Raw genomic sequence first — 113,685 nt, forward strand, 5'->3', positions numbered from 1 at the left:
AGTGGCCTTGCGCCGGGTGAGGGAATCGGTGGTCGGCTGCGGGACAATCTGATGCGAGCGGCGACGGGCCGATCGATTCGGCAGGGTTTGGCGCAACGCAGCCGGGCACGCGTCGGCGTCGGCCTACCCGAACTCGACCCTGGTCCTGCCGCGAGGTTGATCGCGACTTTGCCTGCCCTCGAGGTGCCGAGACCCGACTGGCCTGCCGAGGCCCACGTGATCGGGCCGCTGCACTGGGAGCCGACCGAGGCGGTACTCGAGCTGCCGCCCGGTGCTGCGCCGCTCGTCATGGTGGCACCGTCGACCGCGTTCACCGGAGCGGTCGGAATGGTCGAGGCGACGTTGGCCGGGCTGGCCGACGCGGACGTGCGGGTTGCCGTCTCGACGCTGGACGCGCCACCGGCGGACCTGCCGGACTGGGCGACCGCGGGATTGGGGCGTCAGGACGAATTGCTCACCCACGCAGCAGTTGTCGTCTGCGGTGCAGGCCACGGGCTGTTGTCCAAAGCGTTGCTCGCCGGTGTTCCCGTCGTCGCGGTTCCCGGGGGTGGCGATCAATGGGAACTTGCGAATCGGGCGGCGCGGCAGGGGAGTGCGGTCATCGTGCGACCGCTGTCGGCGGAGGCGGTACGCGCCGCGGTCCTCGAAGTGCTCGGCGATCCGCGGTTCGCCGCCGCCGCTGCTCGAGCGGCCGCAACGGCGAACGACGTCGACGACCCGGTCGCGGTGTGCCGGAAGGTGCTCGCAGGCTGAGCCCAGGTGTCGTCGCGGTCGGGTGGCGGTCGGGTGGCGCGATCGGGTTCGACGATTCCGCTACGGTGGCGTGGTGCGACTTACCGATTTCCACGAGCTCGTCCACGGTGAGTTCGGCGTTGCCAGGGGCGATTCCATCTTGGCCGACCATGTGCTCGCCTCGATCGCAGGCCGGACCCCGCTGCGCGCGATCGACGACGGCGTAGATCCCCGCGAGGTCTGGCGTGCGCTGTGTGCCGAGTTCGACGTTCCTCGCTCCCGCTGGTAGGCCGCGGTCGGCGGCGGGCAGGTGTCCGGCGAAACGGACGCGAAGTCGTCGGCGTGTCATCACCGGATGTGTTTGACTCGAACAGGTGTTCCCCTATGCTGGTGGAGAACTGATCGACTGACAGTCAAAGCTGCAGGTCAGACCGAAAACCACGAACTTGTCGGTACCTGGTTCTAACGTAACCGCCATTCGCTGGACGAGTATTCGAGACAAGGGGAACACGATGGCACCACAGGCACACGATCGCGACAAGGCACTCGAACTGGCCTTGGCCCAGATCGACAAGAACTTCGGCAAGGGGTCGGTGATGCGCCTCGGTGACGACGTTCGCCCGCCTATCGGCGTCATCCCGACCGGTTCCATCGCGCTCGATGTCGCGCTCGGTATCGGTGGTCTGCCCCGCGGTCGCGTAGTCGAGATCTACGGCCCGGAGTCGTCGGGTAAGACGACGGTCGCGTTGCACGCGGTCGCGAATGCGCAGGCTGCAGGCGGGATCGCCGCATTCATCGACGCCGAGCATGCGCTCGATCCGGACTATGCGAAGAAGCTGGGTGTCGACACCGATGCGCTGCTGGTCTCGCAGCCGGATACCGGCGAGCAGGCACTCGAAATCGCGGACATGCTGATCAGGTCCGGTGCGCTGGACATCCTGGTGATCGACTCGGTCGCCGCACTCGTACCGCGTGCGGAGATCGAGGGCGAGATGGGCGACAGCCACGTCGGTCTGCAGGCTCGCCTGATGAGTCAGGCGCTGCGCAAGATGACGGGTGCGCTGAGCAACTCGAACACCACCGCCATCTTCATCAACCAGCTCCGCGAGAAGATCGGCGTGATGTTCGGATCACCCGAAACGACCACCGGCGGTAAGGCATTGAAGTTCTACGCCTCGATCCGGCTGGACGTGCGCCGCATCGAAACGCTCAAGGACGGCACCGACGCAGTCGGTAACCGCACCCGTGTGAAGGTCGTCAAGAACAAGGTTGCTCCGCCGTTCAAGCAGGCCGAGTTCGACATCCTGTACGGCTTCGGAATCAGCAGGGAGGGTTCGCTGATCGACATGGGTGTGGAGCACGGCTTCATTCGGAAGTCGGGATCCTGGTACACCTACGAAGGCGATCAGCTCGGCCAGGGCAAAGAAAATGCTCGAAAGTTCCTGTTGCAGAACGTCGATGTCTGCAACGAGATCGAGAAGAAGATCAAGGAAAAGCTCAACATCGGGGCCGACGTCACAGCAGTGGAAGACGCGCCTGCTCCGGTCGACTTCTAGGGTCGGCGATGGAGCGGGCTACCCGAACGAACGAGGGTAAGCCCAGCGGTGGCACGGAGGCGCAGGCAAAAGATGTATGCCTGCGCCTCCTCACCGACCGGGCACGCAGCAGGGCCGAGTTGGCGCAAAGTCTCGCGAAGAAGGGGTACACACCCGACATCGCCGAGCGGACACTGGATCGGCTCGCACACGTCGGGCTGATCGACGACGCATCCTTCGCCGAACAGTGGGTACATTCGCGGCACACGTACTCGGGCAAAGGCAAGCAGGCCCTCGCACTCGAACTGCGCCGCAAGGGAATCGAGCAGGACATAGCGTCGCAGGCGCTGTCGCAGATCTCCCGCGACGACGAGCACGAACGAGCAACCGAACTCGTTCGACGCAAACTACGGACCCTCGCCGTCCCTGCCGATCCGGCCGAACGCGACAAGATCGTCCGCAGGCTTGTCGGCATGCTTGCACGCCGAGGCTACGGCCAGTCCCTCGCATTCGGAGTCGTCAAAGCAGAACTCGATCACGCAGGCTCCGATACCGACGATCTACTCGACGGCGACTGACCAGCAGATCACAGGGGTGCGCCGACGACCGCGATGGGCTTCTGCGGTCCGCCGGTCCGGGAGAGTCGGCGTTGGATGTATTCGGCAAGTTTGGTGAGACCGTAGTTGAACAAAATGAAGATGATCGCCGTGACGAGATACATCTGAATCGGGTTGCGCAGGTTCTGGATCAGGATGCCGCTGGTTCGCATCAATTCCAGATAGCCGCCGAGAATGGCAATGAGCGAGGTGTCCTTGAGGATCACGACGAGCTGACTGATGAGTGCAGGCAACATCACGCGAATGGCCTGAGGTAGCAAGATCATCCGCAAGCTCTGGCCACGGGTGAGACCCAGCGACAACGCAGCCTCGTTCTGCCCCCTCGGTAGCGAGGCCACGCCGGCACGCACGATCTCGGCGATGATGACCGAGTTGTACGCGGTGAGGCCGATAACCAGGAACCACAACAGTTCACCGCCCGGCAGACCCGAGAGGTCGAGACCGGCCGCCTCGGCGATTCGTGAGGTCAGGTAGATCGCAAGAATCACCGGCAGTCCGCGGAGGAGCTCGATGATCGCAATCAGAGGCATCCGGGCGTACTTGCCGGCAGAGATTCGAAGCACACCGATGATCACGCCGATGACGAGCGACAGGACGATCGCAAGACCTGCTGCGGTCAACGTGTTTTTGAGCCCTGTACCGATTCGCTCCCAGACCACAGTGAAATCCGAGTTGCTCGGATCGAAGAGTGGTCCCCACTTGTCGTACTCGAACTGTCCGGAATCGTTGAGCTTCTTCGCGGCCAAGGCAAAGAGCGCGAGCACGAGAAGGAGGGCGATAACGCTGAAGATGCGTGCCCGTTGCCGGGCCCGCGGACCCGGGGCATCGAACAGTACGGTGGCGCCGGGACTGCTCGCCTTCTTGGCCTTCTTCTTCGGTTCGACTGTCGAGACGGTGCTCATCGTGCGATCGCCACCTTTCGCTCGATGACCTGTAGTGCAATTCCGGCCGGGATGGTGATGCAGAGATAGCCGATTGCCACTCCCGTGAAGACCGGCAGCGACGCGTAGCCTTGCGCGCTGGCGAGATTCTGGCCGGTGCTCCAGAGATCACCGCCGACTCCGAAAGCGCCGAGAACAGCGGAGTTCTTGAACATCGCGATCAGAACGCTGCCGAGTGGGGGAACCACCGTCCGCAGCGCCTGCGGAAGCACGATGAGAGTGAGCGACTGACCGAACGTCAGACCGATCGAGCGGGCGGCCTCGGCCTGACCTGCCGATATCGAATTGATGCCCGACCGTACGGCCTCGCACACGAATGCGGACGTGTAGATCACCAGAGCCGCGAGGCCGAAACGGTAGTAACTCGCGTTGATGCCGAGCTCGGGTAGCCCGAATGCGAAGAAGAACAGAACCACCGTCAGCGGAGTGTTGCGCACGATGTTGACGTAGGCCGTGCCCACCCACCGCATGGTGGGGACCGGCGAAACTCGGAGTGCAGCAATGAGTATGCCGAGGATCAGCGATCCAACCAGCCCGAGAAAACAGATCTGTACCGATGTGAGAAAACCGGACCAGTAGAGATCGAAGTTGTCGAATACGACACCCACCGCGTGCACTTCCTCCCGTTGCGTCGATCGAGTGAACCGAGCCGACGCGTGACATCGAGCCTGTGGGGCCCGATGTCACGCGTCGAAGAAAATCAACTACACGGTGCGGCTTCGGGAAGCGTCGGTGTCTTCGCGCCCTCGACCGAACCCGCGGTGTCCTTCCAAGCGGCTTCGTAGGCACCCGACTCGCTGGCGGACTTCAGTTGCTGATCGATGAAGTTGCAGAAAGCGGTGTCGCCCTTCTTGATACCGATTCCGTACGGCTCCTTGGTGAACTGATCGCCGACCAGTTTGAACGCGCCGTCCGATTGGGCGACGAAGCCGAGGAGGATGACGTTGTCCGTCGTTACGGCCTGTACCTGTCCGGTCCGGAGTGCGTCAGCACACTTGGAGTAGACGTCGAACAGCACGAGCTGCTGATCGGCATTCGCGAGATACGGCTTGATCTGCTCGCTCGGCGTCGATCCCGTGACCGAGCAGACCTTGGTATCGGGATTCGACTTCAACGCATCGGGTCCGGTGATGGTGGAGTCGCCTTCGGCGACCATCAACTGCTGGCCCGCTTCGTAGTACGGACCTGCGAACGAGATGCGCTCCTTGCGAGCGTCGTTGATCGTGTAGGTGGCGACAACGAGGTCGACGGAGCCGTTTTCGATCAGTTCTTCTCGCCGCTGCGACGGTGCTTCGACGAATTCGATGTCGCCGGGCTCGAGTCCCAGGCCTGCGGACACGATCTTCGCGATCTCGACGTCGAATCCTTCGTAACCTCCGGACAGGCTCTGCAGGCCGAAGCCTGGCTGATCGAACTTGATGCCGACCTTCACCTTTCCGGCATCGGAGAGTCGGGCCATGGTCGATCCCTGCTCGAAACTGGGACTCTCCGCGACCGATACTCGCGATTCCGAATCATCATTGCTGCTACCGCATGCCGCTACGGAGAGCATCAGGAGCGCAGCACCTGCTGCGACTAAACGACGGTGCATTTCTGTATCCCGATTCTGTTGTATGCCCGACTGGGCGACTTGTATTGAACTTCAACTACCGACGATCAATGCTCGAGAATTTTGGAGAGGAAGTCCTGGGCCCGCGCACTCTGCGGATTCGAGAAGAACTCGTCGGGAGTGTTTTCTTCGACAATCTGACCGTCCGCCATAAACACGACTCGATCGGCGGCCCGGCGCGCGAAGCCCATTTCGTGGGTGACGACAACCATCGTCATCCCGTCCTTGGCCAGCGCTGTCATGACGTCGAGCACTTCGTTGATCATTTCCGGATCGAGCGCCGACGTCGGTTCGTCGAAGAGCATCACCTTGGGGTCCATCGCGAGCGACCGAGCGATGGCGACTCGCTGCTGTTGCCCACCCGACAGATGCGCAGGCAGCTTGTCGGCTTGGCTGGCAATCCCGACTCGTTCGAGAAGTTCGGTTGCTCGCGCGGCGGCCTTGTCCTTGTCGATCTTGCGCACCTTGATGGGGCCGAGGGTCACATTGTCGTGGACGCTCTTGTGGGCGAACAGATTGAACGACTGGAAGACCATGCCGACGTCCGATCGAAGGGCAGCTAGTGCCTTTCCCTCTTCGGGTAGTTGCTTCCCGTCGACGGTGATCGTGCCCGAGTCGATCGTTTCCAACCTGTTGATGGTCCGGCACAGGGTCGATTTGCCGGATCCCGACGGGCCGATGACCACCACTACTTCACCGGTGTGGATGGTCAGATTGATGTCTTTGAGCACGTGCAGATCACCGAAGTGCTTGTTCACGTTCTCGAGGACGACCAACGGTGTGCGTACTTGGGCCATGGCTGATGACCCTATGCGGATTCCTGTGAATTGCCACACGAATCGAGGCAGCGAGTCGCATGCGGTTGAAAATTTTCACCACGGTGATGTGAGGCGTTGCCATCGACGGAGTTTCGCCGGATCCGTCCCGAGCCGGCGCAAACCACACAACACACCGGATTCGAGCGGTGTGATCGGTCGTCTACCTGTGCGGATACCGGGAGGGGCAACGCCGTGGGCTAGTCTGAAGCGTGTCAACGAAGGTCGACGAAGTCGTAGAATCCGCATCCTCCGGACGTCCCGAACAGCTCAGCTCCGAACAACTCAGCTCCGAACAACGCAGCTACGAAGTTCGGACGTACGGCTGTCAGATGAACGTGCACGATTCCGAGCGCCTGTCGGGTCTCCTCGAAGAGGCCGGCTACACGAAGGCCGCGGCCGGTACCAGCGCCGATCTTGTCGTCTTCAATACGTGCGCGGTCCGAGAGAACGCGGACAACAAGCTGTACGGCAACCTCAGTCAGCTCGCGCCGGTCAAGCAGGAACGGCCCGGGATGCAGATCGCCGTCGGCGGCTGCCTTGCGCAGAAGGACCGCGACGTCGTCGTTCGCAAGGCGCCGTGGGTCGACGTCGTCTTCGGCACCCACAACATCGGATCGCTGCCGACATTGCTAGAGCGTGCGCGCCATAACAACGAGGCGCAGGTCGAAATCCTCGAATCGCTCGAAGCATTTCCCTCGACCCTGCCTGCCAAGCGCGAGTCCGCGTATGCCGGGTGGGTGTCGATCTCGGTGGGCTGCAACAACACCTGCACTTTCTGCATCGTCCCGGCTTTGCGCGGTAAGGAGGTCGACCGGCGTCCCGGCGACGTGTTGGCCGAAGTGCAGGCGCTGGTCGACGAGGGGGTGCTCGAGGTGACGCTGCTCGGGCAGAACGTGAACGCCTACGGTGCGTCGTTCGCCGATCCCGAGCTCGGTCGCGACCGTGGCGCGTTCGCCGCACTGCTGCACGCGTGTGGTGACATCGACGGCCTGGAACGCGTCCGGTTCACCTCACCGCATCCCGCGGAGTTCACCGACGACGTGATCGAGGCGATGGCGGCGACCCCCAACGTGTGCCCCCAGTTGCACATGCCGTTGCAGTCGGGCTCGGATCGTGTGCTTCGTTCGATGCGACGCTCCTACCGCAAGGCACGTTTCCTCGGCATCATCGAGAAGGTTCGCGCCGCGATGCCGCACGCTGCGATCACCACCGACATCATCGTCGGATTCCCCGGCGAGACCGAGGAAGATTTCGCCGAGACCCTCGATGTCGTTCGCAAGGCACGCTTTACGAGTGCGTACACCTTCCAATATTCGAAACGTCCGGGAACGCCTGCCGCCGAGATGGCCGATCAGGTACCGAAGGCCGTCGTCCAGGAACGTTTCGAACGGTTGATCGCGCTGCAGGAGGAAGTGTCGCTCGAGGAAAACCGCAAGATCGTCGGGCGGGAAGTCGAGCTACTCGTCGCAGATGCGCCCAACAAGAAGAATGTGGCCGCGGCACGGATGAGCGGCCGCGCGCGCGACGGACGACTCGTGCACTTTCCACCGATCGGCGCGATCGACGGAACCGTTCGTCCTGGCGACATCGTCACCGTCGACGTCACGTCGGCCGCACCGCATTTCCTCATCGCTGACGGACTTGTGAAGAGCCATCGCAGGACTCGGGCAGGCGACGCGTTCGAGCGTGGCGTCACACCCAAGACACCACCCATCGGAGTTGGACTAGGACTACCGCAGATCGGCGTTCCGGCGCCGCTGCCTGCGGTGACAGGATGCAGCACGTGAGCAACTCGGACAAGAGAACCGACCCCATCGATCAGCTTCGCGACGACGTCGATGCCGTCGAGAAGAAGATGGCGGGTGAGATCGATCCAGGTGTGCGTGCCGTCGTCGTTGCCGTGCTCGTCGTCGTTCTGCTCGCCAGCCTCGCGCTGCCACACACCGGCGCAGCAAAAGGTTTCGATGTCCTGGCCGGTGACGATGCCGCGTTGGCCGAGTACATCGCGTTGCCGTCGCGGTTGTTCGTCTGGTTCGCGCTTGTGTTCGGAGTCGGTTTTTCGACGCTTGCGCTGCTGACCCGACGTTGGGTTCTTGCCTGGATTGCCGTCGCCGGATCAGCCGTCGCGACCGTGTTCGGCATGCTCGCGATCTGGAGTCGCCAGACCCTCCCACCCGATCATCCTGGCGGCGGACCCGGAATCGGCCTCGTCCTCGGCTGGATCACCATTGCGGTCCTGACGTTCCACTGGATCCGTGTCGTGTGGAGCCGGACCGCTCTACTGCTCGAAGCCGAGGAGCAACGTCGAATCAAGGCAGCAGCGCAGGACCACGGACCGGACTGGCGTCAGCCGAGGTAGCTGTCGATCCAAGCGGACCGAGGGGTCCGCCGACGACGGTCAGCGCCGTCAGGGGGCCCTTCGATCCGTGAAAGTCAGCGGTTGGTGACCGCGCCTTCGGCGGCTTCGGCCCATTCGCGCCACTGTTTGGCCTGTTCGAGCGCCTTCTCCGCGTCGCGGCGCTTGCCTGCTGCTGTCGCTTTGGCGGCCTGCTCCTCGAACGCTGCGACGCGTTCACGGAACTGTGCGGCGCGCGCGACGGCTTCGGGGTCGGTACGTCGCCATTGCGAATCGGCGGCGTCGCGGACACGCTTCTCGATTGCCCGTAGCCGAGCTTCGAGATCAGCCATCTTCTCGCGCGGCACCTTGCCCGCTGCGTCCCACTTCTCGAGGAGCTCGCGCAATGCTGCCCGTGCGCCGTCGATGTCGGCGACAGGATCGATGTGCGCAGCCTTCGCGAGCAGCGATTCCTTTACCTTCGCGTTCTCTTCGAACTCCGAATCACGTTCGGACGCTTCGGCATTGCGTGCCGCGAAGAACACGTCCTGGGCACCCTTGAACCGTTTCCACAAAGCGTCGTCTGCTTCGCGAGGCGCCCGTCCGGCGGCCTTCCACTCGACGAGGAGATCGCGGAACGTCGCCGACGTCGGACCCCACTCGGTCGAATGCGACAACTCCTCGGCCTTGGCGACCAGTTCTTCCTTGCGGGTCTTGGCCGCCGCCCGTTCGCGATCGAGTTCGGCGAAGTGCGCACCCCTGCGCCGGTTGAACCCTTCGCGCGCCTTCGAGTACCGCTTCCACAGTGCGTCGTCGACCTTGCGATCGACGCCGCGGATGGTCTTCCACTCGTCGAGGATCTCGCGCAGCCGATCGCCCGCCGTTTTCCACTGCGTCGATTCCGTGCTGATCTGCTCGGCTTCGGCGCACAATTTTTCCTTGCGCTCCGTGTGCTCGTGCCGGACCCGGTCTTTTTCTTCCTTGGCGTGCGCGGCGGCTTCGTCGGAATGCTCGACGATGGCGGCGAGTCGGCGAGCGAGGGAGTCGACGTCGCCGATGACCGCTGCTGTGGGAAGCGCGTTGGCGATCGCTGTCGCTGCCGCCTTGGTTTTGCGTGCGTCGCCGGTTCCCGAGGCCAACCTGGCTTCGAGGAGGGTCACCTCGGTGGCGAGATCGTCGAAACGGCGACCGAAGTGGGCAAGACCTTCCGTCGCATCGCCTGCCTGCCACGACCCGATCCGACGTTCACCGTCGGCGGTCTTGACCCAGGCCGTGCCGTCTTCGTCGACGCGTCCGAAGAGGCTCGGGTCGCTCGCGGCAGGCACGACAACCGTATGCAGATGTGCTGGACCAGGTTTGGGGCCGGTCGGTTTGACCGCGTGTGGTTTGGGTGCGTCGGCCCGCGGACTCGGACCACCCGGCTTCGGAATGCCGGTGGGCGCGGGACCGGGGCGAGGTGCGCCGGGCTTCGGTGCTCCCGCGGCCGGTGCGCCCGGTTGGCCGGCGTCCGGTGCGGGCGTGGGAACCTCGGCCACCGATCCGCTCGATTGCGGCGCATCCGTTGCCTGTGAACCGGATGCCAGTGCGCTGATTTCGGGTGTGCCGGTTTCCTCTGCGCCTGCTGCCGGACTGTTCGACTCGGGTGTCCCTGCTTCGATTCCGCTGCCGTCGGTCATCGCTTTTCCTCGTCTCTGCCGCGCGTCACGGCTGCCTTGTGCGTGTTGCTCATCCCATTAGACCCGGTACGAGCGTTGCAGACCATTGAATCAGGCGAGATCGTGCCGCGTTGCCGCGACGCCTGTCCGAGCTCGCACGCGGTCGCCACTACGGTTGAAGGCGTGTTCACTGCCGCGGCGTTGGTTCCGTCGCCCCTCGTTCTCGTTCCCGAGTTGAACGGTGCGGACGCGTCTGCAACCGAGCAATTGCGCAACACTGCCCTCGACGCTGCTGCTGCCCTCGGCGATCGGGCGCAGCGGTGGACGATCATCGGCGTCGGCGCGACGGAACTCGAAGTGCCCCCGGGAGCGGTCGGCACGTTCCGAGGCTTCGGCCGCGATGTTCGTGTCACGTTGTCGCCGCAGTCGAGTGGTGAGCCGGACGCCGACCTGCCCGTCGCCGTGCTGATCGGCGGGTGGTTGCGCGGACGTGCTGCACCCGAGGCGAGTGCCGATGTCGTCGTGGTCGCGGCGGACACGTCACCGGTCTACTGCGCCGAACTGGGTGCAGCGCTCCGCGAGCGATTCGACGGCGACGTTGCCGACCACGGCGTGTTGATCGTCGCCGACGGCGCCAACACGCTGACCCCCAAGGCGCCCGGGTCGTTCGATCCGCGTGCGCAGGCGTACCAGGACGAGCTGAGTGCTGCTCTGACGGAAGGCGATTGCGAGCGCATCGCCGAACTGGACCCTGTCGTGTGCGCCGAACTCGGCGTTGCAGGCAGAGCCGCCTATCAGGTGCTCGCCGCGATGTTCACGACCAGCCCGACCTGCACGACCACCTACGACGACGCGCCGTACGGGGTCGGCTATCACGTCGGCCTCTGGCTGCCATGACATCGCCTATTACGCCGATCGTCCCGATTGCTGTTGTCGGTCCGACCGCTGCGGGCAAGTCGGACCTCGGGCTCGACATCGCCGAACGGGTCGGTGGCGAGATCGTCAACATCGACGCGATGCAGCAGTACCGCGGCATGGATATCGGGACCGCGAAGCTTGCTCCCGCCGACCGCAGGGGCATCCCACACCATCGGCTCGACGTTCTCGACATATCCGAGACGGCGACGGTAGCGAACTACCAACGTGCTGCGACGGCCGATATCGAAGCGATGCTCGAGCGAGGTGTGGTGCCGGTGATCGTCGGCGGCTCCATGCTCTACATCCAGTCCCTGCTCGACGACTGGACTTTCCCTGCGACCGATCCGGCCGTGCGCGCCAAATGGGAAGCCGTACTGGCCGATGGCGGTGTCGAGGCCGTGCACCGAGCACTGGCCGTCGCCGACCCCGCAGCCGCAGCGGCGATACTGCCGAGCGACGGCCGTCGTATGGTGCGTGCACTGGAGGTCGTCGAGCTGACCGGGCAGCCGTTCGCAGCATCGGCGCCGACGATCGGGGAGCCGCGCTGGGGGACGGTCGTGATCGGCGTCGACCGGGAGACGGCCGGTCTCGATGAGCGGATCGAACGCCGCACCGACCGCATGTTCGACGAGGGTTTCGTCGCCGAGGTCGAAGGTCTGGTCCAGCAGGGTCTGCGAGAGGGAGTGACCGCGCGACGTGCGATCGGCTACGCGCAGGTGCTCGAATATCTGGACGGCACGGCGAGTCTCGAGGACGCGCGGGAACGCACTCTGATCGGAACACGCCGATATGTACGGCGACAGCGGTCGTGGTTTCGCCGCGACCGTCGGGTTAGATGGGTCGACGGCGCAGACCCGGACGTTGTGTCCGCGTCGCTGCAACAGCTAGGAGTTCAGTGATAGTCGAAGGGGCGCGAAGTCGCCGTGTCAGTGCTCGCAACGCCGGGTTTCAGCAGTGGCAGTCCTACCTCCACAACCGGAGCAAGCGAACCAAGGCAGGCCGGTTCCTCGTACAAGGTGTGCGACCGATCAAGATCGCATTCGACAACGACTGGCCGCTGGAGTCGCTGCTGTACCGGGTCGGTGGGCCACATCTGTCGGATTGGGCTCGGGGAGTGCTCGATACGACGACGATCCCGACGATCGGTCTCGTACCCGACCTGATCGCCGAGCTCGGCGAAAAGACCTCCACCGCGCCCGAATTGATCGCCGTCGCGAAAACGCGCAGCACGGATCTTGCGACCTGGACACCGACCGGACACGCTCCCGTCGTCGTCGTGTTCGACCGACCGACGTCGCCGGGAAACCTCGGCACCCTGATTCGATCGGCGAACGCCTTCGGAGCAGAGGCGGTCGTCGTGTGCGGGCATGCCGCCGATCAGTTCGACCCGCAATGTGTGCGGGCATCGACTGGATCACTGTTCGCGATTCCCGTCCTGCGGGTGTCCGACGCGCGTGACGTCATCGCGTTTCGCGATCGTATGCACGCGGGCGGCGTTCCGATGAGCATCGTCGGAACCGACGAGGACGGGTCGAGTGCGGTGTACGACCATGACTTCACCGGCGGCACGATCCTGGTGATCGGTAACGAGTCGCGTGGGATGAGCGCGGCCTGGCGCGAAGCCTGCGACGTCGTCGTCAACATCCCGATCGGTGGTGCGGCAAGTTCGCTCGGTGCGCCGTCGGCAGGAGCGGTCAGCCTGTACGAGATCGCGCGGCAGCGCCGTGAGCCCCTGTGGCGCCTGGAATAGACTGAGCACCATGCAGTTCTCGAAGGGCCACGGCACGGAGAACGATTTTGTCGTCCTACCCGACCCGGATGCCGCGATCGATCTGCGCGCTGAGCGGGTCGCTGCGCTCTGCGCACGAAGCCGCGGACTCGGTGCCGACGGCGTGCTGCGCGTCGCGAAGGCAGGCGCGCTGATCTCGACGGGCGTGCTCGACACGCTGCCAGACGGCGTGGCAGCCGACGACTGGTTCATGGACTACCGCAACGCGGACGGCTCGATCGCGGAGATGTGCGGCAACGGCGTTCGGGTGTTCGCGCATTATCTCAACGCCAGCGGTCTCGACGACCGGCGTGAATTCGTCGTCGGTAGTCGAGCGGGTGCGCGCCCGGTTGTGGTGAACAGCGCCAACGGATTCCTCGGCGAGGTGACGGTCTCGATGGGCAAGGTCCGCGAGTTGGGTTCGTCGGTCGCAACGATCGACGGCAGAGCGTTCGAGGGCATCGGCATCGACGTCGGCAACCCACACCTCGCGTGTGTCGACGGTCAGCTGACGGCCGATGCGCTCGCAGCGTTGAACCTCGCAGTGGCCCCCGGCTACGACCCAGGCTTCTTTCCGCACGGCGTGAACGTCGAGGTCGTGACGCGACTCGATGCCGGTGCCGTGCACATGAGGGTGCACGAGCGCGGCGTCGGTGAGACCCGCTCGTGCGGTACCGGGACCGTGGCCGCGGCCGCGGCGGCGCTGAAATTCGACGGCGCGGACGAGGGCGAAGTTGTGGTCCGCGTGCTCGGTGGCGAGGTAGTCGTGCGTATCGTTGCAGGTGAAGCCGATTTACGAGGACCGTCCGTACTGGTTGCGTCGGGAACCATCGACGACGACTGGTGGGCCGGTTTGCGCTAGCGGAATAACCGAATGCGTCTGTCGGTCCAGCGTGGGATCATGGACGTTGTATGACGAAATCAGAGCACTCAGAAGCAGACACAGCGCAAGCAGTTGCGGTCGACGGCGACGCGGGCAGTGCCGACGCCACGTTCGACGGTGACACGTACGACGATGACACGTTCGACGACACGACCGATTTCCCCACGTTCGACACCCCGCCCGCTCAGGGGCTGCGCCGCTGGACGGCTCCATCGGTCGGCGAAATGCAGCTCGCCGATCGCAGCGCCCTGCGTCGCGTCGCCGGGTTGTCGACCGAACTCACCGACGTCACCGAGGTCGAATACCGCCAGCTGCGGCTGGAGCGGGTCGTCCTGGTCGGCGTCTGGACCGAAGGCAGCGCCGCGCAGGCCGAAGGCAGCATGGCCGAATTGGCAGCTCTCGCCGAGACGGCGGGTTCGGAAGTCCTCGAAGCGATGGTGCAGCGCCGCGACAAACCCGACGCAGCGACCTACATCGGGTCGGGCAAGGCGATCGAGTTGCGCGACATCGTGCTCGCGACCGGTGCCGACACCGTGATCTGCGACGGTGAATTGACGCCCGCGCAGCTGACGGCGCTGGAGAAGGTGGTCAAGGTCAAGGTCATCGACCGGACCGCACTGATCCTCGATATCTTCGCCCAGCATGCGACGTCGCGCGAAGGCAAGGCGCAGGTCGCCCTCGCCCAGATGGAGTACATGCTCCCGCGCCTGCGTGGTTGGGGTGAATCGATGTCCAGGCAGGCCGGTGGTCGAGCGGGCAGCAACGGTGGCGTCGGTCTGCGTGGTCCCGGTGAGACGAAGATCGAAACCGATCGGCGTCGCATCCGCGAGCGCACTGCCAAGCTGCGTCGCGAGATCAAGGACATGAAGAAGGCGCGCGACACCAAGCGCTCCCGCCGCCTCGGCAACGGTGTGCCGTCGGTTGCCATCATCGGCTACACCAACGCGGGCAAGTCGAGTCTGCTCAATGCGCTCACCGATGCCGGTGTGCTCGTTCAGGATGCGCTCTTCGCCACGCTCGATCCGACGACACGACGTGCGGATCTGCCCGACGGTCGCGAGTACGTCCTGACCGACACGGTCGGGTTCGTGCGCCACCTGCCGACCCAGTTGGTCGAGGCGTTCCGTTCGACGCTGGAGGAGGTCACCGATGCCGACCTGCTGCTGCATGTCGTCGACGGTTCCGACCCGCTGCCGGACGAGCAGATCAAGGCCGTGCGCGAGGTCGTGACCTCGGTGCTGCGCGAGACCGACTCACCCGCACCGCAGGAACTGTTGGTAGTCAACAAGATCGACGCTGCCGATCCGGTGACGCTGACGCAGTTGCGTGGGGTTCTCACGGGCGCGGAGTTCGTCTCGGCACACACCGGCGACGGAATCGATTCGTTGCGTGCGCGGCTCGGCGAGATCCTCGGGCGCCTCGACGTCGAGGTGAGTGTTTTGCTGCCCTACAACCGGGGCGACCTCGTGGCGCGGATTCACGCCGACGGCCGGATTCTCGATTCGACGCACGACGAGGACGGCACGCGCGTGCACGCACGGGTGCCGCAGTCGCTGGCGTCGGTGTTGCACGCCTACGCGCACAGCGGATAGTCGGCGCTGTGGATCAGTGGGCTGTCGGTGGTCGACGCCTGCTTGCCGTGCTTGCCGTAGCCCTCGTGTCGGCTGGTCCCGCTGCGGCTGCCCCCGCGACGTCGGAAACATCTTTCGAGACACTGTGCACGCCGACCGATCGCGGGTTGGAGGAACTGTCCGGCCTCGCTTTCGACGGCGACGTCATGTACGCGATCGGTGACAGTGGTACCGACGACAAATTGGCCGTTCTCGACTCCGACTGCAACATGACGCGCTGGCTGACCGTGCCGGTCGACCCGTACGACGTCGAGGATCTGCAGTTCGCGGGCGGCGCCCTGTGGTTGTCCGATACCGGCGACAATCGGCAGGTGCGCGACACGGTCGCGCTCACCCGCATGAGTCCCATCGACGGTGCGGGGGAGTTGCATCGGCTGACCTATCCCGACGGCAAGCACGACGCCGAGGCGCTGCTCATCGAAGCGAGTGGGCGTCCGGTGATCGTGTCCAAGGAGCTCATCGGGATCGGCGCCGTGTACGTGCCTGCGGGTGATGTCGCTGTGAACGACCTACCGAGTCCTGGTCCGTCTGCGCTGGTCGAGGTAGGTCCGCTGCCGTGGCCGGGTCCGGTCACCGGTGGTGCCGTCAGCGCGGACGGCAAGGTCGCCGCACTGCGCACCTACGGCGAGGTGTACCTGTACTGGGCCGCGGACGGCGATATCGCGAAGGCGTTGACCAGCGGGCCAGGCATGCGGATTGCGGTGCCGCGCCAACCGCAGGGCGAAGCCGTGGCATTCACTCCCGCTGGCGATCTCGTCATCGCATCCGAGGCAGCGAGCGGTCCGCTGCCACCGCTGCAGATCCTGCGCGGGGCGAGCGATCTGGTCCGCCCGGCAGACGCGACCGAATCGACGACCTCCGGCGAGCCGGCAACGGCGTGGGGACCGACATGGTGGGCCGTCGTAGCTCTCGGCGTCGCCGCGATGGTGGGTATCGCGATCGTGTGGGTGCGACGCAGATAACCCTCCTGCTACGTTGATCTCCAACCAAGCGCTCGCTTGGGACTGTGGGACGTCGGGAGGGCTTCGTGTCGAACGGTCGATTGCTGGTCGGGGCCGTCGCTGTCGCGGCATCGCTGATCGTGTCCATGACCGGACTACCTGCGACGGCGTCGGCGGAGACCTTCACGTCCTTCGACGTCGGATCGGCCGCCGTGCCTCGCGCCGACTGCGGACCGGGTTCACTTCCCGAAACGGGTTTGCAGGGTGACGTCCCCGCCGAGGACCGCAACAGCGGACGCAGCACGGAGGGGTATCGCTGCAACATGTCGCTGATCGGCGGTCTGCAGGATCGTGGCGGTGGCATTCTCTCCGTGACCTACGACCATTGCTCCTACACAAGCACGTTCTTCCCTGGCAACCTGCTCGGACCGGCGCCGGGTGTGCAGGTGCTCGACGTGTCGGATCCGCGCAACCCTGTCATGACAGCCTCGCTGAACGAACCGGCGATGATCGGTGGCACGTGGGAAAGCCTCAAGGTCAACAAGGCTCGCAAGCTGCTTGCGGCAACGGCGGTTCCTGCCGCAACGGGCGCAGGCTTCTTCTCCGTATACGACATCTCCGATTGCGCGCATCCCAAGTTGCTCAATCCAGGGCCAGGCACCGATCCGAGGATGCCGCTGCCTTTCCTCTCGCACGAGGGCGGCTTCTCGCCCGACGGCAATACCTACTGGGCGGACGGCGTCTTCCCTGGTTTCGTGAGCGCGATCGATCTCGTCGACCCGGCGAACCCACGCGTGATCTGGCAAGGGCTGCACGGCTTCACGGGCCACGGCTTCGGTATCAGTCCCGACGGCAACCGGATGTATCTGTCGAATCTGGGCGGTCTCACGATCCTCGACATCAGTGCGGTCCAGCGTCGCGATCCGTACCCGGTCGTGCCGCAGATCGCCACCTACCTGTGGACCGACGGGCACTTCAATCAGCACAGCATCCCGGTGACCTACGACGGCAAACCCTATTTCTTCACCGCTGACGAGGCCGGTTCCGGTGGGGTCAAAGTCTTCGACATCACCGACGAAGCCAACGCCACGGTCGTTCAGAAGATCAAACTCGAGATCAACCTGCCCGACAACATCGATGCAAACGTGCGGTCGTCGTCGGGTGGCTCCCTGTTCGCCTACGAGTCGCACTACTGCGCCGTCGATCGGCCGAACGATCCGACCACCCTCGCCTGCTCCTGGATTTCGTCGGGCATCCGGGTGTTCGACGTCAGAAATCTCGACAACATCAGAGAGATCGCGTACTACAACCCGCCCGCGCAGAAGAGCAAGAACCTCACACTGACCAACTCGATCCACGCCGTTGCGTCGATCGTGGGTGTGCCGGTGTTCGACTTTCTGCCGCTGGCCCGCTCGATCCTCGAAGGCAGGGTCGATCCGAACGTCGCCATCGGTCCGCGGACAGGTCAGGTCGCATTCGGTGACCTGACGTCGGACTGGTGTCTCTCACCGCCCGAGTTTCACGGCGATCAGATCTGGACCTCGTGCAGCGACAACGGATTTATGGCGCTGCAACTCGACAACGGTGTGTACGAGGTTCCGGCGGACCAGGATTCGACCGTTGGCTCGTAAACGCTGGGTGCGTCCCGTCGGCATTGTGGTGGCTCTGGTTGCTGTCCTTGCATTCGGTGTCGCGCTGGGGGATCGGTTGGCGACCTCGCGAACCGCGGACGAGCACAGTGTGCGGTTGTCCGCGGCAGACATCGGCTACGCCCAAGACATGTCGGTGCATCACGAACAGGCAATTCAGCTCGCGAACACGTTGACGAGGGACTGCGATCCGCAGGTCCGGGTGCTCGCCGACCGGATTTCCGCTGCGCAGACCGCCGAGATCGCGACGATGCGAGGCTGGCTGAGTCTTCTCGAACTGCCCTTCGTGCCTGCGCATCCCATGCAGTGGATGAGTGACCATGGACCGCACGATCACGGCGGCGCAGCACCGATGCCGGGAATGGCCAGCGTCGACGAGCTCACGCGGCTGTCGACGCTGCGAGGAGCCGACGCGGAAATACTGTTCCTGCAGTTGATGATTCGCCATCACCAGGGTGGTATCGCGATGGCTCGGTCGGCGGTCGATCTCGTCGACGCGGAGCCGATTCGTCGACTCGCGAGGTTGCTCGTGGCCGATCAGGGTAACGAGATCGGGGTCATGACAGCGATGTTGACGGTTCGAGGCGCAACGCCGCTGTCCTATCCATAGACCGACGGTGCCGCACCCCGTTGGTGGGTGCGACACCGTGATGGTGAACGAGTCGAGAACCTACGGAGCTGCGTCCAGATCTGCCGCGACCAGCGCGGCGATGGTGTGCAGCACGTCCGGATCGTCGCAACTGATGATCACTTCGGTGCCTGCTGTTGCGCCGAGCGTCATGATCATCAACGCAGATCCGGCGTCTACGGGCTCGTCGTCTTCGTCATCGGCATCGACGAGGGCAAGTGTGACCTCGACTCCTGCCTCTTCGACTGCCTCGGCGATGATGGCCGCTGGGCGGGCGTGCAATCCGACGGACGATCCGACGACGACTGTTGTGCTCGGCATGACTAGCTCCTTCGATTGGGTTGGTTGGTGAATCAGGCTGCTACTGCGGCAAGTTCGGCGTCGGCAACGGCCGGCTTGCGATGGATCAATTCCTTGGCTAACACGACGCACGCCGCACCGATGGCAGTTCCGATCGCGAGGGAGATCAGGAACCAGGCGAGCTTGCCGATTGCGAAGAAGACGAAGATGCCGCCGTGCGGGGCGCTCAGGGTGGTGCTGGTTGCCATGATGAGCGCACCGGTCACAGCGCCTCCGGCCATCATCGACGGGATGACTCGGAACGGGTCTGCTGCGGCGAACGGGATGGCACCTTCGGAGATGAACGTTGCGCCGAGAAGCCATGCGGCCTTGCCGTTTTCGCGTTCGGCCTCGCTGAACAGGCGCGGTCGGAGCGTCGAGGCAAGTGCCATGGCGAGCGGCGGAACCATCCCGGCTGCCATCACCGCAGCCATGATGCGCAGCGATGCGGTGTCGTTGACGTTGAGACCTGCTACGGCGAACGCGTAGGCCGCCTTGTTGACCGGACCGCCGAGGTCGAAGCACATCATCAGACCGAGGATGATGCCGAGCAGGATGACCGAGCTGCCGGACAATCCGTTGAGCCAGTTGGTCAATCCGCTTGTGATGGCTGCGAGTGGCTTACCGAGGACGATGAACATCAGGGCGCCGACGAGCAGAGTGGCGAAGAGCGGAATGACGACGACCGGCATCAATCCGCGGGCCCACTGTGGTACCCCGATCTTGGAGATCCACAGCGCGGCGAAACCGGCGACGATACCGCCGACGAGGCCACCGATGAAGCCGGCACCGACGAAGACCGCGACCGCACCTGCCGTGAAACCTGGTGCGAGGCCTGGCCTGTCGGCGATCGCGAAGGCGATGTAGCCGGCGAGTGCGGGGACAAGGAAGCTGAACGCGAGTGAGCCGAGTTGGAACAGCACGGCGCCGAGATAGGTGGCGAGACCGCCTTCGGGCAGCGCGGTCAGCGAGTTGTCGAGGACGATGTCCTTGGCTTTGTCCGTGATCTCGTAGCCACCGAGCAGGAAGCCGAGTGCGATGAGGAGGCCACCGGCAGCGACGAACGGAATCATGTAGCTCACGCCGGTGAGCAGGATCTGTCGTAGGCGGGTTCCCCAGCCGATCGTCCCTGCGGCGTCGGCAGCCCCCGCTGCGACAGCCGTGCCACCCACCTTCGCGGCGGCCGGGTTGAGGCTTGCGCGCAGGGCCTCGGTGATCATGGTGTCAGGCTCGTTGATTGCTCGCTTCACACCGGAGGAAATGACCGGCTTGCCCGCGAACCGTTCCTTGCCTTTGACGCCGACGTCGGTGGCGAAGATGACAGCGGCGGCGGAGGCGATGAGGTCGGGGCTCAGCGGCGTACTTCCGCTGGAGCCTTGGGTTTCCACGTGGACCGTGACGTCGGCGCGTTCGCCTGCGGCGACGAGCGAATCGGCGGCCATATAGGTGTGCGCGATACCGGTGGGACACGCGGTGATTGCGACGATGTGCTTACGTGCAGGCGCTGCCGCGACAGGTTCTGCGGCTGCAGGTGTCGAGGCAGCCGGAGCCGCGACCTTCTTCGGTTTCGGCTTCAGCACGTCCTCGACGAGGGTCACGATCTCCTCCGGACTCTTCGCTGCCCGCAAGCCTGCGACGAAGGCCGGCTTCACGAGGGCGCGCGCGAGACTGGAGAGCAGCTTCATATGCGCGGCACCTGCACCCTCGGGCGCGGCGATGAGGAAGACGAGGTCGGCGGGTCCGTCGGGAGCGCCGAAGTCGACCTTCGGATCGAGTCGCGCAAAGCCGAGTGACGCAGTCAGGACGGACTCGGATCGGCAATGGGGGATTGCGATTCCGCCGGGCAGACCCGTCGCGGACTGCTCTTCGCGAGCATGTGCGGCCGCGGCGAGATCGGCTGCGGCGCTCGCGCGTCCGGCATCGGCAAGGCGCTGGGCGAGCGCCGTGATTACGGCGTCCTTCGACGTGCCGAGCGAAGTGTCGAGGCTGATCAACTCGGGGGTGATGATCGGCTGGGGCGTGGGATCGGACATGGCGGTTCCTTTGTCGGTGCTCGGGGTCTGGGCGGTCATGCGATGACTTGTGCGGGTGCGGCAGTGACGTCGACGCGGGTGCCGTCGACGGGGGTGACGACGACGGACGCGATGTCGACGTCGGCCGGTGTGGGTAATGCCGTGCCGGGAAGGGCCGCGGCCGCGCAGCCGTATGCGACCGCGCGTTGCAGGCACTGCGCCGGCGCCGCGCCTTCGATCTGGGCGAGAAGATAGCCCGCGAGCGAGGAGTCGCCTGCTCCGACTGTGCTCCGCGGAATCATCGGTGGAGATTGTGCGTACCACGCTCCTGTGCTGTCGACGAGTACGGCACCGGCTGCACCGAGTGTCGCGAGGACGGTTTCGACACCCTGCTCGACGAGGGTGCGAGACAGTTGCACCGCGAGGGTCGGATCACCCTGCGCAGCAGCACTTTCGATGTCTTTCGCGGAGGCTCCGGTAAGCTGCGCCAACTCCTCCGAGTTGGGCTTGAGGAGGTTCGGAGTCGACTTCGACAGTCCGCGAGCGAGGGCCAGCAACGGCTCCTCCGACGTGTCGACGGCTATGCGGACCGGCAGATGAGCCAGGTTTCGGCACAACTCCGCGTACCAGTTGTCCGGAACCCCGGGTGGCAACGAGCCGGCAAGGACGACCCATGTTGTCTGGCCTCCTGCCAACTGGCGCAGTCGGTCGGCGAGGTGGCGGCGCGACTCGGTCGACAGGACGGCGCCGGGCTCGTTGATCTTCGTCGTCGTGCCGTCCGGTTCGGAGATCGTCAGATTGATCCGGGCAGGTGAGGCGACGTCGACGCGGCGGTAGTCGATGTGGTGGTCGTTGAGCGAGGTGAACAGCGGATCGTCGGCGCTGCCAGGCAGCAACGCGATCGCGGGTACCCCCGCGGCGGTGACGACTCGGGCGACGTTGACACCCTTGCCGCCGGGATCGGACACCGCAGCTGCCGCGCGGTGGACCGAACCTCGTTCCAGTGGCGATGTGAGTGTGACGGTCCTGTCGATACTCGGGTTCGCCGTCAAGGTGACGATCATGCTGCGACGACCTCTATTCCTTTGTCTTCCAACTCTTTCCGGTGTTCCGGATCGATGTCGGTATCGGTGATCAACACGTCGATGGAGTCGATGTCGCCGAAGCTGATCAGGTGTTCACGGCCGATCTTGGAGGAATCTGCGACCACGACGACGTGGCGGGCGCTGTGCAACATCGCCCGTTTCACCGCTGCTTCGTCGGTGTCCGGCGTCGACAGGCCGTGGCCGACACTCAGCGCGTTGGTGCCGATGAAGGCGACGTCGAGCCGAAGCGTTGCGAGGACACGCAGCACGTCGTCGCCGACGGCGGCGTGGGTGAGGCCACGAACGCGGCCGCCGAGAACGTGCAGTGCGACGCCGCCGAGGCCGGCCACCCGTGCCGCGATCGGGATCGAGTTGGTAACCAGAGTCAAATCCCGATCGGAGGGGAGCAGCGCGGCGACTCGGCCCGTGGTGGTGCCCGCATCGAGGAGGACGCTGCCACCTGCGCCAGGGAAAAAGTCGACGGCCGCGGCAGCGATGCGATCCTTCTGCTCGGCACGGCTGTGTTCGCGTTCCGCTATGCCGGGTTCGATCGCGGCCAGAGCGGTTGCCGGTACGGCACCGCCGTGTACACGTCGCACAACACCCATTCGGTCGAGCGCCGCGAGGTCGCGGCGCACCGTTTCCGTGGTGACTCCGTACTGCTCCGACAGGTCCGCCACTGCTACCCGGCCACGCATGCCGATCAGAGCGGCGATTGCCTGCTGGCGTTCTTCTGCGTACACGGTGTGACCTCCTTCGTGTTGTTTCATGTTGCTTCATATTGTTTTACGCCCGTTTGTGTTGCTTTGTCAACGGTTCTGAGTTAACTTGGTCACATCGAGTTGAAAACGCGGAGGAGATCACATGTCGCACGCACAGGTACACGACGGTCAGGTCCAGGACGTACGGGTAGAGGACGCACGCACAGTCCTGCGTGGAACGCCGGTCGTGCCAGGTGTCGGATACGCGCGGGTCATTCGGCCGGGCGCTCGACCGACACCCGTCGCCGATGATCGTGAGATCGACGCGGCCGACCGGACCGCCGAAGGCGAGAAGTTCCGCGCTGCCGCCACGGTCGTCGCCGAGCGGCTACGCGATCGGGCAAGCCGGTCGTCGGGCGCAGCGGCAGAGGTACTTGCCGCAAACGCGGCAATGGCGACCGACCGCGGTTGGATATCTGCAGCGGACAAGTTGATCAAGTCGGGACGACCGGCGACGGCCGCAGCGTCGGCAGCGACGGACAAGATCGCGGCGATGCTGACCAAACTCGGCGGGTTGATGGCCGAACGAGTCACCGACCTGCGCGATGTCCGCGATCGGGTGCTCGCCGAACTCGAGGGCGCGCCCGAGCCCGGTGTTCCGACACCGCTGGAGCCGTCGGTGCTGCTGGCCGACGACCTTGCACCCGCCGACACCGCCGGACTCAATCCCGCGTTGATCGTCGGCCTCGCAACCTCGCTCGGTGGGCAGACGAGCCACACCGCGATCATCGCGCGGCAGTTGGGCATTCCGTGCGTCGTCGCAGTCGGCGGGCTCGACGACATCGCAGTCGGAACGTTGGTACTGCTCGACGGATCGACGGGTGAGGTCGTCGTCGAGCCCGATCCTGAAACATCACGGGCAGCCGTCGCAGCACACCGCGTCGAAGCAGCAGCCGTTGCGCGCTGGCAGGGCCCGGGTCAGACGGCGGACGGGCATCGAGTCGACGTTCTCGCCAACGTCCAGGACGGACTGGGCGCGCGCGCGGCAGCTGCGACGGCCGCACAGGGAGTCGGCCTGTTCCGAACCGAACTGTGCTTCCTCGATCGCGACACCGAGCCGACGGTCGCCGACCAGGCAGACATCTACGGCGAGGTACTCGCAGCGTTCCCAAGCAGCAAGGTCGTCGTCCGTACGTTGGACGCGGGCTCGGACAAGCCGCTGCGATTCGCCAACCATCCCGACGAGGCGAACCCAGCGCTCGGGATCCGTGGAGTCCGTATTGCGCTGCAGGACAGCGGAATACTCGATCGACAGTTGGACGCGATCGCAGCGGCCGCTACAACCGCCGGTGCAAGTCCCTGGGTCATGGCGCCGATGATCTCGACACCCGCCGAAGCCGAATGGTTCGCTGCGAAGGTTCGCGAACGTGGGCTCGTGCCCGGCGTCATGATCGAGGTTCCCGCAGCAGCCCTACTCGCCGAAAAGATTCTGGCGCACGTGGACTTCCTGTCCGTCGGCACCAACGATCTCGCGCAGTACACGATGGCGGCGGATCGGATGTCCTCCGAGCTCTCCTCCTTCACCGATCCCTGGCAGCCGGCGGTGTTGCATCTTCTTGCCCGAACGGCCAAAGCAGGCGCGGACCGAAACAAGCCGGTCGGCGTATGTGGTGAAGCGGCCGCAGATCCACTGTTGGCATGCGTTCTGGTCGGGCTCGGTGTCACATCGCTGTCGTGCGCAGCGGCAGCGGTCGGCGCGGTCGGCGCGAAGCTCGGCACGGTCACTTTGGATGATTGCCAACGCGCGGCAGCTGCTGTTCTGGAAACCGCCGATCCGATGGCAGCGCGTGCCGCAGCGACGGCGATCCTCGGCTGAAGCCTGGCTTGGAGCCCGTAATCGTCGCGCTGGCCCTACTATTCGCTTCGTGGCTGACAACCGGACTCTGACCCGACTGACTCGACCGATGCGGTGGACGGTGCACGGCGACGGCACGACTCCTGCGCCGGGTGCGGTCGTCGCACCCGACGAGCGGTTGACCTGGCCCCGAACGGTCGGCATCGGGATGCAGCACGTGATCGCGATGTTCGGTGCGACGCTGCTGGTTCCGACGATCACCGGATTCCCTGTCACGACGACGCTGCTGTTCTCCGGCGTCGGCACCGTGTTGTTCCTTGTGATCACGGGCGGTCGTATTCCGAGCTATCTCGGTTCGTCGTTCGCGTTCATCGCGCCGCTGACGGCGTCGGCGTCCGACGGTCCGGCCGCGCAGCTCGGTGCCGTACTCGCCGTCGGTGTGGTGCTGATGGCAGTCGGCGTCGTGGTGCGCGTCGTGGGCGCTCGACTGCTCGATGCCGTGATGCCGCCCGTCGTCACAGGTGCGATCGTCGCGTTGATCGGGCTGAATCTCGCACCTGCCGCGACCGCGTCGTTCGAAATGCAGCCACTCGTCGCTGCGGTAACCCTCGTGGCAATCCTCCTCGTGACCGTGCTCGGGCCAGGGTTGTTGGGGCGCTTGGGAATTCTGGTCGGCGTCGTCATCGGCTGGGTTTTCGCGGCAGTTACCGGCGCGCTCGCCGAAACCAGGGTCGACGCGCTGCGCGCAGCGGACTGGATCGGGTTGCCCGAGTTCCGCGGACCGAGTTTCGATCTGTCGGTCATCGTGTTGGCATTGCCGGTGGTCGTCGTCCTCGTCGCAGAAAACGTCGGGCACGTCAAAGCTGTTGCAGCCATGACGGGTCGGTCGCTCGACGACGTCGCGGGCAACGCCCTGATCGCGGACGGTCTGGCAACCACGCTTGCAGGCGCGGGGGGTGGGTCCGGCACGACGACGTATGCCGAGAACATCGGCGTCATGGCGGCGACGCGGGTCTATTCGACCGCGGCCTACTGGGTAGCGGCGGCCACCGCCATCGTGCTGTCGTTCTCACCGAAGTTCGGCGCGTTGGTCTTCACCATTCCTGACGGTGTGATCGGTGGTGCCACGCTGGTGCTCTACGGGCTCATCGGTCTGCTCGGTGTCCGGATCTGGTTCGAAAACAGGGTCGACTTCACCGATCCGGTCAACCTCACCGTCGTCGCGGCCGCGTTGGTGGCAGGGATCGGTGATCTCACGGTGAAGGTGGGCAGTGCGGAGCTCGGCGGAATCGCGTGGGGATCGATCGGCATCTTGATCGGGTATCCGGTGCTCCGACGGCTGGCGCAGGTCAACGGTGGGAAGTCGGGGTAGTCCAGCGCACACCTTGCTGGCGTACGGTCAATAGGACGCTTCAACTATTGCCGAGTACCGAGGAGCCACAGGTGGAACGCACCCTGTTCGAGCCGGAACACATCATGTTCCGCGAGTCGTACGTGAAGTTTTTGGAACAGCGAGTTGCCCCGAATCACGCCAGGTGGGAAGAACAGCACATCGTCGATCGCGACGTCTGGCTCGAAGCGGGCAAGCAGGGCTTCCTCGGTACCGCTTTTCCCGAAGAGTTCGGTGGCGGTGGCGTAAAAGACTTCCGCTACAACACGATTGTCGCCGAAGAGAATCACCGTCGAGGGTTCACCGGCCTCGGGTTCTCGCTGCACAACGACGTCGTCGCGCCGTATTTCCTCGACCTCGCCACCGACGAGCAGAAGCAGCGCTGGTACCCCGCCTACGCCTCAGGTGAGTTGATCGGCGCGATCGCGATGACCGAACCCGGCACCGGCAGCGACCTGCAGGGCATCAAGACCCGCGCTGTCCGCGACGGCGACGACTGGATCCTCAACGGCGCGAAGACCTTCATCACCAACGGCATCAACTCCGACCTGATCATCGTCGTCGCCCGGACCGATCCCGACGCGGGCTCGAAAGGCTTCAGCCTGCTGGTCGTCGAACGTGGCATGGAGGGCTTCGAGCGAGGCAGACACCTCGACAAGATCGGCTTGCCCGCCCAGGACACCGCCGAACTGAACTTCGACAACGTCCGTGTCCCCGGCGCGAATCTGCTCGGCCAGGAGGGGATGGGGTTCGTCCACCTGATGCAGAACCTGCCGCAGGAGCGGTTGTCGATCGCGGTGATGGCTGCGGGCGCAATGGAGGGTGCGCTCGAGATGACCCTGCAGTACTGCCGAGATCGCAAGGCCTTCGGCAAGCCCATCGGCTCGTTCCAGAACACTCGGTTCGAATTGGCCCAACTCGCGACCGAGACAGCCTTCGTTCGTGTGTTCGTCGACAAATGCATCGAACTGCTCAACGAGGACAAGCTCACCGTCGCCGAGGCCGCGATGGCGAAGATGCGAAGCACCGAGGCGCAGATCGATGTGATCGACCGCTGCGTGCAACTACACGGCGGCTACGGCTACATGCGCGAGTATCCGATTGCCAAGGCGTACTTGGACGCTCGTGTTCAGACGATCTACGGCGGAACGACCGAGATCATGAAGGAGATCATCGGGCGCAGCCTGAACGTCGGCTGACCGACGGCGTACCGATTCGGGTCGGTGTGGGATCTCTTTGTGGCACTCGCTTGCGGGCCCACCGACCCGAATCTGTGTACGCTGTCAGATCTTTCGGATGACCGTGACGACCTTGCCGAGCACAGCGGCGTTGTTTCCGGGGATCGGTTCGAACAGCGGATTGTGGGGGAGCAGCCACACTTCCTTGCCGGTCCGCTTGAACGTCTTGACCGTCGCTTCGCCGTCGATCATCGCGGCGACGATATCGCCGTTGTCCGCCACGTTCTGCTGCCGCACGACTACCCAGTCGCCGTCGCAGATCGCTGCGTCGATCATGGACTCGCCGACCACCTTCAGCAGGAACAGCGATCCTTCGCCGACCAGTTCGCGTGGCAGCGGGAAGATGTCTTCGACCGCCTGCTCGGCGAGGATCGGGCCACCCGCGGCGATCCGTCCCAACACGGGAACGAAGGTCGGGGTCGGCAGATTCAGCTGCTCCGCTGCGTCGTCCAGCATCGGCTCGCCAGCATCGCTCATCGCCTCGTCGAGGCCGCGCACGTCGACCGCGCGTGGCCTGTTGGGATCGCGCCGCAAGAAGCCTTTGCGTTCGAGCGTGCGTAGCTGATGCGCGACCGACGACGTCGAGGTGAGGCCGACGGCGTCGCCGATCTCACGGATGCTCGGCGGATAGCCCCGCTCGGTCACCGAGGCGCGGATGACCTCGAGGACCTTGCGCTGCCGATCGGTGAGTCCGGCGGCGATGTCTGGAGTCGCCGCGCCTTCTTGGCTGCCGTCGTCCTTCATTGCCGACCGTCTTTCATCGTGACCGTCCTTCTCTGGATTGCTCAGGTTGGGGTGTTGCGGGAAACGGGTCCGGCGCAATGTTGCTGTGCGGTCTTCGGTGCGTTCGGAACTGCTTCTGTTCGAACCTGAATGTAGCCGCATCTACGTTGCGTTTCAAACACCTGTTCGACACGTGTCGCGAAAACTAGAGACTTTGTCGGTGGGGCATGGTAGAAAATTCGAACAGACGTTCATCGAACGCGTGATCGAACGTCGGCAGTACGGCACGGCAACCCAGGACAAGCAAAGCACCACCAACGACACCAGCGCACATGCCGCTGGCGACGCAGACGGAGGATCCGATGAGCATCACAATGAACGAATACGCGGGACTCGACGCGCATTTCGGTGGCATCGCCGGCGTCGGCTCGGACACCGCTGTCGGCACTGCGCGTGCCGACGAGGGCCTACGCCCGGTGCGGACGCGTCGGCGCGCGCTGGCGACGAGCGACAGTCGCGGCCCCGCCAACGGCTCGTTCGATTACGGTTCCGTCGGCCTGCGGGTGCTACCGCGCCTCGACGACGAGGATGTTCGAAGCGAGGAATACGGGTTCGGCACGGTTATAGCCACGATGTTGCTGACCGCCATCGCGGTGGTCGGGCTGCTCGGTCTGTGGAACCTGAGGACGGGTGGTCTCGAGAGTGTTCCGAGCACTACCGCCGTCGTGCACGTCCAGTCGGGCGAGACCCTGTCCGACGTAGCGGCTCGCGTCTCACCCGATGCACCGGTCGCCGAAGTCGTCGAGCAGATTCTGCGGCTCAACGACATGAAGTCGGCAGGCGTTGCGCCCGGTCAGGCTTTGATCGCACCCGTAGCGCCCTAGCACCGACCATGTTCGAATCCTTGGCGCAACTGCGAGCCGAGCTGTCACCGCTGGTGGTGGGCGATATGTCCCGGCCGAGTGGGCGGCGGGTATCCTCGGAGTCTGTTGGTCACACCACGCCGAGTGGTCGCATCGAGATCGCATATTGCACGCACGAATCCGGCCTGATCGGTTCGTCGCAGAGCGCGATCGAGTTGTGCGAGCTTGTCGGCATCGAAAAAGGATTCGACATGCACTGCCCATTCTGTCGACACCCGGACTCTCGCGTGGTCGACTCCCGCGAGGCAGAAGAGGGGAGCGCGATTCGCCGACGGCGATCATGCCCCAACTGCGGTCGTCGATTCACAACCGTCGAGACGGCGGTCCTTGCCGTCGTGAAACGAAGTGGTGTCACCGAACCGTTCAGCCGCGAGAAGCTTATGCGGGGCGTTCGCCGCGCCTGCCAGGGCCGCGATGTCGACAACGATTCGCTGAACCTGCTCGCGCAACAGGTCGAAGACACCGTCCGCGCGTCCGGATCCGCCGAAATCCCCAGCCATCAGGTCGGCTTGGCCATCCTCGGACCCCTGCGAGACCTCGACGAGGTCGCCTACCTGCGGTTCGCATCGGTGTATCGCTCATTCAGCTCCGCCGACGACTTCGAGCGTGAGATCGAAGAGTTGCGTGCCCACCGGCTCGGTGCGGCGACCGAATAGTGCAGGCCAGCGGCGTGAGGGGTTCCCTGACGTCGTCCAGCGGGGCCAACTGCACACTCACACCAACGATCGGCGGAGCGAATGCGGCCTTCGTCCCGCCGAGGGGTACCGATGTGACATTCGCTCCAATTAGCTAGCGCCGAATCGCGGCTATGGCCTTGTCTATTCGCTGCTCCGAGATCGGGAACGGTGTGCCGAGCCGCTGGGCGAACAGATTGATCCGCAACTCCTCGATCAGCCAGGAGATGTCGACGACAACCGCTGAGCCGCGACGTTCTTCAGGCAGGGAGTCCAGCAGTCGGTCGTACTTCGCATACACGCGGTCGAGTACAGCCATCCCGTTGCTGTCGCGGATCGCTCCCGCGGGAAGTGCCTCCAGCCGAACGATGGCGCCCTGCAGATAGCGCGGCAGGTGAGCGAGCCGCTCGCCACCGAACTCGGAAACGAATCCCGCGAACACCAGTCCGTCGCGCTGCTGAGTCACGTCGTCGGCAACCTCACCGCGTCGTCCGTCCAAGGCGGCCGACAGTTCGCGGGCACGGGCCAGCACCGGAAGCACCGCGCGAATCAGTTCGCGGACGCGACCACCCAGCTGTGGACGGACCCGCGCAACCAGGTTGTCGAACTCGGCGGGGGTGTGAACCGGACCACCTGCGGCGTCGATGAGTTCGTTTGCGGCGCAGGCCCTGCAATCCTCGAGCAAGGCGTCGAGCGACGGGTAGGGGTTCTGGCTGAGGGTAAGTCGCTCGGTGGGCGTCAACCCCGCCGTCACCTGTTTCGTCGGTGTCGGTACTGCTCGCAGGACAAGTTCACGTGTCCCGGTCCGCATCGCCGCACGTTGCTGGGTCGGTGTGCTCAACACACGGACCGCGACTCCGTTCGACTCGGCGACAAGTGCCGGATAGCCGGTCACCTGATGACCGTCGACGGTTCGAGTGACGGTCGGAGCCAACGTACCCAGCGATTCCGACGTCCACACCGTCGCCGACGGTCGTTCGATGCCCGACGCGGCAGCGGCGACCGCCTTCGCAACCTGCGGTGCCAGAGCAGTCTTCAGCGCGGCGAGGTCCTTGTTCTTCGCGGCGACCTTGCCGGAGGGGTCCGTCGCTGTGAACGTCATCCGCAGGTGATCGGGTAGGGCGGCTAGGTCGAAGTCGTTCGGTGAGATCGGTGTCGACGCGAGGCGGGTCAGTTCGCGTGCGATGGCTGCGGTGAGTGGTTCGGAGCGTGGCTTGACCGCTGCGAGCGCGGCACGCGCGAAGTCGGGTGCGGGAACGACGTTGCGGCGCAGCTGTTTCGGCAACGTCTTGATGAGTGCCGTGACAAGTTCCTCGCGCATTCCGGGCACCAACCAGTCGAACCCGACAGCTCGCACGTGTGCCAGTTGGGCTATCGGGATGCGGGCGGTGACGCCGTCGTCGTCTGTACCCGGCTCGAACTGATAGGTCAGTGGGAACTGGATCTCGCCCTGTCGCCACGCGTCGGGATAGTCACCGCCGACGACGGCAACGGCGTTGTCGTGGACGACGGTTGCGATGGTGAAGTCGAGTAGAGCGGGATTCGCGCGCCGTGCCTTCTTCCACCAGGTGTCGAAGTGGCGTGCCGACACGACGTCGCTGCCGACCCGCTCGTCGTAGAAGGCGAACAGAGCCTCGTCGTCGACCAGAATGTCGCGCCGACGCGCCCGATGTTCGAGTTCTTCGACATCGTCGAGCAGCGCCCGGTTTCGCGCGAAGAAGGGGTGATTCGTCGTCCATTCCCCTTCGACGAGTGCGTGTCTGATGAAGAGTTCGCGCGAGGTCTCCGGATCTATGGGTCCGTAGTTGACGGCGCGACCGGTGACGAGTGGTATCCCGTACAACGTCACGCGCTCGTAGGCCATCGCCGACCCACGCTTGCTCGACCAGTGCGGTTCCGAGTAGGTCTTCTTGATCAGATGCGGCGCAAGCTTTTCCGCCCACTCGGGCTCGATCCGCCCGGCCATCCGACCCCACAGCCGCGACGTTTCGACGAGTTCGGCAGCCATCACCCAGCGCGGCGGCTTCTTGAACAGCGACGAGCCAGGGAAGATTGCGAACTTGGCGCCGCGAGCACCGAGGAAGTCTCTGGTTTCCGCGTCACGTAAACCGATGTGCGACAGCAGGCCGGCCAACAAGGCCTGGTGAATCGAATTCTCGGAAGCCGCAGCGGTATTGGGCTCCCAACCGAGTCCTCGGGTGATCGTGCGGAGTTGCCCGTGCAGGTCCTGCCATTCCCGGATGCGCAGCCAATGCAGGAATTCGTTGCGACACATCTTGCGGAACTGATTCGACGACAGCGTCTTTCGCTGCTCGTTCAGGTACTCCCACAGTTTCCCGTAGGCAAGGAAGTCCGAGTTCTCGACGACGAAACGTGCATGTGCGGTGTCGGCTGCCTGTTGGTGGTCGGCGGGACGCTCTCGGACGTCCTGAATTGCCAACGCGGAGACGATGATGAGCATTTCGGTCAAACAACCCGAGCGGTGCGCCTCGGCGAGCATGCGCGCCATTCGCGGATCGACGGGCAATTGCGCAAGCTCGCGACCGACCGGCGTGAGGGCGAGTCCGCCTGTGGTGGTGATCGCGCCGAGTTCTTCGAGCAGGGCGACGCCGTCACGGATGCTGCGCTGATCAGGTGGTTCCAGGAACGGAAAATTCTCGATCTCGCCGAGCCCGAGCGACGTCATCTGCAGGATGACCGCTGCCAGATTCGTGCGCAGAATTTCGGGCTCGGTGAACTGTGGCCGCGATTCGAAGTCGTCCTCGGAATACAGCCGGATGCAGATGCCGTCGGCGACGCGACCGCAACGCCCGGCACGCTGGCGTGCCGACGCCTGCGAGATGGGTTCGATCGGCAGGCGTTGGACCTTGGTGCGCAACGAGTATCGCGAGATTCGTGCTGTCCCGGGATCGACCACGTAGCGGATACCGGGGACGGTGAGCGACGTCTCCGCGACGTTGGTGGACAGCACGACTCGGCGTCCCGTGTGTGGAGTGAACACCCGATGCTGTTCTGCGGCAGACAGTCTGGCGTAGAGCGGAACGACCTCGGTGCGGGCGAGCTTCAGATCGTTCAAAGCATCTGCGGTATCGCGGATTTCACGTTCGCCCGAGAGGAAGACCAGCACGTCGCCGTCGCCGGCGGAAAAGAGTTCGGTCACAGCCTCGCAGACCGCGTCGACGGGATCGAGGTCGATCGTCTCGTCGCCGACCTGCAGCGTCGTCGGTCGGTACCGGATCTCCACCGGATACGACCGACCTGACACCTCGACGATCGGCGCCGGGACTCCGGCGGTGGCGAAGTGCCGCGCGAACAGTTCGGGGTCGATCGTCGCAGAGGTGATGATCACCTTGAGATCAGGTCTGCGCGGCAGCAATTGGGCGAGGTAGCCGAGGAGGAAGTCGATGTTGAGACTGCGTTCGTGCGCTTCGTCGATGATCAACGTGTCGTAGCGGCGCAACAACCGATCGCGCTGGATCTCGGCGAGCAGAATGCCGTCCGTCATCAGTTTGACGAGCGTATTTTCCGACGCGTGATCGGTGAACCTGACCGTGTACCCGATCGTTGTGCCGAGTTCGGTGTCCAGTTCCTCGGCGATTCGCTCGGCTACCGTACGCGCGGCGATCCGTCGCGGCTGAGTGTGGCCGATGGTGCCGCGGATGCCACGACCGAGTTCGAGACAGATCTTCGGAATCTGCGTCGTCTTACCGGATCCGGTCTCACCGGCAACGACGACGACCTGATGTTTCGCGATGGCGGCGGCGATATCTTCTCGGCGCGCGGTAACCGGCAGCGCTTCGGGATAGGTGATCGTCGGTACCGCTGCACGCCTGTCGAGGATCCGCAGTTCGGCTGCGTCGATCTCGCGCGCGAGTGCGTCGAGAGCGCCAGGGGTCCGGGCACGTTCGAGACGGCGTCGAAAGCGGTATTCGTCTCGAAAGGTGAGTTCGCCGAGGCGGTTGCGGAGGTCGCGAATGGTCGCGGAGGTATCGGTCGGTGTGCTGGGCATGACCGCTACAGGATATCGAACGAAGAGTTGTGGTCGGTTACCCGTGGCCACGGCGCCCACGTGCGACGATATGCCGGTGACCACTGCAGATGTCGGTTCATCGCCAGCGTCGAACCCTCGAGCGTCCACTCCGATCGTGATCCGGACTCTCCGGATCGGCTTCGCCGTACTCGGCGCGGTTGCGCTCGTGTGGATTCCGCTGCGAAACATCGACGTCGAGGCCTTCTCCGTCGCGAACTATTTCAGCTACTTCACGATTCTGAGCAACGTCGCCACCATCGTGGTCTTGCTCGTCGGCGGTCTGCTCGATCCCGGCAGCCGGACGTGGCAGAGCGTGCGCGGCGCGGTCACCGTCTACATGGTGATCACGTGTGCTGTCTATGCGGTTCTGCTTGCCAATATCGACGTGATGCTCACCGATCGCTGGATCAACGATGTGATGCACAGGCTGCTTCCCCTCGTGCTGCTCGCAGACTGGATCCTCGCTCCGCCGCGCACAAAGATCGAAGACAGCCAAGTGCTGCAGTGGCTGGCGTTCCCGGCTGTGTACGGGGTGTACAGCCTGATCCGCGGCGAATTCGTCGACTGGTATCCCTACCCGTTCCTCGACCCGCGTGAGCAGGGCTACGTGTCTCTTGCCATCGGGCTCGTCGTATTGACCGTCGCGATGACCCTGCTCGCGCTCGCCGTCGGTGCGGTCGGCAGACTAGCGGCCCGGTGGCGGTACAAGAACGACGCGCACGCTAGTTTCGTCTGAAACGATCGTTGAATGAGGGGCGCGTAATGGGTTCACTGTGGCACGGTTTCGCGGACATGGGTGCCGTCGAAAAAGGTGCATTTGTCGTTGCTCGCGGGGAAGGTGCCTACATCTGGGACGACGCAGGCAACAAGTACCTGGACGGGACGGCGGGACTGTGGTTCGCGAACGTCGGGCACGGCAGGCGCGAGATCGGCGACGCCGTCGCCGAACAACTTGCGACCGTTGCTCATTACTCGAATTTCGGTGACTTCGTCCCGGCCATCACAGCGACCCTCGCCGAGCGCCTTGCGGAGATCGCACCGGTACCCGGCAGCAAGATCTTCTTCACCTCTGGCGGCTCCGATTCCATCGACACTGCCGCGAAACTCGCGCGTCGCTACTGGGGTGAGGTCGGCAAGCCGTCCAAGCGCATCATCGTCGGCCGCCAGAAGGCCTATCACGGTATGCATGTCGCCGGAACGGCACTGGCGGGGATCCCGCCGAACCGTGAAGGTTACGGCGAGTTGATGGCCGATGCGCGGACCGTCGAGTGGGACAACGCGAAGAGCCTGCTCAGCCTGATCGAGGAGCTCGGTGCGGACAACATCGCAGCGTTCTTCGCCGAGCCGGTCATCGGTGCGGGCGGTATCTATCTGCCCCCCGAGGGCTACCTGGCGGAGGTCCGTGCGATCTGCCGCGATCACGACATCCTGTTCGTCGTCGACGAGGTGGTGACAGGTTTCGGCCGCATCGGCGGATCATGGTTCGCGTCGACACGATTCGACCTGCAGCCGGATCTGATGACGACGGCGAAGGGCTTGACGTCCGGCTACGTCCCGATGGGTGCCGTTTTCATCGCCCCGCACATCGCCGAGCCGTTCTTCGCGGGCGGTGTCTGGTGGCGGCACGGCTACACCTACGGCGGGCACGCGGGCGCTGCCGCGGCCGCAATGGCGAACCTCGACATCATGGAACGCGAGAACCTGCTGGACGAGTCCAAGCGTCTCGAAGGCTCACTGCACAAACATCTTTCGCCGCTGGCCGATCATCCTCGCGTCCAGGAGGTGCGCAGCGGACTCGGGGCTGTCGCCGCTGTGCAACTCGCCGATCCGGCCGAGGCCTTGCCGTTCGTCAAAACACTCCGTCAGCACGGTGTTTCGGGACGAGCAGCGGGCGTCGGCGCGATGCAGTTCTCGCCGTCGTTCGTCATTACGGACGAGCAGGTGGCAGAGCTGGCGGAGCGGGTGCTGGCAGCGCTCGGCTGATCAGGCTCGAGACTTTTTGCGACGCAGGAACGACACACGTTCGCGCAGTGTCGGTTTGCTCGGCTGCGCGATGGTGGTCGGTGCTGACGCGGCACGGGCATATCGTGCGTGCAACTGTTCCCGAACCTCGTCGGGGGTATAGGCGCGCCGCGCGCGTTCGTTGCGCGCAACGACAACTCCGGTTGCGACGACGCCGACCGCTCCGGCGAGACCTGCGAGCTTCAGTGCCTGTGCGCCGGTGAGCCTCATCGCCTTAGGCTAAGGCCATGACTCCGCGAATGCACGCATCGCAGGTGAGCTTGTCGGACGCGGTCGAGCAGACGCGCACGGGCGACATCTGGATCTTCCGCGGCCATTCCGGCCCTGACCGCGCAATCCGGACCCTCACCAACAGCCCGGTCAATCATGTCGGGATGTCGGTCGTCCTTGCCGATCTGCCGCCGTTGATCTGGCATGCGGAGTTGGGGAAGTCGTTGCAGGACATGTGGACCGGTCGGTTCCAGCGAGGTGTCCAGTTGCACGATCTTCGCGACGCCGTGCAGGTGTGGGGCGGCCGCTACAAGCAGCGCGGCTGGCTGCGGCAGTTGGAACCGGCCGTGTCGAAGGAGCAGGAGGACGCGCTGCTTCGTGCCATCGCGCGCCTGGACGGTACCCCGTTTCCGTCCACTGCGAAGGTGACGGGCCGGTGGTTCGCGGGCCGCCTACCTGGCCGCAAGGCAGATGCGCAGAAACTCGAGAGTGCCTATTGCGCAGAGGTTGTCGGGACGACCTACGAGGCCATGGGTCTGTTGCGCAAGCAACATCGGTCCAACTGGTACGACCCCGGAAAGTTCTGGAGTGGTGACAGACTGCCGCTGGCGACGGGGTTCGATCTGGGGCGTGAACTCGAAGTTGTGTTGACGGAAGCCGAACTCGCCGCGGGCGCGGCACCCATCCCGACTCGTCGGTCTACACACTGAACGTGTGTTCGGCGACCGTTCTGCCGCCGACGTGGACCCAGCCGTCGGCTGCGTAGTCGGTGAAGATTTGCGAGCCGAGTCCCTGGGTGATCGTGAGATCGCGCTCCAGCAGCGCAGTGATTCGAACAGCGGCCGCACCTGTTGCCTCGTCTTCACGAATTCCCAGGACGGGTGCGAACATTCGTGAGCGAATCGCTCCCGCAGCTTCGTCGGTCCACGCCCAGGCGTAGTGCAGTGCGTCGGTGAAGCGGGCAGCATCGAGCGCCTCGACCTCGGCAGCGGAGGCCAGATCGTGGAACGTGAAGTCGGTCGCCCACTCCGCGCGTGCGCGAATCTTCGTGATGCCGTTGGTGCGTGTGACCTCGACGCGTCCGGCAGGTACGTCGATGGCGTCGACAGCGAACCCGAGTTCGCTCAGCCACCATCCGAGGCCGACCGTAGGGTGCCCCGCAAAGGGGAGTTCGGTTGCGGGGGTGAAGATCTGCGCTCTGGTCGTGGTGTTGCCGCCGGGAAGTTCGACGAAGATGGTCTCGCTGAAACCGAGGTGCGCTGCGAGAGATTGCCTGTCGGACAACGGAACAGCTGCTGCATCGACGATGCCGAGCGCGTTGCCGAACTCACCGGCGGCGTTGGTGAACACCCGAACGACGGCGACGTCCACACTCATTCTCGATCCCTTCCATCCATAGAGAAAACTATAGGCGGCTACGCCGCTCGTGAGTCTTTCTGGTGGTCAGGACCTCCGAAAGGACTCACGAGCGGCGTAGCCGCATCAGCCTGCGGTGACCGTCATGTCCTCGAACACGATCTCGCCGAGGGCATCCGATTCCTCGATATCGACGACGGCATCGATCGACCAGCCGTGGTCCTCGTTCGGGTCGTCGAGGACCTGACGTACCGAACACAGGTCGGCGTCGCGCACCAACGTGAACAACTGCGGACCACGCGCCGACGGACCCGTTCCGATCGTGCCGTATTCGTCGAAGTAGTCGGCCAGCAACAGTTCCCAGCCTTCTGCGTCCGGACCTGCCCCGAGTTCGGCAAGTGCGTCCCAGCGCCGCAGCGCGGCGAGTTCGACCCGGCGGAACATCGCATTGCGGACGAGCACCCGGAACGACCGAATATTCGCCGAGATCGGCCGTGGCGCAGCGGCATCGAACGCTGTCTGGTCGGTGTCGATCTCCGCGCCTGGATTGGTGAGCTGTTCCCACTCGTCGAGGAGGCTCGAATCGACCTGTCGCACAAGCTCGCCGAGCCACTCGGTGATGTCGTCGAGTTCTTCGGTCCGAGCCTGGTCCGGGACGGTTCTGCGCAGCGCGCGGTAACCGTCGGCGAGGTAGCGAAGAACGAGCCCCTCCGACCGGGTAAGACCGTAGTGGCTGATCAATTCGGCGAACGTCATCGATCGCTCGATCAGATCGCGGACCACCGACTTGGGCGACGGGGCGAACTCCGACAGCCACGGATGCCCACCGCGATAGGTCTCGTACGCCGGAACGAGCAACTCCTCCAAAGGTTTCGGCCACGTGACCTCTTCGAGGAGTTCCATCCGCTCGTCGTATTCGATGCCGTCGGCTTTCATTCTGCCGATCGCCTCGCCGCGCGCAGCGTGCTGCTGGGCCATCAATAACTGCCGCGGATCGTCGAGGGTCGACTCGATCACCGAGATCACATCGAGTGTGTAGGTGGGGGAGTCGCGATCGAGCAATTCGAAGGTTGCCAACGCGAACGGTGACAGCGGCTGATCGAGTGCGAAGTCGCGTTGCAGTTCGACGGTGAGTCGCGCCATGCGACCGTATTCGTCGGGTTCGGAGAGTTGCTGCACGACACCGGCATTCACCAGTCCTCGATACAGGCTGATGGCGCGGAGGATGTGCTTGCGTTGGGCAGGTCGCGGCTCGTGATTGTCTTCGAGCAGGTGACGCATCGCGACGAAACAGTTGCCCGGGCGCGCAATGACGTTGAGCAGCATCGAGTTCGTCACTGCGAACCGCGACACCAACGACTCCGGTGACGCCGCGACGAGTCTGTCGAACGTCTGCGCACTCCACGACACGAAACCTTCGGGTGCTTTGCGGCGCTGGACTCTCTTGAGCTTCTTCGGATCGTCACCTGCCTTGGCGACGAGGCGGGCATTTTCGACTTCGTGCTCGGGTGCTTGCACGACAACGGTTCCCATGGTGTCGTAGCCGGCCCTACCTGCGCGTCCCGCGATCTGGTGGAACTCTCGAGCCCGCAACTGGCGCGTTCTGACGCCGTCGTACTTCGTCAGACCTGTGAGCAGCACCGTGCGGATCGGCACGTTGATGCCGACACCGAGGGTGTCCGTACCGCAGATGACCTTGAGCAGACCGTCTTGCGCCAGCTTTTCGACGAGTCGACGGTATTTGGGCAACATGCCGGCGTGGTGGACGCCGATTCCGTGTCGGACCAAGCGCGACAACGTCTTTCCGAATCCTGTCGCGAAACGGAAGCTGCCGATTGCGTCGGCTATCGCGTCCTTCTCCGCTCGCGAGGAAAAGTTGATGCTGGTGAGCGCCTGCGCTCGTTCCAATGCAGCGGCCTGGGTGAAGTGGACGACGTAGACCGGTGCCTGATGGGTGGTGACCAGTTCCTCGATCGTTTCGCCGATCGGGGTGAACACATACGAATAGCTCAGCGGCACAGGCCGTTCGGTGCCTGCGACAACCGACGTGGGTCGGCCGGTTCGGCGGGTCAGATCGTCGCGGAAGAAGTCGACCTCGCCGAGAGTTGCGGACATCAAGAGGAATTGGGCGTTCGGCAACTCGATCAGGGGCACCTGCCAGGCCCAGCCACGGTCGGGTTCGGCGTAGAAGTGGAACTCGTCCATCACCACCTGTCCGACGTTTGCCTCGGCGCCCTCGCGCAGCGCGAGGTTCGCCAGAATCTCCGCTGTCGCGCAGATGATCGGCGCCTGCGCATTGACCGAGGCGTCACCGGTCACCATCCCGACCTGGTCGGCGCCGAAAATATCGCAAAGCGCGAAGAACTTCTCGCTGACGAGTGCCTTGATGGGAGCCGTGTAGTAGGTGCGCTGGCCGCGCGCGAGTGCGGCGAAGTGCGCGCCGACTGCGACCATCGACTTCCCCGAACCGGTCGGGGTGGCAAGGATGACGTTTGCACCGGAGACGAGTTCGATGAGCGCTTCGTCCTGCGCTGGATAGAGTTCGAGCCCTCTGTCTTCGGTCCACGACGTGAAAGCGTCGTAGAGCCAGTCGTCTTCGACAGCCTCGCTGGGGTCGCGATCGTCGATGAGGCTCCGTAATAGCACGGCTACAGGCTATGCCTCAGGTCGCGCTGCGCTCCGAGGCGCTCGCCACGTCGCGCATCTTCTCCTCCAGCGGAGGTGCAGCCAACGCAGTGGGATGCATGGTCCGGCGGGCAAGTTCGTTGGAGGCGCTCATGCCGATGGTGAGAGCAGTCCGCCAGCGCTCGTGGTCGTAGAGAGCCTCGTCGGTCGAGTCGAGGAAGCGCTGAACGACGCCGATGAAGCGCAGCAGTTCGTCGCGAAACGGGAAATGTGCGGAGTCGGCGAAGATCTCGAGTCGAGACCCTGGCATCGCCGCATAGGCCAGGTGCGCATGTGCGACGGGCAGGACGGCATCGCGCTCACCCCAGATGATCTGCACAGGGATCTGCTCGTTGAGATAACAGCGATCGAGAATCGTGATGGCCTGACCACGCCAATCCGCGCCTGCTCGAAGCGTCCTGACGAAGGCTCGGTGCCCCATCCGATCGGATTGATCGGCGAGTACTCGCATGATGTCCACGGCGTCGTGACCGACCGAAGCACCCGTATGCCCGGTCGCGTCGTAGATGCCTGCCAACGCCCGACCGACGACGTCGAGCGCTCGACGTGCCCCCGGTACCTGCAGAACCTGCAACGCGGCACTGAGCCCGGGTACCGATGCGGCTCGCAGCACGGGGTGGACCTCACGATGGATGCCCGCGGACGACACGATGACGAGTCGATCGACCATGTGCGGATATTGGTACGCGAACTGCATCGCGACGCCGCCGCCGAGCGAGTGGCCGATGATCGTTGCCCGTTCGACCTCGAGGACTGTCAGCAGATCGCGCAAGCCGTTGGCATAGGCCGAAATCGAGTAGTCGGCCCGTGGTTTGTCGGATCGACCGTGGCCGAGCAGGTCCGGTGCAATCACGGTGTAGTTGGCCGCAAGGTGCGGTATGACGTCGAGCCAGGTTTCGGAGTTGTCGCCGATGCCGTGGATCAGCACGATCGGTGGACCTTGGCCGGCTACGCGGATGGCACGCCGATACCCGTGGACAGTCCGAAAAGTAAGCCGCGGCTCGACCTGTGAGACCGGTCGCAGCGGCCGCATGTTCGTCATGGCGACTCCTGTGTCACGCGATGTGTGAACGGTGCACAACGCTGCAGATGTTCGGGATTGTTCGGGCGGGAACGGATGCAGGGGAGTCTACGATCCATCACCCGGCCCTGCAGTGCGAGCGAAAAGTGCATCGCTCTCTCATCGTTCAGGTGGCGCTTCGTTCGGCCGCATCGAGTGCGTCCAATACGGTCGATCGGGTTGCCGCTGCGCCTGCGATCGCGCGGTCGGAGGTACCGGAGCGCAACGATTCTCGCCAACGCTGCTGGTCGAACGTCGCCGGTTCGGTTGTAGACATGAACGTCTCGATGACGCGGAGATAGCGAAGGGGGTCGGAATGGAACGGGTAATGCCCGGCGCCGGCGAATATTTCGACCCGCGATCCAGGCATGGCCGCGTGGGCGATGTGAGCGTGGCTCACCGGGAACACCGAATCCCTTGCACCCCAGATTATTTGAGTCGGAATGTCGTTGGTCAGATAGCAGCGATCGAGGAGCGTGATCACCTGACCGCGCCAATCCACCACTGCGCGAAGCGTCTTCAGGAATGCGAGATAGGCCGTCCGATCGTCGAGATCGCCGACCATCCGCATGATGTCGGGCGTCTCGTCGAGGACGGCGCTCGGCCGTAGCGTCGCACCGTGCAGACCGATGGCGACGTTGCCCGCGATCTTCGCGACCGGGCGTCCGCCGGGAAGCCGCAAGAATCGCAGCGACTCGTTGATCATCGGCATCGACAGCACCCGCAACAGCGGATGGATGTCCTTCGTCACGCCGCTCGACGAGGTCAGCACCAGCCGATCGACCAGGTGTGGAAACTGATAGACGAACTGCATCGCCACTGCGCCGCCGAGTGAATGCCCGACCACGGTGACCCGACCGATGCCGAGAACTGCGAGCAGATCGCGCATGCCATTGGCGTAGGCCGCAACCGAATAGTCTGCACGCGGTTTGTCCGAGCTGCCGTGCCCGAGCAGGTCGGGAGCGATGACGGTGTGCTTCTGCGCCAGGTGCGGAATGAGGTCGCACCAGGTCGCGGAGCTGTCACCGATGCCGTGGATCAACAGGATCGCCGGACCGCTGCCTGCAATCCGGAACGCGCGCCGGTAGCCGTGGATCGTGCGAAAGGCGAGCCGACTTTCCGTGTCGGGCACGCGCCGGAGCTTTCGTGCCTGCGATCCAGCCATCGTCGCCTCCTACCGAGAATTCCGACCAGCACCGCGAGCGTATGCGCCTCGTAGTGCTGGTCCGTTCGGTAGCGGTTACATCGATGTTTCGACTGGCGAACAGTCGTCTTACGCGTCAGGGAGTTGGGTCGACGCTTTCGTCGCCGTCGTACCCGCCCTGCTCGGCAAGGAACTTCTCGAACTCGGCACCGAGTTCGTCACCGCTCGGCAGCGGCGTGTCGCTCGCGAGCAGAGTCGACTGCTGCTCCTGGCTGCTCACGAACGTGTCGTACTGCCGTTCGAGCGCCGACACGACGGCCTCGACCTCGGCGTTGCCCTCGATGTGCTCGTTGACCTGCTCGCGGACGCGGGCTGCCGCCTCACCGAGCGCGGCGAGCGGCAGTTCGAGATTGCCCATGGTCGCAACACTTTCGAGGAGGGTCTGCGCGGCCTCCGGATAGTCGGTCTGGGCAAGGTAGTGCGGGACGTGGACGGAGAAACCCATCGACTCGTGCCCGTGCTGCGCCATCCGATATTCCAGCAACGATGACGCACTGCCGGGCACCTGAAGTTCGCCCGCCCACCGCTGGCTGTCCTTGACCAGGTCCTTGTTCGACGAATGTGCTGTCATGCCGAGTGGTCGAGTGTGGGGGATCGCCATCGGAATCGCGTTGAGGCCGATGGTGCGACGCACACCGAGTTGCTCGGCCAACAACCGAACCGCTGTCGTGAAGCGTTCCCACTTCAGGTCGGGCTCCATGCCTGCGAGCAGGAGGAACGGTGTGCCGACCGTGTCGCGCAACGCGTACAGGTTGAGCTCCGGCTCCGCGTACTTCGAGAAGTGATCGCTCTTGAACGTCATCGTCGGGCGCCGCGACCGGTAATCGAGCAGCTCGTCGACGTCGAACGACGCGACGAGTTCGCTTTCCAAGCTCTCGCGCAGATGGACCGTCGCGAGCCGGACCGCATGGCCGGCGTCGGTGAAGCCCTCCAGCCCGTGCACAAGGATCGGCCCTTCCCCGTCGGCGGACGACAGTTGTGGCGCCGGGAACTCCAGTTCGTACATCCTCGACTTCTCGTCCATCGCTCGGACCCCTTCCTCGTGGAACCACTTTCCAGTGTCCACTACGAATCACATACCCGGCCCCGGTCGCGCGCAACCGGGTCGCCCATCACCAACGGGCAACGCCGAACTGGCGTCGTGAATTCCCGAAACGGACCTGAGCCATATATCGCAACCCGCGCATGGATTGTGGAACTGTGGGACTTCAAACAACACGTTCGTCGAAGATCCGGAGGCAAGTTGTGACCCAGCGAGTTCAAGGTGTCGTATCCCGCGCACAAGGCGAGCCCGTCAGCTTGGAAACGATACTGATTCCCGATCCGGGTCCAGGTGACGTCGTCGTCACGATCCAGGCGTGCGGGGTGTGCCACACCGACCTGCACTACCGCGAGGGCGGCATCAACGACGAGTATCCATTCCTGCTCGGCCACGAGGCAGCCGGAGTCGTCGAGGCGGTCGGAGAGGGCGTCGACCGCGTTGCGGTCGGCGATTTCGTCGTCCTGAACTGGCGCGCGGTCTGCGGTGTCTGTCGAGCGTGTAAACGCGGTCGACCGTGGTACTGCTTCGACACCCACAATGCGAGCAAGAAGATGACGCTCGAAGACGGCACCGAACTGTCGCCCGCGCTCGGAATCGGTGCCTTCGCCGAGAAGACGCTCGTACACGAAGGACAGTGCACGAAGGTCGATCCGACGGCGGATCCCGCGGTCGTCGGCCTGCTCGGTTGCGGCGTGATGGCAGGCCTCGGCGCTGCGATGAACACCGGCAACGTCGGTCGAGGCGATTCCGTTGCCGTGATCGGTTGCGGCGGCGTCGGTTGCGGCGCTATTGCAGGCGCGCGGCTCGCCGGTGCGACCACGATCATCGCCGTCGATCTCGATCCCGGAAAACTCGCGTGGGCAACCGATCTCGGTGCGACCGACACCATCGACGCCAGTTCCGGTGATGTCGTCGAAGCCATTCAGGCGCTGACCGACACCTTCGGAGCCGACGTCGTTATCGATGCGGTCGGCAGGCCGGAGACCTGGCTGCAGGCCTTCCACGCCAGAGACCTGGCGGGAACTGTTGTCCTGGTAGGTGTTCCGACGCCGGACATGAAACTCGAACTGCCGCTGATCGACGTGTTCAGCCACGGTGGTGCCTTGAAGTCGTCGTGGTACGGCGATTGCCTGCCCGAGCGCGACTTCCCGATGTTGGTCGATCTCTATCAGCAGGGTCGGCTGCCGCTGGACAAGTTCGTCACCGAGCGGATCGGTCTCGCCGACGTCGAGGCCGCGTTCGCGACGATGAAGAAGGGGACCGTACTGCGCTCGGTCGTCGTCCTGTGAGCGGGCTGCGCATCGATCGGGTCGTGACGTCGGGAACGTTTTCGCTCGACGGCGGTACCTGGGACGTCGACAACAACGTCTGGCTGATCGGCGACGACTCCGAGGTCGTCATCGTCGACGCGGCACACACCGCGGCGCCGATCGTCGACGCAGTCGGAGGTCGGCGGGTCGTGGCGATCGTCTGCACGCACGGCCACGACGACCACGTGACGGTCGCTCCGGAACTGGCTGCGGCCCTGGATGCTCCGGTGTATCTGCACCCGGCCGACGACATGCTGTGGGAACAAACACATGCAGGTACGTCGCACCTCGCGCTGGCGGACGGGCAACGCATCGCAGTCGCGGGAACCGACATCCTCGCCATGCACACCCCCGGCCACTCGCCAGGTTCGACGTGCCTGTATTTGCCGGAGGCAGGAGAACTGTGCACTGGCGACACCCTGTTCGCAGGCGGACCCGGCGCGACCGGACGCTCGTTCTCCGACTTCGGGACGATCATCGACTCGATCACCGCACGCCTGTTCGCGCTGCCCTCGGAGACGAGGGTCCGGACCGGACACGGCGACGGCACGACGATCGGATCCGAGGCGCCGCACCTGGAGGAATGGATAGCGCGCGGACACTAGATCGACGGCATCCGGACTGACTCGCCCCGGCGGCGGGTTCGCGGGTATCTGCGCACGTGTGTGCGACAGTGGAACGAGGGCGTGTGTCACTGTGCGCCGACTCGTTCAGGAGGATGTAAAATTGACGTTGCGCCGACGGCACTGCCTCGCTCCGGCGGCGCTCGGGATGGTTTTAGCGCTGTCCGGGTGTGGCTCGACGATTACCGGTGAGGCAGTCGCAGTGTCGTCGACCGCGCAGCGCGCGATACCGGGCGAACTCGCCGACCTCCTGCTCGGTCCGGGTGACTTCTCGGCACCGTACGAAGCTGTCGTCCTGCCGCCGACGGCAATGAAGGACGCAGGTTCCGACCTCGATATCGTCGACGGCGCCGAGGTCGATCCGCCCGAGTGTGGGGACAAGCCGGGCAACCAACCCACCCCGGGCGCGATCATCGTCGGCACAGCGTCGGACGCCGCGAAGAAGCCGATCTCGACGATCACGATCGGGCTCACCAGGACGACACGATCCACCGAAACCCTCGCCGCACGGCGCGACCGTCTCGACCGCTGCCCGGACGTGACGGTGACGACCAAGGACGGTGTCACCGTGAAGCTGCGCAACGAGGTCACACCGGCGCCCCCGATCGATGCCGACGACACCCTCGCCGTCAAGCAGACCGCCACATCGGGATCGGCGGAGAAACCGTTCGTTCAGGAGTTGAGCACCTTGTCTGCGCAGGTCGGCGATGTGGTTGTCGAGGCGGTGTTCGTGACCTACACCGGCGCGAAGCCCGATATGGCTGCGCTCGATCAGCTCTTCACCGATCAGGTGACCAAGATTCGCGCGGCAGAGTAGCCCGCGCGGTTTATAGCACACACCTCCGACCGACCGCCGTTCTCCAGCCCCCGAAATGGGCACCGCGAGGCGAGATTTTCACATTCGACCCGGTTGTCCACAGGCCACGCAAAACCGCAGGTCGGCCACGTTGGACCGCCGGCGGTGTGCGCCAGGCTCTCGCCATGACATCCTCGGCTTCCCAACACGACCCGCTGGCCATGTGGCCAGCAGTCCGCATCTCCGATCCCGGCGACCTACTGGCGGCTGTGCCCGCGCTGCTCGGGTTCCCGCCGCAACGTTCGCTCGTACTCGTCTGTGTCGGAGGACCGGCGGGAACCACGATCGGTCCGGTCGTTCGGGTGGATCTCGTGCTCCCCGGCGAACTCTCGCCCATCAACGAGGGAGGCGACGATTTCGAGCCGTTCGTATGGGGGCGCTTCGACTCGCTCACTGCGCCGGTTCTCGCATCCATCGATCACCTCGGTGAGCTGTGCGCCAGAGAGCGGGTACACCACGCGATCGCGCTGATCGTCGACGACCGCATCGAATCGCTGATCGGACCGGACCTCGGACCGGGACCGATATTCGACAACGTGGACTTCGGTGGCGACTTCGGTGGCGAATTCTGTGGTGAGGCCTTCGACGATCGGGCCGAGGACGGTCCATACGACGACTTCGATCTCAGTGAGGTCTACGAGGAGATCGCCGACGCACTCGGCGCCGGCCTCGCTGCGCACGGAACGATTTTGGTCGGTGCGCACATCACGATGGAGATAGCCGCGGGGGAGTTCTGGTGGAGTTTGCTCGGCGATCGTCGAACCGGGTTTCTCCGCGACCCGGGCTCGTCCACAGCGGCGGCAATGAACGTGCTGCACGGTCGCCAGATTCGCGGATCACGTGCGGAGGTCGCTGCCGTGCTGGAACCGGGCGATCCGCTCGAGCGGATCGAGGTAGCGAAGCTCCTGGCCGACGCTGCGGAATCGGCGTTTTCGGCGCGACGACGCGCGGCACGTGCGGGCACCAAGGATGCACACAGCCGAAACGAGTTGGTGCGCGTTCTGTTCCAGGTCGAGAACGTCGCGACCGGTGCGGTTCTCGGGCCTGCGGAGATCGTGGAACTCGGCGTTGCGTTGACGAACATCGACGTCCGCGACTGCGCCCTCGTTCTCGCGACCGGTGAGCAAGCAGACGCTGCCGAACAGGTCTGGCTGACGATGGTGCGACTACTGCCTGATCCGTACTACGCCGATGCCGCCGCCCTGCTGGGCTACAGCTGCTACGTGCGCGGCGACGGACCACTTGCCGGCATCGTCTTCGAGGCTGCACGGCGATCCGATCCCGACCATCGGCTCGCGAATCTGCTGGACGGTGCACTGCAGAACGGCGTGCCACCTCAGGTGATGCGATCGCTCGCCGACACGAGCTTTGCCGTTGCGAAACGTCTCGGTGTCATCCTGCCGCCGCCGCGGCGCGAGTGACGCGAGGTCAGTGCGCTGGACGCGCGGCGTGCGAACGATCCCCGAGGCCTTGGAAGTAAGCCCATGCGTCGGAGACGATCTCGTCGAGGTCGGTGTGCACGGGTCGCCAGCCGAGTTCGTCGGTTGCCCGATCGCTCGACGCGACGAGGACCGCAGGATCACCCGCGCGCCGCGGCGCGTCCTGCGCTGCGATCGACTTCCCGGTGACCCGCTCACACGCCGAAATCACTTCGCGCACAGAGAATCCGGTGCCGCTGCCGAGGTTGTAGATGCGATGCTCGCCCGCGGTGCAGGACTCCAGCGCGAGGATGTGTGCGTCGGCGAGGTCGCGGATATGGATGTAATCGCGAACGGCGGTGCCGTCTGTCGTCGGCCAGTCGGTGCCGAAGACCGAAATCTTCTCGCGAACCCCCGCCGCGACCTGAAGAACGAGAGGAATCAAATGTGTTTCGACAACCCGGTTTTCGCCGAATCCCGCATACGCGCCCGCGACGTTGAAGTACCGCAGACTCGTCGCGGCCAGACCGTGTGCAGCCGCGTACGACGTGATCACATGATCGATGGCCAACTTCGATGCACCGTAGGGATTGGTCGGGCGAGTCGGCGCCTCCTCACGGATAGGCGAGGCTTCGGGTTCGCCGTAGGTGGCGGCGGTCGAGGAGAACACCAACCGAGGAGTGCCGGTGGTGCGCATCGCTTCGAGTAGATCGAGCGTCTTGACGACGTTGCCGTACCAGTACTTCTCGGGCTGCACGACCGATTCGCCGACCAGCGATTGCGCGGCGAAGTGCGCGACGCCGTCGAAGGAACCACCGGCGAGCACTTTCTCGGCCACCGCCGCGACGTCGCCTTCGACGAATTCCGCGCCCTCGGGCACGGCGTCGGCATTACCGGTCGACAGATCGTCGACGACGACGACGTCGTGGCCGCGTTCGAGGAGGACCTGTGCGCAGACGCTTCCCACGTACCCGGCTCCGCCGGTCACCAGTAATTTCACTGAACGAGCTTCACCTGCACCGCGTGCGCCATCTCTTCCGACAGGTCGAATTCCTCGTGACCCGGGACGGTGATGGCGACCGTTCCGCCTGGTTTGACCTCGACGGTGACTCGCGCGTCCGGCACCACACCGGCTTCACGAAGACGCCCGATCACCTCGGGGTCGGTTTGAATGTGCTCGGCGAGACGTCGAACGACGACAGCAGCCGGCTTGCCGACCGCGACGTCGGTCAAACGGACGAGCACCTCGTCCGCATCGGTCGGCTTGTCCATGCCGAGCTCGTCCAAGCCGGGGATGGGGTTGCCGTACGGCGATGTCGTCGGATTGTTGAGCACGACGACGAGGCGGCGTTCTACTTCCTCGCTCATCACGTGCTCCCACCGGCATGCTTCGGCGTGGACCTGCTGCCAGTCGAGCCCGATGATGTCGACGAGAAGTCGCTCGGCGAGGCGGTGCTTACGCATCACCGCAATGGCCAGATTGCGGCCTTTCGCAGTCAGCTCGAGATGCCTGTCGCCGGCAACAAGAAGCAACCCGTCACGTTCCATCCGTGCGACCGTCTGGCTGACCGTGGGACCGCTCTGCTCGAGGCGCTCGGCTATCCGCGCCCGCAGTGGAACCACACCCTCTTCCTCGAGGTCGTAAATGGTACGGAGGTACATCTCCGTGGTGTCGACTAGATCCTTCACCCTCACACCCCTTCGTCACAGAAATTCTACCTATACTGGGCATCCGTTTGTGGTGCCACGGATTTCTACTGCGCGAGTCGCGTTCGTAGACGCCCGCGAACAACAGCGATCGACCGCGGACGAGCCGCGTACAGGCGAACCTCACCAGGTGGAACGCGCCGATAGCCGCGATCCTTCCCCCGGGCACAGTAGCGTGATGCATATGCCCGCGTTGCCACCGCAGGAGACGTCACAGCCCGGGTCGAAGTCTGCCGCCAGGTCGAGCAGCGTCGTGTGGAGTCCGAGCTATCTCGGCTACACCTGGACCCGCGGACACCCGATGAATCCCACACGGCTGGACCTCACGATGCGGCTTGCTCGGGCAATCGGGCTGCTCGACGGCGTCGAGATGATCGAACCGTCGGCGGCGAACGACGCTGATCTGTTGCGCATCCACACACCCGACTACATCGCTGCCGTCAAGACCGCGAACACCCATCCGGTACCTCTCGATGCGCTGGATCCGCCGTTCGGGCTCGGCTCCGCCGATAACCCGATTTTTCCGAACATGCACGAGGCCGCCTCGATCATCACGGGCGGCACCCTTGCCGCGGCCCGCGAGATCGCGGCGGGACGCACCAGGCGCGCGGTGAGCATCGGCGGCGGTATGCATCACGCCATGGCCGGGTCCGCCGCGGGATTCTGTGTGTACAACGATGTCGCTGTCGCGATTTCGTGGTTGTTGGACAACGGCTACGACCGGATCGCCTACATCGACGTCGACGTTCACCACGGCGACGGCGTGCAGCGCGCGTTCTACGCCGACCCACGTGTGCTCACCATCTCCGTTCATCAGCATCCGGCGACGCTGTGGCCGAGCACCGGCTACCCGAGCGAGTGCGGCGTCGGGGCCGCGGAAGGCACGTCGATCAACTTGGCGGTGCTTCCCCAGACATCGGATGCCATGTGGCTCCGGGCATTTCACGCGATCGTTCCCGGTGCCGTCGAGTCGTTCCGGCCGCAGATCATCATCAGCCAGTGTGGTGTCGACACCCATCGGGAAGACCCTCTCGCCGACCTCGCGCTCACGGTCGACGGTCAGCGCGCCGCGTTTCTCGCCATGCGGGACCTTGCCGACACCCATGCGGAGGGACGCTGGCTTGCTGTCGGTGGCGGCGGCTACGGATTGATCAGGGTGGTGCCGAGGTCGTGGACGCATCTGATCGCGGCCGCCCTCGATCGCACGATCGACCCGAACACCCCGATACCGGACTCGTGGAGCGACTACGTCGCGACGATCGCGCCGTCCGTGGCACTACCCGACACGATGGGTGAAGGCGGAGACGTCGCCTACCGACCGTGGGACGGCCCCGGTGGCGCCGCCGAAACCGGTATCGCCGAACAGGATCGAGCGATCCGGGCAATCGATACAGCAATAATCGCAACGCGCAGAGCCACCTTCCCGCTACTCGGACTCGACCAGGACGACCCACGTGACTGAGCCGACCCCGTTTCCCGAGCACCGCATGGCCGACGTGCTCGCTTCGGACGGCGGCGTCGTGCACCTGCGCCCGATCTTGCCGACCGATGCGGACGCGCTCGTCGCATTCCACGGCGCGCTGTCCGAGCGCACGCGCTATCTGCGCTATTTCGGACCGTATCCGCACATGTCGGACAAGGACGTCGAGCGTTCGACCAACGTCGATCACCGCAATCGCGTGGCCCTTGTCGCGATACTCGGCGATGCGATCATCGCGATCGGACTCTACGAGCGCCTACCCGACGAGAAGACCGGAAACTGGTCCAATTCTGCGGAGGTGGCGTTCGTCGTCGCGGATTCCCATCAGGGTCGCGGCCTCGGGTCGATCCTGCTGGAACATCTTGCGGGCGCTGCCGCCGAGAACGGGATCGAGACGTTCGTCGCCGAGGTGCTCGCCGAGAATCGCGGAATGGTGACGGTGTTCAAGGAGGCCGGCTATCAGGTCCGTCGCAGCATCGACGGCTCTGTGCTGCATCTCGAGTTCGCCATCGATCCGTCCGAAGCTCTGCTCTCGGTGCGTAATTCGCGAGAATTGGCATCGGAAGCCCGCAGTGTTCGAAACCTGCTTTCACCGAAAACCATTGCGTTGATCGGTGCGTCGACGACAAAAGGAAAAGTCGGCAACGCCGTCCTTTCGAACATCTTGAACGCGGAATTCATGGGTCCGGTATTTCCCGTCAACGCCGTACATCGGTCGGTCCGCGGCGTGCGGGCCTACGCAACGGTGCGCGACATACCCGACGACGTCGACCTCGCCATCGTCGCTGTACCCGCAGTGGAGATCGAAGCCGTGTTCGACGATTGCCTGGCCAAGGGCGTGAAAGGTCTGATCGTGTTGTCGGCAGGCTTCGCCGAGACCGGCACCGACGGCTTCGACGCGGAACGCCGCCTGGTTCGTGACGCCCGCGGGCACGGGATGCGGCTCGTCGGGCCGAACGCGCTCGGTGTCGCGAACACCGACCCGCAGGTCGCCCTGAACGCAACCTTGGCGTCCGAACTGCCCGCACGGGGGCGAGTCGGTTTCTTCTGCCAGTCCGGTCCGCTCGGAGCTGCCATTTTGGGGGAGGCGGCCAAACGCAGGCTCGGGCTGTCGACCTTCGTCTCGGCAGGCAACCGAGCCGACGTGTCGGGCAACGACCTGCTGCAGTACTGGGATTCCGACGCCGATACCGACGTCGTGCTGCTGTACCTGGAGAGCTTCGGTAACCCACGCAAGTTCTCGCGTATCGCCCGCCGCGTTGCCAGGAACAAGCCGATCGTTGCAGTACGAAGTGGACTCAGTGCCGCGCGGAACCGGGCGACGCACGACCAGGCCGTCGACGGTTCGATCGCCGCCGATCTGTTCTCACAGGCGGGTGTCATCCAGGTCGAGACGATCTCCGAATTGTTCGACTGCGCCGTACTGCTCGGCTATCAGCCACTACCGCGAGGCCCGCGCGTCGCCATCGTCTGCAACAGCACCGCGCTGGGTTGGCTCGCAGGCGGCGCCGCGGAGTCGGAAGGCTTGCAGGTCGGCGAGCAGGTCGATCTCGGACCCGGCGCAAGCCCCGACGAATTCGCCGCGGCCATCCGCACGGCGATCGAATCCCGTGACGTCGACGCGGTGATCGCAATCTTCGTGCCACCGATCGCGGTGCCGACTCGGCCGTTCGCGGAAGCGTTTCGGCATGCGGCGAGCGGCGCGGCCAAGCCGGTGCTGACCACGTTCTTCGGCGAAGAGGGCATTCCGAAGGCGTTGGAGGTCGCGGGACCCGACGGCACGCCTGTCGCAGGCTCGATACCGTCCTATCCGGATCCGGAACGTGCGGCCCGTGCACTCGGGCGCGTCTTTCGATACTCGCAGTGGCGGGAGCGGCCGATCTCGAATGTTCGCAGGCCGCCGGACATTGCGGGCGAGCATGCGGCCGAACTGGTCGCGTCGAGGCTGGCAACCGAGCCGGGCGGTCGCTGGCTGACCGACCTCGAGGCCGCCGAACTACTGGCTTGTTACGGCATTCCGGTGGTCGAGTTTCGTGAAGTGACCAGCGAGGACGAAGCCGTTGCGGCGGCCGAGGAGCTCGGATACCCGGTTGCGGCGAAGGCAACGGGGGAGATGTGGCGAAGCCGACCCGATCTCCGTGGGGTCAGGCTCGATCTGTCGGGACCCAAATCGGTGAGCCGCGGCTACCACGACCTTGCCGCTTTGTCGGGTCAGCCGCTCGTGCACGTGCAGCGGATGGCGACGCGCGGTCTCGGGTGTGTGGTGCGTGTGCAGGACGATCCGTCGTTCGGGTCCGTCGTGTCTTTCGGTCTGTCGGGTCCTATCCTCGATCTGCTCGGCGACCGTGCCTACCGGGCGTTACCGCTCACCGAAGACGAGGCCGTCGCGCTGGTCGAGGCACCACGCGCAGCGCCGCTGCTGTCGGGCACGGCGACCTCCGAGGCAGTGAACAAGGATGCACTGGCCGAAGTCCTGCAACGGATTTCAGCGCTCTGTGACGACCTCGCGGACGTGCGCGAACTGTCGTGCGAACCGATTCTCGCGTCGGGTCGGCGTGCGGAAATCCTGTACGCGCGCGTGCGGATCGGCCCGCCGCCGAATCGTGAGGATCTGGGTCCGCGCAGACTGCGGTGACCCGGCTGTCCCGGAAAGAAGTTTCGCGCCGACCGGATCCGCGTGGAGCTCTCGAGGGGGATGAGAGCTCCAGCGATCCGGTCGACGCGATGGGTGGCCGTCGGCGACCGTAGTCCAGCCGCAGGCGCACCTATTCGGGTGTTGGTTTCGTTGCGAACGTCAGCTCGCGTAGGCGCGCAGTCGCTCGGCGCGATCGCCCTTGCGCAGTTTGCCCATCACTTCGCGTTCGATCTGGCGTACCCGCTCGCGAGACAGACCGAACAGCTTGCCGATCTGGTCGAGAGTGCGCGGCTGACCGTCGTCGAGGCCGAAGCGCAGCCGAATGACCTGCTGCTCCCTCTCGTCTAGCGTGGAGAGGACACTGCGGACGTCGCTGTGCAGCAACCCGGCGATGACGGCACTTTCTGCCGACGTCGCCTCGGAGTCTTCGATGAAGTCGCCGAGTGGCGCTTCTTCGTCGCTTCCGACGGGCATGTCGAGGCTTACCGGATCGCGGCTGTGGTCGAGGAGATCGGCGATCTTGTGCACCGGGATGCCGGATTCGGCAGCCAGTTCCGCGTCGGTGGCTTCGCGACCCAGCTGCTGATGTAGTTCGCGCTTGATGCGAGCCAGTTTGTTGACCTGCTCGACCAGGTGGACTGGCAGGCGGATCGTGCGGCTCTGATCGGCCATGCCGCGCGTGATGGCCTGACGGATCCACCACGTCGCGTAGGTCGAGAACTTGAAGCCCTTGGCGTAGTCGAACTTCTCCATCGCGCGGATCAGTCCGAGGTTGCCCTCCTGGATCAGGTCCAGCAGTGGCATTCCGCGGCCGGTGTAGCGCTTGGCCAGCGAGACGACGAGTCGGAGGTTGGCTTCGAGCAGATGGGCTCGGGCCGCACGACCTTCGCGGACAACGGTCGTGAGGTCACGCCGTTTGGTCACCGACAGTCGCTTGGCGGTCGCGAGCAGATGCTGCGCGTACAGACCGGCCTCGATTTTCTTGGCCAGTTCGACCTCTTCGACGGCACTCAACAGAGCGGTCCTGCCGATGCCGTTCAGGTACACGCGTACCAGATCGGCGGCTGGGCTCTGGGCGTCGAGATCGGCGTCGCTCGGACGTAGGCGAACTGTGCTGGGGCCTGTCATGACTTGCCTCCCTGAATCGGTGGTGTCTCATATGGATCAACGGACACACACCCCTGAAAGTTCCCTCGATTCCCGTCTTCAAACACTCCTGAGCAGCAGTTTTCACGGATTCGTCCTGAGAAGTTGCTGAGAAGGTTCCACGGGCGGGAACACCGGTGGAACTTCTTGTGGAACGTCTCGAGGAACTCGGGGTCGTGCGGGTCAGGCTGGAGTGAGCAAGCCGTGCCGCACCAGAGCACGGACAAGTCCGCTTGCGGAGGCGAGCAAGTCGTCGGAAGCCGGCTCACCGGTGTGCGCCGCCGCAAGCAGCTCCACCAATTCCGACAACGCCAAGCCGTCGGGTCGCATTCCCGACACCAGCGCGACGCCGAGTTCGTCGACGTCGTGGCTCCAACTCGGACCGTTGCCGCGGTGCAGCCGTGTCGCGACTTCGTTCCAGCCCTCCGCGCCCGGCTGAAATACCCGCTCCAACGCCGTCGCTGCGTCGACGCGGAACCGGGCCTCGAGCACGTCGTGCTCACGCAGCCACGCGGACCGCGCGAAGTAGGCAGGCGCTTCGGCACCGAGCGGATCGGAGAAGCCGTGTGTCAGGTCTTCGGCAAGCACCTCGGTCGGCGCGTCGATGCGCCGCAGATAGACGTAGCCGAAGCCGATGCCTTCGACACCCGCCGCGGCGAAGTGCTCGAGCCACTCCTGCGCCTGTGCCTGCGCTGCTTCGGCGCGCGGATCGAGGCCGGCGTCGCGCTGCCACGTTCCGACGTACAACGCGGGGTCGGCGACATCACGCTGGACGACCCACGCGTCGATGCCGTAGTCGGGCAGCCACGACGCCACGCGCTGCCGCCAGTCCTCGCCTTCGATGTGCACCCACGACGCCAGCATCGCCGCGGAGCCGTTGGGTGCCAGCAGTTCGGGTGTGCCCGATACGACGAGTTTGCTGGCGCCGTCGAGATCGAGTCCGGAGTCGCGGTAGTTGTGGGCAACCCGAGCAAGGCCGACGACGAAGGGCGGATTGGCAACCACCCGATCGAAGGTGCGGCCTGCGACAGGTTCGAACCAGGAACCCTCGACAAGTTCGATATCGACGTCGTTCAGAGCCGCGGACGCGGCGGCGAGCCACAACGCACGGGGGTTGACGTCGGTCGCGGTCACCGATGTCGCGTAGCCGACTGCGTGCAGCGCCTGAACGCCACATCCGGTACCGAGATCGAGCACGGTTCCCGTCGGGTCGGTCGGCGTTGCCTGGAGCAACGACAGCGACGCATGGCCTACCCCGAGGACGTGATCTTCGGTGATGTCGCGCGGTGCCATGCTGTCGTCGAGGTCGGACAGGATCCACTGCGGTGTGTCCTGCAACTGCAACGGCCGCAGATCCAGCGCCGCGCGAACGAGGTCGCCGGTCCGTTCGAGCAGGCCGGCGGCGACGGCATCGTCGACCGCGACGGGATGTAATGCTGCTGCGACGTCCGCGACCGCGCAATCATCGGTCAGCAGGAACAGCCGGATCAGGATGCCGAGGTCGCCAGCGCCGGTGATCAGGCGGCGGACCGGGACCGCTTCCGAGCGCGACAACGCGGCAAGCCCGTCCGTGCCGAGTAGTTCTTCCAGGGTGTCCGCATCGAACCGACAGCGAGTCAGCGCAACTCGCAGGTCCGGGCAGAGTTCGACGAGCAACGACGAGCGGGCGGCAGTCACCCGAGCAAGTGTTTCAGCCGTCGATGACGGTGTGGCGAGCAGGTTCGATCGCGGGTACCTCGGTCCGGGTGAAGCTTTCCGGACCGTAGTTGTAGGGCCGCGGTTCGTTCTTACGTCGCGGCGGACGATCGTTTGCGATCAACACAGCGACCCACGGGAGCGGGATCGACACCGCGATGATCGCGACCGAGATCCAGGCGTTCTCGAACATGCTGTAGGTGAGCGCAGCGAGCAGCAAGGCCGGGATTCGGAAGGACATGATGATCGTGTACCGCTTGACCCGAGCCCGGTGCTGAGCCTCCACCGAATCCGCTGCCTGCGTGATGACCGCGGGGTGCCGCCACGTACCGTCGTTTTCCGACGCTTGGAAACCTGCACCTGCCATAGCACCACCATGGCACTACCTGCCGACAAATGCACGCAGTGCAGGTAGATGGGACGGGTCGGACCTACTGGCGAGTATTCGGGCGGCTTCGGGCATTATTGATCCGTGAGCACAGACACAAAAGTCCGGCCCGAAGAGACCACCGACGAAACGACGAGTGACGACACTCCCAAGTTCTTCCACTACGTGAAGAAGAACAAGATTGCCGAGAGCGCGGTGATGGGAACGCACGTCGTAGCACTGTGCGGCGAAGTCTTTCCCGTCACGAAATCGGCAAAACCGGGATCTCCCGTCTGCCCGGATTGCAAGAAGATCTACGAGGGATTACGCAAAGGCGAGTGAGTCTGCGGCCGAGGTAGTGCCTCGGTCGGTTGTTCGTCACCCTCGAAGTCCGAGTCGTCACGCTCGCCGCGAGTGACGCCTCGGACCTTGTCGGTCGCGACGCGGATGGGTCCCGTAGCGAGTTGCTTCAGGTTCGTCACCGCGGCGGCACCCTCTTCGGTCGCCTGTGTCGCGATCCATTCCTTCATCTGATCGATCCGGGTCGGCCGTGCGGGCCAGAATTCCTGGATCGTCGCATTGAACTCGGCGCCCAGAATCACGGCGAACCCGAGGAAGAACGTGAAAAGCAAGAATGCGATCGGCGTTGCCAGTGCGCCGTAGGTGACGCCGCTGTCGGCAGCCCAGCTCAGATAGCGGCGCAGGCCCGCGCTCGCCGCCATGAAGAACACTCCCGCGACGAGGGCGCCGCCGAGCAGTCGATGCCACGGCAGTGACCTGTGCAGCGCGAGTTTGTACAGCGTCGTCAATCCGACGATGAGCAGCAGACCGACGATCGGGAAGTACAGAAAGTCCAGGAATCGGGTGCCGACGTCGTACCAGGAGTCGGGGAAGATCCGGGCGATCGTTGCGGGTCCGAGTGCGACGAGCGGGAGGATGAACACCGAGGCAATGAGAAACATCACATACAGCAGCAGTGCGAAGATCCGCTGCCACACCGGGTGGCGCGAATCCTTCTGATCGTGGGCCTCGACGATCGAATCCACGAACGTCGCCATGGCCGACGAGCCCGCCCACAGGGTCAGGATGAAGCCGACCGAAACGAACCCGACCCGGCCCTGTCCGAGCACGTCGGTGACCGTCGGTTGGATGATCTGATCGACGACGTTGCTGCTGAACGTGCGCTCACTGAACGAGATGATCCGACGGTGCACGATTTCGAGAATGTCGGGGCGACCGAACCAGCCGCCGACATACCCGAGGCTGCCGAGCAATCCGAGCAGTAGCGGCGGCAGTGACAGGGTTTGCCAGAAGGCTGCCGTCGCAGCCTTCGCGAATATCGAATGCCCCCATGCTTTGTCGGCTGTACGCCAGATCACCTGCCAGACGCGCCTGGGTGGCGACGCCGCAGGTAGAGGGGTGTCTGCACCGCGATCGGCAGCGTCGGGGACCTCGTCTGTGTCCTTCGCGCCGCCCGTCGATTCGTTCATGGTGATTTCCAGCATTCCTGACATTGCGCCGATCCGCCCGCTGTGCGCGATCGTGTCGCGTCACGGCGAAGCGTAGGCGCTCGCGTCGCGGGCAGCCGAATTTCCCCGCTAAGCTCGTCGCGGTGCGAGTGCGACCGAATGTGCAAGCGAAGGAGTTCCACCGATCGTGCTGAGTGAGAGTCAGGAATTGGCAGTCTCGACTGACTCGGTGACATCGAGTGCCGGCGCAGGACCGCTGCGTGCGTGGCAGCGGCGAGCATTGACGAAGTACCTGTCGAAGAAGCCACGCGATTTCCTCGCCGTAGCAACACCGGGTGCCGGAAAGACGACCTTCGCGCTCCGCGTCGCAGCGGAGTTGCTCGGTGATCGCACGGTCGACCAGGTGACGGTCGTCGCGCCGACCGAGCATCTCAAGCACCAGTGGGCCGACGCCGCCGCACGGGCAGGTATCGCGCTCGATTCACGGTTTTCCAACTCGACCGGACAGACATCGTCGGACTATCACGGTGTTGTCATCACCTATGCCCAGATCGCGGCGCACCCCGCACGACATCGCGTGCGCACGGAAAACCGGCGGACGCTGGTCATCCTCGACGAGATCCACCACGGCGGCGACGCGAAAAGCTGGGGCGACGCGGTCCGCGAAGCTTTCGGTGACGCAACTCGGCGCCTCGCGCTGACGGGAACGCCGTTCCGCAGCGACGACAGCGCCATCCCGTTCGTCACCTACGAACCCGACAACGCGGGCTTCCAACGGTCGAAAGCAGATCACTCCTACGGCTACTCGGACGCGCTGAAGGACGGCGTCGTTCGCCCCGTTGTATTCCTTGCCTATTCGGGTGAGGCTCGCTGGCGGGACAGTGCGGGCGAGGAATTCACCGCGCGGCTCGGTGAACCGCTGTCCGCCGAGCACACCGCTCGCGCCTGGCGTACCGCGCTCGACCCGACCGGTGACTGGATTCCTGCAGTGCTGCGCGCCGCGGACATGCGGCTGAGCCAGCTGCGGTCGGGCGGTATGCCCGACGCGGGTGGACTGGTCATCGCGACGGACCAGACCAACGCACGGGCGTACGCGGACTTGTTGGAGGCCCTCACCGGCGAGCGCCCGGCCGTCGTCCTGTCCGACGACCCGAGCTCGTCCAATCGCATCACCGAATTCGACAACAGCGATCAACGCTGGATGGTCGCCGTCCGCATGGTGTCCGAAGGCGTCGACGTGCCCCGGCTCGCGGTCGGTGTGTACGCGACGAGCGCGGCAACTCCGCTGTACTTCGCCCAGGCAATCGGCAGATTCGTGCGAACAAGGCGTCCGGGTGAGACCGCGAGCGTGTTTCTGCCGTCGGTCCCGGTGCTGCTCGACCTCGCTGCGCAGTTGGAAGCGCAACGCGATCACGTGCTCGGCAAGCCGCATCGCGAGAAGGACGGGTTCGACGACGATCTGCTCGCCGACGCGAACAAGACGAAAGACGAGCCGGGCGAAGACGAGAAAGCGTTCACCTCGCTCGGTGCCGACGCCGAACTCGATCAGGTCATCTACGACGGATCATCGTTCGGCACGGCGACGTTCTCCGGCAGCGACGAAGAGGCGGACTACCTCGGTCTGCCGGGTCTGCTCGATGCCGAACAGATGCGGGCCCTGCTGCGTGATCGCCAGGATCGGCAGCTGACCGATCGGCAGGCGGTCGGGTCGGAGAAGTCGGTCGCGCAGGTGAAGGCGACCGAGCGGGTTGCGGCTGCGCAGAATTTGACGGAGTTACGTCGCGAACTCAACGGTCTCGTCGCGATGCATCACCACAGAACCGGGAAGTCGCACGGAACCATTCACGGCGAGCTTCGTCGTGACTGTGGAGGTCCGCCGACGGCGATCGCCACCGCCGACCAGCTCACCGAACGTATCGCGGCTCTCCGTCGCTGGTAGGGCGCTGCGCGCCTCGTGCGTCTTTTCGGTGGTCGGGCCCGCCGAAAGGACGCACGAGCGGCGTAGCCGACGACAAATACGGACGGCCTCCCGAAGGAGGCCGCCCGCTGTAGGTAGTTGGGGAAGAGTGATCAGCTGACCGGAATGGAATCCGACTCGATCTTCGCCGCGAGTTCCACGAGACGCGTCTCGTAGGCATTGGCGTGATGCTGGCAGAAGAGCAGTTCGCCTCCGGACGTCAAAACTGCACGTACCTTGGCTGCGGCTCCGCATCGGTCACAGCGGTCCGCAGCGGTCAGCGGGGCGCTTGTCAGTGTTGCTGGCATGACTCCTCCGTCCTAGCCTCCGGCTGGCGCCGTCGGCCTGGGCCTGTCCTTCCGAGCCATGGTGGTTCGGTGGCACTACTCTTACAGACGTTCGGGAGACAGGCTTTGTTCCCGAGGGCGTTTCATTGTGTTGTCACTAACACGAAACATTGCAGAATCTTTCGCTGTGAGGAGTCTTACCCGTGGGGAGCAGAATTCACACACTGCTTCATATTTGCACGCTCGACGAGTGGCTCTCGGCGCGACGCACGGGTGAACATCGACCCGAATCTCTCGACACTCAAGGTTTCGTGCATTTGTCCGCACCGGATCAGGTCCACCTACCCGCGAACCGAATTTTTGCAGGACGCAACGACCTTGTGCTGCTGCGGCTGGACCCGAACAGACTGACCTCGCCGGTGCGCTGGGAGGCAGGCGTTCCGTCCGATCCCGAGTCGATGCGGTTCCCGCACCTCTACGGTCCGCTGCCGACCGCGGCCGTCACCGCCGTCACCGAATACCGACCCGACGCCGATGGAACGTTCGGTCCGCTGCCAGGTTGAGTTCAACTGCTCGCAAGACCACGCGCGACGATCGCTGCCTGCACCCTGGACGTGACTCCCAGCTTCGTCAGCACCTTCGACACGTGCGTCTTGACTGTCGTCTCCCGGATGTAGAGCCGCGACGCGATCTGCGTGTTGGACAGCCCGTCACCGAGACAGTCCAGAACTTCGCGTTCGCGTTCGGTGAGGTCGGCGACGCCTGGCGGTGTCGCCGTGTCGGGCGCAGTCGACGCGAAGGCATCGATCAGGGTCCGAGTGACCTGCGGTGCCAGCACGCCGTCACCGGCCGCGACCGACTTGACGGCATCGACGAGTGTGTCGGCCGACGCGGACTTCAACATAAATCCCGACGCTCCTGCCCGCAGGGCTCGGAAGACGTACTCGTCGATCTCGAACGTCGTCAGAATCAGCACCTTGGCAAGGCCGGCCGTCGTTATCTGTGCGGTCGCAGCTATGCCGTCGACGCCAGGCATGCGGACGTCCATCAGAACGACGTCCGGGCGGAGCGCTTTGGTCTGTGCGACTGCGACATCACCGTCAGCTGCTTCGCCGACGACGACCATCCCGTCGACCGAGCCCAGAATCAGCCGCAACCCCGACCGAATGGCCGCGTGATCGTCGGCGATCAGGATCTTGATGACGGACCTGTCTGCCGGTTCGGCGGTCATGTCGTCCCTGTCCGTTCAGTCGGTGTCATGGGTGAGGAGAGAGGCAACGACGCACGCACACACCATCGCCCAGCGCGCTCGCCCGCAGCGAACGATCCGCCGAGCAGTTCGGTTCGTTCACGCATGTTGCGCAATCCGCTGCGCGGTGAGTCGAGGTCGGCAGTCGCGGAGTTCCGCGCTGTGACCGCATTGGTCACGGTCAGCAACAACTGATCCGGGTCGACGCGGACCTCCATGTCGACGGCCTGGCCGGCGGCATGCTTCATCGCGTTGGTGAGCGCTTCCTGTGCGATGCGATAGGCGGTGTGGTCGACGGCAGACGGTATCGGAATGTCGTCGTGTTGGTTGCGCACGACGACGGCGGTTCCGGCGACGCGTGCGGATTCGACGAGTTTGGGCAGGTGGGCGAGACGGCGCGGCGCGGTGATCTCTCCGGACACGTCGTCGGATCGCAGCAGACCGATCATTGTCCGCATCTCGTCGAGGGCGCCGATGCTGTTGGCGCGCATGGACTTCAGAATCTCCGGGATCGAATCGGGGTTGCTTTCCTGCACCCGCAGCGCGGCTTCGGACTGGATCGCGATCGCAGAGAGGTGGCCGGCGATCACATCGTGCAGATCGCGGGCCATCGTGTTGCGTTCGTCTGCGATGGCGGCTCGACGGTCCAGTTCCGCGACGACCGTCAATGCGTGGGCGCGGGCTCGTTCGGCGTCGGCGATCTCCTTGTGTGTCCTGACGGCCAGCGCCCACCAGATCGGCGTTGCGAGGAAGGCGGACGCAATGGCGACCGCGATGGCGACCGAACGCCAGTCGCCGGTCACCGCGAGCACAGCACAGACGCCGACGACACTGCCCACGATCGACACGGCGACGACGGCCCGCGATTGCCGACGTGTTCCGTACAGTGCCACCGCGTAGACGAGGTCGGAATAGATGAGCCACACCGGTACGGTCGGGCCAAGCGCGAGGTCGATGCCGAGGGGGATCAGTCCGGCGATGATGGCCGTTGCCGGCGCGAGCCGTCGAGCGAAGGTCGCGAGGCACAGCATCGCGAGGACGCCGAAGCGAATCGCAAGCGACGGATCCGCGGCTTTCGTCGACAACGGGTACAGACCTGCGACGTAGAGCATGCCGCCGAAGACGAACATGATGACAGCGATGATCGCGCTCTGGGCTGCTATCGACAGATCTGACCAGCGTCGCACCGTCCCATCACAACACAGCCCCGAGCGATGCCGAGTCCGTCGAAAGGATGAGGCTGGATCGGTCCGATGCACGACGCGCGGCGGGTACTGCCACGACGAGAGTCGTTCCAATGACAACCGTGCTCGTTCTCGGCCTCGTCGGCCTCGCTCTGGTCGACAGCACGAGTATCGGAACCTTGGTCGTTCCGGTGTGGCTGCTGTTGTCACCGAAACGACCTTCGGTGCGCATGCTCGCCTACTACCTCGCGACGATCACGGCGTTCTACTTCGTGGTCGGGGTCGCCTTGGTCCTCGTGGCGCAAGCCGGTACCGACTGGTTGCAGTCGTCGCTGCGGAGTCCGGTCGTGCTGGTGCCGCAGCTGGTGGTCGGGGTCGGTCTTTTCGCGCTGTCGTGGCGGTTCGACTCGAAGAAACGTCGAAGCCGAGGTGAGCCGGATCGTGTGGCGCGCTGGCGCGAACGTGCCATCGACTCGCAGTCGTCGGGTCGCGGTCTTGCGATCCTCGCCGTGAGCGCTGCGACGTTGGAACTCTTCTCGATGTTGCCGTATCTGGCCGCGATCGGATTGCTCGTCGCGAGTCCGCTGTCGGCTGTGCAATGGCTTCCGCTCCTTGCCGGCTACTGCGTCGTGATGATCGCACCCGCCTTGCTTCTCGTCGGCGCACGGACCGCCATGCACGATCGCATCGAGCCGCTGCTTCGCAAGATCGATGCACTGTTGATCCGGCACGCCGACAGCGCCGCAGGGTGGGCGTTGGGGATCGTCGGCTTCCTGCTCGCAGGCGACGCCGCCTCGCAACTCTTCTTCGCCTGACTCCACCCCCTCTGCGCCGTCCGGGGATACGCTCGATTCGTGAACGTCGAAGTAACGCCACTGCCAGGTATCGGGGTCCGTAAGGACTTCGAACTCGGGTCAGGACGGCGGATCGGTGTCGTGACGCATCGCGACGGTACGACCGACCTGATCGTCTCCAAGCGCGACGATCCGGACGCCTGTGCGGCGCAGGTTCCCCTGTCCAACGAAGAAGCCGCGGTGCTCGGCAACCTGCTAGGCGCTCCGCAACTCGTCGCGCAGTTGCAAGAGGAGCACAGGGACCTGCCCGGCATCAACACTCGGCAGTTGCCGATCGGCGACGGGTCGCCGTACGACGGTCGGACGCTGGGCGACACCGGCATGCGCACCCGCACGAAAGTCTCGATCGTGGCAGTCATGCGGGCAGGTCAGCTGCACCCCTCGCCCGGACCGGACTTCACGTTCACCAAGGGCGATCTACTTGTGATCGTCGGCACGACCGACGGCCTCGACGCCGCAGCCAAGATCCTCACCCACGGGTGAGAGCTTGGCCGGGGGTTCGGATGTTCCACGATGGATGACACCGCTCTCGCCCTCATCGAACTCGGCGCCGTATTTTTCGCTCTCGGAGTACTCGGTCGCCTCGCAGGACGAATCGGTCTGTCGCCCATTCCGCTCTATCTCGTCGGTGGTGTGGCCTTCGGCCACGGCGGTCTCGTCCCGCTCGGTGAAGCGGGTGAGTTCAGTCATCTAGCGGCCGAGATCGGCGTCGTCCTGCTGCTTTTGCTCCTCGGACTCGAATACACCGCACCCGAACTCGTCAACGGACTCCAGAAGTCGTGGATGGCAGGTGTTCTCGACCTCGTTCTCAACGCGACGCCGGGCGCGGTTGTCGCGTTGCTGCTCGGGTGGGGACCGATCGGGGCACTGACACTCGCTGGTGTCACCTACATCTCGTCGTCGGGTATCGCCGCCAAGGTGCTGACCGACCTCGGCAGGCTCGGTAACCGCGAAACGCCGGTGGTGCTTTCGATCCTGGTGTTCGAGGACCTTGCAATGGCGTTGTATCTGCCGATTCTCACCGCGTTGCTCGCCGGCGTCGGATTCTTCGGTGGTCTGCAGGCGCTCGGAATCGCGCTGCTGGTGATCACGACCGTGCTGTTGATCGCGCTGCGCTACGGGCACTACGTATCGGCAATCGTCGACAGCGCGGACCGCGAGGTGTTCCTGCTCAAGCTTCTCGGTGCCGCGTTGCTCGTCGCGGGAATCGCACAGGGTCTACAGGTGTCGGCGGCTGTTGGCGCCTTTATGCTCGGCATCGCGATCTCGGGGTCGACCGCTCACAACGCGACGAAACTGCTCGAGCCACTCCGTGATCTCTTCGCGGCGATGTTCTTCGTCGTCTTCGGATTGAACACCGACCCAGCCAGCATCCCGCCGGTACTCGGCTGGGCGATCGTGCTCGCGGTCAGCACGACCGCGACCAAACTCGCGACCGGGTGGTGGGCGGCCGCACATCAGAACGTGGGCAAGATGGGCCGCGCTCGTGCCGGCGCGGCACTTGTCGCGCGTGGTGAATTCTCGATCGTGATCGCGGGACTTGCCGTCGCGGCAGGGACCGTCGAGGACGATCTCGCGGCGCTCGCAACGGCGTACGTGCTGCTGATGGCCATCGTCGGCCCGATCGCAGCTCGATTCGCTGAGCCGGTGGTGCGACTGTTCCAACGGCCCGAGCCCGATCCCCATGGCGCTGAGGTCGACCCGTTTTTCAGGCCCTGAATTTCGGGGCTGAGTTTCGAGGAAAACTTCTTCTCGCGGGTTCAACCCGATCGACGGCCAGTCCGTATTCATCTGTGTCCGATCCTGTCTAGTCCATGTCGGATCTCATACATGTCCGAAGGATTTCGCCACCGCTGAAGGAGCTCACCCGCGATGACTGCGCCCGCCTTGCCCGAACTCGAGATTCCGGGCGTCTACCGGATCGAGAACATCAGCGTCAAGGAGGGCATGCCGCTCGTCCTCGACATGACGCGAGCCGTCTACCCCCATGCTGAGGTGTACGGCGACTACATCACCGTGCAGGAACACATCGATGTTCCACCGGAGGAGTTGTTCGAATACCTCTCCGACACAAGAAGTCTCGGCGAGTGGACCTACAGCATGCGCGACTTCGTCGAATGCGACGAAGAAGGTCTCTGGGTCTCCGACGACCGAATCGGCGACCACACCAAGATCTACACCCGAACCATTGCCAGCGCCGACGCTCGCACCGTCGACTACCACTGCGCGTGGGACCAGGGCAAACACCTGTGGATGATCTACCTCATGCGCGTCATAGACGCGCAGGTGGTGTTGAACAAGCCCGGTTCGGTCGTCATCTGGACCAACTGCCGCCATCCGTACTACGACGGCAACGCGTACCCGGAAACCGCGCCCGAGGGTCGTCCCGTCTGGGTCGGTGACTTCTGGGAGCTGTTCTATGCAGGCCACCTCATGGAACTGCGCAACCTCAAAGCAATCGCCGAATACCGGCACACGAATGGCCAGCCGATCAAGCCCGAGTGGATGAAGTGATGAAACCAGTTGTCAGCCTTGCCGATGTATCCAGCTACCTGCCGAAGGATCGGGTCAGCGCGGACTACTTCGCCAAGTACGCGGAATCGGGGCAGCAGGCATCGAATGTGATGTTCAAGGCTCCCGCATTCCGCCACCACGTCGCGCCGGGCGAGACGCCTGCCGACATGGTCGAAGCCGCCATCGCGCCACTGTTCGAGCGTCAAGGTGCCGACTTTCTGGACGAGGTCGACGTCCTGATCACCCACACCCAGTTGCCTGACCTCGGCATCGTCGGCAGTGGCGGTGACATTGCGCACCGGCTCGGTATCAACCCGGAATGGTTGATCGACCTGCACAACGGTGGCTGCGCGGTGTTCGTCTACATGATGAAGATCGCCAAGCAGATCCTGGAAACGACATCTGCCCGTTCGGCTTTGATCGTCACGACGCAGAACTGTGCGGGTCAGGTATTCACGCAGGACCAGGTCAGGTCCCTGCCGCAAGCCGCGATCCCCGGCGATGGTGCGGCGGTCGGTCTGCTGACGAAGTCCGACGAGTCACCGATCCTCGATGTCGAAGCGATTCATCTGCCACAGTACGCAGGTCAGATGACGGTGATGGCCGATCCGCCCCGAAAATACTGGGAGGCAGGCGAAGGGCAGATGCACCTCGGCTTCACGGAGTCGAAGATCGCGAAAGTTCTCGCTCGGGGCAATCGCATCGTGCCCGAAGTCGCTGCGCAGGTGTGCAAGCGCATCGGCGTGAAGTCGAGTGACCTGGATTTGCTCGTGACGAACCAGCCGAACCGGCTGTTCCTACGAAACTGGCGCGACGCGCTGCAGGTCCCGAAGGAGCGTCATCCGGACACGTTCGAAGACTGTGGAAACCTTTTCGGCGCAGGCATTCCCGTCACGTTCGACCGTGCGGTCCGCGAAGGGAAGGTGGCACCTGGATCGCTGGTGATGTTCGCGGGATTTGCACACGCCGGTGATTTCGCTGCCGCGACCGCGGTGCGCTGGAAGGGCTGAATCAGCATCGGTCGCGACGCTCTGTCCTCGAAGGTCAACCGGGACCGAATGTTGCATCGGTTCGCCTATTCGGCACCGCTGCGACATTCGGTCCGGCTGATCAGAGCATCGACTGCGGTGGCTACCGCTGCAGACGTAGCCGGTTGCGCCACAATGGAATTCGGCCGATTGCGGACGAGATAGCGGCCGTCGTTCGCGTAGTCGATCACATGAAAGCTCGTCGGGACTTCGTCGGATCGGTTGTCGTAGCCACCGCCTGGTGCGGCGCCGAACTCTGCGACAAGCGTGCGCGGCCGATCGAAGAACGTCGTTATGGTGTCGTGGGGTCGGACGTGATCGGTCGCCGTGAGAATCCCGCCGCGTCGATCGTCGTCGAGATCGGATTTGTGAATCGTCAACTCGCGCAATCGTCCTGGCGCGCAGGACGGTAGCAGTTCGAGCAACCGCGACGTAATGGCCTTTGCGGGCAGACGACGAACGACGAGGTCGGATCCGGTGTCGGGCGTCGTGCCGGCGTCCTGGACGGCGAGCACTGCTGTCGGTCCGAGTAGGGCGGCATGCACACGCACGATCTCCTGAAGGTTCGGGCCGAGGAAGCCGTACAACTCGATTCGAAGGCTGGGCCTGGCAAATACCTCGAGCGCCGCCCGGAGATCGTCGTTCTGGTCTTCGGCAAGCCTGGCGGCCGCGGCAGACCGTTGTGTACGCAATTGCGTTCCGGTGTCGGCGTTCTCGCGGTATCTGAGGGGGTAGGGCAAGCGGTCGAGGCCGGCCGTGCGCAGCGCAACCGCGAACTCGGTTCCGGTCACCCGCCATTCGCTGCTCACTCGCCGATCACCGGCGGTGCGACCTTGTCGATCTTGCCGATCAACGCGTTTCCGTTGTGCACGTTGACCAGATAGCTCGGGGTCTTGTGTTCGTCGTCGTCATCGCCGCGGCCGCGAGCGCCCGGCGGGTGCATACCTCCCATACCCGGTGCGCCGTGTCGTCCCGGGGCAGGTGCGCCCGGTGCGCCGGCTGGGGTCGGTGCTGTCCCCGGAGCGCCCGTAGCGCCCGGTGCGGGCGACAGCGAGACAGGCAGAGGCCCAGCAAGATTGGGACTGCTGCCGGGTCCCGGATGGTTCGTGCTCGGGCCCGGTGAGCTCGGCCGAGAAGAATCCAGGGGAGTGCCGTTCGGATTCGGCCTGTCGAAGTCGGGTGTCGAGGTGGGTCGGGTGGACAGTGGATCGTCCACCGAGCTCGTAGGCTGGACCGACTGCTGGTCGTCGGCGCCGCCGCTGAGCGGGGTGTCCGCTGCGATCTGCGATTGGTCGGCCACCGCGTCGTTGGACGCCGGTGATCCTGCGGGATTCGTTGTGTCGCTGCGCCGTTCGGCGTCGTCCTGGTACGTGGCTGCGCCCGGTCCGCCCGGTCCGCCCGGTCCGCCCGGTCCGGCCGATCCAGGACCTCCGACCGACGGCGAGTTCGAGTCTCCCGATCGATCCTCGGCTTGCCAGTGTCCAACCGGGTTGTATGGCTGCGGAATCCTCGGAGTCTGGCCGTCTATCGAGACGACGCCCGGTTTGTAGTGCCTGATCAACGCCTGCTGGGCTTGGGCTTCCAACTCGTCGGCGACATGATGGGCCGCTTTCGCCGCTCCCGGGATCGGAATCAGGGCGGGGGAGGACGCCGCAGTCTCGACGGGTACGGGTGGAACAGCGGCGATGGTTCGTCGCACGAAGTTCTCGACCTCGTCGAGTCGATTGGCGATCATCTGAGTTGTCAACGGAAGTGCGCGGGCTTGACCGTGGTAATCGGAAATTCCCTGTGCCGCAGCGGCGGCGAAAGTTCCTTCCCAGCCGCGATACAGCGCGGAGCCGACCTTCGACTGGAATGCATCGAGCAGAGTCGACGCCTCGCTCGCGATCCCTCGCCAGGCGTCGGCGGCGCTGTTGATCGTCGCCGGCGCCATCTTCGTGACCTCCGCGACAATCTGCTCGTGCGACCACGTCTCGAAAGCTTCGTCCGCAGTAACGTGCGGATTGTCGAAGCTGTTGCCGTACTGGCTGTTGAGGTCGTGCCACTCGCGTGAAAGCCCCGTCACCTCGCGCTGCCCAACAACGGGACCCTGCACGCTGCTCTGTGTGCTGTCGTCCGCGTCCACGAACAAGTCGAAGATGTCCTTCGGAGCCATCTGCGCACCCTCCGTATGTGTCGCTGCGTGGGGACGCCACCCCGAGATGCAGGCCTGTATATCGGATTGGACGCACGCCGACCGTGATCGGTTCCATTCGATCGAGATTCAGGTTCGGCCGACCACCGATGGAACCGATCGTCCCGTAACCGCGTCCAACACCACGACGGGCTAGAGCCGGCTCAGCCGGCGGGACGCTATCGAACGGGGGCAGTTGTGGCATCGCTGAATGCTGATCTGGATGTGCTGGCGCGGCTGGGTGGAGAACTGAACGATCTCGGCAGCAAGATGGTGGACTATCTGATCGGCGATACCGCGCAAGTTCCGAATCCGGACGGGATGTCTTCTACCGTTGTGGCCGTTGATATTTCGCACAACCTCGTCGACCGGTCGCTGATCCCAGCCATCCAAGAGCGCTTGAGCGAAACCGGCGATGTCATGGTCGGCATTGCTCGCGAGTACCGGGACCAGGACGAACGAAACGTCGGCGCGCTGGTCAACGCGTACAACACCGGGCTCGGGAGCTGGACTGTCGAGGAGCCGACGGTATGACGTTGAATCGCAATCAGATCGATTCGTGGGACCCACAACAGCTCGTTCGACTCGGCGAAGCGTGGCTCACCGTCGGGCGTGGAATCGAAGAGAAATTCGAGCAGTACGTTGCCGCTGTCGGGAAGGTCAACGACGACAAGCACTGGGAAGGCCAGACGGCCGAAGCTGCTCAGCGTTGGGCCGATCGAGACAGACTGACGGCATATTCGCTCGTCGACAAGCTCGAGCAGCTGGCTGAGCGCGCCAAGCTTGGCTGCGGGGAGGTCGACGCGCCGCTGCAGCATGTTCGCCATGCGATCGACTTTGCCGAGAATCAGGCGTACATCGTGACCGACGACCTGATCGTCGTAGACACGGTCGGCAAGCCGAGTGCCGAGCGAGTGAAGCAGCGCTCCGAGCTACAGGCGGTGATCACCGACAACGCCCTGCTTGCCGAGGAGGCCGACGCGCGGGTCGATGCCGATCTCGGCAACGCCCGCGGCGACCTCCGTGCTGCGTTCACGAGTAGCGGAGCGCTCGGACGTGACCAAGGAAAATCCGATGGCGAGCAGATCGCGACGAATCCCTCGTCCATGACACTCGAGCAGCAGCAACGCCTGATCGAATCGGCGCGGCTCACTCCCGAGCAGATCGGGTCGCTGCAGGCCGGCAACACGGCGACGGTACCGGCTTCGCAAATGGAATACCTGAATCAGGTCGGCCGCGCACTCGACGGCAAAACGCCACGTGAAGTCGAAGCAATCATGAACAGACTTCCACCGGAATCGCGGCAAGCACTGGCGAATTCGTTCCAGATTCTGTCGAACGAGAAAATCAAGACCTCGGTCGCCGGTGATCCAGCGGTGCCTGCCAAAGGTGGACCGCATTTGCTTCCGAACAAAATTCGCGAATCGCTGACTCGCGACGATCTTGTGACGCGCAGGTTCGGAAGCGATCCGGCGGCAGTCAAGCCGATCATCGCGTTCAACGGTGTCGACGACAATCAGGCAATCGCGCGGATTTCCGGCGCTGCAGATGTCGACTACAAGGTGGGGAGTGCGCTCGACAAGGGTCTGCTCGAGGTGGGCCGTCAGTATCTCGATGCGCAAGTCGGTCACGAAAAGAGTGGAAGAGCGGACAACGAGGACATCTTTATCGACGGCCATCCTGCGATCCAAGGTGAGTACCGACCGCGGGAAGCGGATTACAACAGCATGGTGTCCGAAATATTTGCGGCAACAGGCAACGACAAGGTCGCTGTACTGGATGCCATCTCCAATTCCGAGCACGGTAAGGACTTCCTCGACGACGTTCTCACCAGGCAGTGGACCGACGACGGTACCGGTGCATCTGCACTGTTCCGCTTCGGTGAGAACGACGCGACGATCGAGAACGGTTGGTCGTCGAGTGACGTGGCAATCGCGACGCGGACAGGCGACATCATGGAGACCGTTGCGCAGCACATGAGCACCGACGAAGCCCGCGAAAGCTTGCTGAATATCGAAGGCACCGATGGACTTTCGGTCGGGCAGGTGAATCCGGAATTGCTGGAGACAGTCGCGCACAGCCTTACTCCGTATATGGCGGACTTCGGTGGTGCGGATCAGCCTACGAAGCCGGGATTCGACACAGCCGAATGGTTGACCGACGACAAGAACCATTTCCGAGGTGGGTCCAATGTGTTCGCCGTGCTGAATAGCGGCGAGGAGGCAGGGAGTGTCTTCACACAGGCAGCGATCGAGGAGCAGATGGCCGCCGAGGCTCGCTTTGCGCTCGACCCGAACGACCCATCGGCAGGTGGGCATCTGTCTGTCGCAGGACGACTCCTTGGTGAGATGGACAAAGGAATCATGCTGTCGGTACAAGATCAGTTCGATGACACAGCCGATCAGGCACAGGCTGCCTACGACCGGAAGTCGTCCGCATACGACGCAGTGCTGAGTGCGGTGTCCTTAGGAATCGACAAGAGTCCGCATGGCGCCGTGATCAACGCGATGGTCGATGCAGGCGGTGATTCGCTGAAGGAATCCATGATCGGCGAGGAACCCGACGGGCCCGAAGAATCCGCCTTGGGCGGTGTCAACTTCGATCGACATCACCACGCCATCTTGTGCGCGGTTCCAGATCTGCCGGACGAGTTCAGGCGCGACTTCCCCTGGGCCTTCTCTGGGGAGCAGCTCAGGTCGTGGGACGAAGTAGCCGGGTTGACCAAGAATAATCAGCAGAGGCTGAAGGACTTCACGGCAATGTTCTCCAGGCTGTCCGATCCCGCGTATGGCTTCAATTCCATCATCCGCGATTCATACGTTGATGTCGTGAGTAACGATGGCTGACAGTCGAATTCGTGTTGCCGGAGTACTGATGACCGTCACATTGATCGCCACCGGCTGTGGTTGGTTCGGTACAGACAAGGCCTTGCATCGCGTAGGACCGCAGCCGCGATACAGCGAGATCTGGTCGGCCGACCCCAGCATCGACTTGTTCGATCGGGGCGCCGAGTTGGTTCGTGCTGCCGTCGAAGCCGCGACCTACACTCGCTTCGCGGGCCTCCGTCAAACGTTTCCGGGGTTCGAGGACGCGATTGACACCGAGCGTCAGCGTCGTCGAGGGTCGTATGTCGACCTCATTTCTCCTCGTGGTCGGGCCTCGTTGGGTCTGCCGCGGACCGACTTCAACCACATCACTGAACTGTCGGTGTCGGATTCCTATCTCTCAGCAATCGTGTGTAACTACGTCATATTCGACAGCCCGCAGCCGGACTACGACCCTGGTCCCGGCGTTGTCGCGATTAAAGTTCGGCTATCGAATCCGTCGAAAGACCCTGGGCAACCGGGTACGCCTGATCGTCGTCGGGAGGTTGCAGATTCGCCAGGGGGCTACGTGCCGGATTGGAATGTCTTCGGCCCGTGGCGCGTCGAAGAACTCGATCTCGAATACGAGCGCCTCCCAGACGGCTGTGCCAGCTGGTTTCAAGCGCGTTACCCAATGTCCGTCAGGCGAGGCGAGAATGACATGTCTGCACCACTGGGCACTATCGCACCCACAATGCCGGTTGGTATTCACTATCCCGAGTGGATCGGCCCAAGCGAAGGCTGATGGTGACCGGTTCGGAACGGAAGTCTGCATAGGCGACGAAAGGTCTTTGTCCTGCAACGATTGTCGAATATGTGAAACACGTTCCCTTTACCTTGTTAGGGTCGGGCGACTACCCCCTCTCCGAAGGGATCGATCACTGATGCTTCGAACCACACCGGCACGATGGGCTGTAGCTCTCGCCACAGTCGGCGCGTCTGCAATGTTCTTCCCCGGCGTCGCGTCTGCCGCGCCACCCGGATTGGAAGCCAACGCGGTCGACAACGGTGGCTGCAAGGTGACGTTCTCGATCGACAACCGCACGAACCGTTCGTACACGATGGACTACTGGATCGACGACGAGCCGCTCACCGGTCCGGATTACGGCAGCGGCCCGACCGGCAGGCGACCACCGCTCTCCGCAGGCGTTGCCGACGGCACGCCGCCCACGCCGTATCGACGCGACATCGAGCCGCCGTTCCATACGGAGAAGCAGGTCGACCTCAAGGCCGTCGAAAATCTCCCGAACCCCGCTGCAGCTACACACGTCGTGCACTACCGGGTGATCCTGGGACCGGAAAGCGACGACTTCGTCCCCGAGAAGACAACGACAGCCACCGGTTGCGCGGCGGCACCGCCCGATACCGGCTCAGGGTCAGGATCGGCCGGATCCTCGATGACACCTGCCGGGCTGCTGTCGCGAATCGGTGAGCTGTTCTCCTGACTTCTGCGCGGACCCTCGACTTACAACGCTTCGAGCGACTCGAGCGTCCGTGTCATTTGCTCGACCGTCTTGTCGGCTAGACCCGGAAACCCAAGTCCCACAACCGGATCGGCCAGTTTGGCGACGCCGTTGAACTCGATGTGCGCCTGATAGGTCAGCTCTGTCGAATTGTCGTCCACTGCGACGAACGAGAGATCGTCGACGCTGCTCGCCGTCTTGTTGCGGCCTTCGAACACAAGATGGTTCGGTTCGTCGCGGGTCAGCCGATAGGTCAGTTCGGTCTCCATACCGAAGAAGCTCGACACGTTCCGCCATTCTGTACCGACCGCAACCGGACCGTCGGAAATCTGTTCGCACTGCTTCGAGCCTGGATCCCATTCGGTCGCGTTCGCGAAGTCCCGCAAGTACGCGACCACGGTCTTCAGCGGTCTACCGACTACGAAGGTGCGTTGCGCTTCGACCATCGACTCTCCTTCGTCAGTGGGCGCTTCGCGTAGCAACCCTCCGTGGGAATTGCCGGATCGGGCGCTCGTCAAACCTGATGCGCTGGGCGTCGTCCGGCACAGTCTCGGCCGAGATGCACGAATGCCGCCGCTGTCGAACCTCATCTCGCGTGACATTCGGTCAACGCGCAGATCAGGCTCCGACAACGACGGCATCGAAGCGACTCGCTCAGTCCAGGTAGTCGCGCAGAACCTGAGAACGCGACGGGTGGCGCAGCTTGGACATCGTCTTCGACTCGATCTGACGGATACGTTCGCGAGTGACGCCGTACACCTGACCGATCTCGTCGAGCGTCCGCGGTTGGCCGTCGGTGAGGCCGAAACGCAGACGGACCACGCCGGCTTCACGCTCGGACAGCGTCTCCAGCACGGACTGCAGCTGATCCTGCAGCAACGTGAACGACACGGCGTCGACCGCGACAACGGCTTCGGAGTCTTCGATGAAGTCGCCGAGTTGACTGTCGCCCTCGTCGCCGATGGTCTGATCGAGCGAGATCGGCTCACGCGCGTACTGCTGGATCTCCAGCACCTTCTCGGGCGTGATGTCCATTTCTTTGGCGAGTTCTTCAGGAGTCGGCTCGCGGCCCAAGTCCTGGAGAAGTTCGCGCTGGATCCGACCGAGCTTGTTGATGACCTCGACCATGTGCACGGGAATACGGATCGTGCGGGCCTGATCCGCCATGGCGCGGGTGATGGCCTGACGAATCCACCACGTCGCGTAGGTCGAGAACTTGTAGCCCTTGGTGTAGTCGAACTTCTCGACCGCACGAATCAGACCGAGGTTGCCTTCCTGAATGAGGTCGAGGAAGGCCATGCCGCGGCCGGTGTAGCGCTTTGCCAAAGAAACGACGAGGCGAAGGTTGGCTTCGAGCAGGTGATTCTTGGCGCGATTGCCGTCGCGGGTGATCCAGTTGAAGTCGCGGCGCTGTGCAACCGGAAGCTTCTCTCCCTTCTCGGCCAGTTCGCGCATTTTTTCGGTGGCGTAGAGCCCCGCCTCGATGCGCTTGGCGAGTTCGACTTCCTCTTCCGCGTTGAGGAGGGCGACCTTGCCGATCTGCTTGAGGTACGCGCGGACCGAGTCGGCCGAGGCAGTGAGTTCGGCGTCCTTGCGGGCCTGACGCAGTGCTTCGGACTCTTCTTCGTCCCAGACGAAGTCGCCGGAGGCTTTGTCAGTCGACGTCGGTTCGTCGACCGCGCCGTCTTCTTCGACCTCGGCGCCGACGGCAACGACCTCGACCACGTCGGATTCGACCGCCGCCAGATCACCTTCGGGAACGTCGAGATCTGCGATGTCGGTAACTTCGACCTCGGCCGGATCGGCGTCGGGGCCGTCACCGGCCGCAGCGGTCGCCTTCTTGGCGGGTGCCTTCTTCGCGGCGACTTTCTTGGCCGGTGCCTTTTTCGCAGGTGCCTTCTTTGCTGCGACCTTCTTAGCGGGCGCCCGTCCGGTCGGTGAAGGTGTTCCGTTCGCCGGATCGTCGGGGGTCGATGGATCGGCGGTCTGACGGGTATTCGTGGCTACCACGTACGCCCTTTCGTGACGGTTTCGTGCGGCGTCACGCCAGAGGGTTTTTCCGGCGGAGAGGTCTGTCGGGTTTCACCGGCTAGGCGCCGGGCACCCACCATTGTAACGACCAACTTCTCAACGCTACGGCGTGATGCCGATCTGCGCTGCCATTGCGGCGCCGACGATCCCGGCCGTGTTCTCCAAAGTCGCTGGAACGACGGGAGTTCTGTTGGTAAGCAACGGAATCCACGTTTCGGAGTCGCGGCTGATCCCGCCGCCCGCAATGAAGAGGTCCGGCCACAACAAAGCTTCGTAGCGTGAGAGCACCAAACTGACCTCTTCGGCCCACTGTTCGAACGACAGGTTCTTCTTGGTCTTGATCGACGCTGCTGCCCGGTGCTCGGCTTCCATCCCGTCGACCTCCATGTGGCCGAATTCGGTGTTCGGAACAAGTACGCCGCGATTGAGCAGCGCGGAGCCGATACCGGTGCCGAAGGTCGCGAGAATGACGACCCCTTCGACCTCTTTGCCTGCTCCGTACTTGTCTTCGGCGAGGCCTGCTGCGTCGGCGTCGTTCAGTACGGCGACTGCTCTGCCGCCGAGCGCTTCGGATATGAGCGCTCGTGCGTCGGTTCCTATCCACGCCTTGTCGACGTTCGCCGCGGTGCGCGCGACACCGCCGGTGACGACACACGGCAGGGTGACCCCCACCGGGCCGTCCCAGTCGGCCTGATCGACGATTTTCGCGATGGTCGCGACGACGGCCTCCGGTGTAGCGGGATGTGGTGTCTCGATCTTGAGGCGATAGTGGGTCATTTCGCCGGTGGACAGGTCGACAATCCCGCCCTTGACTCCGCTTCCACCGACATCGATACCGAAACTGAGATCAGCTTGGGTGGCCATTTGTTTCGCACTCCTGGTGACAGCGGGAACAGGTCGGCGATCGAGAGCTGTGGCCCACATCTCAGTCGGTCCAGACCCGGTCGCGGCCAACATTAATGCGCATGGGGGTGGTTCTGTGCTGCGATTGAGAAGTGCCGAATACCGAACACGCAAATACAGCGCAGAACGAGACAACGAACACGACTGTCGATCCCCTCGAATTGCGGTCGATCGCAATTCGCGTAGCCGAGGTCGCGGCACACCACGTGCGAACACGTAGGCCCGAAGTCTTCGGTGGGGTCGGCGCGCATCGTCTGGCCGACGCACCGGACTCGGTCCAGTCGAAGAGCACACCGACCGATCCCGTCACCGTTGTCGACACCGAAACGGAGCAGGTCGCCCGCACGTTGTTGGGGGAGTTACGTCCGCACGATGCGATCCTCGGCGAGGAAGGCGGCGGCTCCGAGTCGATGGCCGGCGTTCGCTGGGTCATCGATCCGATCGACGGGACCGTGAACTTTCTCTACGGAGTTCCCGCGTATGCGGTGTCGGTTGCCGCGCAGGTGGACGGGCACTCCGTCGCGGGGGCTGTCGTGGATGTGGCGCGTGAATTCACCTATGCCGCGGCACTCGGCCACGGTGCGACCCGGACGGACAGTGCTGGGTCGACAGCGGAATTGCGGTGCAACGACGTCGACACCGTCGACTTCGCGCTGGTGGCTACAGGCTTCGGCTACGGCGCGCGGCGACGGGAGGAGCAGGGCGCGTTGATCGCCAAGTTGTTACCGCAGATTCGCGACATCCGCCGGATCGGTTCGGCAGCGCTCGACCTGTGTATGGTCGCTGCCGGGCTCGTCGACGCACATTTCGAACACGGACTGAGCCCGTGGGACTGGGCGGCAGGCGCACTCATCGCGTCGGAGGCGGGCGCGCGTGTACACGTCCCGAGCGCCGACACGATGAGCGACGCGGGAGAGGTCACGCTCGCGGTTGCGCCCGGTATCGCCGACGACTTCGTCGTTCTGCTGACCCGGTTGGACGCCTATCGCGCGATACCCAACGACTGAACGCCGTCGATCAGCACTTCGCGATGCGGGCAGCCGCGAGCAGATCGATGTCGAGTGGTGCGGGCTCGACTCCGGGCGGCGGGTCCTTCAGGGAGCGGAGCACCTCTTCGGCATCGCTGTTCGGGCGGACGTCGTTGAACAACGTCCCGAGTGCGAGGTCGACGGTGTCGTCCTGACGGGTGTCTTCGATCAGTTCCGAGCACGGGGCGACCAATTGCAACGACGCAGCCGCCGCAAGTCCGTTGGGGCCGAACCTGATCTGGCCCGAGCACTCCATGTTCTGATCGACGTAGACGGGGTCGTTGCCGACCTGGACGTCCGGCGCGCTCGCGAAGCCGTAGTCACTGAGCTGCGACGCGATGTGGGCGGCCTGGCCGCGCTCGCCGTTCGCGTTGAACACGCGGGCCTTCGTCGCCGAGAGAGCAGCGGGCTCGACGTCCTTGAGTCGGGACGCACCGACCCGCTTGCCCAACGGCGCAGGAGCGGCCGCGCCCGGTTCCGCGCTCGCCGGAATCTTCGGACTGTTGCAGGACATTGCCGCGGTGTTGGTTTCGTCTCTGGTGAGCGCCTGAGCCCATACGAAGGCACCGAGCAGAGCCAGCACGGCAACCATGACGACCCATGGCAACCGCCGCCTGCGGACGAACGGCTTGCCGTTCGGATCCTTCGATCGGCCTTCGGTGATAAGTGAAACCACAGCGTCCCTTTCGTGGCCCAGTCGCCCGAGGCTCCCTCGAGGACCTCTGGCGACGTGGCGGTTCTGTACTATCGCCGCGCACGTCCCAACAACTTAACGGGCGGGTGCGACGAGACCAATCCGGACGGGCATCGAGCATGTGCGCGTCGTCACCGGATGTGTGGAATGTCTCGAAGCACGCGCTTGTTGGTGACGATTGTCGGACAGTTTCGAATCGATTGGGGTGTGAACCCACTATTCCCCTTCGACATCCGCTATTGTCTGGCGGCCCAGACCGATTTGCGCGGAGTGCCGAGCAGGTCGATCGAGACACGCGACGACACGCTCGTCGGGTTTCCTGGGTGCTGATTTCGGGCACTTTCCGTGTACGGAATGCGTTGAGCACACAAAGGGCAAAAGGCACCACCGGCGATCCGGCGGGTCCGTTGTCGAGCAGCCCGCTCGGCACGACCGCAGCGGATCGGGATACACGAAAGAGGACGAGGGGACGACATGGCAACCGACTACGACGCACCGAGGCGGACTGAGACCGACGATGTATCCGAAGATTCGCTAGAGGAGCTGAAAGCGCGGCGCAACGAAGCGCAGTCCGCTGTCGTGGACATCGACGAGTCCGATACCGCGGAGTCGTTCGAGCTCCCAGGCGCGGACCTGTCAGGCGAAGAGCTCTCTGTGCGTGTCATTCCGAAGCAGGCCGACGAGTTCACTTGTTCGAGCTGTTTCCTTGTGCATCATCGCAGCAGACTCGCAAGCAACAGCGGCGGCCAACTGATCTGCATGGACTGCGCCGCTTAGAGCTGAAACCAACCGCAAGGACCCAGCGGTGCGGCCACGCGTCAGGTCTTGTCGTGCTCGGGCTCGGACGACGTTCCGAGACCTAGCGCGGCGAGCACACGATCCGGATGTCGTGTACTGATCAACCAGTAGGGCGTCGGATCGTCGGCATCGTCGAGGACGACCACGACCATGGGTTTGACCCATGGTCGGTGCTGGACGTACGCGGCCGGATCGAGCTGACGGCCGAGCGCGGCGCTCTTGGCCGTACCAGGAACTACAGCAGCACGCGAGATGACCTCGACCGGTAGATGGGCGCGGCCGATTCGTAGTTCGCGACCGTCGTCCGCATCGGTGGTGACCTCGACGCGCAGTCGGCTCAGCCACAGCAGAACCCAGATCGGCAGCGGCAGCAGGACCAGGTACGGCAGCCACGCCCGAATGCCGGGGGCGCCCATATGAATCTCTGCAGCGAGCAGCATCGTCACAGCGACCGCGATCGGCCACCACCACACCGGAACCCACAGCCGTTCCGAATACGACGGCCGAGTTTCGCCGTTGTGGGCTCGCGCAGCGGGCTGAGGTTGTTTGGACACGGGCTTCAGATTAGTCGGCGCCGCTCGGCGCGTACTCTTTGACCACGTGAGCGGTGTACCTTCCGTCGCCTTGATGCGACTCGATCCCGATATTGCGATTCCCCAGCGTGCACACGACGGCGACGCGGGTGTGGACCTGTGTGCGACGGCCGACGTGACGATCGAACCCGGCGAGCGAACTCTCGTCGGAACCGGCATTGCGATCGCACTTCCGATCGGAACTGTCGGCTTGATTCACCCGAGGTCCGGCCTCGCAGCAAAATCCGGGTTGTCCGTGGTCAATACGCCGGGAACGATCGATGCGGGCTATCGCGGCGAGATCAAGGTGTGTTTGATCAACCACGATCTGCGGACGCCGATCGTCGTGCGACGAGGTGATCGCATCGCGCAGCTCGTGGTTCAGAAGGTGGAGCTCGTCGACTTCGTCGAGGTCGAGAGCCTCGACGACACAACGCGTGGCGCGGGCGGATACGGGTCGAGCGGCGGGCACGCGAGCTTGCAAGGAAAAGGGGCGTAACCATGTTCGGAAAGCGTAAGAAGGACCGTGACGACAGGGATCGTGACGACAAGGATCGTGGCGGCGCAGCCGACGAGACGCAGGCAGCGGATCTCCTAGCGGAGGATGCGTCGAGCGACTTTGCCGAGGAGATCGAGGATGGCGTCAACTACGAGCACGGTCCCTACGACTACGAAGACGACGAAGACCTCGCGGGTCGCCTCGACCTCGGTTCGGTGATTCTTCCGATGCCTGAGGGTGGTCAGCTACAGGTCGAGATGGGCCAGGACGGCAAGCCGCAAGGTGTGCACCTCGTCATCGGTGACCAGGGCCGCATCACCGTCGCGGCGTATGCCGCGCCCAAGTCGCCCGGACAGTGGCGAGATGTGACGGCCGATCTGGCGAAGTCGATACGCGACGACAACGGCAAGGTGAGCATCGAGACCGGCCCGTGGGGTCGAGAACTCGTCGCGTCGACTGCCGCAGCGGATATTCGCTTCATCGGCGTCGACGGCTATCGCTGGATGGTCCGTCTCGTCGCGGCGGGCCCGGCCGGCTCGGTTGTCGAAGGTATGCCGCTCGTCGAAGCAGCTCGCGCGATTCTGCGCGAGACGATCGTCCGGCGCGGTACGGATCCCCATCCTGTGCGAACCCCGCTGCCGGTGAACCTGCCGAAGGAGATGGCAGATCAGCTCGCCGCTGCGCATCAGCAGCAGTTGGCTGCTGCCGAAGCAGCGCAGCGGGCGGCGACCGAGCCGGTGCAGCCGCAGGCGCCGCCACCTGCCCCGAAGGCCCCGCGGCGCGGCGCCGACGGTTCGGCGATGCAACAGCTGCGCAAATAGGGCCGCAAATAGGCCGCACTCCGCAAGGGCGCTTGTGCAGCGGTGCTACCAGCGAAAACTCGTCTGCGCGAGCGCCTTCAGCGCAGCCCGGCCGATCACGGACGGATCTGCTCCGATTTCGTCGAGCGTGATTTCCGCCACCCCGGAGTCCGGTAGAGCGGCGTGCCAGGCTTGTGCGACGGCGTATGGATGCACTGGGTCGTCGACCGCGGTGACGAGCGCCACTGGAACGGTGGTAGCGGCCAATGCCGCAGGTGTCGGGGACCGATACGTGCTGGCCTCGTCCAGTGCGTCGGGAAGATGCGGCCACTGCGACGCCCAGGATTTCGCGAGCTCGGCACCGAGCCACGGCGGGCTTCCTGCCCGCATAGTCGCTGTGACAGCGGCGATTCCGTCGGCGCGGAGCAGCCGAGCCGTCAACTCCGCGCTTGCCGCGGCGGGTGCGCCGTCGGGGGAGCCGGTCCAGGCAGGCAGCGCGACAAGTACGGCCGACGCCGCGCCGATTCGGTCGTTTGCCCAGTTCAGAGCCACGGCAGCGCCGAGCGACACACCGCCGACGACGATCGGGCCCGATCGTGCAACGGCAGCATCCAGGGCGGCGACGTAACTTGCGACGACACTCCGCGGATCGGGTTCCACCGCAATGACTTCCAGGTCGAGCCCGCGTAGAGCTGGGCCGAAGGCGCGGCCGACGAAGTCGGCATCGGACCCGGTGCCTGGCAGAACGACCGCACACCGAGGTCGCCGAGGAGACTGCATACGCTCGATCATGCACCTGCGTTCCATCGGCGCTGCAGTCGAGTGGTTCGCCGCCTCGGATAGGTCTACAGTGGCGCTGAGAAGGCCTAAGTGGCACGAGATCCGCGCCACGTATTGCTCCAGGAGCGCACCATGGCACCCGCAGCCGCAGGATATTTTCGCCGGCTCAAACATCGCCTGACGGAGGATCTCGATCAGGTCGACGCCGAAGAGATGGCATCCTCTGCCGACGCCTCGGGCGCCTGTCGAGCATCCGACTGTGTACGTGGCGACGAAGTCACGATGTTGGGCCGATTGCGCAGCGTCGAAGCGTGTTCGCAGTCCGCTGGAGCGACGATGCAGGCCGAGTTCTTCGATGGCACCGACACCGTGACGCTAGTGTGGATCGGCCGCCGCCGCATACCGGGTATCGAACCGGGCAAAAAACTGAAGGTTCGCGGACGCGTCGGCGACCGCGGTGGCGAGAAGGTCATCTACAACCCGAACTACGAACTTCAAGGCGACGAGTAGCCGACTCGATTGTGCCGATGTGGCACCCTCGTTAGGTGAGCGATAGCCAGCAGCAGTCCGTACTCGAACAACTCGGGGGAGTGAGCGGGCTCGTCTACTCGACGTTGCCCGTGCTCGTTTTCGTTCCTGCCAATTCGTTGTGGGGCCTACAGGCCGCGATCTGGACAGCGCTCGGCGTCGCAGCAGCAATTCTCGTGTGGCGGCTGTATCGCCGCGATCCCATTCAGCCGGCAATCTCCGGCTTCCTCGGCGTCGGCGTGTGCGCGTTCATCGCCTACCGCACAGGCGACGCCAAGGGCTACTTCCTGTTCGGCATCTACGCGAGCCTCGTCTACGGCGCAGCGTTCCTCGTGTCCATCCTCGTGCGCTGGCCTCTCGTCGGCGTCGTGTGGGGTTTTCTCAACGGTCATGGCAACGGCTGGCGCAAGAGCCGCGCAGCAGTGCGTGGGTACGACATCGCGACCGCCGCGTGGGCCGTCGTATTCGGTGCCCGCTATCTCGTGCAGCAGCACTTCTACAACACCGATCAAGAAGGTCTGCTCGCCGTCGCCAGAATTGCGATGGGTTGGCCGTTGGCCGCTGCGGCAGTTGCGGTGTCGGTGTGGGCAGCCCGCCGTGCCGACCGACTGACCGCGCCGGAGCCGGAGGCCGCCGAAGAACCCGGCACCGCGACCGACGGGAAGTCGGCAGCGCGACACGCGGAAGACCCCACTTCTTAGGGGTGGCAACTTTCTCACCCTGGGGTCCCTGGTTGCGTCGGACCCTTCGCTAGAGGATCGATCCGTACCTCGAATTTTTCGGGTGTGCGATCGAACCGGGCGACCAGGGGGCTTCGAGATGGCTGACGTGGAGACGACCAACGCGTTGGAGGCGTTGGTGCCGCTTGCCGCGTCGGGAGATCGTGTCGCTGTCGGCGAAATCCTCCGCATCATTCATCCGCTGATGCGGCGCTACTGCGTCAATCGTCTCGGCCGACCTGGCGAGCTTCAGGTGACGGCAGACGATGTGGCACAGGAGATCTGCCTTGCCACGATCCGAGCGATCACACGATACGAAGATCAGGGCAAGTCGTTTCTGGCGTTCGTGTACGGCATCGCCTCCAACAAGGTCTCCGATGCCCGACGCCGCGCACAGTCGCATCCCCTACAGACGGTCGAGGAGATCCCGGAACGTATCTGCGAGGACCCCGGACCCGAAGACTGGGCACTCGCAGGCGAGCAGCGGGCTCACCTCCGTGAACTGCTGGACGTTCTCTCGGAGAAACACAAAGAAGTTCTTATGATGCGCGTCGTCTTGGGTTGGTCCGCAGCCGAGACAGCCGACGCCCTCGGCACCACCGCAGGCGTCGTGCGAGTCATGCAGCACCGTGCCCTCAACCGGTTACGTGCCGAGCTGCGGACGTCGAACCTCGTCTTCGGTCGCGAGCTGGCAGGAGCCTGCTAGGCCTAGAGCCCAACCGCGGCGCGGAGTTCGTCCTCGACTTCGACGGAGGCGACGAACAGCAGTTCGTCCCCACCCTCTAGCGGATCGTCCTTCTCCGGGACGATGACCCTGCCGCCGCGCAGGATGGTCACCAGGGCCGCATCGCGCGGCAGCGACAGCTTTCTCACGGGCTTACCCGCGAGGCCGGTATCGGCGGGCAAGGTGATCTCGACGAGATTCGCCTGGCCCTGCCGCAGCGTCATCAAGCGGACCAGATCGCCGACCGAGACGGCTTCCTCGACGAGGGAGGCAAGGATGCGCGGCGTCGACACCGCGACATCGACGCCCCACGAGGCGTCGAAAAGCCATTCGTTGCGCGGGTCGTTCACGCGGGCGACGACGCGCCGCGTGCCGAACTCCGTCTTGGCCAGCAGGCTCAGAACCAAATTGGCCTTGTCGTCACCCGTTGCCGCGATGACGACGTCGTAGGTCTGCAGCTTCGCTGCTTCCAGCGACACCAGCTCGCAGGCGTCGGCGTGCACCCAGCGCGCTTCGGGAACGGAATTCGGGTCGACGTGGTCGAGCTGACGCTCGAGCAACATCACCTCGTGCTCGGCGCGGACGAGCTCTCGTGCGATCGACCGACCGACGGCTCCGGCACCTGCAATTGCGACTCTCATCTGCGGGCTTCCTCGATTGTCGTGGTCAAGATTGTCGTCGCCATGGCGTCAGGCGTCCGCGGGTGGCGGATTGCTCGCCAGCGCGACCGCCTCACCGACCGTCCCCGACACAGCTGCGATGTAGACGGTGTCGTCGGCTTGAATCACGGTCTTGCCCTTCGGCAGCACACCTTCGCCGAAGCGGACGATGAACGCGACTCGTGAGCCCGTTGCAGTCTCTAGCTCGCTCACCGCGTGCCCGAACCAGTCTTCGTGCAGCGTGAGTTCCGCCACAGCGACCGCCCCGGAGGGATCCCGCCATTTCGTGATCTGTGTGTCCTGGATGAGCGTGTGCAGGAATCGGTCCGTCGTCCACGGCACCGTTGCGACGGTCGGAATGCCGAGTCGCTCGTACACGGCGGCACGCTTGGCGTCGTAGATTCTCGCGACGACACGTTCGACGCCGAAGGTTTCGCGCGCTACCCGCGCGGCGATGATGTTCGAGTTGTCGCCGGACGACACCGCGGCGAACGCCTCGGCCTTTTCGATCCCGGCTTTGACGAGAACCTCACGGTCGAAACCCATTCCGACGACCTTGTGACCCTTGAAGTCGGGACCCAACCGTAGGAAAGAGCTTCCGTCGCGGTCGATCACAGCAACTTCGTGTCCGATTCGAGTCAAGGCTCCGGCGAGCGACGAGCCCACTCGTCCGCAACCCATCACGATTACGTACAACGCAGAACCCCGTTCCTCGTCTTCTTCGTCTTCCAGCGCGGGTCGGCTGTTCCCACGGCTGGCAACCGTACGCCCATTAGACCGCGGAGGCGCCGTTCCGGACCGAGGTGTTGCCCGCTTGTCACGCAATCGAACGTCGTGCGGTGGCTGCGCGCTACCGACTGTGCCCTACGGCTTACGCTTTCCCGGTGTCGAAGCTCACGACCGCTACAAAGCGGCTGCTGCTCGGTAGACCCTTCCGTAGCGACAAACTGGGCCACACGTTGCTACCGAAGCGAATCGCGCTGCCTGTTTTCGCCTCCGACGCGATGTCGTCGGTCGCCTACGCGCCGGAAGAAATCTTTCTGGTGCTCTCGACTGCGGGGCTGTCGGCCTACGTCTACACGCCGTGGGTCGGTCTCGCCGTCGCCGCTGTGATGATCGTGGTCGTTGCGAGCTACCGGCAGAACGTGCACGCCTATCCCTCCGGCGGTGGCGACTACGAGGTCGCGACGACCAACCTCGGACCGACGGCGGGGCTGACGGTCGGCAGTGCGTTGCTCGTCGACTACGTCCTCACCGTTGCGGTGTCGATGTCGGCGGCGGCGTCGAATATCGGGTCGGCGGTTCCGTTCGTCGCGCAACACAAAGTGCTGTTCGCTGTCGCTGCGATCGTCCTGCTCACCGCGATCAACCTCCGCGGCATCCGCGAGTCGGGAACGGCGTTCGCGATCCCGACCTATGCCTTCATCGTCGGCATGTTCTTCATGCTCGGGTGGGGTCTGTTCCGGATCTACGTGCTGGACGAAGATATTCGCGCCGAGTCCGCCGGGTTCGAACTGACCGGAGAGCATGAGCACCTGACCGGGATCGCGTTCGCCTTCCTCGTCGCGCGGGCGTTCTCGTCGGGCTGTGCCGCGCTGACAGGTGTCGAGGCGATCAGCAACGGCGTCCCGGCCTTCCGTAAACCGAAGTCTCGCAACGCCGCAACGACGCTGCTTCTGCTCGGCGGCATCGCGATCATCCTGCTGATGGGCATCATCATCCTGGCGCAGAAGATCGGCGTGATCTACGCGCACAATCCCGATACGCAGCTGACCAACGCACCGGACGGGTATCACCAGAAGACGTTGATCGCGCAGATCGCCGAAGCCGTCTTCAGCGATTTCCGCATCGGGTTCTTCTTCATCGCCGCTGTCACCGCGCTGATCCTGGTCCTGGCCGCCAACACGGCGTTCAACGGTTTTCCCGTCCTCGGTTCGGTCCTCGCTCAGGATCGCTTTCTGCCGAGGCAGCTGCACACCCGCGGTGACCGTCTGGCCTTCAGCAACGGCATCCTCTTCCTGTCCGGTGCCGCGATCGCCTTCGTCGTTCTGTTCGGTGCCGAGGTCACCAAGCTGATCCAGCTCTACATCGTCGGCGTGTTCGTCTCGTTCGTGTTGAGTCAAACCGGCATGATCCGGCACTGGACGCGGCATCTACGCACCGAGACCGAGCCGGAACAGCGCGCCAAGATGCAACGTTCGCGGGTGATCAACGCAATCGGCCTGACGATGACGGCAACCGTCCTCGTCATCGTGCTCATCACCAAGTTCGCGGCCGGTGCGTGGATTGCCATCGTCACGATGGGCGCGATCTTCGGGCTGATGCGGTTGATTCGCAAGCACTACGACACCGTCGCGCGTGAACTCGCCGAAACCGAATGGGACGGCGTACTACCGAGCCGGACCCACTCGATCGTGCTGGTGTCGAAGATGCACATGCCGACCAAACGTGCGATCGCCTACGCACGTGCGACGCGACCGGACACCCTCGAAGCGATCACGGTCAACGTCGACGAACCGGATACCCGAGCACTGGTCCGCGCATGGGAGAAGAGCGACATCGCGGTGCCGCTGAAGGTGATCGAGTCGCCCTACCGCGAAATCACGAAGCCTGTCCTCGACTACGTCAAGCGGCTCCGGAAGGATTCGCCGCGCGACGTCGTGACGGTGTTCATCCCCGAATACGTCGTCGGTCATTGGTGGGAGCAGGTGCTGCACAACCAGAGTGCGCTGCGGCTCAAGGGCCGGCTGCTGTTCGAGCCGGGCGTCATGGTCACCAGCGTGCCCTGGCAGCTCGCGTCCTCGGAGCGGGCGAAGCTGGAGGGCTGGGAAGACGCCCCCGGTGCCATCCGCCGCGGCTATCAGGACAAGTGACCCCCCTTGAGTGAATCCTGGCGGGGCCGTCGCCTCGAGCTGCGTCTCGGCAATCCTGGGCACGGCGGCTTCTGCGTGGCACGCCACGACGGTCGGGTGGTCTTCGTCCGGCACGGTTTGCCTGGCGAACTGGTGCTCGCCGAGGTGAACGAGGACCGCGGCGGATCGTTCTGCCGTGCCGACGTTGTCGACGTCGTCGAAGCATCCGAGGACCGCGTGCCCGCGCTGTGTCCGGTGTCCGGTCCGGGTGGGGCAGGCTGCTGCGACTACTCCCACGCGACGTTGGCGGCACAGCGAGGCATGAAAGCCTCGATCGTGGCCGAGCAGTTGCGCCGAATTGCAGGCATCGAGCGCGACGTCGAGGTCGGCGTGCTTGCTGGAACCGGCGACGGCGGAGGATGGCGAACCCGGGTCCGCCTCGCTGTCGACGAGCACGGTCAGGCAGGGGTCCACGGCTACCGCAGCGGCTCCGTGCTTGCCGATCTACGCTGCCCGCAGCCGGTTTCGGGTGCGATGGACGGCGTGGCCGAGCGCAGTTGGCGGCCGGGTGCCGAACTCGCTGTCGCGGTCGACAGCGACGGAGTTCGCCACGTCGTCGAGTTGTCGCCCGCCCGGGTGTCGGGGACGGGTCGGCGCAGTCCGGGGCGTCGCGGTGCGATGGCGCGTCGCGCGGCCACGAATACGCCGCGAGCCCAGCGCGTCGCGATGGGTACGGGTCGAGTGGTCGAGCGCGTCGGTGGCCGGGCGTGGGAGTTGGACGCTGTCGGCTTCTGGCAAGCGCATCGTGGTGCGGCCGAGGCGTATTCGTCGGTCGTCGCCGAATGGTCCGACGCGTCCGCAGGCGCCCTCGCATGGGATCTCTACAGCGGCGCAGGAGTTTTCGCCGCTCGGCTCGCCGATCAGGTGGGGGAGTCGGGAACCGTTGTGGCCGTTGAGTCTTCGCGTGAGGCGGTCCGCGACGGCAAGGCGGCGTTGGCCGATCTGGCGGTTGTGCAGTTCCACGCGGCGCGGGTCGAGAATGTATTGGCCGACGTTGCCGGAGCGCCGGAGGTCGTCGTCCTTGATCCGCCGCGGTCCGGAGCGGGGCGGGAGATCGTTACCGCTGTGGCACAACAGAATCCGCAGCGAGTTGTCCACATCGGGTGCGATCCTGCCGCCTTCGCCCGCGATGTGTCGCTCTACCAGGAGCAGGGCTACAGGCTGACCGATCTGCGTGCCTACGATGCCTTTCCGCTGACCCACCATGTTGAGGTCGTCGGACTGCTGACGCGCTAGGCCACCGCGCGTGCGCTGGTGCGGGGGGAGTGCTGCAGGCCCAGGCACAAGCGTCGCTGGTCGTCGATCGAGCCGAGATCGGACTTGGTGACCAGCCGGGACGAGATGGCGAACTCGACCAGCCGCGCGCGTCGGTTGGACGCCAATCTGCCTGGGCCGCCGCGCAATCCGCTGACGCCGATGCGGTCGAACTTGTCGCAGACGTTGTCGAGTTTGCGGTTGAACTTGGTGAGTGGCCAGCCGAGCCGCTCGGCCGCGCGCGCCGAGCTCGGTATCGCGCTCGCGTCGACACCGTCGCGCAGCAACAGCGGTTCGGCGAGCGCGACGATCAACGCCAGCTGTGCCGCGGTGAGTGCCGGTGCGCCGATGGTGGTTTCACCGGATCGGTGTGGTGGTGGTGTCGGGTTCGTGACAGCGCTCGACGTTTCGATCGCGAATTCGTAGGTCGTCGGTCCCGCCGCGACGACCACCGTCGTCATGCCGTACACCAGTGGAATTCGAGTTCCCGGCACAAGAAGCGCGGCGAATCCCGTGGTTGCTTCGGACACTTTCGCGGGGATCCGGCTGCCGACGTTGGCGAGCCACCACATCCCGGTCTCGTAGTGGATAGACAGGCAGCGTCGGTGGAGGTAGCGGTTGTCGTCGATCGAGAGGTCGGCGTCGCGACCGACGTAGAAGACAGCGTCGACGTCGAGTGCGTAGCGCTCACCGCAGTACTCGACGTCGGCACGTGCGAAGTCGCCGACACCGTCAGTTTCCATAGCCTCATGGTCGTCGCTGTCGCGTTCGCGAAACAGACACCCAAGGAGTGGAAGGCCCACACCCTGTAGGCCGCTCCGCGGCTCGTGAGTCTTTTCGGCGGTTCCGCCCTCCGAAAGTGCGCACGAGCGGCGGAGCCGCCTTCAGCGCACCCGGCAGGCCGCTTCGATGGCGACGACGAAAAGCAGCGCGATCTCGTCGATGAATTCGTCGCGGGGGAGGTCGATCGAGCCGGCGAGCCATTGGGCGGCGGTGTCGGTCAACCCACCGACGATGATCGACGTGGCAATCTTCACCCGTGTGTGGCCACGATCGTCGAGCGCTCCGAGGAGCGAAAAGGCTTGATCGGCGGCATATTCAGCGAATCTGCGTACGGACTCGGCTTTGTGTTTCGCCGCTGACTCCGTGGCGACCGACTCGGCGAAGACGCGCGCTTTGCGTGGGTCGGTCGCGAAGAAGTCGACGAACACCTCCATCGCTGCGCGTGCGCGTAGGTGCAGGTCGGGCGGTTGACCTTCCGCTGCGACCCGCGCCCGACCGAAGTACTGCTCGAAGACCTCGTCGAACAGTGCGTTGACGAGATCGTCGCGATTGTCGAACTGTTCGTAGAAGTAGCGCTGGGTCAGGCCTGCCCGTTCGCACACCGCGGTCATCGTCAGTTTGGCGAGCCCGCCGTCGCCCACGACGTCGAAGGCGGCCTCGATGAGGTCCGCGCGCCGCTGGGCGACACGATCCTGCGCGCTGACGCCCCGGAACGGTCGTACGACGGTGGCCATGAACAACATCTTGACATATCGCCGTGTCAAGTTCACGATCGTAACCAAGTTGACACGACTCAGTGTCAACTAACGCGAACGCCGAGGTGAAGTCAATGGTGACCCCCTTTCTGACGTCAGGTCCTGCCCACGCCCCGACAGATTCAGGACTGCAATCGATATCGGGCAACAGCGGGCTCCCGCTGATCGGCGAATCGCTGGACATCTTTCACAGACCGCTCGAATGGGCGAACAGGCGCTACGAGCGTTATGGCCCGGTGTCGTGGACCAATGCCCTCGGCCGGGAGATGGTTGTGCTGCTCGGGCCGGACGCGTGGGATGTTCCGATGGCAAATCGGAACAAGCAATTCGCCAGTGGACCTGCGTGGGACTACCTGATCGGTCCGTTCTTCCCGCGCGGCCTGATGTTGCTCGACGCCGACGAGCACCTGTTCCACAAGCGGATCATGATCCAGGCGTTCACGAAGACCCGCCTCGCCGGCTATCTGGACGCGATGAACCCGACGATCGAACAGGGTGTGTCCAGCTGGATCGAATCCGACGCGTTCCAGTGCTACCCGGCGATCAAACAGGTCACCCTCGACATCGCGACACGAACCTTCATGGGTGCCGCCCTCGGTCCGCAGGCCGACCGCATCAATCGCGCCTTCATCGACTGCGTCCGAGCGGGTACGGCATACGTGCGTTTTCCGGTGCCTGGCCTGCGGTGGTCTCGGGGCCTCCGGGCGAGGAAAGTGCTCGAAGAGATGCTGCGAGCGCAACTGCCCGCAAAGCGGCGTGGTTCGGGCGACGACCTGTTCACGGCGCTGTGTCACGCGGAAAGCGAAGACGGGCACAGCTTTACCGACGACGACGTCATCAATCACATGATCTTCCTGCTGATGGCCGCGCACGACACCACGACGATCACCATGACCGCGATGATGGACTATCTCGCCAGAAGCCCTGAATGGCAGGCGCGTTGCCGTGCGGAGAGCGTGGCGCTCGGATCGTCGTCGGTCGATTTCGCGAGTCAGGAACAACTGACGTCGCTCGATCTGGTGATGAAGGAGTCGCTGCGAATGTTGACGCCGCTGCCGCAGATGCCGCGCGCCGCGCTCGCCGACACCGAGGTTCTCGGACACTTCATCCCAGCCGGAACGCAGGTGATGGTCAACCCTCAGTTCATCCACTACATGCCCGAATATTGGCCGGACCCATACCGTTTCGATCCAGGTCGCTTCTCGCCCGAGCGACGCGAAGACAAGATCCACAAACATGCGTGGGTGCCGTTCGGGGCAGGCGTGCACAAGTGCATCGGCCAGTACTTCGGCGGCATGCAGGTGAAAGCCGTTATGCATCAGGTTCTTCGACAGTTCGAATGGTCGTCGGAACCCGGTTACAAAACTCCGTGGGACAGAACGTCGCTGCCGAGTCCGAAGGACGGCTTGCGGGTGAAGCTCACACGGCTGGCCAGCTGACGCCAGAGTTGAATTTGTCACAGTAGCCGATACTCGCGGTACTGGGTATGCGAGAATTCTGCAGCCCGGAACGACCGAGATGCGAGGAGCGGTTCTGTGAGTGCGGTAGCCACGTTGGACAAGGCGGCACGCAATGCGTGGTCGTTGTTCGTCGGCGACGGCGTCGAGCCCTACAGCGCGACCCCGTCGACGGTGATCTGGGACGAGCCACATCGGGAACTACGTCGGTACGACACCGACGCGCCGCGAGGGTCGGCAGTGCTGCTGGTTCCGCCGCTGGCAGCGCCGGCCACGTGCTTCGACCTGCGGCCGTGCCAGAGTGTCGTGCAGCATCTGCAGAGTTCCGGCCGGACCCCCTATGTCATCGACTACGGCACGATCACCTGGGAAGACCGCACCCTCGGTTTCGAGGAGTGGATCGACGACATCATCCCGAACGCGATCCGCAAAGTGTCCGAAGACAACGGCGGCGAGCCGGTCGACGTCGTTGCGTGGTGCCTCGGCGGGACGATGACGCTGCTGAGCGCGGCAGCTCACGACGACCTCCCCATCCGCTCGATCGTCACGGTCGCGACACCGCTCGACTACAGCAAGTTGCCCTCGGTCGCCGCGTATCGAGTGTTGAGCCGCGTCACCGGCGGTATCGAAGGCACCATGTTCAACCGTCTCTTCGGCGGCATTCCGGCGCCGGTGGTGCAAGCCAGCTTCCGAGCGACTGCACTCGAGCGTGAGATCAAACGGCCCTGGTTCATCGCACGCAATCTCCACGACACCGAGGCGATGGCTCGCATGGAATCCATCGAGCGGTTCATGGGTCAGATGCCCGGCTATCCGGGCAGGCTCTACGGGCAACTGTGGGGACGCATCATGCTCGCCAACGATCTCGCGAAGGGCCGTCTCCAACTCGGTGACAGGACAATCGAATTTGCGAACGTCACCGTCCCCGTGCTGGCACTGGCCGGCACCACCGACGCCATCACGACGCAGGCCTCCGCGCGGCATGCGCTCGACATCTTGACGGGCGCGCCGTCGGTACAGTTCGAAGCCGTGCCCGGTAGTCACCTCGGTGTGCTTGCCGGTCCAGGCGCGAAAGACACAACCTGGCCACATATCGATCGGTTCCTCGCGGCCTAGAAACGAGCTCGAACAGCCGCCACACGAATGTGGAAGGAGGTAACTGCATTCCTTCCACTTTCAACTTATAGCGCACCCGGGGGCTTGCCGCAAGACCCCGGTCGTCCCTCAGAATTACCCGCCGTAAGCACTGTCTACGGATATGGGGGCCGCGAATGCAGGTGTCTTTGTCGAGCAACGAGCCACGTGACGCCGTTTCGAGCGTGTTCGATCTACCCGACCACCTCGGTAAGGCCGATCCGACACTGATCGCCGCCGACGAGCGGCATTTCGCGGCAATCGAGAACAGCCTGAGACGGTCGATCGCGGACCTGACTCGGCGTTTGGAGATCGAACGAAAAGCACCGGGCGGCGTCGGTCAGGAGGCGATGGACCGAGACATGCAGGTGCACCGGTTGACCGGTCAGTTGCGTGCACTGCGGCGCTACGGGTTGGATCTGTGTCTCGGGCGCATCGTCGGCGCGGGGGAGTCGGACGAGCCCGTGTACATCGGACGCCTCGGACTACTCGATGCCGCAGGCAATCAGCTCCTGGTGGATTGGCGTTCCCCGGCAGCTGAGCCGTTTTTCGGTGCGACACATGCGAATCCGATGGGTCTGGCAAGCCGCCGGCGGTATCGCTGGTCACGCGAGAAGATCACCGACTACTGGGACGAGGTGTTCACAGAGGAGTTCACGGACGGGTACGAGAACTACGCCGCACTCGACGACCAGTCCGCCTTCATTGCCAGCCTCGGCAGCAACCGGTCACCCAAGATGCGTGATGTGCTCGGCACCATCCAGGCCGATCAGGACGCGATAATTCGCGCCGGATCGCGCGGCGCCCTCGTCGTCGACGGCGGACCCGGCACGGGTAAAAGTGTTGTCGCGCTGCATCGCTCGGCCTATCTGCTCTATTCGGACCCTCGGCTCGGCCACCACCGCGGTGCCGTGTTGTTCGTCGGACCCCACGAGCCGTATCTGGCCTACGTCGCCGACGTGCTGCCCAGCCTCGGGGAGGAGGGCGTGCAGACCTGCACCCTGCGCGACCTCGTCGTCGAGGGCGCCACCGCGAGGGTCGACCCAGATTCCAACGTGGCGCGGCTCAAGTCGTCGGTGCGGATGGTCGAGGCGATCGAGACCGCTGTGAAGTTCTACGAACAACCACCGAAAAACGAAATGATCGTCGCGACCGACTGGACCGAGCACTGGCTCACTCCCGAGGACTGGGTGGAAGCCTTCGACGCGCCGGATCCCGGCACGCCGCACAACGAGGCGCGCGAACAGATCTGGGAGCTGCTGCTCACAATCCTGATGGACTCCTACGACGGCGACACTCCGGCCGATCAGGTTCGGAAGGCGTTGCGGCGCAACGACGAACTAAGGACCGCACTCGACAACGCGTGGACCTTGATCGAAGCGGCCGACCTCGTCGCGGACCTGTGGTCGGTGCCTGCCTATCTCCGGACGTGCGCGCCGTGGCTCACTGCGGACGAGATTCGACAGCTACAGCGAAGCGATGCGAAGAATTGGACGGTGTCGGACCTGCCGCTGCTCGACGCCGCTCGACAGCGCCTCGGCGACCCGGATGCGGCACTGCAACAGCGTCGGCGGGCTGCCTTCCTCGCTGCCGAACGTGAGCGTCGGGCGATCGTCATCGACGACCTGATCGACGCCGACGATGGTGAGGGTCTGGTTCAGATGTTTCGTGGTGGCCACCTGCACAGCGTTCTTGCCGAAGGCAACATGCTGCCGCCCGCCGAACCGGATCTGCTGGCCGGACCGTTCGAGCACATCGTCGTCGACGAAGCTCAGGAGCTCACCGACGCGCAGTGGCAGATGTTGTTGCAGCGCTGCCCGTCGAAGAGTTTCACCATCGTCGGGGACCGAGCTCAGGCGAGGCACGGCTTCACCGAGACGTGGCAGGAGCGCCTCGGGCGAGTTGGGCTCGACCGAATCACGGTCGCGTCACTGAGCATCAACTACCGGACGCCGGAAGAGATCATGATCGAAGCAGAACCCGTCATCCGGGCTGTGCTCCCCGACGCCAACGTGCCGACGTCGATCCGGAGCAGTGGCGTTCCGGTGCGGTACGGATCCACTGCGGAACTGGACGCGACAGTCGACAACTGGCTCGGTGCCAATGCGGACGGGATCGCCTGTGTGATCAGCACGGACATCAGCGCGTCGGCGCATCCGTCGCCGCGCGTTCGGTCGCTCACACCCGAGTTGTCGAAAGGACTCGAATTCGATCTGGTTGTTCTGATCGACCCGCATGCGTTCGGTGCGGGCATCGAGGGAGCCGTCGACCACTACGTCGCAATGACACGAGCGACACAGGAACTGGTCGTGCTGTCGAGTTGACTCAGCTTTTCTTGTTGTAGAGCCGCATGGTGACCGTGCCGAAGACGACGACGAAGAACGCACTCCAGCCGAACACTGCGGCCATATCGCGGAATTCTGTCGTGCCCTGCATCAGACTGCGCGTCGCGCTGACGAGATGGCTGATTGGGTTGACCTTGACAAATGCCTGCAGCCAGCCCGGCATGGTCACCGGGTCGACGAAGATGTTGCTCGCAAAGGTCAGCGGGAACAGGATGAACATGCTGACCCCCATCACCGCCTGCTCGGTCCGCAGGAACATCGCGAACATCGTCCAGATCCAGGAGATGCTGAACGAGAACATCAACAGCAGGCCGGCGGCTGCGAGAACACCCAACACTCCGCCCTGCGGACGGAAGCCGATGATCAGGCCGAGGACGAGCGAAACCGTGATGGCGATGATGTAGCGCACGACATCGCCGAACAGCGCTCCCACCAGCGGGGACGGGCGCCAGATCGGCAGCGAACGGAACCGATCGAAGACACCTTTCTCGATGTCTTTGTTGATGGTCAGCCCGGTGTACATCGTGATCATGACGATGGTCTGCACAAGGATCCCGGGCAGCAGATATTGGATGTATGCGTTGGTCGATCCCGCGAGTGCGCCGCCGAAGAGATAGGTGAACATCAGCGTGAACATGATCGGAAACATCGTCACGTCGAAGAGTTGCTCGGGGACGTGTTTGATCTTGAGCAATGCCCGCCATGCGAACGACAGCGATGTGGACAGTGGTCCGGGTGCAGGTGGACGTGGCCCCGATTGCAGGACATCGGCAACGGTGAGGGCAGGAGCCGACGGTGACGAAGGCGAGGCGCCCGCGGATTTGGTGGCGGTCATCGCGCCGTCTCCTTCAGGTCGTCGAGCTCGGGTTCGGGATCGGCGTGTTTACCGGTCAGGGCGAGGAACACCTCGTCGAGACTCGGCTGGCCGAGTGCGAACGTCGTGACAGCGATGCCCGCCTCGTGGAGTGCCGGAAGTGCGGTCGCGACGACGAGCGGATCGTCGACTCGCGCGGTGAGAGCGGCGGGATCGGATTCTTCGACAACGTCGACGCCGAGCAGATTTCGCAGCAGGTGTGCGGCGTCGCCGCGCCGAGCATTGTCGGCAACCCTGACATGCAGCGCGCCCGCACCGACCGACGCTTTGAGTTCGCCCGTTGTGCCTTCGGCGATGACTTTGCCTCGGTCGATCACCGCGACGCGATCGGCGAGTTGGTCGGCTTCGTCGAGGTACTGCGTGGTGAGCAAGACGGTCGTTCCGCCTGCAACGAGAGCCCGAATGATTTCCCAGACCTGATTTCGGCTGCGGGGATCGAGCCCGGTGGTCGGCTCGTCTAGGAAGATCAGTTCCGGGGTGACGATGATGCTCGCCGCGATATCCATGCGGCGGCGCATGCCCCCCGAGAAGGTCTTGACCTGGCGGGGTCCGGCTTCGACGAGATCGAACGCCGTGAGCAGCTGCTCTGCGCGTGCGCGGGCCGCCGGGAACGAGTAGCCGTAGAGCCGGGAGAGCAGAACCAAGTTTTCCGTACCCGACAGATCTTCGTCGAGTGATGCGAATTGTCCGGTGAGAGCAACCTTTCCGCGGACCTCTTCCGCTTCGGTCGCCACGTCGTGGCCGAGCACCGTCGCGCGGCCGCCGTCGATCGCGAGCAAAGTCGCAAGCATGCGGATCGTGGTCGTCTTACCCGCACCGTTCGGCCCGAGAACCCCGTAGACCCCGCCGCGCTGCACGGCGAGGTCGACACCGTCGACCGCTGTGTTTGATCCGAAGCGTTTGATCAACCCTTCGGTTTCGATCGCGAGACTGCTCATGGTCGTCCGCCCCTCTCGTGTGCCAGGTCCCAAGCCTCTCACTCGCCACCGACACGGAATAGGACAAATGAGAACTTGTTGACATCGTATACATTTGCAGCTCGAACGCGCCACGGAGTTTTCAGAAACCGCCCGACCGCAGCGCGATCGACCGGATCGCCGAGTCCATCTGGGCGTACGCTCCGGCGGCAAGACGTTCCAGCAGCGCCAGCTTCAGTCCCGGTGCCGACGCCGTCAGGTCGGCGAAGCGTTCGGCAGGCAGGACCGCAAGCTGGACCGCGGAGTCGGCCCGAACGTCGTAAAGGTAGGGCTCCGCTACCAACTGTGCCATCTCGCCGAACGACATGCCGGGGGACAGCGTCGCGACCCGCCTGGTCCTGCCCTGTGCATCGGTAAGAGTGGAACTGATCTGGCCTTCGAGGAGGAAGTGAATTCCACTGGCCTGCTCACCTCGTCGAACGACGACCTCACCTCGCGTGAACGTGCGCCGTTCGATCTCCAAGGCGAATCGTTCGAACTGCTCGGAGGTCAGCGTCGCAAGCAGCGGGTGTCGCGCCAGGTCGACTCTCTTCGGTTGGCGATCCACGAAGCAATATCTGTCGAGTACGACGTCTTCGCACCACTGCGCTGCGGCGTCGATGTCGACGAATACGCGACCGTCCGGATCGTCGATCAGCACGCTCGACGTCGTTCGCCCGAGCATTCCGTCGGGATCGACGAGCGCGGTTCGACAGCCGCGATCGTTCAGGGCTGCCTGCATGTCGGCGATCATTCGGTTGGCGACGGCGCTGACGTCGTCGATGCGGCGAATGTCGATGACAACCGCGTCGAGGTCGTCGCCGTGATCGGTGATCTCACGGACCGCCGTCTCGGCGCCCGCGAACAACAGGTCGCCGTGCAACTCGTAGATGCGTGCGCGGTTGCCGAACTGCGAGAGGGTGGTGCGTTCGGTGTCGGTGCGGCGTTGCCGCGACGGCGCCTCGGCGATCGTGTACTGCGACCGAATCGCGGATCGTGCTGCACGCGTGACGTGCATGAAGTGCAGTTCCAGTCGCTTGGACAGCTCGCTGCAGGCCTGTACGCCCCGCACGCTGTTGCCGTGTGCATCCAGCCGCGGGGAGTACACCGCGATCCCGATCTGGCCGGGCAGCACCGCAAGCACACCACCGCCGACGCCGCTCTTGGCAGGCAGGCCAACGCGCGCTACCCAATCGCCCGCCGCGTCGTACATCCCACAGGTCGTCATCACGCTGAGCACCCGTTCGATCTGCTCGGTTGCCAGGGCGCGCTCGTGGGTCACCGGATTGATTCCGTTGTTTGCCATGGTCGCGGCCATCAGCGCGAGGTCGCGACAGGTGACGTCGATCGAACACTGGCGGAAGTACAGATCGACCGCGTCGTCGGGGTTGCCCGTGACGATGCCGAACGACCGCAGCATGTGCCCGATGGCGCGATTTCGGTGTCCGGTCTTCGCTTCGGAGTGGTAGACGGCGTCGTTCATCGTCAGTTCGCGCCCGGCGTAACGCGAATAACACCGTCTGATTCGTTCGAATCTCTCCGCGACATCGGCGCCGTGAATCAGGGCGGCCGAGGTGATGGCTCCGGCGTTGATCATGGGGTTGCGTGGACGCTCGGTGACCGGGTCGAGACTGATCTCGTTGAACGGTTCGCCGGACGGTTCGACGTCGACTTTCGCGGCTACCGCGGCTGGTCCGTTGTCGGCGAGGGCAAGGCCGTACGTGAACGGTTTGGAGATCGACTGAATCGTGAATTCGGTTCGTGCAGAACCTGATTCGTAGACGTAGCCATCGGTGGTCGCGATGCAGAGCGCGAACTCGTCCGCGGGCACCGACGCCAGTTCCGGGATGTAGTCGGCGACCGCTCCGTCGCGGTTCTCTCGGCACAGCGCTGCGACCTCGGCGACGATGTCGTCGACTACATTCGGCATGGTCGAACCTTAGGCGAAGCTGACTATGAGCCTTCTCACTATTGTCCGGCATAATGGGTGGACGCGCTCGTCGGGCGCATCGGGTACACATGAGGCTCCGTAGACTTGGTACGTAGTCAAGGTGCGTCCGGAGGGAGCAGTTCGTTGGGTGTTCTTGCCCGGGTCGACCAGCCCGCAGATTTGCGTGGGCTCACACGAGATGAGCTGACCGAGCTTGCCTCGGAGATCCGCGATTTCTTGGTCCAGAAGGTCTCCGCGACCGGCGGCCACCTCGGCCCGAACCTCGGCGTCGTCGAACTGACTCTTGCGATCCACCGGGTTTTCGAATCTCCCGAAGACGCATTGATCTTCGACACCGGGCATCAGGCGTACGTCCACAAGATCCTGACCGGTCGCAAGGACAAGTTCGACTCGCTGCGTACACGCGGCGGACTGTCCGGCTATCCGAGCAGAGCCGAGAGCAGCCACGACTGGGTGGAGTCGTCGCACGCCTCGGCATCGTTGTCCTACGCGGACGGACTCGCGAAGGCCTTTCAGCTGCTCGGCCAGGACCGCCACGTCGTCGCGGTCGTCGGCGACGGCGCGCTGACCGGTGGCATGTGTTGGGAGGCTCTCAACAACATCGCCGCGGGCAAGGATCGCTCGGTGGTGATCGTCGTCAACGACAACGGACGGTCCTACTCTCCGACGATCGGCGGTCTCGCTGACCGACTCGCCGCTCTCCGGCTGCAACCCGAATACGAGCGCATTCTCGACGGCGGCCGCCGCTTCCTGCAGCGAATTCCATGGGTCGGCGTCTCGACCTACTCGGTGCTGCACGGCATCAAGGCCGGCCTCAAGGACGCCATGAGTCCGCAGGTGCTCTTCACCGATCTCGGTATCAAGTACCTCGGACCGGTCGACGGTCACGACGAGGCCGCGCTCGAAGCCGCACTCCGGCGTGCGAAGGACTTCGGCGGTCCCGTGATCGTCCACACGGTCACTCGGAAAGGCATGGGCTACCTGCCCGCCGAAAACGACGAAGCCGATCAGATGCACGCGTGTGGCGTCATCGATCCGTTGACGGGCATTGCAACGAGTACGGCTGCGCCGGACTGGACGTCGGTGTTCTCCGCCGAACTGATCGAGCAGGCGCAGCGCCGCAAGGACATCGTCGCGATAACCGCTGCGATGGCAGGCCCGACCGGACTCGCCGCGTTCGGCAATCGTTTCCCCGACCGCTTCTTCGACGTCGGTATCGCCGAACAGCAAGCCGTCGCCTCGGCTGCCGGACTCGCGCTCGGCGGCCTGCATCCCGTCGTTGCGATCTACTCGACCTTCCTCAATCGTGCGTTCGACCAGTTGCTGATGGACGTCGCGCTGCTCAAGCTGCCGGTGACGCTCGTACTCGACCGAGCCGGTGTGACGGGTCCCGACGGAGCGAGCCACAACGGCGTCTGGGATCTCTCATTGCTCGGCATCGTCCCCGGTATGCGCGTTGCCGCTCCACGCGACGCGGTGACGCTGCGCGAAGAACTTGCCGAGGCGCTGGCCGTCAACGACGGACCGACCGCTATTCGCTTCCCGAAGGGTGCGGTGGTCGACAGTGTCGAGGCCATCGACCGAATCGACGGCGTCGACGTGTTGCGGATGCCGGAGGGATCGACAGGTGACGTCCTCATCGTTGCTGTCGGACCTTTCGCCTCGCTTGCCTGCGAGACCGCGGATCGGCTCGCCGAACAGGGTGTCTCGGTCGCGGTCGTCGATCCGCGGTGGGTGCTTCCTATTCCCGAGGCGATCGTCAAGCTTGCCGAAGATTTCGGACTGGTCGTGACCCTGGAAGACAGCGGTGTCCACGGCGGCATCGGGTCCACGGTCTCCGCAGTCATGCGTGCCGCGGGCGTTGATGTGCCGTGCCGTGATCTCGGTGTGCCGCAACGCTTCCTCGACCACGCCTCGCGTGCTCAGGTGCTCGCTGAACTGGGTCTGTCGGTCGACGACATCGTTCGCCGTATCGCAGGTTTCGCAGCAGGGGCCTGACGCAGGCGAAGCCTCAGGCTTCGGTCGGCCCCGGTTCGGTCTTCGTTGGCGTCTCGGTAGGTGCTGCCGCTGCTTCGGCCAACGCTGCGGCGAGCACGGGCACAGCCAGTTCACGCTGCCACGGTCTCGCGCCGCCTGCTGCGAGGAAGGCGTCGATCGCGGGTTCGAGATCGTCTGTCGACGGTGCGATCCCGTCCCAGCACAGGCGACGCAGCAGGTCGGGAAGTAGCAGATTTTCCACCGGGACGGCAACGCTTTCGCTGACCTTCGCCATCGCTGCGCGCGCCGCGGTGAGCCGCGCGGCTGCCTCCGGGTTGCGGCGTGACCATCGATTGATCGGCGGCGGACCCGTGAACGGTTGACTCGTCGGCGGCAACTGGCTCTCGGGGAGCGCGCGTGCAGCGCGGACCGCGTCGAGCCACAACCGCGAGGATTTGCGCTGCCGCGGTCCACCGAAGATGGGGAGTCGGCGGAGATCTTCGATCGACGTGGGGTCGGCGACGGCCGCCGAGATGATCGCCGCATCGGGCAGTACTCGGCCTGGTGCGACATCGCGGGACGCGGCGTACTCGTCGCGCGCCTGCCACAACGACCGCACCGTAGCCAGTTGGCGCGCCTTTTTCAGCGTGTGAATCTGTGAGGTCCGGCGCCAACGGTCCGGTTTCGGCGTCGGTGGACCCTGGGTCCGGACATGCTCGAACTCTTGCGCCGCCCAGTCTGTCTTACCCTGTGCCGCAAGCTCTTCGGCCATCTTGTCCCGCAGCTCGAGTAGCACCTCGACATCGAGAGCCGCGTAGTTCAGCCATTCCGGCGGGAGGGGCCGGGTCGACCAGTCCGCGGCGCCGTGGCCTTTGCGCAACTCGAGGCCGAGGGTCCGCTCGACGATTGCGGCAAGTCCGACGCGTTCGAAGCCGGCCAGACGCCCGGCCAGTTCGGTGTCGAACAGTCGCGCGGGGCGCAGACCGAGTTCGGCGAGGCCGGGCAGATCCTGGTCGGCCGAATGCAGCACCCATTCGAGGTCGTTGATCGCCTCGGCGAGGGGTTCCAGATCCTTCGCGGTCGGTATGGGGTCGACGAGGATGGTGCCGACCCCTGCTCGCCGCAGCTGAATCAGATACGCGCGACTGGAGTAGCGGAAGCCGGAGGCACGCTCTGCGTCCACGGCGAGGGGCCCGGTGCCGGTTACGAGACGCTGTGCTGCAGCGGCGATCTCGTCGGCTGTCGTGAGCACGTCGGGAACGCCGTCGGCTGGCGCCAGCAGCGGCACCGAAGCCGGCGTATCGGGCTCGCCGTCGAGCGTGCTGCTGGTGTCTGACATAGACGTGAACCTTACGTTGCCCGGCGGTCGGGCCGAAGACCCCTCGGGTTCCGACGAACCCGTGCATCTAGAACGTGTTCTAGTTACGATGGCGGTCATGGTGAACCTAGCGACGATCGCGCCCGTCGGAACCGTCCCAACGGGCACGATGATCGAGTTGCCCGGCAGGGGCAGTACCTACCTGATCGACTCCGACGACGGCGCGAGCGACCGACCGACGATGATCCTGCTGCATTCGCTCACGTGCACCGGCATCCTCACGTGGTACCCGGTATTCGAGCGGCTTTCGCGCAAAGGTCGCGTCGTCGTCTTCGATCAACGCTGGCACGGCCGAGGCATTCGTTCGCCGCGTTTCGCTCTGGCGGACTGCGCCGACGACGTGGCCGCGGTTGCCGACTATCTCGACGTGGATCGCTTTGTCGCCGTTGGCTATTCGATGGGATCGCTGATAGGTCAGCTGGTGTGGAAACAACACCGCGATCGACTTGCCGGACTGGTGCTGTGCGCAGCTGCGTCGAGTTTCCGTGGCGTCCGGCGGGAGCGGATCTTCATGGACGCCTTCGGTCGGGCTGTCGGTGCGTTGAACCTGGGCGCAGGTGCGCTGCCCGGCGTGGACGGTGGGGCACCGCTCACCGACCGAAAGTGGGCACTCGAGCAATTCCGGCAGACTCGCTACGGTGCCATGGCAGCTGCGACCGCCGCGATCGGCAAGTTCGATTCGAGTGCGTGGGTCGGCGACATCGACGTGCCGACCTCGGTCGTCGTGACCGCCCGCGATCGTGCGATCAAACCGGAACGGCAGCGCTGGCTGGCGCGGCAGATCGCCGGTGCGTCGTCCTACGAAGTCGATTGCGGACACGCCTCGTGTGTCATGGAGGCGGAGGTGTTCAGTTCTGGGCTGATGCCGGCTTGCGCTTCCGTGCTTTCGCGCGCGCGGCTTTGACGAGTTCGTCGAGGGCCTCGGGGAAGGCATCGGCGAGCGACCAGAGATTGGGCGCGAGTTCGGAGCACGCGATGAGTCCGACGTTGAGGTGCTTCTCGAGCGACAGCACCGTGATGGTGAGACCCGCGCCGTGGAAGACCGGCCCGAGCGGATACATGCCGGTGACGCGGGCGCCGAGGAAGTACAGCGGGACCGGCGGTCCGGGGACGTTGGACACGACGAGATTGTGGATCACCGGATGTCGGTCGGCGAGCCGCAGCTTCGCGTAGAGCCGCATCGCGACGCCGAAGGTCGCCGGGCCCGCGAACTGCGTCCAGTCCTGCAGCATGTTGGCGTCGAGTGCTTCCTGGTGCAGCTTCGATACGACGTTGGCCTCGGCGATGGCTTGCAGCCGCTCGACCGGATCGTCGATGTCGGTCCGCAATTGGGAGAACATGCTCGACACCTTGTTGGTGCCCGGCCGGTTCGACTTGGCGTGGACCGAGACGGGTACGACGGCGACGAGCGAAGTGTCCGGTAGCTCGCCGCGGTCCTCGAGGTACATCCGCAGTGCGCTCGCTACGAGTGCCAACACGACGTCGTTGACCTTTGCGCCGAAGGCGTTCTTGACGAGTTTGACCTTCGCGAGGTCGAGTTGCGAGTAGGCGATGCTGCGGTGACCCGTGATGGTTCCGTTGAACGAGGTGCGCGGAGCCGTGAACGGCGCCGGCATTGCTTCGCCGCGGCGGGCGCGCGAAATCCATTGCGGCACAGTCATAGCGGTCGGTAGTACCTTCAAGAACTTGATCGGGCGGGACGCGTAGGCGAACAACCCCCCGACCGCGATCTCGGCCGAGCTTGCGCCGCCGATGGACGCCGTGCCCGAGTCTGCCGGCGTCGGTGCGTCGGGTTCCAAGCCGCACAATTGCGACATCACGTTGGCACCGGTGATGCCGTCGACGCCTGCGTGGTGCATCTTCGACATGACGGCGATGCGACCGTCCTCCAGTCCCTCGATGATCCACATTTCCCACAGGGGTCGGCTGCGGTCGAGCGGTTGGCTCGCGATGTGACCACACAGCTCGGCGAGGGTTGCACGGTCGCCGGGTGCCGGAACGGCGACGCGATGGCAATGCCGGTCGATATCGAAGTCGGTGTCGTCGACCCACACCGGATGATCGAGGTTGAACGCCGAATCTTGGAGTTTCCTGCGAAACGTGGGAATCGTGCGCGCACGAGCGCCGAGTTCGTGCTTGAGTGCGTCGAAGGAGTAGCCGTCCGGAATCGTCGACGGGTCGAGTTCGATCAGGCCGCAGACGTGCAGTAGCTGCGTCGACGTTTCCATGTAGAGGAAGCTGGCATCCAAGCCGCTGAGGCGTTCCATGCAGACATACTAGAACGTGTTCTAGTTTCTTGCTATCGAAACGGCAAAATGCGTGGTTGGACCCCTGAATCGTGCCGCAGAACCCGCCGAAAAAGTTCGATTTCGGATTGTGTGTGTTTAGCGGTTGCAGCTAGGGGTATTCGAACTCCATGCCCCGCAGTACGGCAGGGGTTGCCACAAAGCGAGGAGGATTCACCAGTGAGTGCAATCGACAAGGCCAAGAATGCAGCCGAAGACGTTTCCGGCAAGGCGAAGGAAGCCTTCGGCAAGGTGACCGGTGACAAGAGCACCGAGAACGAAGGCAGGACCGACCAGACCAAGGCCGACCTCAAGGACGCTGGCGAGAAGGTCAAGGACGCGTTCAAGAACTAAGACTTTCGGGTAGCGAACCTCCGGCACGAGCTCGACAGCCGGATGCGCTGCGCAGAAGCGGGCGGAGACGACGATGTCTTCGCCCGCTTTTTTGTGCGGCTACGCCGCTCGTGCGTCTTTTCGGAGGCCAGGACCTCCGAAAAGACTCACAAGGCCGTTAGGCCCTCAGGCCCTCAATTCCGTAATTCCCGCAGGTGGCAGGCCCGCCGCATAGGCGAGAACCTCGCCGAATGCCTCGACATGACTCGCAAGTTCGACGGTGGTCGGCGTCCAGGACGCGCGCAATTCCAGTTGATGCGCCCGCGGCGGACCCGCGATATCGCCGTAGCGCACCGAACTCGTCGCGGTCACCGTTCCGCCGAGCGCGTTCAGCGGTTCGTTTCGTGCTTCCAACGCATCGACGAGCCAGCTCCAGGCCACTTCGGGCAGCAGCGGATCACCTGCGAGGGAGGCATCGACGTCGGCCTGAATGTAGGCGACCAACCGCAGCGTGCCGTTCCAGGCTTCGTCGCCGTTGGGGTCGTACAGCAAGATCAGGCGGCCGAACGCGTCGCCTTCGGACTGCTCGGGGACGACCTCGGTCTCGACGTGTTTGACCTCTGCACCGATCGCGTAGGAGAACGGCGCAAGCCGTTGAGGTGGGCGAATCGGGCCCAATTCGATACCGGGATGGACGGTCGCAGCACCCATCGCATCGACTGCGGCACGAAAAGGTGCCGGTTCAGCGGCGGATCCGGACGTCGTCACAAAGTCGCACGGTAGACCCGCACGTCGGCCCGCGCATGGAGGCGCGCCGATTCATGAGAGCATGGCGATGATGAGCGAGAAGCAGATATGAGCCCCGTTCAGCGCGGGCATACCGCTGGTTACCCCACACGTCGGCAGCTGACGGATTCGCCGTTTCTAGCAGCCGCGACCGGGCAAACTCCCAGCCACCGACCTGTTTGGTTCATGCGACAGGCCGGTCGATCACTGCCCGAGTACCGGGCTATCCGGGCAGATGTGGGGATGTTGGAGTCGTGCTTCACCCCTGAACTGGTCTGCGAGATCACGATGCAGCCGATCCGTCGGCACGGCGTCGACGCCGCGATCCTGTTCTCCGATATCGTCGTGCCGCTGAAAGCCGCAGGTATCGATCTGGATATCGTCGCTGGTGTCGGTCCTGTCGTCGCCAATCCGATCCGATCGAAGGCCGATGTCGCTGCCTTGCCGACGCTGGACCCGAGCGAGGTCGGTGCGATAGCCGAAGCCATCACACTCCTCACAGCCGAACTTGGTGACACCGCGTTGATCGGTTTTGCCGGCGCCCCGTTCACCCTGGCGTCCTACCTCATCGAGGGCGGTCCGAGTCGCAATCTCGAACGCACCAAAGCGCTGATGCACAGCGATCCCGAAACCTGGAACGCGCTGCTCGGTCGACTCGCAGATATCACCATCACGTTCTTGCAGACGCAGGTGAACGCCGGCGTCGACGCGATCCAACTCTTCGACTCGTGGGCGGGCACGCTGTCACTCGCCAATTACCGCGAGTTCGTGCTGCCGCACAGTGAACGTGTCTTCGCAGAGCTGGCTGCCTCCGGAGTTCCGAAGATCCACTTCGGCGTCGGAACCGGAGAGCTGCTGAGATCGATGGGGGAGGCGGGCGCCGACGTCGTCGGTGTCGATTGGCGGATACCGCTTCCGGAGGCCGCACGACGCGTCGGACCAGGAAAAGCCTTGCAGGGCAACCTCGATTCGGCCGTGCTGTTCGCGGGCACCGAATCGATCGAAAACGAGGTGCGACGGATCGTCAGCGAGGGCGACGAAGCGTTGACCCTCGGCGCGACCGGTCACATCTTCAACCTCGGGCATGGTGTGCTCCCGAAGACCGATCCCGGGGTGATCACGGCGACGGTGGAGTTGGTGCACTCGTTGTGACGTCCGTTGCCGTCGTTGGGGCCGGCATCTCCGGTCTGGTCGCGGCGTATCGGCTGCGGCAAGCCCTTGGGCCTACTGCGACGATCACCCTTGTCGAGGCGTCGGATCGGATCGGCGGCAAACTCCGGACCGTTCCACTTGGCGACGGCGTGATCGACATCGGCGCCGAGGCGTTCGTCGGCCGCCGACCCGAGGTTCCAGACCTGCTCGCGGAGCTTGGCATCGCTGATCAGTTGGTACATCCCGCGGGACTGCGGCCGCTCGTCTGGGCAGGCGGTGCCCTGCACCCGCTGCCGACCGCGACGTTGATGGGAATTCCTTCCAGCCGCGCCGCGGTCGAAGGACTTGTCGACGACGCGACGCTGGCGAGGATCGATGCCGAACCCGCGACGCCCTTCCGGTGGGACCGCGACAGCGATGTCGACGTCGGTTCTCTCGTCGCCGACCGGTTCGGTGAGCAGGTCGTACGCAGATCCGTCGATCCACTGCTCGGCGGCGTGTACTCGGGACTGTCGTCGTCGATCGGCGTGCGGGCGGCGTTGCCGACCTTGGCGGCCGCGCTCGACGCAGGTGCGCGAAGCCTCACCGAAGCCGTAGTGCAGGCGTTGCCACCGCCGATGCCGGGTCCGGTGTTCGGCGGGATCCGCGACGGCTACGCGGTGCTGCTCGACGCGTTGCTCGCTGCCGCCGATCCAGTCGTCGAACTCGGCATGACCGTGCGCTCGATCGAGCGGTCAGGGTCCGGCTGGCAGCTCGAGCCGCTGGGCAGGTTCGACGGCGTAGTCCTTGCGCTGCCTGCAACTGCGATCGGGCGGTTGCTCGCCGCCGTCGCCCCTTCCGCGGCGGCCGCTGCGGCTGCGATACCGCTGGCGTCGTCGGCGCTCGTCGGGTTGGCACTTCCTGCAGGCATCGACCTTCCGCAGCATTCCGGCGTGCTTGTTGCGACCGGAGAAGCCTTGCGGGCCAAGGCTTTCACGTTCTCCAGCCGGAAATGGCCGCACCTCGCCGAACGTGGCGTCGCACTCGTGCGGGCATCCTTCGGCCGCTACGGCGATTCGGTCTCCGATGCCGGCGACGCCGACCTGATTGCCACAGCCACGGAAGATCTGGCGACCGTCACAGGTGTGTCGGTGACTCCTGTGGACGCGGTTGTCCAACACTGGTCCGGTGGTCTCCCGCAGTACCTGCCAGGCCATCTCGATCGGGTCGGCGAGATCGAATCGGGCCTTGCCGACGTCGCTGGACTGGAAGTGGCGGGTGCGTTCCTGCGTGGGGTCGGCGTGCCTGCGTGCATCTCGGCGGGGTCTGCCGCTGCGGCACGCCTGCTGGCTGCTGTGCACTAGCCGTCATGGCACGATGGTGTGCGTGGCACGCCTAGATTTTCAGACACTCAATTCGACGATCCGATACCTGATGTTCTCTGTCTTTCAGGTCCAGCCGGGTCAACTCGGCGACGACAGGGAAGCGGCGATCAAGGATGCGCAGGTCTTCTTCGAAGGCCTCGCCGACAAGGGTGTCGTGCTCCGCGGTATCTACGACGTTGCAGGTTTGCGCGCCGATGCCGACTTCATGCTGTGGACGCACGCGGAGAACATCGAAGAGTTGCAGGCTGCGTACGCCGATTTCCGGCGGACGACCGTGCTCGGCAAGGTGAGTGCTCCGATCTGGAGCAACGTCGCGCTGCACCGGCCCGCGGAGTTCAACAAGAGCCACCTGCCCGCGTTTCTCACGGGGGAGGAGCCGGGCAACTACATCTGTGTCTACCCGTTCGTCCGGTCCTACGAGTGGTACCTGCTGCCCGACGACGAGCGTCGCAAGATGCTCGCCGATCACGGCAAGGCCGCGCGAGCCTACGCCGACGTTCGCGCGAACACGGTGAGTTCCTTCGCGCTCGGCGATTACGAATGGATTCTTGCTTTCGAGGCACCCGAACTGCACCGAATCGTCGACCTGATGCGCGAACTTCGGGCGACCGAAGCGAGATTGCATGTGCGCGAAGAGATTCCGTTCTACACGGGCCCTCGCGTCGAGATCGACAAACTTATTGCGGCACTGCCCTGATCCGATTCGCCGTGGCGTCACCGCGGTAACCGAGTAGGTCGGCGACCATGGTCTTCAAGCTACTCAGCTGCAGGTCGCGGTCGTAGCCGAGTTCGCTGAGCCGGCTGTAGAGGCCGTCGACGAGGACGAGAACCCACCCCGCGAGTAGGTGCGGTGACGCGGTCGGCTCCAGCTGGCCTATGCGTTCGGCCTTCTCGATCAGTGTTGCAATCCCGTCGCGCGTCAGCGTCTCGGTGCCGGTGACCAGCTCGGCGAACACAGGATCCTGGTGGCAGCGTTCGACGACGGCCGCCATCAGTCCCGCAATGATCGGTAGCCGCGCCTGCTCGGCGCAGTGGTCGATCCACTCGATCACGCAACCGTACGGGTCGTCGGATTGTGCTGCCGCGGTGAAGAATTCGTCGAGGTCGGAGCGGTCCTGCTCGAAGATTGCGCTGAAGACCGCCTGCTTGTTCGGGAAGTAGTGAAACAGGCTGCCCGAACTGATGCCCGCCGTCGAGCAGATCTTCGCGGTCGTCGTCTTCGCAAAGCCTTTGTCCGCGAAGCACTCCGCGGCGGCGTCGAGGATGTGCAGTCGCCGTTTCGCATGTTGTTGTGGGTCAACGGTTCTCATCGGAACTCCCCGCTGCGGTGCTCCCTGTTGCGGTGCTTCCCTCGGCGGCGATGTCGCGCTTTCGCTGCGCTGCTCGCTGCCGCCGACCGACCTCGTTCGCAGCAATACCGATCGCGATCAGAACCGGGATCCAGTACTTCGCCGATGCTGCGATGGCCCCGACCCAGCCTGGAAGCGAGATGTCCGGCAGGTCGAGGCTCGGCAGGGGGATGCTCGGCAGGTTCAGGTCGGGTAGGTCGGGCTTGGGAATGTTCAGGTCCGGCAACAGGCGCAGCAGCAGATTCAGACCGAGCACCCCGGCGATGATCTCGAGTGCCGCAATCCCGATGTGTCTGGCGGCGTAGACCTTCGGTCGGCGTTGTTTCAGTGCCGCGAGCTTCGCCTTCCTGGACCCGGGTGGGGGGTCGTACTCGATGTCGCGTTCGGTGTCGTCGGGTGATCCGTCGAGCCGTAATACTGCCTTCGATATGCGCGTACCCCAGCCGACGCCGACCTTGACCCGCGCAGCATCGAGATCGAACGTCACGGCACCGAAGATGGGGATCCGACGCGTGTCGACGACGGTGTCGTCACGGAGTAGTTCGATCGACTTGTCGGCAGCTGGTCTGACGGCAACGGAGTGTCCTCGAACGCGCAAGGTCCACGTCTGATCCATGGATTTAATACTAGACCGCGTACTCGGTTTATAAAAGACTAGAGGCCTCGAAAGCGCGGCGGCGCTTGTTTTGTCAGTATGGGGTGGACCGAATGGAACCGCGTGGATGGGGGATTCACCGTATGGGTCGGGCACCGCTCGTGTTGATCGCCGTCCTCGTTCTGTGCGCGACGCTCGCGGGGTGCTCCGCGTCCAAGCCAGCACAAGGTGCGGATTTGCACGACACGATCGAGTCCGCCGCGGACGACCTCGGGGCGCCGGGAATGGCAGTCGAGGTCGATCGCACCCCCGCTCCACACGACACGTGGTTCTCGTCGGCGTGATCGCGATAGCCGTTGGCGTTCTTGCACCACTCGCCGGACTGATCGGCATCGAAGTTCTCGCAGGAGCTCCGATTTCCGTGATCGACAGGTGGGCTCCCGACGTCGCTCTGCTGTTCTGGATCCTGTTGGCCGAGATCGTGCTGATTGCGGTGTTGATATTGCTGCGCGCCGCACTCTCCCCGCAACGCTGGATTGCCCGATTCGCTCGCTGAACGCCGGGGGGATCACTCGATTGCACGGACCAGAGCGGACAGAATGCGGCCGAAGAACTCGTACTCGGTGGCGACTTCGATGACGGCGCCGTCGATCACGGTGTCGCGTCGGACTCGACGACTGCGACGAACGCTCACGGCCATAGCGCCGACGACGAGCACCAACGACGCAACGATCAGAACAACGAGCAGCAGCGGGTCCATGGATTCTCCTCGGGTGTCGCAGCCGTGGGGGCTGTCATCCGAGGGTCCCTCGACCCGCCCTGTCGCGATAGAAACCCAACGTGTCGAAACTTTCCCTCGACGGAGTGCCGGGTTTTGTGCATCGGTCCGCAGTGGCGCCCGGCTACTCGGCGGGCTTCAACGTCAGCGAGATGGAGTTGATGCAGTAACGCTGATCGGTCGGGGTGTCGTACCCCTCGCCTTCGAAGACGTGGCCGAGGTGGCTGTGGCAGTTCGCGCACACGACCTCGACGCGCTTCATGCCGAGGCTGCGGTCGGTTTTGAGGATGACGGCGTCGGAGTCTTTCGGATCGAAGAACGACGGCCAACCGCAGTGGGATTCGAACTTCTCCGAACTACGGAAGAGTTCGGCGCCACAGGCACGGCAGGCGTACACACCTTCGGTTTTGGTGTCGGTGTACTCGCCGGTGAAGGGCCGCTCGGTACCCGCGAGTCGCAGGACCTTGAACTCCGCTGGAGAGAGCTTGACGCGCCATTCGTCGTCGGACAGCTGAACGGGGGGCTTGGATTCGATGGAACTCATGCGTCCACGCTAATAGGTTTCAGCGTGTGGTTGGGGCCGGCGATTCTGACAACTCTGTGACGGCGGTGTCGCCCGAGGTGGGTGCGGTCCCGGACGTGCTCCCGTCGGCGGGTGTCGATGCCGATCTGTCGACGACCGCACTCGGCAGCAGGTACGACGGATCGATGCCCTTGTCGAGCCTGCCTTGCCGCCGCGCAGCGAGGTAGCGATCGGCGAGCACGGCGAAGATCACGAGCAGGAGCAGGCTCCAGCCCAACGTGGTCTTCATGTATTCGGCGAGGCGACCGACATCGGGGAACCGCGTCGACAGCCAACTGTCGTAGTACATGAACCCATAGATCGCCAACCACGCCGGCCAGTTCCGTAGTACCGAATTCTTCAGCACGACCGTCATCAGCAGCGGGAACAGCATCATCGAGTAGTACATCTGGCCGAGCGAACCGAGCAGCCACGACGCGGTGAGAATAACGCCCGACGACGTTGCGACGAAGAACAGTTCGTCGTTGCGGTAGTAGCGGTAGAGCAGCCACAGCGAGATCAGCACCATGGCCACGAACAGCAACCGGATTCCCCAGGTGAGCCACGGCGCCAGACCGTAGTACTCGGCGTTTCCGACGATGGCACTGTTGAAGTAGTCGCGCGATTCGCCGAGGTAGGGCACCGTCTCGGTGACGAATGCCATCGGGTCCTTGGACAACGGCCAGGCGATTGCAGTGAGCGCCAGTGGCACGCCGATGGCGGTGATGAACACCTTCCACTGCCCCCGGACCAAAGCGATCAGCAGCAACGGCGCGAGTATCGGTTTGACCGCGATCGTCAATCCGAGAGCGGCACCCGCCCACAGGTCGCGGCGCTTGAGCAACAGCATGATGAAGACGATTTCGCCGAGCAGCACACAACCGTTGATGTTGGTGAAAACCAATGTGTTGGTCACGGTTTCGGACGAGAACATCGCAAGAAGCAAGATCGGGGCGGCAACCGATTTCAGTCCGTAGCCGAACAGCTTCAGCAACAGGTAACCCGCAAGAACGATGGCGAGTGCGTTGACCGCAATGAACAGCCACCGAGCCTTCTCCGGGTCGAGCACGGCCATCGGCGCGATCAGCAGAGTGCCGCTCGGTGCGTACAGATAGTGCGGATCGACCGAATCGAAGTTCGCGTAATAGACCTCTCGATGATTGAGAAAGTCGAGCGCAGCCTGATAGACGGGCTTGAAATCGTCGGTGATGTAGCCGTTGATCGCCTTGATGAACACTCGATGCAACATCGTCATGATGGCGAGCGGCCACGCGACATAGCAGATCACCTCGGTCGTCGTACGCCCGGTGCGAGGTTCGAGTTGTCTAAGGAACACTGGGGCACGGTACACCGAATGCGCTCTCGGTTGTCCTATAGACACCCCGTTCGGGGTGGTTGCAGAAGTGCCTCAGGCGGGGCACACGGTCCCGTTCGGCGGCAGTTTGCCGTCGTTGACGTAGGCGACGACGCTGTCCTGAGCGCACCCGGAATGAGCGGTAACAGGGTGCCCCCAGCCCTGCCAGCTGAGTGCGGACACCTGACCGCCCGCGTTGCCGATGGCGCCGGTCACCGAGCTGACCCCCGAGTTGCCGGTGACCGGGTCGGCGGCTCCGCTGAGCACCAGCACCGGGATCTTCAAGTCGGACGGCGCCGGGGGCGCTTGGGCTACCGGCCATGCCGAGCACGCGAGCATCGTCACCGCGGCCTCGGGGCCGAAGATCGGGAACTTCTCGCCCCACTCCTTCTGCAACTCACGCACACGTTGCGGTGGCGGCCACTGCTGACCGTCGCTGCACCGGTTGATGAACTGACCGTCACCCTCGGTCAACGCTTCTTCGCGGGCGATGAGTGATTGCAGTGCGGCCGTGTCACCCGCTGCTGCGGCGGCAAGGGTATCGGCGAGTACGGTCACCCGGCTCGGCTGATCGCCGCGCGGCGAACCGAGGAAGCCGGAAATCGCAGTCAGCAGCGCATTGGACGAAATCGAGCCGAGCTGGCCGGCGCGAGCTCGATTCACCAGGTCTGTGATCGCCTTGCGGGGATCGGGTCCGAGCGCACAGTTCAACCCCGTGCACCGAGTCGCAAACGCGGTGATCGCGGCTTCGGCGCCTTGCAGCCTGTGGTCCGTCAGCTGTGTCGCGTCCAAGCCGAGCCCCTCGGGCGAGTCGAGGATCAACCTGCTCACGTGCTTCGGATACTTCGCCGCGTAACTCAGCGCGACCTTCGCGCCGTTGCCGGTTCCGAGGAGGGCCAGTGTGTCGACCTGCCACACCGAACGGAGTTCCTCGAGATCGTCGGCGGCGTGGATGGCGTCGAAGGCAAGTTCCTGTGGCTGCAGAAAGTCTTTGCACGCGATCGTCGCGTCCTGGCTGAGTTTTGCGACAGCATCGGCGGCATCTTCACCCGCCAGGCTGAACTGGGCGAGATCGAGCAGCTGGCGTCGCTGTTCGGGAGCGATGCATTCGATCGGCTGCGAGTTGCC

General features: G+C 64.3%; 110 protein-coding genes (2 of these 110 only partly in view). 60 read left to right on the forward strand and 50 right to left on the reverse strand.

The features are described 5' to 3' along the window. The 4 genes from ACHIRB_RS14530 to recX all read left to right on the forward strand — a co-directional run. A protein-coding gene (locus tag ACHIRB_RS14530; RefSeq protein ID WP_395123786.1) for a glycosyltransferase crosses the window boundary here: on the forward strand, window positions 1–753 show its 3' portion. It extends 399 nt beyond the left edge of the window; the window shows 753 of its 1,152 coding nt (coding positions 400–1,152); its start codon lies beyond the left edge, outside the window; its stop codon occupies window positions 751–753. 73 nt (window positions 754–826) lie between these two features. Beyond that, window positions 827–1,021 (forward strand): DUF3046 domain-containing protein, encoded by a 195-nt coding sequence (locus ACHIRB_RS14535; protein WP_395112164.1) that lies wholly within the window; start codon window positions 827–829, stop codon window positions 1,019–1,021. A 223-nt stretch (window positions 1,022–1,244) separates the two neighbouring features. After that, on the forward strand, window positions 1,245–2,288 hold the full coding sequence (gene recA / locus ACHIRB_RS14540) for a recombinase RecA (protein ID WP_199706356.1): 1,044 nt from the start codon (window positions 1,245–1,247) through the stop codon (window positions 2,286–2,288). An 8-nt stretch (window positions 2,289–2,296) separates the two neighbouring features. Further along, entirely contained in the window at window positions 2,297–2,845 is a 549-nt protein-coding gene (gene recX, locus ACHIRB_RS14545) for a recombination regulator RecX (protein WP_395123787.1), read from the forward strand. A gap of 8 nt (window positions 2,846–2,853) precedes the next feature. Here the strand turns inward: recX and ACHIRB_RS14550 are convergent, their stop codons facing one another. The 4 genes from ACHIRB_RS14550 to ACHIRB_RS14565 all read right to left on the reverse strand — a co-directional run bounded on the left by ACHIRB_RS14550 (window position 2,854) and on the right by ACHIRB_RS14565 (window position 6,231). Then, window positions 2,854–3,786: an amino acid ABC transporter permease gene (locus ACHIRB_RS14550; protein WP_395112161.1), complete on the reverse strand. Its 933-nt coding sequence runs from the start codon at window positions 3,784–3,786 to the stop codon at window positions 2,854–2,856. Next, window positions 3,783–4,433, reverse strand: a complete 651-nt coding sequence (locus ACHIRB_RS14555; RefSeq protein WP_199706349.1) for an amino acid ABC transporter permease — start codon at window positions 4,431–4,433, stop codon at window positions 3,783–3,785. Before ACHIRB_RS14555 ends, ACHIRB_RS14550 begins: the two co-directional genes overlap by 4 nt. A 92-nt stretch (window positions 4,434–4,525) precedes the next feature. Further along, a complete protein-coding gene (locus ACHIRB_RS14560) occupies window positions 4,526–5,284 on the reverse strand; it encodes a glutamate ABC transporter substrate-binding protein (RefSeq protein WP_233529857.1) in 759 nt (252 codons plus the stop codon). Window positions 5,285–5,481: 197 nt separating this feature from the next. Continuing rightward, window positions 5,482–6,231, reverse strand: a complete 750-nt coding sequence (locus tag ACHIRB_RS14565; RefSeq protein WP_372433212.1) for an amino acid ABC transporter ATP-binding protein — start codon at window positions 6,229–6,231, stop codon at window positions 5,482–5,484. Window positions 6,232–6,461: 230 nt separating this feature from the next. On the opposite strand from ACHIRB_RS14565, the gene miaB reads away from it, so the two are divergent. Then, window positions 6,462–8,039 carry a tRNA (N6-isopentenyl adenosine(37)-C2)-methylthiotransferase MiaB gene (gene miaB / locus ACHIRB_RS14570; RefSeq protein ID WP_395123788.1) on the forward strand — a complete coding sequence of 526 codons (1,578 nt, stop codon included), beginning with the start codon at window positions 6,462–6,464 and terminating at the stop codon, window positions 8,037–8,039. After that, window positions 8,027–8,611 (forward strand): Rv2732c family membrane protein, encoded by a 585-nt coding sequence (locus ACHIRB_RS14575; protein ID WP_395123789.1) that lies wholly within the window; start codon window positions 8,027–8,029, stop codon window positions 8,609–8,611. The genes miaB and ACHIRB_RS14575 overlap by 13 nt, the downstream gene beginning before the upstream one ends. Before the next feature lie 74 nt (window positions 8,612–8,685). Here the strand turns inward: ACHIRB_RS14575 and ACHIRB_RS14580 are convergent, their stop codons facing one another. Continuing rightward, window positions 8,686–10,263, reverse strand: a complete 1,578-nt coding sequence (locus ACHIRB_RS14580) for a DUF349 domain-containing protein (protein WP_395123790.1) — start codon at window positions 10,261–10,263, stop codon at window positions 8,686–8,688. 162 nt (window positions 10,264–10,425) lie between these two features. Here ACHIRB_RS14580 and ACHIRB_RS14585 point away from each other — a divergent pair, with 162 nt between their 5' ends. The 8 genes from ACHIRB_RS14585 to ACHIRB_RS14620 all read left to right on the forward strand — a co-directional run bounded on the left by ACHIRB_RS14585 (window position 10,426) and on the right by ACHIRB_RS14620 (window position 18,642). Next, window positions 10,426–11,139, forward strand: a complete 714-nt coding sequence (locus tag ACHIRB_RS14585) for a class III extradiol ring-cleavage dioxygenase family protein (RefSeq protein WP_395123791.1) — start codon at window positions 10,426–10,428, stop codon at window positions 11,137–11,139. Next, window positions 11,136–12,059 (forward strand): tRNA (adenosine(37)-N6)-dimethylallyltransferase MiaA, encoded by a 924-nt coding sequence (miaA, locus tag ACHIRB_RS14590; protein ID WP_395112154.1) that lies wholly within the window; start codon window positions 11,136–11,138, stop codon window positions 12,057–12,059. Before ACHIRB_RS14585 ends, miaA begins: the two co-directional genes overlap by 4 nt. Continuing rightward, the gene (locus ACHIRB_RS14595; RefSeq protein WP_395112153.1) at window positions 12,056–12,910 is read left to right on the forward strand and encodes a TrmH family RNA methyltransferase; all 855 of its coding nucleotides are present in this window, start codon (window positions 12,056–12,058) and stop codon (window positions 12,908–12,910) included. Before miaA ends, ACHIRB_RS14595 begins: the two co-directional genes overlap by 4 nt. A 10-nt stretch (window positions 12,911–12,920) precedes the next feature. After that, window positions 12,921–13,790, forward strand: a complete 870-nt coding sequence (gene dapF, locus ACHIRB_RS14600; RefSeq protein ID WP_395112151.1) for a diaminopimelate epimerase — start codon at window positions 12,921–12,923, stop codon at window positions 13,788–13,790. A gap of 50 nt (window positions 13,791–13,840) precedes the next feature. Beyond that, window positions 13,841–15,403, forward strand: coding sequence for a GTPase HflX (gene hflX / locus ACHIRB_RS14605; RefSeq protein ID WP_395123792.1), 1,563 nt, complete (start codon window positions 13,841–13,843; stop codon window positions 15,401–15,403). Window positions 15,404–15,411: 8 nt separating this feature from the next. After that, on the forward strand, window positions 15,412–16,404 hold the full coding sequence (locus ACHIRB_RS14610; RefSeq protein WP_395112148.1) for a hypothetical protein: 993 nt from the start codon (window positions 15,412–15,414) through the stop codon (window positions 16,402–16,404). Window positions 16,405–16,529: 125 nt separating this feature from the next. Continuing rightward, on the forward strand, window positions 16,530–18,014 hold the full coding sequence (locus tag ACHIRB_RS14615; protein WP_395123853.1) for an LVIVD repeat-containing protein: 1,485 nt from the start codon (window positions 16,530–16,532) through the stop codon (window positions 18,012–18,014). Continuing rightward, window positions 18,004–18,642, forward strand: coding sequence for a DUF305 domain-containing protein (locus ACHIRB_RS14620; protein WP_395123793.1), 639 nt, complete (start codon window positions 18,004–18,006; stop codon window positions 18,640–18,642). The genes ACHIRB_RS14615 and ACHIRB_RS14620 overlap by 11 nt, the downstream gene beginning before the upstream one ends. Window positions 18,643–18,702: 60 nt before the next feature. Here ACHIRB_RS14620 and ACHIRB_RS14625 read toward each other — a convergent pair whose 3' ends face one another. From ACHIRB_RS14625 to ACHIRB_RS14640, 4 genes are read right to left on the reverse strand one after another with little or no spacing between them, the layout of a single operon-like run. After that, on the reverse strand, window positions 18,703–18,981 hold the full coding sequence (locus tag ACHIRB_RS14625; RefSeq protein WP_395123794.1) for an HPr family phosphocarrier protein: 279 nt from the start codon (window positions 18,979–18,981) through the stop codon (window positions 18,703–18,705). 32 nt (window positions 18,982–19,013) lie between these two features. Beyond that, window positions 19,014–21,032: a PTS fructose transporter subunit IIABC gene (locus ACHIRB_RS14630; protein ID WP_395112144.1), complete on the reverse strand. Its 2,019-nt coding sequence runs from the start codon at window positions 21,030–21,032 to the stop codon at window positions 19,014–19,016. A gap of 35 nt (window positions 21,033–21,067) precedes the next feature. Then, window positions 21,068–22,075 carry a 1-phosphofructokinase family hexose kinase gene (locus tag ACHIRB_RS14635; RefSeq protein WP_395112143.1) on the reverse strand — a complete coding sequence of 336 codons (1,008 nt, stop codon included), beginning with the start codon at window positions 22,073–22,075 and terminating at the stop codon, window positions 21,068–21,070. After that, a complete protein-coding gene (locus ACHIRB_RS14640) occupies window positions 22,072–22,839 on the reverse strand; it encodes a DeoR/GlpR family DNA-binding transcription regulator (protein ID WP_395123795.1) in 768 nt (255 codons plus the stop codon). Before ACHIRB_RS14640 ends, ACHIRB_RS14635 begins: the two co-directional genes overlap by 4 nt. Before the next feature lie 121 nt (window positions 22,840–22,960). Here ACHIRB_RS14640 and ptsP point away from each other — a divergent pair, with 121 nt between their 5' ends. From ptsP to ACHIRB_RS14655, 3 genes are all read left to right on the forward strand, one after another. Beyond that, the gene (ptsP, locus tag ACHIRB_RS14645; RefSeq protein ID WP_395123797.1) at window positions 22,961–24,673 is read left to right on the forward strand and encodes a phosphoenolpyruvate--protein phosphotransferase; all 1,713 of its coding nucleotides are present in this window, start codon (window positions 22,961–22,963) and stop codon (window positions 24,671–24,673) included. Window positions 24,674–24,761: 88 nt separating this feature from the next. After that, a complete protein-coding gene (locus tag ACHIRB_RS14650; protein ID WP_395112232.1) occupies window positions 24,762–26,024 on the forward strand; it encodes a uracil-xanthine permease family protein in 1,263 nt (420 codons plus the stop codon). A gap of 71 nt (window positions 26,025–26,095) precedes the next feature. Continuing rightward, window positions 26,096–27,241, forward strand: coding sequence for an acyl-CoA dehydrogenase family protein (locus ACHIRB_RS14655; RefSeq protein WP_395123798.1), 1,146 nt, complete (start codon window positions 26,096–26,098; stop codon window positions 27,239–27,241). Window positions 27,242–27,325: 84 nt separating this feature from the next. Here ACHIRB_RS14655 and lexA read toward each other — a convergent pair whose 3' ends face one another. Continuing rightward, window positions 27,326–28,024, reverse strand: a complete 699-nt coding sequence (lexA, locus tag ACHIRB_RS14660) for a transcriptional repressor LexA (protein WP_395112140.1) — start codon at window positions 28,022–28,024, stop codon at window positions 27,326–27,328. 341 nt (window positions 28,025–28,365) lie between these two features. Here lexA and ACHIRB_RS14665 point away from each other — a divergent pair, with 341 nt between their 5' ends. Both ACHIRB_RS14665 and nrdR read left to right on the forward strand, forming a co-directional pair. Next, window positions 28,366–28,887, forward strand: a complete 522-nt coding sequence (locus tag ACHIRB_RS14665) for a LysM peptidoglycan-binding domain-containing protein (protein ID WP_395112139.1) — start codon at window positions 28,366–28,368, stop codon at window positions 28,885–28,887. 230 nt (window positions 28,888–29,117) lie between these two features. Continuing rightward, entirely contained in the window at window positions 29,118–29,582 is a 465-nt protein-coding gene (gene nrdR / locus ACHIRB_RS14670; protein ID WP_395112231.1) for a transcriptional regulator NrdR, read from the forward strand. Window positions 29,583–29,715: 133 nt separating this feature from the next. On the opposite strand, the gene hrpA is transcribed toward nrdR, so the two are convergent. Further along, a complete protein-coding gene (hrpA, locus tag ACHIRB_RS14675; protein ID WP_395123799.1) occupies window positions 29,716–33,609 on the reverse strand; it encodes an ATP-dependent RNA helicase HrpA in 3,894 nt (1,297 codons plus the stop codon). Between the two features lie 70 nt (window positions 33,610–33,679). Here hrpA and ACHIRB_RS14680 point away from each other — a divergent pair, with 70 nt between their 5' ends. Next, entirely contained in the window at window positions 33,680–34,366 is a 687-nt protein-coding gene (locus ACHIRB_RS14680) for a Pr6Pr family membrane protein (RefSeq protein ID WP_395123800.1), read from the forward strand. Between the two features lie 26 nt (window positions 34,367–34,392). Continuing rightward, window positions 34,393–35,613: an aminotransferase family protein gene (locus tag ACHIRB_RS14685; RefSeq protein WP_395123801.1), complete on the forward strand. Its 1,221-nt coding sequence runs from the start codon at window positions 34,393–34,395 to the stop codon at window positions 35,611–35,613. Here the strand turns inward: ACHIRB_RS14685 and ACHIRB_RS14690 are convergent, their stop codons facing one another. Further along, a complete protein-coding gene (locus ACHIRB_RS14690) occupies window positions 35,614–35,862 on the reverse strand; it encodes a hypothetical protein (protein ID WP_199706311.1) in 249 nt (82 codons plus the stop codon). A 17-nt stretch (window positions 35,863–35,879) separates the two neighbouring features. Between ACHIRB_RS14690 and ACHIRB_RS14695 the strand changes: the two genes are divergently transcribed. Beyond that, complete coding sequence (locus ACHIRB_RS14695; protein WP_395123802.1) at window positions 35,880–36,572, forward strand: hypothetical protein; 693 nt, start codon at window positions 35,880–35,882, stop codon at window positions 36,570–36,572. Here the strand turns inward: ACHIRB_RS14695 and ACHIRB_RS14700 are convergent. The 5 genes from ACHIRB_RS14700 to ACHIRB_RS14720 form a co-directional block, all read right to left on the reverse strand. Next, window positions 36,562–37,239, reverse strand: a complete 678-nt coding sequence (locus ACHIRB_RS14700) for a PhzF family phenazine biosynthesis protein (RefSeq protein ID WP_395123804.1) — start codon at window positions 37,237–37,239, stop codon at window positions 36,562–36,564. The two genes, ACHIRB_RS14695 and ACHIRB_RS14700, sit on opposite strands and share 11 nt — an antisense overlap. 105 nt (window positions 37,240–37,344) lie before the next feature. Further along, window positions 37,345–39,864, reverse strand: coding sequence for a DEAD/DEAH box helicase (locus tag ACHIRB_RS14705; protein ID WP_395123805.1), 2,520 nt, complete (start codon window positions 39,862–39,864; stop codon window positions 37,345–37,347). Between the two features lie 16 nt (window positions 39,865–39,880). Further along, window positions 39,881–40,945: an alpha/beta fold hydrolase gene (locus ACHIRB_RS14710; protein WP_395112131.1), complete on the reverse strand. Its 1,065-nt coding sequence runs from the start codon at window positions 40,943–40,945 to the stop codon at window positions 39,881–39,883. 145 nt (window positions 40,946–41,090) lie between these two features. Beyond that, window positions 41,091–42,128: an alpha/beta fold hydrolase gene (locus ACHIRB_RS14715; protein WP_395123806.1), complete on the reverse strand. Its 1,038-nt coding sequence runs from the start codon at window positions 42,126–42,128 to the stop codon at window positions 41,091–41,093. Window positions 42,129–42,243: 115 nt separating this feature from the next. Beyond that, window positions 42,244–43,191 (reverse strand): proteasome assembly chaperone family protein, encoded by a 948-nt coding sequence (locus ACHIRB_RS14720; protein ID WP_395123855.1) that lies wholly within the window; start codon window positions 43,189–43,191, stop codon window positions 42,244–42,246. Window positions 43,192–43,412: 221 nt separating this feature from the next. On the opposite strand from ACHIRB_RS14720, the gene ACHIRB_RS14725 reads away from it, so the two are divergent. The 4 genes from ACHIRB_RS14725 (at window position 43,413) to ACHIRB_RS14740 (ending at window position 47,419) form a co-directional block, all read left to right on the forward strand. Next, the gene (locus ACHIRB_RS14725) at window positions 43,413–44,498 is read left to right on the forward strand and encodes an S-(hydroxymethyl)mycothiol dehydrogenase (protein ID WP_199706305.1); all 1,086 of its coding nucleotides are present in this window, start codon (window positions 43,413–43,415) and stop codon (window positions 44,496–44,498) included. Continuing rightward, on the forward strand, window positions 44,495–45,124 hold the full coding sequence (locus tag ACHIRB_RS14730) for an MBL fold metallo-hydrolase (RefSeq protein WP_395123808.1): 630 nt from the start codon (window positions 44,495–44,497) through the stop codon (window positions 45,122–45,124). The genes ACHIRB_RS14725 and ACHIRB_RS14730 overlap by 4 nt, the downstream gene beginning before the upstream one ends. A gap of 121 nt (window positions 45,125–45,245) precedes the next feature. Then, window positions 45,246–45,959 (forward strand): sensor domain-containing protein, encoded by a 714-nt coding sequence (locus ACHIRB_RS14735; RefSeq protein WP_395123809.1) that lies wholly within the window; start codon window positions 45,246–45,248, stop codon window positions 45,957–45,959. A 164-nt stretch (window positions 45,960–46,123) separates the two neighbouring features. Next, a complete protein-coding gene (locus tag ACHIRB_RS14740; RefSeq protein ID WP_395123810.1) occupies window positions 46,124–47,419 on the forward strand; it encodes a DUF4192 domain-containing protein in 1,296 nt (431 codons plus the stop codon). Between the two features lie 7 nt (window positions 47,420–47,426). Here ACHIRB_RS14740 and galE read toward each other — a convergent pair whose 3' ends face one another. Together galE and ACHIRB_RS14750 are read right to left on the reverse strand one after the other, a co-directional pair. Continuing rightward, on the reverse strand, window positions 47,427–48,416 hold the full coding sequence (gene galE / locus ACHIRB_RS14745) for a UDP-glucose 4-epimerase GalE (RefSeq protein WP_395123811.1): 990 nt from the start codon (window positions 48,414–48,416) through the stop codon (window positions 47,427–47,429). After that, on the reverse strand, window positions 48,413–49,105 hold the full coding sequence (locus ACHIRB_RS14750) for a metal-dependent transcriptional regulator (protein WP_395123812.1): 693 nt from the start codon (window positions 49,103–49,105) through the stop codon (window positions 48,413–48,415). Before ACHIRB_RS14750 ends, galE begins: the two co-directional genes overlap by 4 nt. Window positions 49,106–49,307: 202 nt before the next feature. Between ACHIRB_RS14750 and ACHIRB_RS14755 the strand changes: the two genes are divergently transcribed. Beyond that, window positions 49,308–50,585, forward strand: coding sequence for an acetoin utilization protein AcuC (locus ACHIRB_RS14755; protein ID WP_395123813.1), 1,278 nt, complete (start codon window positions 49,308–49,310; stop codon window positions 50,583–50,585). Between the two features lie 25 nt (window positions 50,586–50,610). Then, window positions 50,611–53,238, forward strand: coding sequence for a bifunctional acetate--CoA ligase family protein/GNAT family N-acetyltransferase (locus ACHIRB_RS14760; protein ID WP_395123856.1), 2,628 nt, complete (start codon window positions 50,611–50,613; stop codon window positions 53,236–53,238). Window positions 53,239–53,397: 159 nt separating this feature from the next. Here ACHIRB_RS14760 and ACHIRB_RS14765 read toward each other — a convergent pair whose 3' ends face one another. The 3 genes from ACHIRB_RS14765 to ACHIRB_RS14775 form a co-directional block, all read right to left on the reverse strand. Next, on the reverse strand, window positions 53,398–54,366 hold the full coding sequence (locus ACHIRB_RS14765) for a sigma-70 family RNA polymerase sigma factor (protein ID WP_199706298.1): 969 nt from the start codon (window positions 54,364–54,366) through the stop codon (window positions 53,398–53,400). Window positions 54,367–54,567: 201 nt separating this feature from the next. Further along, window positions 54,568–56,061: a DUF7782 domain-containing protein gene (locus ACHIRB_RS14770; RefSeq protein WP_395123814.1), complete on the reverse strand. Its 1,494-nt coding sequence runs from the start codon at window positions 56,059–56,061 to the stop codon at window positions 54,568–54,570. A 13-nt stretch (window positions 56,062–56,074) separates the two neighbouring features. Further along, a complete protein-coding gene (locus ACHIRB_RS14775) occupies window positions 56,075–56,446 on the reverse strand; it encodes a DUF3099 domain-containing protein (RefSeq protein ID WP_395112123.1) in 372 nt (123 codons plus the stop codon). Between the two features lie 105 nt (window positions 56,447–56,551). Here ACHIRB_RS14775 and ACHIRB_RS14780 point away from each other — a divergent pair, with 105 nt between their 5' ends. Further along, window positions 56,552–56,788: a DUF3039 domain-containing protein gene (locus ACHIRB_RS14780; protein ID WP_199706295.1), complete on the forward strand. Its 237-nt coding sequence runs from the start codon at window positions 56,552–56,554 to the stop codon at window positions 56,786–56,788. On the opposite strand, the gene ACHIRB_RS14785 is transcribed toward ACHIRB_RS14780, so the two are convergent. After that, window positions 56,761–57,936 (reverse strand): YihY/virulence factor BrkB family protein, encoded by a 1,176-nt coding sequence (locus ACHIRB_RS14785; RefSeq protein WP_395123857.1) that lies wholly within the window; start codon window positions 57,934–57,936, stop codon window positions 56,761–56,763. The two genes, ACHIRB_RS14780 and ACHIRB_RS14785, sit on opposite strands and share 28 nt — an antisense overlap. Window positions 57,937–58,144: 208 nt before the next feature. Between ACHIRB_RS14785 and ACHIRB_RS14790 the strand changes: the two genes are divergently transcribed. Next, on the forward strand, window positions 58,145–59,854 hold the full coding sequence (locus ACHIRB_RS14790) for a DEAD/DEAH box helicase (RefSeq protein ID WP_395123815.1): 1,710 nt from the start codon (window positions 58,145–58,147) through the stop codon (window positions 59,852–59,854). A 131-nt stretch (window positions 59,855–59,985) separates the two neighbouring features. On the opposite strand, the gene ACHIRB_RS14795 is transcribed toward ACHIRB_RS14790, so the two are convergent. Then, on the reverse strand, window positions 59,986–60,180 hold the full coding sequence (locus ACHIRB_RS14795; protein ID WP_395112874.1) for a DUF7455 domain-containing protein: 195 nt from the start codon (window positions 60,178–60,180) through the stop codon (window positions 59,986–59,988). Between the two features lie 194 nt (window positions 60,181–60,374). On the opposite strand from ACHIRB_RS14795, the gene ACHIRB_RS14800 reads away from it, so the two are divergent. After that, window positions 60,375–60,722, forward strand: a complete 348-nt coding sequence (locus ACHIRB_RS14800) for a DUF952 domain-containing protein (protein WP_395123858.1) — start codon at window positions 60,375–60,377, stop codon at window positions 60,720–60,722. Between the two features lie 2 nt (window positions 60,723–60,724). Here the strand turns inward: ACHIRB_RS14800 and ACHIRB_RS14805 are convergent, their stop codons facing one another. Together ACHIRB_RS14805 and ACHIRB_RS14810 are read right to left on the reverse strand one after the other, a co-directional pair. Continuing rightward, a complete protein-coding gene (locus tag ACHIRB_RS14805; protein ID WP_395123816.1) occupies window positions 60,725–61,390 on the reverse strand; it encodes a response regulator in 666 nt (221 codons plus the stop codon). Continuing rightward, window positions 61,387–62,595, reverse strand: coding sequence for a sensor histidine kinase (locus ACHIRB_RS14810; RefSeq protein WP_395123817.1), 1,209 nt, complete (start codon window positions 62,593–62,595; stop codon window positions 61,387–61,389). The genes ACHIRB_RS14805 and ACHIRB_RS14810 overlap by 4 nt, the downstream gene beginning before the upstream one ends. 110 nt (window positions 62,596–62,705) lie before the next feature. On the opposite strand from ACHIRB_RS14810, the gene ACHIRB_RS14815 reads away from it, so the two are divergent. From ACHIRB_RS14815 to ACHIRB_RS14835, 5 genes are all read left to right on the forward strand, one after another. Then, window positions 62,706–63,407 carry a GAP family protein gene (locus ACHIRB_RS14815; protein WP_395112877.1) on the forward strand — a complete coding sequence of 234 codons (702 nt, stop codon included), beginning with the start codon at window positions 62,706–62,708 and terminating at the stop codon, window positions 63,405–63,407. A gap of 39 nt (window positions 63,408–63,446) precedes the next feature. After that, complete coding sequence (locus ACHIRB_RS14820) at window positions 63,447–63,929, forward strand: cation:proton antiporter regulatory subunit (protein WP_199706289.1); 483 nt, start codon at window positions 63,447–63,449, stop codon at window positions 63,927–63,929. A 30-nt stretch (window positions 63,930–63,959) separates the two neighbouring features. Next, a complete protein-coding gene (locus ACHIRB_RS14825; RefSeq protein WP_395123818.1) occupies window positions 63,960–65,165 on the forward strand; it encodes a cation:proton antiporter in 1,206 nt (401 codons plus the stop codon). A 153-nt stretch (window positions 65,166–65,318) separates the two neighbouring features. Continuing rightward, window positions 65,319–65,960 carry an SRPBCC family protein gene (locus tag ACHIRB_RS14830; RefSeq protein ID WP_395112879.1) on the forward strand — a complete coding sequence of 214 codons (642 nt, stop codon included), beginning with the start codon at window positions 65,319–65,321 and terminating at the stop codon, window positions 65,958–65,960. Continuing rightward, on the forward strand, window positions 65,960–66,970 hold the full coding sequence (locus ACHIRB_RS14835; protein ID WP_395112880.1) for a 3-oxoacyl-ACP synthase III family protein: 1,011 nt from the start codon (window positions 65,960–65,962) through the stop codon (window positions 66,968–66,970). The genes ACHIRB_RS14830 and ACHIRB_RS14835 overlap by 1 nt, the downstream gene beginning before the upstream one ends. A 65-nt stretch (window positions 66,971–67,035) precedes the next feature. Here the strand turns inward: ACHIRB_RS14835 and ACHIRB_RS14840 are convergent, their stop codons facing one another. After that, on the reverse strand, window positions 67,036–67,797 hold the full coding sequence (locus ACHIRB_RS14840) for an ESX secretion-associated protein EspG (protein WP_395112881.1): 762 nt from the start codon (window positions 67,795–67,797) through the stop codon (window positions 67,036–67,038). Then, window positions 67,794–69,143: a WXG100 family type VII secretion target gene (locus ACHIRB_RS14845; RefSeq protein ID WP_395123819.1), complete on the reverse strand. Its 1,350-nt coding sequence runs from the start codon at window positions 69,141–69,143 to the stop codon at window positions 67,794–67,796. Before ACHIRB_RS14845 ends, ACHIRB_RS14840 begins: the two co-directional genes overlap by 4 nt. A gap of 216 nt (window positions 69,144–69,359) precedes the next feature. On the opposite strand from ACHIRB_RS14845, the gene ACHIRB_RS14850 reads away from it, so the two are divergent. The 4 genes from ACHIRB_RS14850 to ACHIRB_RS14865 all read left to right on the forward strand — a co-directional run bounded on the left by ACHIRB_RS14850 (window position 69,360) and on the right by ACHIRB_RS14865 (window position 73,470). Continuing rightward, the gene (locus ACHIRB_RS14850; RefSeq protein ID WP_395112883.1) at window positions 69,360–69,695 is read left to right on the forward strand and encodes a hypothetical protein; all 336 of its coding nucleotides are present in this window, start codon (window positions 69,360–69,362) and stop codon (window positions 69,693–69,695) included. After that, window positions 69,692–72,007, forward strand: coding sequence for a TPR repeat domain-containing protein (locus ACHIRB_RS14855; protein ID WP_395123820.1), 2,316 nt, complete (start codon window positions 69,692–69,694; stop codon window positions 72,005–72,007). Before ACHIRB_RS14850 ends, ACHIRB_RS14855 begins: the two co-directional genes overlap by 4 nt. A 28-nt stretch (window positions 72,008–72,035) precedes the next feature. Next, the gene (locus ACHIRB_RS14860) at window positions 72,036–72,770 is read left to right on the forward strand and encodes a hypothetical protein (RefSeq protein WP_395127721.1); all 735 of its coding nucleotides are present in this window, start codon (window positions 72,036–72,038) and stop codon (window positions 72,768–72,770) included. A gap of 139 nt (window positions 72,771–72,909) precedes the next feature. Continuing rightward, window positions 72,910–73,470, forward strand: coding sequence for a hypothetical protein (locus ACHIRB_RS14865; protein WP_395123822.1), 561 nt, complete (start codon window positions 72,910–72,912; stop codon window positions 73,468–73,470). A 20-nt stretch (window positions 73,471–73,490) separates the two neighbouring features. Here ACHIRB_RS14865 and ACHIRB_RS14870 read toward each other — a convergent pair whose 3' ends face one another. The 3 genes from ACHIRB_RS14870 to ppgK all read right to left on the reverse strand — a co-directional run bounded on the left by ACHIRB_RS14870 (window position 73,491) and on the right by ppgK (window position 76,383). After that, window positions 73,491–73,934 carry an SRPBCC family protein gene (locus ACHIRB_RS14870; protein ID WP_395123823.1) on the reverse strand — a complete coding sequence of 148 codons (444 nt, stop codon included), beginning with the start codon at window positions 73,932–73,934 and terminating at the stop codon, window positions 73,491–73,493. A gap of 208 nt (window positions 73,935–74,142) precedes the next feature. Then, on the reverse strand, window positions 74,143–75,498 hold the full coding sequence (locus tag ACHIRB_RS14875; protein WP_395123824.1) for an RNA polymerase sigma factor: 1,356 nt from the start codon (window positions 75,496–75,498) through the stop codon (window positions 74,143–74,145). Window positions 75,499–75,621: 123 nt separating this feature from the next. After that, a complete protein-coding gene (gene ppgK, locus ACHIRB_RS14880) occupies window positions 75,622–76,383 on the reverse strand; it encodes a polyphosphate--glucose phosphotransferase (RefSeq protein WP_395123825.1) in 762 nt (253 codons plus the stop codon). Window positions 76,384–76,514: 131 nt separating this feature from the next. Here ppgK and ACHIRB_RS14885 point away from each other — a divergent pair, with 131 nt between their 5' ends. Next, on the forward strand, window positions 76,515–77,429 hold the full coding sequence (locus tag ACHIRB_RS14885) for an inositol monophosphatase family protein (protein WP_395123826.1): 915 nt from the start codon (window positions 76,515–76,517) through the stop codon (window positions 77,427–77,429). Window positions 77,430–77,439: 10 nt separating this feature from the next. Here the strand turns inward: ACHIRB_RS14885 and cei are convergent, their stop codons facing one another. Further along, on the reverse strand, window positions 77,440–78,126 hold the full coding sequence (gene cei / locus ACHIRB_RS14890; RefSeq protein ID WP_395112891.1) for an envelope integrity protein Cei: 687 nt from the start codon (window positions 78,124–78,126) through the stop codon (window positions 77,440–77,442). A gap of 492 nt (window positions 78,127–78,618) precedes the next feature. Between cei and ACHIRB_RS14895 the strand changes: the two genes are divergently transcribed. Then, window positions 78,619–78,921, forward strand: a complete 303-nt coding sequence (locus ACHIRB_RS14895; protein ID WP_199706276.1) for a DUF4193 domain-containing protein — start codon at window positions 78,619–78,621, stop codon at window positions 78,919–78,921. A 41-nt stretch (window positions 78,922–78,962) separates the two neighbouring features. Here ACHIRB_RS14895 and ACHIRB_RS14900 read toward each other — a convergent pair whose 3' ends face one another. After that, window positions 78,963–79,496, reverse strand: coding sequence for a DUF3093 domain-containing protein (locus ACHIRB_RS14900; RefSeq protein ID WP_395112892.1), 534 nt, complete (start codon window positions 79,494–79,496; stop codon window positions 78,963–78,965). A gap of 73 nt (window positions 79,497–79,569) precedes the next feature. Here ACHIRB_RS14900 and dut point away from each other — a divergent pair, with 73 nt between their 5' ends. Both dut and ACHIRB_RS14910 read left to right on the forward strand, forming a co-directional pair. Further along, window positions 79,570–80,013 (forward strand): dUTP diphosphatase, encoded by a 444-nt coding sequence (dut, locus tag ACHIRB_RS14905; protein ID WP_199706510.1) that lies wholly within the window; start codon window positions 79,570–79,572, stop codon window positions 80,011–80,013. 2 nt (window positions 80,014–80,015) lie between these two features. Continuing rightward, a complete protein-coding gene (locus tag ACHIRB_RS14910; protein ID WP_395112893.1) occupies window positions 80,016–80,834 on the forward strand; it encodes a DUF3710 domain-containing protein in 819 nt (272 codons plus the stop codon). Between the two features lie 45 nt (window positions 80,835–80,879). Here the strand turns inward: ACHIRB_RS14910 and ACHIRB_RS14915 are convergent, their stop codons facing one another. Next, window positions 80,880–81,593: an alpha/beta fold hydrolase gene (locus ACHIRB_RS14915; protein ID WP_395112894.1), complete on the reverse strand. Its 714-nt coding sequence runs from the start codon at window positions 81,591–81,593 to the stop codon at window positions 80,880–80,882. Window positions 81,594–81,725: 132 nt separating this feature from the next. Between ACHIRB_RS14915 and ACHIRB_RS14920 the strand changes: the two genes are divergently transcribed. The 3 genes from ACHIRB_RS14920 to ACHIRB_RS14930 all read left to right on the forward strand — a co-directional run bounded on the left by ACHIRB_RS14920 (window position 81,726) and on the right by ACHIRB_RS14930 (window position 83,546). Next, window positions 81,726–82,103, forward strand: coding sequence for an OB-fold nucleic acid binding domain-containing protein (locus tag ACHIRB_RS14920; protein ID WP_199706272.1), 378 nt, complete (start codon window positions 81,726–81,728; stop codon window positions 82,101–82,103). Window positions 82,104–82,138: 35 nt separating this feature from the next. Then, window positions 82,139–82,822, forward strand: a complete 684-nt coding sequence (locus ACHIRB_RS14925) for a DUF3159 domain-containing protein (protein WP_395112896.1) — start codon at window positions 82,139–82,141, stop codon at window positions 82,820–82,822. A gap of 118 nt (window positions 82,823–82,940) precedes the next feature. Then, window positions 82,941–83,546, forward strand: coding sequence for a sigma-70 family RNA polymerase sigma factor (locus ACHIRB_RS14930; RefSeq protein ID WP_395112897.1), 606 nt, complete (start codon window positions 82,941–82,943; stop codon window positions 83,544–83,546). A 2-nt stretch (window positions 83,547–83,548) separates the two neighbouring features. Here the strand turns inward: ACHIRB_RS14930 and ACHIRB_RS14935 are convergent, their stop codons facing one another. Both ACHIRB_RS14935 and ACHIRB_RS14940 read right to left on the reverse strand, forming a co-directional pair. After that, window positions 83,549–84,205: a potassium channel family protein gene (locus ACHIRB_RS14935; protein ID WP_199706269.1), complete on the reverse strand. Its 657-nt coding sequence runs from the start codon at window positions 84,203–84,205 to the stop codon at window positions 83,549–83,551. A gap of 48 nt (window positions 84,206–84,253) precedes the next feature. Further along, complete coding sequence (locus ACHIRB_RS14940; protein ID WP_395112898.1) at window positions 84,254–84,919, reverse strand: potassium channel family protein; 666 nt, start codon at window positions 84,917–84,919, stop codon at window positions 84,254–84,256. A 188-nt stretch (window positions 84,920–85,107) separates the two neighbouring features. Between ACHIRB_RS14940 and ACHIRB_RS14945 the strand changes: the two genes are divergently transcribed. Further along, window positions 85,108–87,096, forward strand: coding sequence for an APC family permease (locus ACHIRB_RS14945; protein ID WP_395112899.1), 1,989 nt, complete (start codon window positions 85,108–85,110; stop codon window positions 87,094–87,096). Between the two features lie 6 nt (window positions 87,097–87,102). Beyond that, complete coding sequence (locus tag ACHIRB_RS14950; protein WP_395123827.1) at window positions 87,103–88,371, forward strand: class I SAM-dependent RNA methyltransferase; 1,269 nt, start codon at window positions 87,103–87,105, stop codon at window positions 88,369–88,371. Here ACHIRB_RS14950 and ACHIRB_RS14955 read toward each other — a convergent pair. Both ACHIRB_RS14955 and ACHIRB_RS14960 read right to left on the reverse strand, forming a co-directional pair. Continuing rightward, on the reverse strand, window positions 88,368–89,132 hold the full coding sequence (locus tag ACHIRB_RS14955) for an FHA domain-containing protein (RefSeq protein ID WP_395123828.1): 765 nt from the start codon (window positions 89,130–89,132) through the stop codon (window positions 88,368–88,370). The genes ACHIRB_RS14950 and ACHIRB_RS14955 overlap by 4 nt on opposite strands. Before the next feature lie 141 nt (window positions 89,133–89,273). Further along, a complete protein-coding gene (locus tag ACHIRB_RS14960) occupies window positions 89,274–89,936 on the reverse strand; it encodes a TetR/AcrR family transcriptional regulator (RefSeq protein WP_395112902.1) in 663 nt (220 codons plus the stop codon). A 65-nt stretch (window positions 89,937–90,001) separates the two neighbouring features. Between ACHIRB_RS14960 and ACHIRB_RS14965 the strand changes: the two genes are divergently transcribed. From ACHIRB_RS14965 to helR, 3 genes are all read left to right on the forward strand, one after another. Next, window positions 90,002–91,366, forward strand: a complete 1,365-nt coding sequence (locus ACHIRB_RS14965) for a cytochrome P450 (protein ID WP_395123829.1) — start codon at window positions 90,002–90,004, stop codon at window positions 91,364–91,366. Window positions 91,367–91,462: 96 nt separating this feature from the next. Further along, window positions 91,463–92,500, forward strand: a complete 1,038-nt coding sequence (locus ACHIRB_RS14970) for an alpha/beta fold hydrolase (protein WP_395112904.1) — start codon at window positions 91,463–91,465, stop codon at window positions 92,498–92,500. A gap of 155 nt (window positions 92,501–92,655) precedes the next feature. Then, a complete protein-coding gene (gene helR, locus ACHIRB_RS14975; protein ID WP_395123830.1) occupies window positions 92,656–94,842 on the forward strand; it encodes an RNA polymerase recycling motor ATPase HelR in 2,187 nt (728 codons plus the stop codon). Between the two features lies 1 nt (window position 94,843). Here helR and ACHIRB_RS14980 read toward each other — a convergent pair whose 3' ends face one another. The 3 genes from ACHIRB_RS14980 to glsA all read right to left on the reverse strand — a co-directional run bounded on the left by ACHIRB_RS14980 (window position 94,844) and on the right by glsA (window position 98,623). Beyond that, window positions 94,844–95,698, reverse strand: a complete 855-nt coding sequence (locus ACHIRB_RS14980; protein WP_395123831.1) for an ABC transporter permease — start codon at window positions 95,696–95,698, stop codon at window positions 94,844–94,846. Further along, on the reverse strand, window positions 95,695–96,675 hold the full coding sequence (locus ACHIRB_RS14985; protein ID WP_395123832.1) for an ATP-binding cassette domain-containing protein: 981 nt from the start codon (window positions 96,673–96,675) through the stop codon (window positions 95,695–95,697). Before ACHIRB_RS14985 ends, ACHIRB_RS14980 begins: the two co-directional genes overlap by 4 nt. Before the next feature lie 121 nt (window positions 96,676–96,796). After that, window positions 96,797–98,623, reverse strand: a complete 1,827-nt coding sequence (glsA, locus tag ACHIRB_RS14990) for a glutaminase A (RefSeq protein WP_395123833.1) — start codon at window positions 98,621–98,623, stop codon at window positions 96,797–96,799. A 144-nt stretch (window positions 98,624–98,767) separates the two neighbouring features. Between glsA and dxs the strand changes: the two genes are divergently transcribed. Then, window positions 98,768–100,642: a 1-deoxy-D-xylulose-5-phosphate synthase gene (gene dxs / locus ACHIRB_RS14995; protein ID WP_395123834.1), complete on the forward strand. Its 1,875-nt coding sequence runs from the start codon at window positions 98,768–98,770 to the stop codon at window positions 100,640–100,642. A gap of 13 nt (window positions 100,643–100,655) precedes the next feature. Here dxs and ACHIRB_RS15000 read toward each other — a convergent pair whose 3' ends face one another. After that, window positions 100,656–101,960, reverse strand: coding sequence for an HRDC domain-containing protein (locus tag ACHIRB_RS15000; RefSeq protein ID WP_395123835.1), 1,305 nt, complete (start codon window positions 101,958–101,960; stop codon window positions 100,656–100,658). Between the two features lie 97 nt (window positions 101,961–102,057). Between ACHIRB_RS15000 and ACHIRB_RS15005 the strand changes: the two genes are divergently transcribed. Then, window positions 102,058–102,903 carry an alpha/beta fold hydrolase gene (locus tag ACHIRB_RS15005; RefSeq protein WP_395123836.1) on the forward strand — a complete coding sequence of 282 codons (846 nt, stop codon included), beginning with the start codon at window positions 102,058–102,060 and terminating at the stop codon, window positions 102,901–102,903. On the opposite strand, the gene ACHIRB_RS15010 is transcribed toward ACHIRB_RS15005, so the two are convergent. After that, window positions 102,848–104,266: a WS/DGAT/MGAT family O-acyltransferase gene (locus ACHIRB_RS15010; RefSeq protein ID WP_395123837.1), complete on the reverse strand. Its 1,419-nt coding sequence runs from the start codon at window positions 104,264–104,266 to the stop codon at window positions 102,848–102,850. The genes ACHIRB_RS15005 and ACHIRB_RS15010 overlap by 56 nt on opposite strands. A gap of 198 nt (window positions 104,267–104,464) precedes the next feature. On the opposite strand from ACHIRB_RS15010, the gene ACHIRB_RS15015 reads away from it, so the two are divergent. Further along, entirely contained in the window at window positions 104,465–104,638 is a 174-nt protein-coding gene (locus tag ACHIRB_RS15015) for a CsbD family protein (RefSeq protein WP_395123838.1), read from the forward strand. A gap of 165 nt (window positions 104,639–104,803) precedes the next feature. Here ACHIRB_RS15015 and ACHIRB_RS15020 read toward each other — a convergent pair whose 3' ends face one another. Next, window positions 104,804–105,385 (reverse strand): DUF3000 domain-containing protein, encoded by a 582-nt coding sequence (locus ACHIRB_RS15020; protein WP_199706252.1) that lies wholly within the window; start codon window positions 105,383–105,385, stop codon window positions 104,804–104,806. Between the two features lie 87 nt (window positions 105,386–105,472). Between ACHIRB_RS15020 and hemE the strand changes: the two genes are divergently transcribed. Genes hemE through hemQ form a run of 3 tightly spaced genes read left to right on the forward strand, consistent with a single transcriptional unit; the run spans window position 105,473 to window position 108,616 of the window. Next, on the forward strand, window positions 105,473–106,555 hold the full coding sequence (hemE, locus tag ACHIRB_RS15025) for a uroporphyrinogen decarboxylase (protein ID WP_395123839.1): 1,083 nt from the start codon (window positions 105,473–105,475) through the stop codon (window positions 106,553–106,555). Beyond that, window positions 106,552–107,898 (forward strand): protoporphyrinogen oxidase, encoded by a 1,347-nt coding sequence (locus ACHIRB_RS15030; RefSeq protein WP_395123840.1) that lies wholly within the window; start codon window positions 106,552–106,554, stop codon window positions 107,896–107,898. The genes hemE and ACHIRB_RS15030 overlap by 4 nt, the downstream gene beginning before the upstream one ends. A 22-nt stretch (window positions 107,899–107,920) precedes the next feature. Continuing rightward, window positions 107,921–108,616, forward strand: a complete 696-nt coding sequence (gene hemQ / locus ACHIRB_RS15035) for a hydrogen peroxide-dependent heme synthase (RefSeq protein ID WP_395123841.1) — start codon at window positions 107,921–107,923, stop codon at window positions 108,614–108,616. Here hemQ and ACHIRB_RS15040 read toward each other — a convergent pair. Beyond that, the gene (locus ACHIRB_RS15040) at window positions 108,597–109,229 is read right to left on the reverse strand and encodes a TetR/AcrR family transcriptional regulator (RefSeq protein WP_395112915.1); all 633 of its coding nucleotides are present in this window, start codon (window positions 109,227–109,229) and stop codon (window positions 108,597–108,599) included. The two genes, hemQ and ACHIRB_RS15040, sit on opposite strands and share 20 nt — an antisense overlap. Further along, window positions 109,216–109,884 (reverse strand): hypothetical protein, encoded by a 669-nt coding sequence (locus ACHIRB_RS15045; RefSeq protein ID WP_395123842.1) that lies wholly within the window; start codon window positions 109,882–109,884, stop codon window positions 109,216–109,218. The genes ACHIRB_RS15040 and ACHIRB_RS15045 overlap by 14 nt, the downstream gene beginning before the upstream one ends. Window positions 109,885–109,976: 92 nt before the next feature. On the opposite strand from ACHIRB_RS15045, the gene ACHIRB_RS15050 reads away from it, so the two are divergent. Together ACHIRB_RS15050 and ACHIRB_RS15055 are read left to right on the forward strand one after the other, a co-directional pair. After that, a complete protein-coding gene (locus ACHIRB_RS15050) occupies window positions 109,977–110,207 on the forward strand; it encodes a hypothetical protein (protein ID WP_395127723.1) in 231 nt (76 codons plus the stop codon). Further along, on the forward strand, window positions 110,204–110,419 hold the full coding sequence (locus ACHIRB_RS15055; protein ID WP_395112918.1) for a hypothetical protein: 216 nt from the start codon (window positions 110,204–110,206) through the stop codon (window positions 110,417–110,419). The genes ACHIRB_RS15050 and ACHIRB_RS15055 overlap by 4 nt, the downstream gene beginning before the upstream one ends. 12 nt (window positions 110,420–110,431) lie before the next feature. Here the strand turns inward: ACHIRB_RS15055 and ACHIRB_RS15060 are convergent, their stop codons facing one another. The 4 genes from ACHIRB_RS15060 to ACHIRB_RS15075 all read right to left on the reverse strand — a co-directional run. Further along, entirely contained in the window at window positions 110,432–110,623 is a 192-nt protein-coding gene (locus tag ACHIRB_RS15060) for a hypothetical protein (RefSeq protein ID WP_395112919.1), read from the reverse strand. 142 nt (window positions 110,624–110,765) lie between these two features. After that, window positions 110,766–111,185 (reverse strand): peptide-methionine (R)-S-oxide reductase MsrB, encoded by a 420-nt coding sequence (gene msrB / locus ACHIRB_RS15065; RefSeq protein ID WP_395112920.1) that lies wholly within the window; start codon window positions 111,183–111,185, stop codon window positions 110,766–110,768. A 19-nt stretch (window positions 111,186–111,204) separates the two neighbouring features. Continuing rightward, window positions 111,205–112,539, reverse strand: coding sequence for a glycosyltransferase family 87 protein (locus tag ACHIRB_RS15070; RefSeq protein WP_395123844.1), 1,335 nt, complete (start codon window positions 112,537–112,539; stop codon window positions 111,205–111,207). Between the two features lie 72 nt (window positions 112,540–112,611). Continuing rightward, window positions 112,612–113,685, reverse strand: the 3' portion of a protein-coding gene (locus ACHIRB_RS15075; protein WP_395112922.1) for an alpha/beta hydrolase. The gene runs 498 nt beyond the window's last position; only the last 1,074 of its 1,572 coding nucleotides appear in the window; the start codon falls outside the window, past its right edge; its stop codon occupies window positions 112,612–112,614.

It is taken from the genome of Antrihabitans spumae, assembly GCF_043944905.1.
Taxonomy (GTDB): Bacteria; Actinomycetota; Actinomycetes; order Mycobacteriales; family Mycobacteriaceae; genus Antrihabitans; species Antrihabitans spumae.

Coding starts and splice junctions, on each gene's coding strand:
- recA (WP_199706356.1), top strand. CDS start 1,245: ATGGCACCACAGGCACACGATCGCGACAAGGCACTCGAACTGGCCTTG.
- recX (WP_395123787.1), top strand. CDS start 2,297: ATGGAGCGGGCTACCCGAACGAACGAGGGTAAGCCCAGCGGTGGCACG.
- ACHIRB_RS14550 (WP_395112161.1), bottom strand. CDS start 3,786: ATGAGCACCGTCTCGACAGTCGAACCGAAGAAGAAGGCCAAGAAGGCG.
- ACHIRB_RS14560 (WP_233529857.1), bottom strand. CDS start 5,284: ATGGCCCGACTCTCCGATGCCGGAAAGGTGAAGGTCGGCATCAAGTTC.
- ACHIRB_RS14565 (WP_372433212.1), bottom strand. CDS start 6,231: ATGGCCCAAGTACGCACACCGTTGGTCGTCCTCGAGAACGTGAACAAG.
- ACHIRB_RS14575 (WP_395123789.1), top strand. CDS start 8,027: ATGCAGCACGTGAGCAACTCGGACAAGAGAACCGACCCCATCGATCAG.
- ACHIRB_RS14580 (WP_395123790.1), bottom strand. CDS start 10,263: ATGACCGACGGCAGCGGAATCGAAGCAGGGACACCCGAGTCGAACAGT.
- miaA (WP_395112154.1), top strand. CDS start 11,136: ATGACATCGCCTATTACGCCGATCGTCCCGATTGCTGTTGTCGGTCCG.
- dapF (WP_395112151.1), top strand. CDS start 12,921: ATGCAGTTCTCGAAGGGCCACGGCACGGAGAACGATTTTGTCGTCCTA.
- hflX (WP_395123792.1), top strand. CDS start 13,841: ATGACGAAATCAGAGCACTCAGAAGCAGACACAGCGCAAGCAGTTGCG.
- ACHIRB_RS14615 (WP_395123853.1), top strand. CDS start 16,530: ATGACCGGACTACCTGCGACGGCGTCGGCGGAGACCTTCACGTCCTTC.
- ACHIRB_RS14625 (WP_395123794.1), bottom strand. CDS start 18,981: ATGCCGAGCACAACAGTCGTCGTCGGATCGTCCGTCGGATTGCACGCC.
- ACHIRB_RS14630 (WP_395112144.1), bottom strand. CDS start 21,032: ATGTCCGATCCCACGCCCCAGCCGATCATCACCCCCGAGTTGATCAGC.
- ACHIRB_RS14635 (WP_395112143.1), bottom strand. CDS start 22,075: ATGATCGTCACCTTGACGGCGAACCCGAGTATCGACAGGACCGTCACA.
- ptsP (WP_395123797.1), top strand. CDS start 22,961: ATGTCGCACGCACAGGTACACGACGGTCAGGTCCAGGACGTACGGGTA.
- ACHIRB_RS14650 (WP_395112232.1), top strand. CDS start 24,762: ATGCGGTGGACGGTGCACGGCGACGGCACGACTCCTGCGCCGGGTGCG.
- lexA (WP_395112140.1), bottom strand. CDS start 28,024: ATGAAGGACGACGGCAGCCAAGAAGGCGCGGCGACTCCAGACATCGCC.
- ACHIRB_RS14665 (WP_395112139.1), top strand. CDS start 28,366: ATGAGCATCACAATGAACGAATACGCGGGACTCGACGCGCATTTCGGT.
- nrdR (WP_395112231.1), top strand. CDS start 29,118: ATGCACTGCCCATTCTGTCGACACCCGGACTCTCGCGTGGTCGACTCC.
- hrpA (WP_395123799.1), bottom strand. CDS start 33,609: ATGCCCAGCACACCGACCGATACCTCCGCGACCATTCGCGACCTCCGC.
- ACHIRB_RS14680 (WP_395123800.1), top strand. CDS start 33,680: ATGCCGGTGACCACTGCAGATGTCGGTTCATCGCCAGCGTCGAACCCT.
- ACHIRB_RS14685 (WP_395123801.1), top strand. CDS start 34,393: ATGGGTTCACTGTGGCACGGTTTCGCGGACATGGGTGCCGTCGAAAAA.
- ACHIRB_RS14690 (WP_199706311.1), bottom strand. CDS start 35,862: ATGAGGCTCACCGGCGCACAGGCACTGAAGCTCGCAGGTCTCGCCGGA.
- ACHIRB_RS14695 (WP_395123802.1), top strand. CDS start 35,880: ATGACTCCGCGAATGCACGCATCGCAGGTGAGCTTGTCGGACGCGGTC.
- ACHIRB_RS14700 (WP_395123804.1), bottom strand. CDS start 37,239: ATGAGTGTGGACGTCGCCGTCGTTCGGGTGTTCACCAACGCCGCCGGT.
- ACHIRB_RS14710 (WP_395112131.1), bottom strand. CDS start 40,945: ATGACGAACATGCGGCCGCTGCGACCGGTCTCACAGGTCGAGCCGCGG.
- ACHIRB_RS14715 (WP_395123806.1), bottom strand. CDS start 42,128: ATGGCTGGATCGCAGGCACGAAAGCTCCGGCGCGTGCCCGACACGGAA.
- ACHIRB_RS14720 (WP_395123855.1), bottom strand. CDS start 43,191: ATGGACGAGAAGTCGAGGATGTACGAACTGGAGTTCCCGGCGCCACAA.
- ACHIRB_RS14740 (WP_395123810.1), top strand. CDS start 46,124: ATGACATCCTCGGCTTCCCAACACGACCCGCTGGCCATGTGGCCAGCA.
- ACHIRB_RS14755 (WP_395123813.1), top strand. CDS start 49,308: ATGCCCGCGTTGCCACCGCAGGAGACGTCACAGCCCGGGTCGAAGTCT.
- ACHIRB_RS14760 (WP_395123856.1), top strand. CDS start 50,611: ATGGCCGACGTGCTCGCTTCGGACGGCGGCGTCGTGCACCTGCGCCCG.
- ACHIRB_RS14765 (WP_199706298.1), bottom strand. CDS start 54,366: ATGACAGGCCCCAGCACAGTTCGCCTACGTCCGAGCGACGCCGATCTC.
- ACHIRB_RS14775 (WP_395112123.1), bottom strand. CDS start 56,446: ATGGCAGGTGCAGGTTTCCAAGCGTCGGAAAACGACGGTACGTGGCGG.
- ACHIRB_RS14785 (WP_395123857.1), bottom strand. CDS start 57,936: ATGAACGAATCGACGGGCGGCGCGAAGGACACAGACGAGGTCCCCGAC.
- ACHIRB_RS14795 (WP_395112874.1), bottom strand. CDS start 60,180: ATGCCAGCAACACTGACAAGCGCCCCGCTGACCGCTGCGGACCGCTGT.
- ACHIRB_RS14805 (WP_395123816.1), bottom strand. CDS start 61,390: ATGACCGCCGAACCGGCAGACAGGTCCGTCATCAAGATCCTGATCGCC.
- ACHIRB_RS14815 (WP_395112877.1), top strand. CDS start 62,706: ATGACAACCGTGCTCGTTCTCGGCCTCGTCGGCCTCGCTCTGGTCGAC.
- ACHIRB_RS14825 (WP_395123818.1), top strand. CDS start 63,960: ATGGATGACACCGCTCTCGCCCTCATCGAACTCGGCGCCGTATTTTTC.
- ACHIRB_RS14830 (WP_395112879.1), top strand. CDS start 65,319: ATGACTGCGCCCGCCTTGCCCGAACTCGAGATTCCGGGCGTCTACCGG.
- ACHIRB_RS14835 (WP_395112880.1), top strand. CDS start 65,960: ATGAAACCAGTTGTCAGCCTTGCCGATGTATCCAGCTACCTGCCGAAG.
- ACHIRB_RS14845 (WP_395123819.1), bottom strand. CDS start 69,143: ATGGCTCCGAAGGACATCTTCGACTTGTTCGTGGACGCGGACGACAGC.
- ACHIRB_RS14855 (WP_395123820.1), top strand. CDS start 69,692: ATGACGTTGAATCGCAATCAGATCGATTCGTGGGACCCACAACAGCTC.
- ACHIRB_RS14860 (WP_395127721.1), top strand. CDS start 72,036: ATGACCGTCACATTGATCGCCACCGGCTGTGGTTGGTTCGGTACAGAC.
- ACHIRB_RS14865 (WP_395123822.1), top strand. CDS start 72,910: ATGCTTCGAACCACACCGGCACGATGGGCTGTAGCTCTCGCCACAGTC.
- ACHIRB_RS14870 (WP_395123823.1), bottom strand. CDS start 73,934: ATGGTCGAAGCGCAACGCACCTTCGTAGTCGGTAGACCGCTGAAGACC.
- ppgK (WP_395123825.1), bottom strand. CDS start 76,383: ATGGCCACCCAAGCTGATCTCAGTTTCGGTATCGATGTCGGTGGAAGC.
- ACHIRB_RS14895 (WP_199706276.1), top strand. CDS start 78,619: ATGGCAACCGACTACGACGCACCGAGGCGGACTGAGACCGACGATGTA.
- dut (WP_199706510.1), top strand. CDS start 79,570: ATGCGACTCGATCCCGATATTGCGATTCCCCAGCGTGCACACGACGGC.
- ACHIRB_RS14910 (WP_395112893.1), top strand. CDS start 80,016: ATGTTCGGAAAGCGTAAGAAGGACCGTGACGACAGGGATCGTGACGAC.
- ACHIRB_RS14915 (WP_395112894.1), bottom strand. CDS start 81,593: ATGCAGTCTCCTCGGCGACCTCGGTGTGCGGTCGTTCTGCCAGGCACC.
- ACHIRB_RS14920 (WP_199706272.1), top strand. CDS start 81,726: ATGGCACCCGCAGCCGCAGGATATTTTCGCCGGCTCAAACATCGCCTG.
- ACHIRB_RS14930 (WP_395112897.1), top strand. CDS start 82,941: ATGGCTGACGTGGAGACGACCAACGCGTTGGAGGCGTTGGTGCCGCTT.
- ACHIRB_RS14935 (WP_199706269.1), bottom strand. CDS start 84,205: ATGAGAGTCGCAATTGCAGGTGCCGGAGCCGTCGGTCGGTCGATCGCA.
- ACHIRB_RS14955 (WP_395123828.1), bottom strand. CDS start 89,132: ATGGAAACTGACGGTGTCGGCGACTTCGCACGTGCCGACGTCGAGTAC.
- ACHIRB_RS14965 (WP_395123829.1), top strand. CDS start 90,002: ATGGTGACCCCCTTTCTGACGTCAGGTCCTGCCCACGCCCCGACAGAT.
- helR (WP_395123830.1), top strand. CDS start 92,656: ATGCAGGTGTCTTTGTCGAGCAACGAGCCACGTGACGCCGTTTCGAGC.
- ACHIRB_RS14980 (WP_395123831.1), bottom strand. CDS start 95,698: ATGACCGCCACCAAATCCGCGGGCGCCTCGCCTTCGTCACCGTCGGCT.
- ACHIRB_RS14985 (WP_395123832.1), bottom strand. CDS start 96,675: ATGAGCAGTCTCGCGATCGAAACCGAAGGGTTGATCAAACGCTTCGGA.
- glsA (WP_395123833.1), bottom strand. CDS start 98,623: ATGCCGAATGTAGTCGACGACATCGTCGCCGAGGTCGCAGCGCTGTGC.
- ACHIRB_RS15000 (WP_395123835.1), bottom strand. CDS start 101,960: ATGTCAGACACCAGCAGCACGCTCGACGGCGAGCCCGATACGCCGGCT.
- ACHIRB_RS15005 (WP_395123836.1), top strand. CDS start 102,058: ATGGTGAACCTAGCGACGATCGCGCCCGTCGGAACCGTCCCAACGGGC.
- ACHIRB_RS15010 (WP_395123837.1), bottom strand. CDS start 104,266: ATGGAACGCCTCAGCGGCTTGGATGCCAGCTTCCTCTACATGGAAACG.
- hemE (WP_395123839.1), top strand. CDS start 105,473: ATGAGCCCCGTTCAGCGCGGGCATACCGCTGGTTACCCCACACGTCGG.
- ACHIRB_RS15040 (WP_395112915.1), bottom strand. CDS start 109,229: ATGAGAACCGTTGACCCACAACAACATGCGAAACGGCGACTGCACATC.
- ACHIRB_RS15045 (WP_395123842.1), bottom strand. CDS start 109,884: ATGGATCAGACGTGGACCTTGCGCGTTCGAGGACACTCCGTTGCCGTC.
- ACHIRB_RS15050 (WP_395127723.1), top strand. CDS start 109,977: ATGGAACCGCGTGGATGGGGGATTCACCGTATGGGTCGGGCACCGCTC.
- ACHIRB_RS15060 (WP_395112919.1), bottom strand. CDS start 110,623: ATGGACCCGCTGCTGCTCGTTGTTCTGATCGTTGCGTCGTTGGTGCTC.
- msrB (WP_395112920.1), bottom strand. CDS start 111,185: ATGAGTTCCATCGAATCCAAGCCCCCCGTTCAGCTGTCCGACGACGAA.